Origin of the sequence: Corynebacterium pelargi, assembly GCF_014635485.1 — a bacterium.
GTDB lineage: Bacteria > Actinomycetota > Actinomycetes > Mycobacteriales > Mycobacteriaceae > Corynebacterium > Corynebacterium pelargi.
This window is the reverse complement of the sequence record NZ_BMCX01000001.1, coordinates 241,634-356,976: the sequence shown is the minus strand read 5'-3', so window position 1 is coordinate 356,976 and position 115,343 is coordinate 241,634. Positions and strand designations below refer to the sequence as shown.

At 57.3% G+C, this 115,343-nt stretch carries 107 protein-coding genes (1 of these 107 cut by a window edge); 64 read left to right on the top strand and 43 right to left on the bottom strand.

The features are described 5' to 3' along the window. Nucleotides 1–373, bottom strand: partial view of a protein adenylyltransferase SelO family protein gene (locus IEU99_RS01635; RefSeq protein WP_128889628.1) — the beginning only. 935 nt of this gene lie to the left of the window's left edge; the window shows 373 of its 1,308 coding nt (coding positions 1–373); its start codon is at nt 371–373; its stop codon lies beyond the left edge, outside the window. A gap of 38 nt (nt 374–411) precedes the next feature. Between IEU99_RS01635 and cobA the strand changes: the two genes are divergently transcribed. Further along, complete coding sequence (gene cobA / locus IEU99_RS01630) at nt 412–1,155, top strand: uroporphyrinogen-III C-methyltransferase (RefSeq protein WP_128889629.1); 744 nt, start codon at nt 412–414, stop codon at nt 1,153–1,155. A 349-nt stretch (nt 1,156–1,504) separates the two neighbouring features. On the opposite strand, the gene IEU99_RS01625 is transcribed toward cobA, so the two are convergent. After that, nucleotides 1,505–2,569, bottom strand: coding sequence for a hypothetical protein (locus IEU99_RS01625; protein WP_128889630.1), 1,065 nt, complete (start codon nt 2,567–2,569; stop codon nt 1,505–1,507). Nucleotides 2,570–2,571: 2 nt separating this feature from the next. Further along, nucleotides 2,572–3,315: a peroxide stress protein YaaA gene (gene yaaA / locus IEU99_RS01620; protein ID WP_128889631.1), complete on the bottom strand. Its 744-nt coding sequence runs from the start codon at nt 3,313–3,315 to the stop codon at nt 2,572–2,574. A 104-nt stretch (nt 3,316–3,419) separates the two neighbouring features. Between yaaA and IEU99_RS01615 the strand changes: the two genes are divergently transcribed. The 3 genes from IEU99_RS01615 (at nt 3,420) to ulaA (ending at nt 7,720) form a co-directional block, all read left to right on the top strand. Next, nucleotides 3,420–5,174 carry a proline--tRNA ligase gene (locus IEU99_RS01615; RefSeq protein ID WP_128889632.1) on the top strand — a complete coding sequence of 585 codons (1,755 nt, stop codon included), beginning with the start codon at nt 3,420–3,422 and terminating at the stop codon, nt 5,172–5,174. 117 nt (nt 5,175–5,291) lie between these two features. Continuing rightward, nucleotides 5,292–6,128 (top strand): PTS sugar transporter subunit IIA, encoded by an 837-nt coding sequence (locus IEU99_RS01610; protein ID WP_128889633.1) that lies wholly within the window; start codon nt 5,292–5,294, stop codon nt 6,126–6,128. 2 nt (nt 6,129–6,130) lie between these two features. Further along, nucleotides 6,131–7,720 (top strand): PTS ascorbate transporter subunit IIC, encoded by a 1,590-nt coding sequence (ulaA, locus tag IEU99_RS01605; RefSeq protein WP_128889634.1) that lies wholly within the window; start codon nt 6,131–6,133, stop codon nt 7,718–7,720. A 52-nt stretch (nt 7,721–7,772) separates the two neighbouring features. On the opposite strand, the gene IEU99_RS01600 is transcribed toward ulaA, so the two are convergent. Continuing rightward, nucleotides 7,773–8,375 (bottom strand): TetR/AcrR family transcriptional regulator, encoded by a 603-nt coding sequence (locus tag IEU99_RS01600; protein ID WP_128889635.1) that lies wholly within the window; start codon nt 8,373–8,375, stop codon nt 7,773–7,775. A gap of 61 nt (nt 8,376–8,436) precedes the next feature. Here IEU99_RS01600 and IEU99_RS01595 point away from each other — a divergent pair, with 61 nt between their 5' ends. From IEU99_RS01595 to IEU99_RS01585, 3 genes are all read left to right on the top strand, one after another. Then, a complete protein-coding gene (locus tag IEU99_RS01595) occupies nt 8,437–9,675 on the top strand; it encodes an NADH:flavin oxidoreductase/NADH oxidase family protein (RefSeq protein WP_128889636.1) in 1,239 nt (412 codons plus the stop codon). A 29-nt stretch (nt 9,676–9,704) separates the two neighbouring features. Next, nucleotides 9,705–10,418, top strand: coding sequence for a type 1 glutamine amidotransferase domain-containing protein (locus IEU99_RS01590; protein WP_128889637.1), 714 nt, complete (start codon nt 9,705–9,707; stop codon nt 10,416–10,418). Nucleotides 10,419–10,561: 143 nt separating this feature from the next. Beyond that, on the top strand, nt 10,562–11,284 hold the full coding sequence (locus tag IEU99_RS01585) for a GntR family transcriptional regulator (RefSeq protein WP_128889638.1): 723 nt from the start codon (nt 10,562–10,564) through the stop codon (nt 11,282–11,284). Here the strand turns inward: IEU99_RS01585 and IEU99_RS01580 are convergent. Beyond that, the gene (locus IEU99_RS01580) at nt 11,281–11,961 is read right to left on the bottom strand and encodes an HAD family hydrolase (protein WP_128889639.1); all 681 of its coding nucleotides are present in this window, start codon (nt 11,959–11,961) and stop codon (nt 11,281–11,283) included. The two genes, IEU99_RS01585 and IEU99_RS01580, sit on opposite strands and share 4 nt — an antisense overlap. Nucleotides 11,962–12,208: 247 nt before the next feature. Between IEU99_RS01580 and IEU99_RS01575 the strand changes: the two genes are divergently transcribed. The 5 genes from IEU99_RS01575 (at nt 12,209) to IEU99_RS01555 (ending at nt 17,110) form a co-directional block, all read left to right on the top strand. Further along, entirely contained in the window at nt 12,209–13,318 is a 1,110-nt protein-coding gene (locus IEU99_RS01575) for an ABC transporter substrate-binding protein (RefSeq protein WP_128889640.1), read from the top strand. Between the two features lie 68 nt (nt 13,319–13,386). Further along, nucleotides 13,387–14,247, top strand: coding sequence for an ABC transporter permease (locus IEU99_RS01570; protein WP_128889641.1), 861 nt, complete (start codon nt 13,387–13,389; stop codon nt 14,245–14,247). Further along, entirely contained in the window at nt 14,232–15,071 is an 840-nt protein-coding gene (locus tag IEU99_RS01565) for an ABC transporter permease (RefSeq protein WP_128889642.1), read from the top strand. The genes IEU99_RS01570 and IEU99_RS01565 overlap by 16 nt, the downstream gene beginning before the upstream one ends. A gap of 47 nt (nt 15,072–15,118) precedes the next feature. Then, nucleotides 15,119–16,249, top strand: coding sequence for an ABC transporter ATP-binding protein (locus tag IEU99_RS01560; protein WP_128889643.1), 1,131 nt, complete (start codon nt 15,119–15,121; stop codon nt 16,247–16,249). Further along, nucleotides 16,250–17,110, top strand: a complete 861-nt coding sequence (locus IEU99_RS01555) for an alkaline phosphatase family protein (RefSeq protein WP_128889644.1) — start codon at nt 16,250–16,252, stop codon at nt 17,108–17,110. A gap of 38 nt (nt 17,111–17,148) precedes the next feature. Here IEU99_RS01555 and IEU99_RS01550 read toward each other — a convergent pair whose 3' ends face one another. Next, a complete protein-coding gene (locus IEU99_RS01550) occupies nt 17,149–17,790 on the bottom strand; it encodes an SA1002 family membrane protein (protein WP_128889645.1) in 642 nt (213 codons plus the stop codon). A gap of 329 nt (nt 17,791–18,119) precedes the next feature. Here IEU99_RS01550 and IEU99_RS01545 point away from each other — a divergent pair, with 329 nt between their 5' ends. Then, complete coding sequence (locus tag IEU99_RS01545; RefSeq protein ID WP_128889646.1) at nt 18,120–19,007, top strand: 3-hydroxyacyl-CoA dehydrogenase; 888 nt, start codon at nt 18,120–18,122, stop codon at nt 19,005–19,007. Nucleotides 19,008–19,081: 74 nt separating this feature from the next. Here IEU99_RS01545 and IEU99_RS01540 read toward each other — a convergent pair whose 3' ends face one another. From IEU99_RS01540 to IEU99_RS01530, 3 genes are all read right to left on the bottom strand, one after another. Continuing rightward, a complete protein-coding gene (locus IEU99_RS01540) occupies nt 19,082–19,972 on the bottom strand; it encodes a CAP domain-containing protein (protein WP_128889647.1) in 891 nt (296 codons plus the stop codon). 234 nt (nt 19,973–20,206) lie between these two features. Continuing rightward, on the bottom strand, nt 20,207–20,917 hold the full coding sequence (locus IEU99_RS01535) for a DoxX family protein (protein ID WP_188358269.1): 711 nt from the start codon (nt 20,915–20,917) through the stop codon (nt 20,207–20,209). Nucleotides 20,918–21,201: 284 nt separating this feature from the next. Next, the gene (locus IEU99_RS01530) at nt 21,202–22,044 is read right to left on the bottom strand and encodes an SGNH/GDSL hydrolase family protein (RefSeq protein WP_128889648.1); all 843 of its coding nucleotides are present in this window, start codon (nt 22,042–22,044) and stop codon (nt 21,202–21,204) included. A 135-nt stretch (nt 22,045–22,179) separates the two neighbouring features. Here IEU99_RS01530 and IEU99_RS01525 point away from each other — a divergent pair, with 135 nt between their 5' ends. Beyond that, the gene (locus IEU99_RS01525; protein WP_128889649.1) at nt 22,180–22,536 is read left to right on the top strand and encodes a DoxX family protein; all 357 of its coding nucleotides are present in this window, start codon (nt 22,180–22,182) and stop codon (nt 22,534–22,536) included. A gap of 69 nt (nt 22,537–22,605) precedes the next feature. Here the strand turns inward: IEU99_RS01525 and IEU99_RS01520 are convergent, their stop codons facing one another. From IEU99_RS01520 to IEU99_RS01510, 3 genes are all read right to left on the bottom strand, one after another. Continuing rightward, nucleotides 22,606–23,175 carry an LPXTG cell wall anchor domain-containing protein gene (locus IEU99_RS01520; RefSeq protein WP_128889650.1) on the bottom strand — a complete coding sequence of 190 codons (570 nt, stop codon included), beginning with the start codon at nt 23,173–23,175 and terminating at the stop codon, nt 22,606–22,608. Nucleotides 23,176–23,389: 214 nt separating this feature from the next. Further along, nucleotides 23,390–24,010 (bottom strand): YdhK family protein, encoded by a 621-nt coding sequence (locus IEU99_RS01515; RefSeq protein WP_128889651.1) that lies wholly within the window; start codon nt 24,008–24,010, stop codon nt 23,390–23,392. Between the two features lie 176 nt (nt 24,011–24,186). After that, nucleotides 24,187–24,507 (bottom strand): hypothetical protein, encoded by a 321-nt coding sequence (locus IEU99_RS01510; protein ID WP_128889652.1) that lies wholly within the window; start codon nt 24,505–24,507, stop codon nt 24,187–24,189. A gap of 246 nt (nt 24,508–24,753) precedes the next feature. Between IEU99_RS01510 and IEU99_RS01505 the strand changes: the two genes are divergently transcribed. Continuing rightward, entirely contained in the window at nt 24,754–26,499 is a 1,746-nt protein-coding gene (locus tag IEU99_RS01505) for an alpha-amylase family glycosyl hydrolase (RefSeq protein ID WP_206731218.1), read from the top strand. A gap of 78 nt (nt 26,500–26,577) precedes the next feature. Here the strand turns inward: IEU99_RS01505 and IEU99_RS01500 are convergent, their stop codons facing one another. Together IEU99_RS01500 and IEU99_RS01495 are read right to left on the bottom strand one after the other, a co-directional pair. Next, the gene (locus tag IEU99_RS01500) at nt 26,578–28,575 is read right to left on the bottom strand and encodes an MMPL family transporter (RefSeq protein WP_128889653.1); all 1,998 of its coding nucleotides are present in this window, start codon (nt 28,573–28,575) and stop codon (nt 26,578–26,580) included. 95 nt (nt 28,576–28,670) lie between these two features. Continuing rightward, nucleotides 28,671–29,528, bottom strand: coding sequence for a DUF4439 domain-containing protein (locus tag IEU99_RS01495; protein WP_164931152.1), 858 nt, complete (start codon nt 29,526–29,528; stop codon nt 28,671–28,673). A gap of 43 nt (nt 29,529–29,571) precedes the next feature. Here IEU99_RS01495 and rimP point away from each other — a divergent pair, with 43 nt between their 5' ends. From rimP to IEU99_RS01450, 9 genes are all read left to right on the top strand, one after another. After that, nucleotides 29,572–30,126 carry a ribosome maturation factor RimP gene (rimP, locus tag IEU99_RS01490; RefSeq protein WP_128889655.1) on the top strand — a complete coding sequence of 185 codons (555 nt, stop codon included), beginning with the start codon at nt 29,572–29,574 and terminating at the stop codon, nt 30,124–30,126. After that, nucleotides 30,127–31,131 carry a transcription termination factor NusA gene (nusA, locus tag IEU99_RS01485; RefSeq protein ID WP_128889656.1) on the top strand — a complete coding sequence of 335 codons (1,005 nt, stop codon included), beginning with the start codon at nt 30,127–30,129 and terminating at the stop codon, nt 31,129–31,131. It begins immediately after the preceding gene. A 224-nt stretch (nt 31,132–31,355) separates the two neighbouring features. After that, a complete protein-coding gene (locus IEU99_RS01480; RefSeq protein WP_128889657.1) occupies nt 31,356–31,670 on the top strand; it encodes a YlxR family protein in 315 nt (104 codons plus the stop codon). A gap of 105 nt (nt 31,671–31,775) precedes the next feature. Beyond that, entirely contained in the window at nt 31,776–34,697 is a 2,922-nt protein-coding gene (infB, locus tag IEU99_RS01475) for a translation initiation factor IF-2 (protein ID WP_128889658.1), read from the top strand. A 195-nt stretch (nt 34,698–34,892) separates the two neighbouring features. Beyond that, a complete protein-coding gene (rbfA, locus tag IEU99_RS01470; protein WP_128889659.1) occupies nt 34,893–35,327 on the top strand; it encodes a 30S ribosome-binding factor RbfA in 435 nt (144 codons plus the stop codon). Further along, nucleotides 35,314–36,318: a DHH family phosphoesterase gene (locus IEU99_RS01465; RefSeq protein WP_128889660.1), complete on the top strand. Its 1,005-nt coding sequence runs from the start codon at nt 35,314–35,316 to the stop codon at nt 36,316–36,318. Before rbfA ends, IEU99_RS01465 begins: the two co-directional genes overlap by 14 nt. 76 nt (nt 36,319–36,394) lie before the next feature. Next, a complete protein-coding gene (locus IEU99_RS01460; protein ID WP_128889661.1) occupies nt 36,395–37,702 on the top strand; it encodes an MATE family efflux transporter in 1,308 nt (435 codons plus the stop codon). Between the two features lie 95 nt (nt 37,703–37,797). After that, nucleotides 37,798–38,622 (top strand): metallophosphoesterase family protein, encoded by an 825-nt coding sequence (locus tag IEU99_RS01455; protein ID WP_128889662.1) that lies wholly within the window; start codon nt 37,798–37,800, stop codon nt 38,620–38,622. Then, nucleotides 38,615–39,277: a 4'-phosphopantetheinyl transferase family protein gene (locus tag IEU99_RS01450; protein ID WP_128890807.1), complete on the top strand. Its 663-nt coding sequence runs from the start codon at nt 38,615–38,617 to the stop codon at nt 39,275–39,277. The genes IEU99_RS01455 and IEU99_RS01450 overlap by 8 nt, the downstream gene beginning before the upstream one ends. Here the strand turns inward: IEU99_RS01450 and truB are convergent, their stop codons facing one another. Continuing rightward, on the bottom strand, nt 39,278–40,180 hold the full coding sequence (truB, locus tag IEU99_RS01445; protein WP_128889663.1) for a tRNA pseudouridine(55) synthase TruB: 903 nt from the start codon (nt 40,178–40,180) through the stop codon (nt 39,278–39,280). A gap of 32 nt (nt 40,181–40,212) precedes the next feature. Here truB and IEU99_RS01440 point away from each other — a divergent pair, with 32 nt between their 5' ends. The 11 genes from IEU99_RS01440 (at nt 40,213) to IEU99_RS01390 (ending at nt 55,162) form a co-directional block, all read left to right on the top strand. Beyond that, nucleotides 40,213–41,232, top strand: a complete 1,020-nt coding sequence (locus tag IEU99_RS01440) for a bifunctional riboflavin kinase/FAD synthetase (protein WP_128889664.1) — start codon at nt 40,213–40,215, stop codon at nt 41,230–41,232. After that, nucleotides 41,232–42,197: a nucleoside hydrolase gene (locus IEU99_RS01435; RefSeq protein WP_128889665.1), complete on the top strand. Its 966-nt coding sequence runs from the start codon at nt 41,232–41,234 to the stop codon at nt 42,195–42,197. The genes IEU99_RS01440 and IEU99_RS01435 overlap by 1 nt, the downstream gene beginning before the upstream one ends. Nucleotides 42,198–42,341: 144 nt before the next feature. Beyond that, complete coding sequence (rpsO, locus tag IEU99_RS01430) at nt 42,342–42,611, top strand: 30S ribosomal protein S15 (RefSeq protein ID WP_128889666.1); 270 nt, start codon at nt 42,342–42,344, stop codon at nt 42,609–42,611. Nucleotides 42,612–42,943: 332 nt separating this feature from the next. Then, on the top strand, nt 42,944–45,196 hold the full coding sequence (locus tag IEU99_RS01425; protein WP_128889667.1) for a polyribonucleotide nucleotidyltransferase: 2,253 nt from the start codon (nt 42,944–42,946) through the stop codon (nt 45,194–45,196). A 137-nt stretch (nt 45,197–45,333) separates the two neighbouring features. Next, the gene (gene dapB, locus IEU99_RS01420; protein ID WP_128889668.1) at nt 45,334–46,077 is read left to right on the top strand and encodes a 4-hydroxy-tetrahydrodipicolinate reductase; all 744 of its coding nucleotides are present in this window, start codon (nt 45,334–45,336) and stop codon (nt 46,075–46,077) included. After that, nucleotides 46,077–46,832, top strand: a complete 756-nt coding sequence (gene thyX, locus IEU99_RS01415; protein WP_128889669.1) for an FAD-dependent thymidylate synthase — start codon at nt 46,077–46,079, stop codon at nt 46,830–46,832. The genes dapB and thyX overlap by 1 nt, the downstream gene beginning before the upstream one ends. A gap of 104 nt (nt 46,833–46,936) precedes the next feature. Continuing rightward, nucleotides 46,937–47,842, top strand: coding sequence for a 4-hydroxy-tetrahydrodipicolinate synthase (gene dapA, locus IEU99_RS01410; RefSeq protein ID WP_128889670.1), 906 nt, complete (start codon nt 46,937–46,939; stop codon nt 47,840–47,842). Nucleotides 47,843–47,844: 2 nt separating this feature from the next. Next, on the top strand, nt 47,845–49,935 hold the full coding sequence (locus IEU99_RS01405) for a ribonuclease J (RefSeq protein WP_128889671.1): 2,091 nt from the start codon (nt 47,845–47,847) through the stop codon (nt 49,933–49,935). 176 nt (nt 49,936–50,111) lie between these two features. Next, nucleotides 50,112–50,735, top strand: a complete 624-nt coding sequence (locus IEU99_RS01400; protein WP_128889672.1) for a TIGR03085 family metal-binding protein — start codon at nt 50,112–50,114, stop codon at nt 50,733–50,735. 75 nt (nt 50,736–50,810) lie between these two features. Continuing rightward, nucleotides 50,811–53,894, top strand: coding sequence for a DNA translocase FtsK (locus IEU99_RS01395; protein WP_128889673.1), 3,084 nt, complete (start codon nt 50,811–50,813; stop codon nt 53,892–53,894). Between the two features lie 254 nt (nt 53,895–54,148). After that, nucleotides 54,149–55,162, top strand: coding sequence for a TerC family protein (locus tag IEU99_RS01390; protein ID WP_128889674.1), 1,014 nt, complete (start codon nt 54,149–54,151; stop codon nt 55,160–55,162). Nucleotides 55,163–55,263: 101 nt separating this feature from the next. On the opposite strand, the gene IEU99_RS01385 is transcribed toward IEU99_RS01390, so the two are convergent. Beyond that, nucleotides 55,264–55,572: a YciI family protein gene (locus tag IEU99_RS01385; RefSeq protein WP_128889675.1), complete on the bottom strand. Its 309-nt coding sequence runs from the start codon at nt 55,570–55,572 to the stop codon at nt 55,264–55,266. 65 nt (nt 55,573–55,637) lie between these two features. On the opposite strand from IEU99_RS01385, the gene pgsA reads away from it, so the two are divergent. From pgsA to IEU99_RS01345, 8 genes are all read left to right on the top strand, one after another. After that, the gene (gene pgsA, locus IEU99_RS01380) at nt 55,638–56,222 is read left to right on the top strand and encodes a CDP-diacylglycerol--glycerol-3-phosphate 3-phosphatidyltransferase (protein ID WP_128889676.1); all 585 of its coding nucleotides are present in this window, start codon (nt 55,638–55,640) and stop codon (nt 56,220–56,222) included. Then, nucleotides 56,219–56,755 carry a CinA family protein gene (locus IEU99_RS01375; RefSeq protein WP_128889677.1) on the top strand — a complete coding sequence of 179 codons (537 nt, stop codon included), beginning with the start codon at nt 56,219–56,221 and terminating at the stop codon, nt 56,753–56,755. The genes pgsA and IEU99_RS01375 overlap by 4 nt, the downstream gene beginning before the upstream one ends. An 8-nt stretch (nt 56,756–56,763) precedes the next feature. After that, nucleotides 56,764–57,081 (top strand): helix-turn-helix domain-containing protein, encoded by a 318-nt coding sequence (locus IEU99_RS01370; RefSeq protein WP_128889678.1) that lies wholly within the window; start codon nt 56,764–56,766, stop codon nt 57,079–57,081. Nucleotides 57,082–57,206: 125 nt separating this feature from the next. After that, complete coding sequence (locus IEU99_RS01365) at nt 57,207–58,064, top strand: PspA/IM30 family protein (protein ID WP_128889679.1); 858 nt, start codon at nt 57,207–57,209, stop codon at nt 58,062–58,064. 405 nt (nt 58,065–58,469) lie between these two features. Beyond that, nucleotides 58,470–59,579, top strand: coding sequence for a recombinase RecA (gene recA, locus IEU99_RS01360; protein ID WP_128889680.1), 1,110 nt, complete (start codon nt 58,470–58,472; stop codon nt 59,577–59,579). A gap of 5 nt (nt 59,580–59,584) precedes the next feature. Continuing rightward, nucleotides 59,585–60,178, top strand: a complete 594-nt coding sequence (locus IEU99_RS01355) for a regulatory protein RecX (protein WP_128889681.1) — start codon at nt 59,585–59,587, stop codon at nt 60,176–60,178. 44 nt (nt 60,179–60,222) lie between these two features. Next, a complete protein-coding gene (miaB, locus tag IEU99_RS01350; protein ID WP_188358268.1) occupies nt 60,223–61,764 on the top strand; it encodes a tRNA (N6-isopentenyl adenosine(37)-C2)-methylthiotransferase MiaB in 1,542 nt (513 codons plus the stop codon). Nucleotides 61,765–61,829: 65 nt separating this feature from the next. Continuing rightward, the gene (locus IEU99_RS01345) at nt 61,830–62,465 is read left to right on the top strand and encodes an Rv2732c family membrane protein (protein WP_128889682.1); all 636 of its coding nucleotides are present in this window, start codon (nt 61,830–61,832) and stop codon (nt 62,463–62,465) included. Here the strand turns inward: IEU99_RS01345 and IEU99_RS01340 are convergent. Both IEU99_RS01340 and IEU99_RS01335 read right to left on the bottom strand, forming a co-directional pair. Beyond that, nucleotides 62,462–63,526, bottom strand: coding sequence for a GNAT family N-acetyltransferase (locus IEU99_RS01340; RefSeq protein WP_128889683.1), 1,065 nt, complete (start codon nt 63,524–63,526; stop codon nt 62,462–62,464). The two genes, IEU99_RS01345 and IEU99_RS01340, sit on opposite strands and share 4 nt — an antisense overlap. A 19-nt stretch (nt 63,527–63,545) precedes the next feature. After that, nucleotides 63,546–64,898 carry a DUF349 domain-containing protein gene (locus tag IEU99_RS01335; protein ID WP_128889684.1) on the bottom strand — a complete coding sequence of 451 codons (1,353 nt, stop codon included), beginning with the start codon at nt 64,896–64,898 and terminating at the stop codon, nt 63,546–63,548. A 170-nt stretch (nt 64,899–65,068) separates the two neighbouring features. Between IEU99_RS01335 and IEU99_RS01330 the strand changes: the two genes are divergently transcribed. The 3 genes from IEU99_RS01330 to dapF are packed head-to-tail and all read left to right on the top strand — an operon-like array spanning nt 65,069 to nt 67,592. Further along, complete coding sequence (locus IEU99_RS01330) at nt 65,069–65,761, top strand: hypothetical protein (RefSeq protein WP_128889685.1); 693 nt, start codon at nt 65,069–65,071, stop codon at nt 65,759–65,761. A gap of 5 nt (nt 65,762–65,766) precedes the next feature. Next, nucleotides 65,767–66,708, top strand: coding sequence for a tRNA (adenosine(37)-N6)-dimethylallyltransferase MiaA (gene miaA, locus IEU99_RS01325; protein ID WP_128889686.1), 942 nt, complete (start codon nt 65,767–65,769; stop codon nt 66,706–66,708). After that, nucleotides 66,705–67,592, top strand: a complete 888-nt coding sequence (dapF, locus tag IEU99_RS01320; protein WP_128889687.1) for a diaminopimelate epimerase — start codon at nt 66,705–66,707, stop codon at nt 67,590–67,592. The genes miaA and dapF overlap by 4 nt, the downstream gene beginning before the upstream one ends. A 15-nt stretch (nt 67,593–67,607) precedes the next feature. Here dapF and IEU99_RS01315 read toward each other — a convergent pair whose 3' ends face one another. After that, the gene (locus IEU99_RS01315; RefSeq protein WP_128889688.1) at nt 67,608–68,126 is read right to left on the bottom strand and encodes a hypothetical protein; all 519 of its coding nucleotides are present in this window, start codon (nt 68,124–68,126) and stop codon (nt 67,608–67,610) included. A gap of 153 nt (nt 68,127–68,279) precedes the next feature. Then, nucleotides 68,280–69,032, bottom strand: a complete 753-nt coding sequence (locus IEU99_RS01310) for a hypothetical protein (protein ID WP_128889689.1) — start codon at nt 69,030–69,032, stop codon at nt 68,280–68,282. 148 nt (nt 69,033–69,180) lie between these two features. On the opposite strand from IEU99_RS01310, the gene hflX reads away from it, so the two are divergent. Beyond that, the gene (gene hflX / locus IEU99_RS01305) at nt 69,181–70,701 is read left to right on the top strand and encodes a GTPase HflX (protein ID WP_128889690.1); all 1,521 of its coding nucleotides are present in this window, start codon (nt 69,181–69,183) and stop codon (nt 70,699–70,701) included. A gap of 14 nt (nt 70,702–70,715) precedes the next feature. Beyond that, nucleotides 70,716–72,002, top strand: coding sequence for a uracil-xanthine permease family protein (locus IEU99_RS01300; protein ID WP_128889691.1), 1,287 nt, complete (start codon nt 70,716–70,718; stop codon nt 72,000–72,002). 134 nt (nt 72,003–72,136) lie between these two features. On the opposite strand, the gene IEU99_RS01295 is transcribed toward IEU99_RS01300, so the two are convergent. The 4 genes from IEU99_RS01295 to IEU99_RS01280 form a co-directional block, all read right to left on the bottom strand. Further along, entirely contained in the window at nt 72,137–72,403 is a 267-nt protein-coding gene (locus IEU99_RS01295) for an HPr family phosphocarrier protein (protein ID WP_123934316.1), read from the bottom strand. Nucleotides 72,404–72,673: 270 nt separating this feature from the next. Then, nucleotides 72,674–74,716, bottom strand: a complete 2,043-nt coding sequence (locus IEU99_RS01290) for a PTS fructose transporter subunit IIABC (protein WP_128889692.1) — start codon at nt 74,714–74,716, stop codon at nt 72,674–72,676. A 2-nt stretch (nt 74,717–74,718) separates the two neighbouring features. Beyond that, nucleotides 74,719–75,714 carry a 1-phosphofructokinase gene (gene pfkB / locus IEU99_RS01285; protein ID WP_128889693.1) on the bottom strand — a complete coding sequence of 332 codons (996 nt, stop codon included), beginning with the start codon at nt 75,712–75,714 and terminating at the stop codon, nt 74,719–74,721. Continuing rightward, nucleotides 75,711–76,511 (bottom strand): DeoR/GlpR family DNA-binding transcription regulator, encoded by an 801-nt coding sequence (locus IEU99_RS01280; protein ID WP_128889694.1) that lies wholly within the window; start codon nt 76,509–76,511, stop codon nt 75,711–75,713. Before IEU99_RS01280 ends, pfkB begins: the two co-directional genes overlap by 4 nt. A 242-nt stretch (nt 76,512–76,753) precedes the next feature. Between IEU99_RS01280 and ptsP the strand changes: the two genes are divergently transcribed. Continuing rightward, entirely contained in the window at nt 76,754–78,451 is a 1,698-nt protein-coding gene (gene ptsP / locus IEU99_RS01275; RefSeq protein WP_128889695.1) for a phosphoenolpyruvate--protein phosphotransferase, read from the top strand. 71 nt (nt 78,452–78,522) lie between these two features. Here the strand turns inward: ptsP and sugR are convergent, their stop codons facing one another. Together sugR and lexA are read right to left on the bottom strand one after the other, a co-directional pair. Further along, on the bottom strand, nt 78,523–79,305 hold the full coding sequence (sugR, locus tag IEU99_RS01270; protein WP_128889696.1) for a transcriptional regulator SugR: 783 nt from the start codon (nt 79,303–79,305) through the stop codon (nt 78,523–78,525). 333 nt (nt 79,306–79,638) lie between these two features. After that, entirely contained in the window at nt 79,639–80,334 is a 696-nt protein-coding gene (gene lexA / locus IEU99_RS01265; protein ID WP_128889697.1) for a transcriptional repressor LexA, read from the bottom strand. A gap of 331 nt (nt 80,335–80,665) precedes the next feature. Between lexA and IEU99_RS01260 the strand changes: the two genes are divergently transcribed. Continuing rightward, the gene (locus IEU99_RS01260) at nt 80,666–81,082 is read left to right on the top strand and encodes a hypothetical protein (protein ID WP_128889698.1); all 417 of its coding nucleotides are present in this window, start codon (nt 80,666–80,668) and stop codon (nt 81,080–81,082) included. 106 nt (nt 81,083–81,188) lie between these two features. Continuing rightward, nucleotides 81,189–81,647 (top strand): transcriptional regulator NrdR, encoded by a 459-nt coding sequence (gene nrdR, locus IEU99_RS01255; RefSeq protein WP_123960075.1) that lies wholly within the window; start codon nt 81,189–81,191, stop codon nt 81,645–81,647. A gap of 37 nt (nt 81,648–81,684) precedes the next feature. On the opposite strand, the gene hrpA is transcribed toward nrdR, so the two are convergent. Continuing rightward, a complete protein-coding gene (gene hrpA / locus IEU99_RS01250; RefSeq protein WP_128889699.1) occupies nt 81,685–85,587 on the bottom strand; it encodes an ATP-dependent RNA helicase HrpA in 3,903 nt (1,300 codons plus the stop codon). A 210-nt stretch (nt 85,588–85,797) separates the two neighbouring features. Here hrpA and IEU99_RS01245 point away from each other — a divergent pair, with 210 nt between their 5' ends. Further along, a complete protein-coding gene (locus IEU99_RS01245; protein WP_128889700.1) occupies nt 85,798–86,880 on the top strand; it encodes a DUF7847 domain-containing protein in 1,083 nt (360 codons plus the stop codon). A gap of 207 nt (nt 86,881–87,087) precedes the next feature. Here the strand turns inward: IEU99_RS01245 and IEU99_RS01240 are convergent, their stop codons facing one another. Beyond that, complete coding sequence (locus IEU99_RS01240) at nt 87,088–88,035, bottom strand: LysR substrate-binding domain-containing protein (RefSeq protein WP_128889701.1); 948 nt, start codon at nt 88,033–88,035, stop codon at nt 87,088–87,090. A 184-nt stretch (nt 88,036–88,219) separates the two neighbouring features. Here IEU99_RS01240 and IEU99_RS01235 point away from each other — a divergent pair, with 184 nt between their 5' ends. Together IEU99_RS01235 and ahpD are read left to right on the top strand one after the other, a co-directional pair. Then, complete coding sequence (locus IEU99_RS01235; protein ID WP_128889702.1) at nt 88,220–88,816, top strand: peroxiredoxin; 597 nt, start codon at nt 88,220–88,222, stop codon at nt 88,814–88,816. After that, nucleotides 88,817–89,341: an alkylhydroperoxidase, AhpD family gene (gene ahpD / locus IEU99_RS01230; protein WP_128889703.1), complete on the top strand. Its 525-nt coding sequence runs from the start codon at nt 88,817–88,819 to the stop codon at nt 89,339–89,341. 45 nt (nt 89,342–89,386) lie between these two features. Here the strand turns inward: ahpD and IEU99_RS01225 are convergent, their stop codons facing one another. After that, entirely contained in the window at nt 89,387–91,927 is a 2,541-nt protein-coding gene (locus IEU99_RS01225; protein WP_128889704.1) for a DEAD/DEAH box helicase, read from the bottom strand. Between the two features lie 120 nt (nt 91,928–92,047). After that, entirely contained in the window at nt 92,048–93,019 is a 972-nt protein-coding gene (locus IEU99_RS01220; RefSeq protein WP_128889705.1) for a PAC2 family protein, read from the bottom strand. A gap of 386 nt (nt 93,020–93,405) precedes the next feature. Here IEU99_RS01220 and IEU99_RS01215 point away from each other — a divergent pair, with 386 nt between their 5' ends. Beyond that, nucleotides 93,406–94,446, top strand: a complete 1,041-nt coding sequence (locus IEU99_RS01215; RefSeq protein ID WP_164931153.1) for a DUF4192 domain-containing protein — start codon at nt 93,406–93,408, stop codon at nt 94,444–94,446. 28 nt (nt 94,447–94,474) lie between these two features. Here IEU99_RS01215 and galE read toward each other — a convergent pair whose 3' ends face one another. The 5 genes from galE to IEU99_RS01190 form a co-directional block, all read right to left on the bottom strand. Then, nucleotides 94,475–95,458, bottom strand: a complete 984-nt coding sequence (gene galE, locus IEU99_RS01210) for a UDP-glucose 4-epimerase GalE (protein WP_128889707.1) — start codon at nt 95,456–95,458, stop codon at nt 94,475–94,477. Nucleotides 95,459–95,514: 56 nt separating this feature from the next. Further along, nucleotides 95,515–96,198, bottom strand: a complete 684-nt coding sequence (locus IEU99_RS01205; RefSeq protein ID WP_128889708.1) for a metal-dependent transcriptional regulator — start codon at nt 96,196–96,198, stop codon at nt 95,515–95,517. 241 nt (nt 96,199–96,439) lie between these two features. Continuing rightward, a complete protein-coding gene (locus IEU99_RS01200; RefSeq protein WP_128889709.1) occupies nt 96,440–97,429 on the bottom strand; it encodes a sigma-70 family RNA polymerase sigma factor in 990 nt (329 codons plus the stop codon). A 167-nt stretch (nt 97,430–97,596) separates the two neighbouring features. Further along, nucleotides 97,597–98,031 carry a D-aminoacyl-tRNA deacylase gene (gene dtd / locus IEU99_RS01195; RefSeq protein WP_128889710.1) on the bottom strand — a complete coding sequence of 145 codons (435 nt, stop codon included), beginning with the start codon at nt 98,029–98,031 and terminating at the stop codon, nt 97,597–97,599. A gap of 14 nt (nt 98,032–98,045) precedes the next feature. Then, on the bottom strand, nt 98,046–98,615 hold the full coding sequence (locus IEU99_RS01190; protein WP_128889711.1) for a DUF3099 domain-containing protein: 570 nt from the start codon (nt 98,613–98,615) through the stop codon (nt 98,046–98,048). Between the two features lie 58 nt (nt 98,616–98,673). Between IEU99_RS01190 and IEU99_RS01185 the strand changes: the two genes are divergently transcribed. The 3 genes from IEU99_RS01185 to IEU99_RS01175 all read left to right on the top strand — a co-directional run bounded on the left by IEU99_RS01185 (nt 98,674) and on the right by IEU99_RS01175 (nt 101,108). After that, nucleotides 98,674–98,913 (top strand): DUF3039 domain-containing protein, encoded by a 240-nt coding sequence (locus IEU99_RS01185; protein WP_123960089.1) that lies wholly within the window; start codon nt 98,674–98,676, stop codon nt 98,911–98,913. Further along, the gene (locus tag IEU99_RS01180; protein WP_128889712.1) at nt 98,910–100,601 is read left to right on the top strand and encodes a DEAD/DEAH box helicase; all 1,692 of its coding nucleotides are present in this window, start codon (nt 98,910–98,912) and stop codon (nt 100,599–100,601) included. The genes IEU99_RS01185 and IEU99_RS01180 overlap by 4 nt, the downstream gene beginning before the upstream one ends. A 123-nt stretch (nt 100,602–100,724) precedes the next feature. Continuing rightward, on the top strand, nt 100,725–101,108 hold the full coding sequence (locus IEU99_RS01175) for a DUF4190 domain-containing protein (protein ID WP_128889713.1): 384 nt from the start codon (nt 100,725–100,727) through the stop codon (nt 101,106–101,108). A 77-nt stretch (nt 101,109–101,185) separates the two neighbouring features. Here the strand turns inward: IEU99_RS01175 and IEU99_RS01170 are convergent, their stop codons facing one another. Continuing rightward, nucleotides 101,186–102,901 carry an RNA polymerase sigma factor gene (locus IEU99_RS01170; protein WP_371869458.1) on the bottom strand — a complete coding sequence of 572 codons (1,716 nt, stop codon included), beginning with the start codon at nt 102,899–102,901 and terminating at the stop codon, nt 101,186–101,188. A gap of 312 nt (nt 102,902–103,213) precedes the next feature. Then, nucleotides 103,214–103,969 carry a polyphosphate--glucose phosphotransferase gene (gene ppgK, locus IEU99_RS01165; RefSeq protein ID WP_128889714.1) on the bottom strand — a complete coding sequence of 252 codons (756 nt, stop codon included), beginning with the start codon at nt 103,967–103,969 and terminating at the stop codon, nt 103,214–103,216. 371 nt (nt 103,970–104,340) lie between these two features. Between ppgK and IEU99_RS01160 the strand changes: the two genes are divergently transcribed. Further along, complete coding sequence (locus tag IEU99_RS01160) at nt 104,341–104,634, top strand: DUF4193 domain-containing protein (protein ID WP_128889715.1); 294 nt, start codon at nt 104,341–104,343, stop codon at nt 104,632–104,634. Nucleotides 104,635–104,703: 69 nt separating this feature from the next. Here the strand turns inward: IEU99_RS01160 and IEU99_RS01155 are convergent, their stop codons facing one another. After that, nucleotides 104,704–105,225 (bottom strand): DUF3093 domain-containing protein, encoded by a 522-nt coding sequence (locus IEU99_RS01155; RefSeq protein ID WP_128889716.1) that lies wholly within the window; start codon nt 105,223–105,225, stop codon nt 104,704–104,706. Nucleotides 105,226–105,281: 56 nt separating this feature from the next. Here IEU99_RS01155 and dut point away from each other — a divergent pair, with 56 nt between their 5' ends. The 4 genes from dut (at nt 105,282) to dxs (ending at nt 109,902) form a co-directional block, all read left to right on the top strand. Further along, nucleotides 105,282–105,728, top strand: a complete 447-nt coding sequence (dut, locus tag IEU99_RS01150; protein WP_128889717.1) for a dUTP diphosphatase — start codon at nt 105,282–105,284, stop codon at nt 105,726–105,728. A 97-nt stretch (nt 105,729–105,825) separates the two neighbouring features. Further along, nucleotides 105,826–106,602, top strand: coding sequence for a DUF3710 domain-containing protein (locus IEU99_RS01145; RefSeq protein WP_128889718.1), 777 nt, complete (start codon nt 105,826–105,828; stop codon nt 106,600–106,602). After that, nucleotides 106,602–107,876 carry a class I SAM-dependent RNA methyltransferase gene (locus IEU99_RS01140; protein WP_128889719.1) on the top strand — a complete coding sequence of 425 codons (1,275 nt, stop codon included), beginning with the start codon at nt 106,602–106,604 and terminating at the stop codon, nt 107,874–107,876. Before IEU99_RS01145 ends, IEU99_RS01140 begins: the two co-directional genes overlap by 1 nt. Nucleotides 107,877–108,003: 127 nt before the next feature. Next, the gene (gene dxs, locus IEU99_RS01135) at nt 108,004–109,902 is read left to right on the top strand and encodes a 1-deoxy-D-xylulose-5-phosphate synthase (protein ID WP_128889720.1); all 1,899 of its coding nucleotides are present in this window, start codon (nt 108,004–108,006) and stop codon (nt 109,900–109,902) included. Nucleotides 109,903–109,905: 3 nt separating this feature from the next. Here the strand turns inward: dxs and IEU99_RS01130 are convergent, their stop codons facing one another. Both IEU99_RS01130 and IEU99_RS01125 read right to left on the bottom strand, forming a co-directional pair. Further along, nucleotides 109,906–111,081: an HRDC domain-containing protein gene (locus IEU99_RS01130; RefSeq protein WP_128889721.1), complete on the bottom strand. Its 1,176-nt coding sequence runs from the start codon at nt 111,079–111,081 to the stop codon at nt 109,906–109,908. Between the two features lie 15 nt (nt 111,082–111,096). Continuing rightward, nucleotides 111,097–111,684, bottom strand: a complete 588-nt coding sequence (locus IEU99_RS01125; protein ID WP_128889722.1) for a DUF3000 domain-containing protein — start codon at nt 111,682–111,684, stop codon at nt 111,097–111,099. 245 nt (nt 111,685–111,929) lie between these two features. Here IEU99_RS01125 and hemQ point away from each other — a divergent pair, with 245 nt between their 5' ends. Next, nucleotides 111,930–112,634: a hydrogen peroxide-dependent heme synthase gene (gene hemQ / locus IEU99_RS01120; protein ID WP_128889723.1), complete on the top strand. Its 705-nt coding sequence runs from the start codon at nt 111,930–111,932 to the stop codon at nt 112,632–112,634. A 61-nt stretch (nt 112,635–112,695) separates the two neighbouring features. Here the strand turns inward: hemQ and msrB are convergent, their stop codons facing one another. The 3 genes from msrB to IEU99_RS01105 all read right to left on the bottom strand — a co-directional run bounded on the left by msrB (nt 112,696) and on the right by IEU99_RS01105 (nt 115,279). Then, nucleotides 112,696–113,106, bottom strand: a complete 411-nt coding sequence (gene msrB / locus IEU99_RS01115) for a peptide-methionine (R)-S-oxide reductase MsrB (protein WP_128889724.1) — start codon at nt 113,104–113,106, stop codon at nt 112,696–112,698. 79 nt (nt 113,107–113,185) lie between these two features. Further along, nucleotides 113,186–114,466, bottom strand: a complete 1,281-nt coding sequence (locus IEU99_RS01110) for a glycosyltransferase family 87 protein (RefSeq protein ID WP_128889725.1) — start codon at nt 114,464–114,466, stop codon at nt 113,186–113,188. A gap of 96 nt (nt 114,467–114,562) precedes the next feature. Further along, the gene (locus tag IEU99_RS01105) at nt 114,563–115,279 is read right to left on the bottom strand and encodes a dihydrofolate reductase family protein (RefSeq protein ID WP_128889726.1); all 717 of its coding nucleotides are present in this window, start codon (nt 115,277–115,279) and stop codon (nt 114,563–114,565) included. Nucleotides 115,280–115,343: the final 64 nt, after the last annotated feature.

Below are 115,343 nucleotides of genomic sequence, written 5' to 3'. Positions count from 1 at the left end.
GGATGCCCACTGCGTGCATGAATTCGCTCATGAGGTATTCGCGAAGCACAGGTCCAAGCTGTGCCTTGCCATCACCACGCCGTGAATAGGGGGTAGGCCCAGAACCTTTGACGTGCACCTCTTTGGTGCCGTCGGGCGTAGCGATATCGCCTAATAGCACCGCGCGGCCATCGCCGAGCATCGGAACAAATTGGCCGAACTGGTGGCCTGCATACGCCTGCGCGTGTCCTTCTTGTTTGAGGAGTTGCCACAGGGCGGCGTCGTCAAGCTGAAAATCCGGGTTGAGCAGCTTGATTTGGGCATCTGGCCATGCCTCAACGCGCCAGGGGCTAACAAAATTGGGCAGGGCTGTGGCGAAGGAATGCGAGAGCATGGATGCAAGCCTAAGCCAGCGCGTTAGAATTACAACCCATGAATGAACGTTTGCAGCCAATTCACCCTGTCACACTGATCGGTGGCGGCCCCGGCGCCTGGGACCTCATCACCGTGCGCGGCATGCATAGGCTGCAAGAAGCCGAGGTCATCCTCGCCGATCACCTAGGGCCTACCGCCGAACTTTCCAAGCTTGTCGACGTCTCCACGAAACACATCATCGACGTATCCAAGCTGCCCTACGGCAAGCAAGTAGCCCAGGAACGCATCAACGAAATGCTGATCGAGCACGCCCTGGCAGGCAAGAAAGTCGCCAGGCTCAAAGGTGGCGACCCGTATATTTTCGGCCGCGGCTTTGAGGAGCTACAAGCGTGCACCGAAGCCGGCGTGCCCTGCGAAGTAGTGCCAGGTGTGACCAGCGCAGTGTCGGTACCAGCGCTTGCCGGAGTGCCAGTGACGCAGCGAGGCGTGGTGCATAACTTCACCGTCATTTCCGGGCACCTGCCCCCAGGACACGAAAAGGGTCTTAATGATTGGGAGGCGCTGGCGCGCACCGGCGGCACCCTGAGTGTGATCATGGGCGTGAAAAATGCACCGAAGATCGCCGATGCCCTCATGCAAGCAGGACGCGATGCCGAGACACCGGCAGTGGTAATCCAAGAAGGCTCCACCGAAGCCGAGCGCGTGGTGCGCTGCACGCTGGGGACGCTGGGAGAGACGATGCGTGAGCATGAGATCAAGCCGCCAGCCGTGTATGTGATTGGAGAGGTTGCGGGGCTATAAGTAGGGCTTCGAATTGGGAAGCCTTGGGCGGAATCTGCCGACTCAAAATTCGATAGCCGTCAGCAACCAATAATTCCCCTCCCGACTTCTTTAATGCACACTTTCCTTGACTCTTCCGGGCTGAAAGTCACTTGCCCCACTGGCATTACAGCTTGTTACGGCAGCAGATTTCCTGGTCTGAATAAGTACGCCCCGCTGATACGCGTGCCGGCTTAGGGGACAGATGCATACCATTACGCTGACTAGATCACTGAGCTTCATTTCCGGCCTAAGTCATCAGCTCGGTGGGAGTATCAGCGCTTGCGGTATGGCTGCTATTCGGGCACACAGGTACCCGGAGAAAATCCCGTCAGTTGCGATTTGTTCGCTGATCATCCTTGGTATCGCGATAAATCCGCGAAGCGTAACCAGGGGAGACATTCACCAAAGTACCGATTTCCCTAAAGGACTTCCCGGAATCTCGAAGCTTTACAATTTTTCTAGCTCTAGCCTTACGTGCTCGAGCGAATGCGGCATTCCTTTTTAATCGTGCGTTATCCAAGAACAAGCTGAGCGAATGATCCCACAACTCTTCGGTCCGCTCCCAAAACGGAAAATCAGGTGCAAGTTCCGACCGCTGTAGAAATTCTTCTGCAACCTCGTCGGGCCATTCGTAGCACGATTGAAGCATCCAATCGCGTGTCTCAGGTTCAAGAGCAAGCCAGATTGGATAAAGCGTCGCGTTAACAACGGCGTTAGGAAAGAGTCTATCGAGACGGCTCAATGTAGGAAGGCAAATATGCCCATTAACAAAGTACTTGGTGGTCGGCATGTCGAAAAGGGGATCCCAACCGCCATCCCACTCGTTTAAACAGCAGTCCGGTTCGAGCTTGTCACGGTCTAGTTGATTTTTGGAAACGAGATTTCGCAGCCCTTCGAAGTTCTCGCCGCTATAAGCTCCACATGAGGAGTTTTCGCAAGAAACGTAACTCCGGTAGCGGCTGATTTCAGCCAGCGTTTCGACGTTGACCCCGAAATGATGTTGGATGAACTTTAATTTAGTGTGGTACAACCTGCTGATTCTCGAGTTAAGGAACCCAATTTTCGAATCACCAATATAAACTGCAACAGCACTGGGGTCATGTGGGTTGCCTGGTTCGGGAATGAGTGAAACCAGAATTCTGGTTTCTGTGCCATTCTTGGTGAAAGTTACCTGCTCGAAAACGACGTCCTGGAAGTACTGGATTCCCGCGATCCCGAACCACCAACATGGTGCTTTAGATATTGATTTAAATGAATCGTTCCCCTTGTTGAGATCCTCTGGGGCCGGCTTTAAAATTGACGGCGGAAAAGTTAATTTCCAATCTTCAAATTTCGTTGCTGCTTTTGCGTAGTCCTTTTCCCAAGCACGTTGTTCGATTTTCCGTTTATCCATCGCTAGCCTTCCACCACCATGGTGAGCTCCAGTGGTTTCTTTTCGTTTTCTTCGATCACAAAGCCGGCATCCCGCGCCGCGGCGGCGACCTCGGAAGCATTTTGAGGCTGCGCATCAGACAATGCCAGCTCCCTAGCTACAAGCCCTTTGTAGTGCTTATTAAAGTGGCTGACCACCTTGCGCGAGCCATCGGCTTGTACGGATTCCACACGCACGGTCACCGCGCCGGGCACGCGACCGAGCTGCTGGTAGATGCCTGAACGTAAATCCAAGATCAGCTCCTCAGATTCCTGCAGCGCCTCAGTGATTGCTTTGCCCCAGCGCTTTTTCATAGTGGGTAGCTCCCCATCTGAGGTAGGCAACTTCGTGCCCCCGGAGAGGCGGTACTTGGGGATCATGTCCTGAGCACCCACCACGCCGAAGAGCGCAGAACCAATGGCGAGGCGTTCCCACGATTTCGTGGGTAGGGAAGGAGCATCGAGGGCGTCGAAAAGCACCCCGGTGTAGCGCAGGATTGCGGGCATGGTTGGGGCAGTCATCAGTGCGCGATTGGCCTCAGCCTCGGGGCGAAGTTTTTCTGAAATGCCCAAGACTTCCAAGGCTTGATCAACGGGAAGTGCCACGAGGTCGCGTGCGATTGCGCGGCGGGTTTCATTCAGGCTTGGCAAGGAAAGCGACTCGAAATCCAAAGGTGCGCCTTCGCCACCGGAGGCCTTGGTTTCTGAGGGAGGAAGGACAATGAGCATGCCACCACAATAGTTGCCTGGTGCAGGGGTGCTGCGAGCGAGGCGCCTTCGAAGAGGTCGAGCCAAGCAGACCAGTACCTTGGCGTCGGGTAGAATCCCCAACCATGATTACACGCCTTTCCAACCTGTTTTTGCGCACGCTGCGCGAGGATCCCGCAGACGCTGAAGTTCTAAGCCACAAGCTGCTGGTTCGTGCCGGCTACATCCGCCGTGTGGCCCCGGGCGTGTACACCTTGCTGCCCCTTGGCCTGCGCACTGTGCGCAACATTGAACAAGTTGTGCGCGAGGAAATGGATCGCTTTGGCGCCCAGGAATTGCTCTTTCCTGCGCTGCTGCCAAAGGAGCCTTATGAGCAGACCAATCGTTGGACTGAATACGGCGATTCGCTGTTCCGCCTCAAAGACCGCAAGCAGGCTGATTATCTCCTAGGGCCTACCCACGAGGAGATGTTCACCACCGCGGTCAAAGACATGTACTCCTCGTACAAGGATTTCCCCGTCACCTTGTACCAGATTCAGACCAAGTACCGCGATGAGGAGCGCCCCCGCGCCGGCATTCTTCGCGGCCGCGAGTTCGTGATGAAGGATTCCTACTCCTTCGACATGAGCGACGAGGGCCTTGAGCAGTCGTACCAAAACCACCGGAAGGCCTATCAAGCAATTTTTGATCGCCTTGGTGTGGATTACGCCATTTGCTTTGCGACGTCCGGCGCCATGGGTGGTTCCGCCTCCGAGGAATTCTTGGCCATTTCGCCTGCAGGCGAAGACACCTTCGTGCGCGCCACCGAGGGTGATTACGCCGCAAATGTGGAAGCCGTGGTGACCCAGCCAGGTGTCGAACGTGATCCCGCCGAAGCCCCTGAGGCAGTAGAGCACGACACGCCGCAGTCTGAAACCATCGCTGCCTTGGTGCAGTGGGCCCACGATGCCGGGGTGCAGGTAGAAGGCCGCGCGGTCGAGGCATCTGACACGCTGAAGTGCATCGTGGTGAAGATCAAGCAGCCTGGTGCTAAGGAATGGGAGCTCGCTGGTGTGCTGCTGCCCGGTGATAGGGAAGTGGACATGAAGCGCCTGGAGGCATCGCTTGAACCCGCTGAGGTTGAGCTTGCCTCCGAGGAAGATTTTGCCAAGAACGACTTCCTGGTCAAGGGCTATGTTGGCCCGCGCGCGTTGATTGCCAATGACGTGAAGGTCTATGCAGATCCTCGCGTGGTGCGCGGTACCTCTTGGATTACTGGTGCCGATGCCCCGCAGCGTCACGTCGTTGGGCTGACCGTTGGCCGTGACTTCGACATCGACGAATACATCGAGGCAGCTGAAATTAAAGAGGGCGACCCGGCTCCAGAAGGCCAGGGCGTGCTTACCCTCGAACGCGGCATTGAGATCGGCCACATCTTCCAGCTCGGCCGCAAATACACCGAGGCCTTTGACGTGCAGATCTTGGATGAAAACGGCAAGCGTTCCATCCCCACCATGGGCTCCTACGGCATCGGTATTACCCGCCTGCTAGGTGTTCTTGCAGAGCAGCGTGCCGATGATAAGGGCTTGAACTGGCCTGTAGAAGTAGCGCCTTATAAGGTGCACGTGGTGGTTGCCAACAAAGACCAGGAGGCAGCCGAGGCCGCCGAGCAGCTCGTGGCTGATCTCGATGCAGCCGGCATCGATGTGCTTTTCGACGATCGCCCCAAGGTCAGCCCTGGTGTGAAATTCAAAGACGCCGAACTGCTTGGTATGCCCTACGTTGTGGTGCTTGGTCGCGCGTTCAAGGACGGCAAGGTTGAGTTGCGTCGCGCGGGCCAGGAGGCTGAGGAACTCGAGGCGGAAAGCCTGGCTGAATCAATCATCAAACTGGTGAAGTAAGCAAAAAGTGGCGCTGAGCGCCACTTTTTCTTTGTCTTAGGTTTGCTAAGCAAATCTCACAACGGCAAAAGACTTTTCCCCATTTACAGGTTGGCTCTTCAGCCTATTGTTGGGGATATGAGCAAGCTAATCGATCTCATCCCCCAAGGGGCGACGCTGGTTGGCGTGGAGCCAAAGGACTGGCCTGCAGCGATTAGGGCAGCAGCGCAACCTCTAATTCACAATGGCTGCATTGAGCCTGCCTACGTCGATGCCATGATCGGCGTCGTTGAAGAACATGGCCCCTATATCGTGATCGCCCCAGGGTTTGCCCTTGCGCACGCCCAAGCCTCAGAACATGTGCATGCAACGAGCTTGAGCTGGTGTAATTTAGCCACTCCAATAGAATTCGGGCACAAAAACGATCCGGTGGACGTGGTAGTTGTGTTGGCCGCGCAAGACACCGGTAGCCACCGAGCGGCGCTCAAGGCATTGGCCGCGCTGCTACAAGATGCTGGGGCGATGAAGCGCATCCGAACTGCCGAATCCGGCGAGGATTTGCGTGACCTTTTGCTCAAAGCATCGGATGAAGATGCACAGCGTCTAGAAGCACGCCAATCTTCAAGCGCCGATGGGCGAAGCGGCATAAGCATCGAAGCTCCATCGGATTTGCCGGCTTCAAAGGGCAAAATTCTCACCGTGTGCGGCAACGGGTTGGGTACTTCATTGTTCTTGAAAAATACGCTGGAACAGGTATTGGCAGCATGGGGTTGGGCGAGCTTGTTCACGGTCGAGGCCACAGACACGATTTCGGCGAAAGGCAAGGCCTCAGATGCGGATTGCATTCTCACGTCTGGTGAAATCGCCCGAACGCTCGGCGATTTAGGCGTGCCCATGTGCATCATTGAAAACTTCACCAGTGAGGCGGAGATCGATGCTGCGCTGCGTGAAATCTACTGGATTGGGGAAGAGTAGTTATGGACTTCGTCAGCGCGATTCCGAATTTCATTGTGAATGAAATTCTGGCAGTTCCCGCATTTCTCATCGGCATCATCACTGCCGTTGGATTGATTGCTCTTAGGAAATCAGCAGGACAAGTCCTTGGCGGAGCCATTAAGGCGACACTTGGCTTCCTGCTCCTCGGCGCCGGTGCCGGCATTGTGGTCTCGAGCCTGGAACCACTCGGATCCATGATCACCTTTGCCACCGGAACCAAGGGCGTTATCCCCACGAATGAGGCGATCGCCGCAATTGCTCAGGAATCATATGGCAGTCAGGTTGCTTGGCTGATGATTTTAGGCTTCGCGGTTTCACTCTTGCTTGCCCGGTTTACGCCACTTCGCTACGTATTCCTCACAGGGCACCATGTGCTCTTCATGGCCACGATGCTGACGATCATTTTGGCAGCTTCTGGCTTTAACTCTGTGGTCGTGGTGTTGTTAGGGGCCGTGCTTCTTGGCATCCTCATGGTGTCTTTGCCAGCGTTGGCACACCCATATACACGCAAAATCACCGGTGATGATTCCATTGCCATCGGGCACTTTGGTACAGCCGGCTACCTTGCCGCAGGTGCAGTTGGCCAGGCCGTCGGTGGTCGTGGCAAAAAGCAGTCCCCGTCCACCGAGAAGTCGAACTTGCCCCAAGGGCTCAGCTTTTTGCGAGATTCTATGGTGTCCACCGCTTTGTCCATGGCGATCATGTATGTAGCGATCGCAGTACTTGCGCTAATCCGCGTGGGCAGCGAAGAAGCCTTTGCCGTCTTTGAAACTGAACCGGCAAATACCGGCGCCTACATCATGGCGAGCGTGAATCAAGGCTTCCAGTTTGGCATCGGTGTCGCAGTCATTTTGTTCGGCGTGCGTACCATCCTTGGCGAACTCGTTCCAGCGTTCCAAGGGATTGCGGCGAGGGTTGTTCCGGGTGCAATCCCTGCGCTCGACTGCCCAATTGTGTTCCCGTATGCACAAAACGCCGTGATCATCGGCTTCATCTCCTCATTCGTGGGAGGACTCGTGGGCTTGGCTGTGTTGAGCGCTTGGCTCAACCCCGTATTCGGACTCGCTCTCATCCTTCCGGGATTGGTGCCGCACTTTTTCACCGGTGGTGCCGCGGGTGTTTATGGCAACGCCACCGGCGGTCGCAGGGGAGCGATATTTGGTGCGTTTACGAACGGCTTGATTATCACCTTTGGCCCCGCGCTGCTCATGGGCGTGCTGGGTGAATTCGCCGACGCGGACACCACCTTTGGTGATGCCGACTTTGGATGGTTTGGCATTCTGGTTGGCAAGACGGCAAACCTCGGCGGCCTGATTGCTCTCGTGTTGCTGATCCTGATTGGCGCCATACTCCTCGCAGGCGCCATCTTCGTGCAGAAACGATTCGTGGATAGGCCTTGCGATCCTGCGCCGTGGAGGGGCAGCTATCTCAGTGGAGGAGACGCTAAGCCGGAGCTTTCATCTTCCAACTCGGAAACCGTTGGCGTGATCAAGGGCTACTCAAAGATTGCCCCGCCTCCCGGAGCGCCCATGCCGCCTCAACCTGAGGTGCTGGGTTTTAGCAAACAATAACTTCCCTGCCATCAGGTGTGCTCGCCGCTGGCCTTCCACTGCGCCTTCGTAGTCACTGTGCTGGCGTCGCCATCAGTGCCTGCCAGCAAGTGCGCACATGTTCCTGGAGCTCGTGCTCACTGTGTTCAACGGGGAGGGCCGGCCTAGGGCTAAAGATTTTGCCTTGCATGGCCAACGTGGCCATGCCGTGAACCAGTGACCATATGGCGCTTAGCAACGCTTCGTCGCATCGCTCGGGGTACCAGTGGGTAATAAGGCCTGACAGGAAACTTGTGATGTCTTTTACTGCTTTTACTCGCTCTGGTGCTGTGGGGTCGCACTGGGTTGTGAACATGAGTGAAAACAGCGGCTGATTTTCTTGAGCCCATACAACGTAGGTATGGGCCATGCGCCAGAGATCTTCTGCCCGCTCAATCGTGGTGCTGGTGTGTTGCAGCTTGAGGTGAAGCTGGCTGTAGCCATGGGCTGCGAGCGCTGATTCGAGTGCTTGCTTATCCGAGAAGTGTCGGTAGACCGCTGTGGGGCTGACGCCTTCTTCCTTGGCTAAACCTCGCAAGGAAAGGTTGGGCGAGGTTTGCAGCATTGCTAAGGCGCGTTCTAATAGCGCTGTTCTTAAATCGCCGTGGTGGTAGTTTTCCCGATTCGATGTTGACACCGTTCACATCCTAGCCTATCTTCATGTTTACACCGTAAACATTACGCTCTAAGGAGAAACAATGTCGAAGCAACTGTCGAGCGAATTTACTTTCGATTCCGGGGCTATGCTGCCTAACCGCCTAGTAAAAGCGGCGATGGAAGAATCGCTGGGTACTGCCCAGCACGTACCAGGCGAGCGAATCTTCACCTTGTACGAACGCTGGGCCAAAGGTGGTGTTGGCACGCTCATTACCGGCAATGTGATGGTCCACGATGCAGCATTGACCGGGCCTCAAGCCATCGTGTTAGACAAGAACCAACCACTGGATCCCTTTGTGCAATGGGCGCAGCGAGTGCATCGCCACGGAGCAAAGATCATCATGCAGATCAACCATCCAGGCCGGCAGGTGCTTACCAATCAACCTGGGGTGGCCTGGGCGCCAAGTCCTATCAAAGTCGAGGTTGGAAGCAAGCGGGCACAATTTGCTGAACCAACCCAAATGAGCCACGAGCAGATCGAAGAAGTCATCGAGATGTTTCGAAGCACTGCCCTCCGCGCAGCAGAAGCCGGATTTGATGGGGTAGAGGTCCACGCAGCGCACGGCTACTTGCTTTCGCAATTCCTCTCGCCACTTGCGAATATTCGCAGTGATCAGTGGGGCGGAAGCCTAGAAAACCGCGCCCGCATCCTCATCGAGATTCTCAGAAGAATTCGCGCGGAAGTGCCGAAGGACTTCCTCCTGGCAGTAAAACTGAATTCTTCCGACTTCCAACGCGGCGGCTTTAGCCTAAAGGACGCCGCCAGGGTGATTGAGATGCTAAACCAGCACGGCGTGGATTTCGTCGAACTCTCCGGAGGCTCATACGAAAGCCCAGCTATGACGGGCAATGCCGCCGATGATCGAACACGAGCCAGGGAAGCATACTTCCTCTCCATGGCTGAACAACTGGTCGCTACCTCGCCCCTTCCGCTCATGGTCACCGGTGGCATCGTGCGTCCCAGCGTGGCACAGCAGGTATTGGATTCCGGTGTAGCCTTGGTCGGTATCGGCACCGCGTTGGCAGCCGACCCCAATCTGCCAAAGCAGTGGGAGCAAGGATATGAGGCAGCACCAGCAATCCCGCATACCAAAATCAGCAATAAGGCATTGGCTTCAGCGGCATCGATGGCGTGGTTCCGCTGGCAGATGGGCCGGCTATCAAAGAACAAAGATCCGCAACTGAAGCTCGATCCACGAATCCCGTTCCTGCTCAATGGCATCGCAACACCACGTCACAATCGCACCTATGCCAAGTGGCTTGAATCCCGCAACGCATAAAGCACTGGAAAACTGCTAAGGAGACCATCATGGCTACCCAACCCACACGACGCATTTTGCAGGTCGTCACCAATGTGCCGGCATATGAATCAGACCCAACTCACCCCACGGGCCTTTGGCTTTCAGAGCTCACGCACTCTTATGACGTATTCGAAGCTGCGGGTTACTCCCAAGATATTGTCAGCCCTCAAGGAGGCTTTTCGCCTCTTGAGCCACGCTCGCTGAAATTCCCAAACTACGACGCCTCCGCCAAGGCTTGGCACAACGATCCCGGTCGGATGGAACTGCTCAAGCACACCAAAGCGCCATGCGAGGTAGATGCCAAAGATTATGACGCCATCTTTTTCACCGGTGGCCATGCCGTGATGTACGACTTCCCGGGCAGCGAGGGGCTGCAGCAACTCACGCGAGCTATCTATGAACAAGGCGGCGTTGTCGCCGCGGTATGCCACGGCTACTGTGGCCTGCTCGAAGTAGAACTCAGCGACGGCCAGCCACTCGTCCAAGGCCGCAACATCACTGGTTTCTCCTGGCGTGAGGAAGTACTGGCCGGTGTGGCGAAACTGGTGCCCTATAACGTTGAACAGCGCATGAAAGATCTCGGTGCGCACTACTCCAAAGCACTCATTCCATTTACTTCCTATACGCAGGTAGATGGCCGATTGGTTACTGGCCAAAACCCAGGATCGGCCAAGGCCACGGCAGAAAAAACCCTTGAGGTGCTTGAACGCATCGCCTCCTAGTGCCGTAAAGCGCTCGTCTTTTCCGTAATAGCGGTGGCCAGGGCTGTTGAGACAAGAAATAATGTTGTACAACGCCCTGCCGAGGATAATTCCGGGGCGCCGTCTGGCACGTCAGTGCCAAGCAAACACCAAGGAGTGAGCAGTTGGCAAAGCGATATCTGGCAGTTGCAGAAGAGCTGCGCCACCGCATTGAGGCAGGCCGCTACCAACGTGGTGGCAAACTCGAATCTGAAAGAGTGCTGCTAGAACAATTTGAGGTGTCCCGTTCGACTATCCGCAAAGCCCTCGATTTGCTCGAATCAGACGGTCTGATCAGACGGCGGCAGGGAAGAGGTGGCGGAACCTTTGTGCAGACAAAGCCGCCCCAGGTAGACCTCAACGAGATCTCGGGTTTTATGCCTCAGTTGCGTGCCAGGGGGCTGAGTGTGGACTCTGAATTGCTCAGTGCTTCGCTTGATTACGCCACCGCAACGCATGCTGAGCATCTTCAGATTCCATTGCGCAGCCCAATGTTTCGAGTTGAACGCCTACGAAGGGTCGAGGGTGTGCCCTTGTTAATTGAAGATTCGGTTTTTCCAGCAACGGCGTTTCCGGAACTCCTTGAAGAAGACCTCACGCAATCGCTCTATGAGTTGCTGGATCGACGCTTTCATCGCGCACCACGGAGCAAGCAGGAAGTCATTGTGCCGGCTATGCCAAATGCGCGTCAGCGTGAACATCTGCAATTGCTCAAAAAAGAGCTCGTGCTGAAGATCATGCGCACCGCCTTTGATGGTGATGGTGTTCCCATTGAGTATTCGGTGGACGTGCTGCGTAGCGACGTCGCGCGCATAAGGGTGGCGACGAATCATCCACCAGAGCGTTAAGGCGTGCTGGTATTCGATTGAAATTGCAAGGCTGCCTGCGCAAAGGCATCAAAGCTAGGGGCATGCAGTGCAGTAGCAGTGCCACCAATATGCATGCATTGCATGCCCGCGGCGCTGGCTGCAGCCATGCCATCGGCTGAATCCTCAAAGGCTAAAAGGCGTTCTGGCTTGATACCTAAAATCTGCGCACCTCGAAGAAAACCCTCCGGGTTGGGTTTGCCGGCGCCTGTGTCCTCGGCTGTGGTGAGCGTTGGAATAAGTGCCTGTAAACCAACAGCTTCGAGCACCGGCAAGATCATTGGCCGGATCGTGCCGGTCACAATGGCGATGGGGAACCCCTGGTCCAGCAAGGCATGGATGAGCATCACGCTGGCTTGGGTCACAGGTGGGTGGGCCAAGGCAGCTTCGCGGTAGTAGCCGGCTACTTCCTGGATAAAGGCCTCCATGTGATCTTCACCCATGCCGCGGCGTTCTAAGACTGTGCGAGCGAGATCGTATTCGCTTAAGCCGCACACTTCCAAGTATTCGCCAGGGGCTAAAGGTTTGCCCAAGGCGCTTAAGGCTTTGTTATAGCATTCCTGCAGCATCGCCTCATCATCGCTGAGGGTGCCATTGAAATCGAGCAGCCAGCCTTCAAAGGAATATGCCTGCTCAACGAGGTTTTCAGTGGGGCTCATAGGGAATTTCACCTTCGAAAATATTAGGGGTTGCGGTGTTCGCTCACCTTAGCGCCTCACATTAAAGGCTCGGAAGAGATGCTTAAAGGTATGCAAAATCATTCTCGTGCTGTTCAACTTGCTGGAACCTTCGCGCCATATGCGCCTGATTGAATCCTCGATGTCAATTGAAATGCGCCCAACTCCTCCCCAATCTGCTTGTACTGGATGAGCAGAGGGCGTCGACAAGCTAGGAAGGACCCTTGCAATGAAGGTGAAGAAAATCGCGGCCCTAGGTGCCAGTTTGCTGCTCGCAGTGCCGATGGCGGCATGTGGATCTTCGGATGAGAGCAACAACGCCGAAATCGGTAAGAATATTGAGCAAATTGCCGAGCTGGCCAAGGAAGAAGGCGATGTCAACCTCATTGCGCTTCCAGAGACGTGGGCTAACTATGGCGGGCAATTAAAGAATTTCAAAGACACCTACGGGGTGAACTACACCGTCGATTCGCCCGACGCTTCCTCTGCCGAAGAATTACAGGCGGTGAAAAACCTCAAAGGCCAGCCCAAGCAGCCTGACTCCATCGATATCGGGTATTCCTTTACCAACGCGGCGAAGCAACAAGACCTGATCGACGAATACAAGCCTTCGCACTGGGACGATATCCCCGATAACCTCAAAGACCCGGACGGCAAGTGGGTGGGGTCCTACTACGGCGTGATCACCGTGGGTGTGAACAAAAAGAACGCCGATGTGCCAAATAGCTTCAAGGATCTGCTCGATCCAAAATACAAGGGCAAAATCGCACTGCCTGGCGATCCTCGTACCGGCGCATCGTCAATTGCCACGGTCTTTGCCGCATCCCTGGCAAATGGTGGATCCCTCGATGACATCGCACCGGGTATCGACTTCTTTGCCAAGCTGGCTGAAAGCGGCAACCTCGTTCCGACCTCCGATCCGGTCAACGCATTGACCACCGGTGAAGCCTCAGTGGTATTCGACTGGAACTACAACTGGAAGGGTGCAGAAGATAAGTTGCGCGCCGACGGCGTGGATTTTGAATCCAAGGTGCTAGAAGATGGCGTCTTCGGCACGTATTACGCACAATCCGTCACCACTGACGCACCACACCCCAATGCAGCCCGCCTATGGCTGGACTGGCTCACCTCCGATGAAGGCTCCGAACAATACGCCCTCGGCGGCGCAGTACCGGCGCGATTTAATCAGTTGGTAGAAGAAGGCAAGCTCTCTGAGCAAGCCCAAGCAGCACTGCCTGATGCAGAAACCCTCAAGAAGGTGCAGCTTCCTACCCCTGAACAAGGCGACGCAGCCAATAAAGTGATCGCCTCTGAGTGGACCAATAAGGTGAAGTACTAGTGAAAAGCGCAACCGCCGAAGGCGATGCGCAAACACAAAAAGCATCGCCTGGAAAACAACACAGAACAATGAAATGGCGTGCTCAGGGAATCAACGTGGCAGGGCTTCTGGCCGCATTGCCTTTCTTCCTCTTTGTTGCAGCATTTCTTGTTCTGCCCATCATTGCGAATATTAATCGCTCACTCCAAGATGCTTCGGGAAGCTACACCCTCGATACGCTCGGCCTAGCAATGAGCGCTGAGAACAAGAAAGCCTTCGTGCTCACTATCCAGCTCTCGGTGGTAACCGCCGTCATCGGTGGCCTGATCGGGCTGATCGTGGCGTGGGCGCTAAGCAGCGCTCAAGGGCCAAGGTGGCTGCATTCGATGGTGCGTAGCTTTTCGGCCCTGGCCTCCCAGGCCGGTGGTGTGCAATTGGCATATGCCTTCGTGGCTCTTGCCGGCACCCAAGGTTTGCTCACCACGGCGATTCGTAAGATCTCGCCCAATATTGCCGATGCCTACACACTGACCTCCTTCTGGGGCGTGGCGGTGGTGTACCTCTACTTCCAAATTCCACTCATGGTGGTACTCATCCTGCCGGCGATTGGGGGCATGAAAGCGGAGTGGCCCACCGCCGCTGCATCCTTGGGCGCAACCAAATGGCAATACCTTCGCGATATCGCGTTGCCCATCCTGTGGCCGCCGATCGCCGGTGCTTTGCTCTTATTGTTTGCTAACGCCTTTTCCGCCTACGCCACGGCTTATGCACTCGCCGGCGGCTCGCTCAACCTCGTGCCAATCCTCATTGGATTCATGATCAGCGGCAATGTGCTGCTCGACCCAGGCCTCGCCGCAGCACTGGTGACCTGGATGATGCTCATCATCGTGGTCGCCATGGGTCTGCGTCTGCTTCTTGTGAAACGGAGTTCTAAATGGCTCAGCAAATAGCCACCATTCCCGCAGCCCAAGGCCGGATGGGCGACATGCTTCGCACGGCTCGCACACCGCGCCGCGCCGGGCATGCTTGGGTGCAACCCGCGGTGCTTGTAGTCGCCCTGGTGTTCTTTCTCGCCCCGTGGATCGCAGCCGCAGTGTTCGGCTTTACCCGCCCAGGAGAAGGCCTCACCTTTACCCCAGCCAGTGAAGCGCTCACCAACCCCCGCGGGATCCAGGCGATTAAAGAAACACTGCTGATCACCGCCGCCACCACCGTCATGATGTTGGCACTTCTGGTTCCCACCGTGGTGTTTGTCAACCTCAAAGCGCCCAAGCTGGCCACCGTAGTTGAGATGGTCTCGGTGATGCCGCTCGTGGTGCCGGCAGTTGCACTGGTGTCAGGCGCCTCGGAATTCTACCGAATCATCACTCCCGGATTTATCAATTCACGCTGGTCCTTGGTGCCGTTGTACGTCATCTTGGTCATGCCATTGTGCTACCGCGCCATCGACGCCGGGGTGAAAACTCTGCACCTCGACACGCTCTTTGCAGCCGCCGCCTCCCTCGGCGATAAGCAATGGAGCACTCTTGTTCGCATCGTGCTGCCGAACCTCAGGGTTGCCATATTGTCTGCATCATTGCTCTGCATCGCGATGTGTTTATCAGAATTTGCCATGGCCTCGCTGCTGCTGCATTACACCTTCCCGGTGTACATGGTTGAGATTTCCTCCACGAACCCCCGCGGTATTGCAGCACTTTCATTCATCACCACCGTGATCACCTGGTTGCTGCTTGCCAGCATCTCCCGACTTTCTCGTAGCCAGAAACAGCAATAAATCGCACCGCCATCGCCTTGCAGGCGCATAACAAGAAAGCTCGCATTATGTCTGAACCAAATATCGCACTCAAGCAGATCAATAAGCGCTTTGGGGATCGCCAAGTGCTCAATAACCTCGACTTCACCATCGGGCATGCCGAATTGGTCGCCCTTTTAGGCCCGTCTGGTTGTGGCAAATCCACTACCTTGAAAATCCTTGCCGGCTTAGAAACCCCGGATGCAGGTCGGGTAGAAGTAGGCGGCAAAGACATCACCGACCTCGCCACGAGGAAACGCAATATGGGCATTGTGTTTCAGGCGTATTCACTCTTTCCGCATATGACGGCGCTCGACAACATCGCCTATGGGTTGAAAATCCGCAAAGTGCCCGTGGCCAAGCGCCGCAAACGTGCCGAGGAATTGCTTGAGCTCGTCGGATTGGGCAGCCACGGCAATAAGTTCCCCGCTCAACTTTCAGGCGGCCAACAACAGCGCGTGGCCCTGGCTCGAGCACTGTCCCTCGAACCAGAGGTACTGCTGCTCGACGAGCCACTATCAGCCCTTGATGCACAAGTTCGAGGACAGCTCCGCGATGAAATTCGCAGGTTGCAGCTTTCCCAAGGCATCTCCACCCTCCTAGTGACCCATGACCAGGAAGAAGCCCTAGTGATGGCCGATCGCGTTGGTGTGATGAATGAGGGAAGCATCGTGCAGATCTCCACGCCGGAGGAGCTGTATCAGCAACCCCAATCGGCCTTTGTGTCACAATTCGTTGGCGTTACCAACCGCATTCCCGGGCAGATGCGTCGCGGGGGCATCGACGTTCTTGGTCGCGTGTGCAGCGTGGTCAATAGCGAAGAAATTGATACCACCAGGGGAATGGGCATGGCCTTGGTTCGCCCGGAAGACCTAGACGTGCGAAGCTCTTCTCATAGCGACCTAAAAGTGATGGGCAAGCAGCTTCGTGGCACCTTTACTGCCCTGCACGTTGCCAGCACGCGCACACCTGGAACGATCCGCATTGATATGCCGACGCGCCGGGCACAAGAAATCGCCGTCGGGGAGTTCGTCGAGGTGCAGCTATCCCGCGAAGAAGTTGTGGTCGATGCAATCAGGCCCGAGGAACTTCAAGAACTCGACACCCTAACCAGCAGCAAGAACAGCGGGCTGAGCGGCTTGAACAAGGCGGGCGTGTAGATGCGGAACCCTCAAGCCTCCACCAAGAGTGAGCACACAAGCTCGCACAAACGCCGCGTATTGCTCTTTGGCATCGACGGTGTGCGTTGGGATATCGCCGGAGAAGCGGGCGTTGCACCCCATCTCCTGCGCACGGCCGAACAAGGCCAATGGCGCAGCATGGAGATGGAAGTACCAACGATTTCTGCCCCAGGATGGGCCAGTATCCTAACTGGCACCACCCACGCTGAGCACGGGTTTAGAGACAATTCCTGCGTGGGCGGCCGCAATTGGCAACACCCGGATCTGCTGGCCCAGGCGTTTTATCGGGATCAAAGCACCCGCACATTCGCCGCTGCCGGGTGGCCGGTGTTGGTGGATCCGGCAGGCCTAGGCCCTATCATTCACCCACGGCTCGAGCAGCAATACGCGGGTGTGCACAAGCTGGTGATCCGAAACGGCGAGACGTATGGCTATCAGCTTGTCGACGCCGAAGTGGTCGACTTCAGCCTCGCCGCCATCCGCGAAGGCGCCTTTGATCTGGGCTTTTGTTATTGCTGTGATGTTGATGATGCCGGGCACGTCTACGGGCTGAAAGGCGCAGAATATCGCGAGGCCTTGGGCAGAGTCGATGCGCACCTTGGACGAGTGATGGAGGCGATCAGCGATCGTCACGAGCATTATGGCGAGCAGTGGTTACTTGTGTGCGTGACCGATCATGGCCATCGAGACGAAGGCGGCCACGGAGGCGCTAGCGCACAAGAGCGTGCCTCATGGATCACGGCCTGGGCACCAGACGGTGTACTACCGGATTGGCCTGAAGCTATTGCTCCTCATGAGGTTGCCGCTTTGATCCTCGATGCGCATTTCGGTGCAGCGTAGGGGAGCAGGCCTATCGGAAGGAGCTGCGTGCCGGCGTTTTAACGCTCGTTGTGGGCGATGGTGACTTGATCCAGGTCGGCGTGCACACCGAGGCCTTTGCGGAAGCGCAGCCGTTCCATGACCAAGGTGATCCAGGAGCAAATAAGCAGAGGCTGCACCGCGAGGTTGATGTTTTCTGGTGAGAGCACGATGTTGTAGATCTGTTGGGTGCTATCGGAGGAAACGAGCTCTTTGGCTACGTCTTTTACCCCATCGAACATGAACTGGTACACGGCCAAGTAAATGGTTGACCATTGGATGAGGTACTCATTGATCACGTAGTCATCATCCCGGTAGCGAAACACCAGGCCGTGCTTGATTAAGAACTCACGGAACAAAAAGTGCAGGATTGCCGCGACGAAGATGATCACGAAGATGAAAAACAGCATTTCGGTGCCATTGATGTGATCAAGCATTTGCTCCTGGGAGAAATCCTCAAAGGTGGTATCGGCAACAGCGACGCTCGTCAGGATGACGAACATCACCAGCAGAAGGAACACTCCGCTGGTCACAGCCATGATGATGAAGTTCGCCAGGACCTTCAGAAACGTCGTGGGACTGAGATCCTTTTGGCCTCGATACACCAGGTGATCAATCAGATAGAAGATCAAGGCGATCGTGGCGATCGCGAATAACACCATCAATGCTCAGAAGCTCACTTTTCTCGTTCGGAATACTGCAACAGCCACAGGTTTCATACTCCCCGCGCTGCCTGGATTGATTCTAGTTTGTCGCTTAGAACGCGGCGGCGATGGCCATCACCTTGGGGTTTCGTGCGCGCTTGGGCATAGCGTTGCAGCGCAAGCGGTCTGAGCTTTTCGACGTTTCGCCTCGCACGCCTAGGCTTCGGCCCATGTGCAGCGCTGGTTTGTTCAATCGTGACAGATCATCGGATGGCTGGGTAGAACTACACTGGTGCGGTGGAAAACTGCAGTTCAGCTAGTTTTTTGGCCAAATTTTTAAGGAGGAAATGGTGAAGGATTCGCTTGATTCCGTGCTCATTGCTGGTGGCGGCACCCTCGGTGCGCAGTCCGCCTTGCAATTCGCGCTGCACGGCAAGCAGGTGGCGATTTATGGTCGCAGCGAGGAGTCTATTGCCCGAGCCGAACAGCGGGTGGAGCGCTTTCGCACGCCGTACATCAACGACACAGACTTCGATGAAGAAGCAGTGGCAACGGCCATTGACAGCATCGAGTACACCACGGAGATCAGCCGCGCTGGAGACGTCGATCTTGTTTTTGAGTGCGTAGCGGAAACGACTGAGGCGAAAACGGCTATCTACAAAGCACTGCGGCCGCATCTGCGCCCCGAAACCGTCGTGGCCACCAACTCTTCCACCGTGCTTCCCAGCCAACTAGCTCCTTTGCTCGCCTTCGAAGCCCAGTTTGTGGCTATCCACTTTGCTAATGAGATTTGGAAACGACCAGCGGCAGAGATCATGGGCCACCCAGGTACCGATGCATCTGTTTTTGATCAAGCTCAAGCATTTGCAGCCCAGGTGGGGATGGTGCCGTTGCCGATTTATAAGGAACGCTCCGGCTATATCCTGAACAGCCTGCTCATTCCTTTTGTGGAATCCGCACTTGAGTTGTGGGGAGCAGGCGTTTCAGATCCAAAGACGATTGATAAGACATGGGAAATCGTCATGGATTCGCTTGGGCCTTTTAAAGTTCTCGACGTCATCGGTATGCGCACGGTCTACGCCGTGCTGAAAAGCCGTGAAGCTAAGGGTGTTCCCGGCACAGGGGAACTTGCTCAGGTAGTGATGCGTGACTATATCGAGCAGGGGCGTCTGGGTGTTGAAGCAGGCGCTGGCTTTTATGACTACGACGATCAAGGCCAAGCGATCGTCGACTAGCTTTGGGTGAAAAAAATCCCCCGCTAGCTGGACCTTGATCTGTTCAGTCCGGCTAGTGGGGGCGTGGTTAGAGATTAGGTGCGTGGTTTGAAAATCTCATCGAGTTTTTTCACTTCCACGATGGGGCGACTCGTAGTGGTCTTCTCAGTGTCCTTGGTGTCGCCTTCGGAGGTATCCGACTCGCTGGCTTCTTTCTTCTTTTCTAAGCCCGTGGGAGTCTCGTCTGCCTTTGCAGCGCGGTACAGGGTCACCGTTTGCTCACCGGCTGGAGTGTGCGCTGCACTATCGGTGTCGCCAACTGGAATTTCGCTACTCACACCCACGTAATAGGTGCCGTACTGGCTACCTTCGACGCTAACGGCGCTGAATCCATAGTGGCGCTGCTTGGGGTGCAGCAAGTTGACCAGGTGGCCATTTTGTGCATTGCGCTTACCTTTTGCCTTCTGCAGAGCTTTAAGCTCGTTTTGGCCCCAGGAGCGCAAGATTGCGGTGTTCAGAGAATCCGCACCGGCGGCGAGGGATTCAGTTGATACTGCATGGCTTTCGATGGTGGCAGTTGCCATATCGCTACCGTCGGGACGCTTATGCGAAAACACCGCCGATGCTTCGTAGCCGCGTTGGATAGCGATCCATGCGAGCTCAGAATCCATGGTCACGTCCATGTACTCAGCCTTGGAATCAATGCCTTCGGCTTCGGCTGCATCGCGAAGCGTTCCGGAATAACCTTCATAGCCAAAACCCCGGAATTGTGGGTTGAGATCCCACATCTTTGCGCGCAGCTCGCGCAGCGCCTCAAGGCCTTCGGTGCGGCCGGTGGAGGGATCGAAGCTTACTTCCTGAGCCACGAACTGCTCGGGTTCTACGTTGAGTTCCACCTTGGTCGTTGGCTCTGGCGCCGCGTATGCAACTCCGGTCGGTACCAACATCGCTGCGGTGATAATGCCTACTAGCAGCTTTTTGTGCATGAACAAGCTCTCCAAAATGTCCGAGGGGCGACAATGTGTAACAATCCTAGCCTTAGCGACGATGCGTGGCGAGTTGAACACGCTAGGGTTACCTAATTCGCGTGGAAGAACTCGATGGGAGTCGTGTTCTGATGCGGCCTCTTCTACAGCAAAACCGCCTCATGATCAGCGAAGCTTCGATCATGAGGCGGTTTGAGTGCATCTACGGGGGTTGATCCCCTAGAGCCTGATAACTTAGCGCTGCTCAGGCTTAAAGGTATTGGTGGGTTCCTGATCTGCGATCACGGTGTGGCCTTCGTTGTTGGCAACATCGTTGCGGTTCAGGGGCTGAGCTGCAGGCTCGCTCTGAGCAGGTGCGGGCTGCTGCTGGGTAGCGGCAGCGGGAGCAGCGGCGGCAGGAGCAGCGGCAGCAGGAGCGGCAGCGTTTTGGGTGTTGTTGACCGGAGCTGCGTCGGCGGGGTAGGAGACGGTACCGTCGGCGTGCTGTACGGCAAGGCCCTTCTCGCGTGCTTCCTCAACCTTCTTCTGGCGACGACGTGCCTTGAAAGGTGCAACGAAGAGGTGGTCGATGCTGAAGCGACCAGCGCCAGCGCCGGCGATCAGGAGGCCGCCTGCGGCAATCAGTGCCACAACTTCCCAGCCACCATCGGAAGCGAAGATGCCGGCGTCGCGGTGTGCGTACCAATAAGCGCCAGCCATCTGGATGGCCAGGATGGGGCCAACGAAGCGCACCAGCAGGCCGAGGATGAGCAAGGCGCCAGCGATCATTTCGAAGTAGGTAGCAAAGGTAGCTGCGAGCTCAGGGGAGGGAACGCCCATGTCGCGGAAGGCATCGGTGGTGCCGGAGATGGTCCAGTCATTGAACTTTTGCCAACCGTGGGCGAAGAGAATGACGCCCAAAAGGACGCGGCCGATCAAGAGGGAGAGATCTTTCAAAGTTGTCATGCCAACAGAGATTATCGGTAGTTACGCTTAAATGCATACTTATATTTCAATTTGTGTTGAATTTGCTGTGTGTTCCCTGAAGTGACGTAGCACACTCAAGGCATGGCTCTGTGGCATTCTTGGTATTGCAGGCGGTCTCAGTTTTTAGTGTGCGCACCTCATCTGCCCGGTACTTGGCCATGGCGAGCAGGTACGCGGTGTGATGCGGGGGCGATTCTGGCAATGACAAAGCGGGCACCGAGGGGTGCCCGCTGTGCTTCGCGCCTCTAGTTGCGTCGAGGCGATTACATTGCGTCGATGATGGCGTCAGCCATGCGTGCCTGACCGACCGCGGTGGGGTGGAAGCCGACAGCATTGTCGGGCACTCCGAGCAGGGTGGTGGAGTCGGTGCACATCGTGCCATTTTCAGGCGCTGCAACGAAGGTGGCGCCGGTGGCATCGGCAGCTTGCTTGAGCTGAGTGTTCAGCGCTGCGATGAAGTCGGCGAGGAATTGGCGATCTTCTGCGCGCTTCGGAATATTCGGGAAGCACTCAGAATCGGCGTTGGTGAGCTCATAGTAGCCAGCAACCATGACTTTGGCGTGCGGTGCACGAGCTTGCACGTCTTCAATCACGGCCTGCACCTTTGCGCCAATGGGGGCAATGGCGATGGAGGTTGGCACCTCAATGAGCTGGCGACAGGTGGGGCCTACGCCGGTGAGGAAACCTGCAGCACAAGCACCGATGTACTTATCGGCGAAGTTGTCATTGCCGCCGAAGGTGAGGGTGACCAGGTCGGTATCGGCAGTCACGGCATTGCGCTGGGCGGAAAATGCGGTGCCGGGCAAGGGGTGGAGCTGAGGGATCCAATAATCTTCGGTGGTAGCCCAGCCACAGGTGACGTCGTCAAGCTGAAGGCCAAGCTTTTCAGCCACGACGTGGGCGTAGTTATCGCTTGCCTGACCGCAGAGCACGTTCGGGGGAACTTGAATGTTGGTCAAGCTGCCCACTGCGGCGAAGGAATCGCCGAGGGCGACGTACTTGGATCCTGCAGGGACGGGGGCTGCATTGGCCGGTGCTGCGAGGCCGGCGGCGCAAGCGGCTGCGCCAAGCACTGCAATGGCGCGGCGTGCGGTAGTAGAAAGCATCAGATGCGTCCTAAAGGGAATGAGGGGATACGGTTACGTAACGATCTTAAACCGCGAAGCGAGCAAAATAAAACTCATTATCTAAAACAAAACTACTGGTCACATGCAGTTTTTCGCACCTGTAAGATGGTCGATATGAAGATCAAATCTCACGCACTACAGTCCGGCGCATTCGCCTCCATGGGGATCCTGCACTTTGTTGCCCCCAAGCCTTTCGACGCCATCATCCCGCCGTATATGCCCGCAAAAGCCCGTACCTGGACCTACCTCAGCGGAGTGGCGGAACTGGCGGTGGCCGGGCTGATCGCTAACCCCGGCACTCGTCGCCTAGGTGGCAAGGCTGCAGTCGCTCTCTTGCTTGCGGTATGGCCTGCCAACTTTGAAATGGCCCGCCAGGCCTTGCGTGGTGAAGACACATCGCGCAAGGTGATCTCTTTGCTCAGGCTTCCGCTGCAGCTTCCGCTCATTCGCGCCGCAGCCAAGCTCGGCTAAGACGTGGCCCTAACACAACGGCTCCCGGAACGATCCGGGAGCCGTTGTTGTCGCTACGAGGTGATGCTATTAGCCGCGCTTGCGGTTGCGTGAAACAAGCGCCACACCCAGGCCAACAAGGGCAGCGCCAGCAAGAACAATGCCCAGCACCGATGCGCCGGTATTGGCTAGAGCACGCGAAGGAGTGGAGTGCTCATCTTGGGCGGGGGCGTGCGAAGACTCGGAGGTCGGTTGTGCCGATGAGCTTTCGCTCTCCTTGGCGCCAGCCTCGCCTTGCTCAGCTTCATCTGCCGAGTCCTTGTCGGTTTCAGACGCTTGATCATCGGCTGCGTCGGCTTCGTCGGTATCGGAATCCTCGGCGCCATCGACATCGGCGTCGTCCTTGCTTCCGTCATTCTCAGAATGCTCAGCATCTTCTGAAGGTGCCGGCTTTTCCTCAGGGGTGTCGGTATCAGGCGCATCGTTCTCAGGCGCCGTCTCCTTATCCTCAGATCCGGTGTTATTCGCGTCGGAGGAGGGGATAACTTCGCTGCTCACAACGGTGGCGGCGGTGTCATCTTCTTGCGCGGTGGCCACTCCGGTGAGGAATGCCAAGCCAAGGCCGGTGGCAACGGCGGCAGCGCTGAGTCGGTTGTTCATTGCACGTCCTTTTGGGGTTGATCCTTGAGGGGCTTGAGATATCGCGAAAGGATATGGCCTCAAGCATTAACGATGGAGGCGACTTGCGCCACAGGGAGGGGTTAGGCGGGGGTAAGGAAAGCGCCCGCAAAGCGAACAGCGCCACGCTAAGGCGAAAAGTGCCCTAGGTGGCGCTGTCATGTTCTGCTAGCCAATAAGGCTGCCGAAGGATTGTTTAGAGCTTCTCCAGCTCGTCCTCGGTGACCCACTTGTGGTTGGTGTACTTCTGGCCATTGGCCTCAAAATCAACCATGTACACGGTGGTCTGCTCGACATCTTCGATGGTGCCCTTGGCACCCTTCATGCCGTCGAGGTGGTCGGCGTCGATCACAATGGGATCGCCGTCGCGCAGCGGGGCGTTGCCGGGATCTTGGAGCTCTTCTTGCACAACCCACTTGTGGTCGTCTACGCGGGGAGATCCGTCGGTGGGAATGTAGTCCACCTCGTAGGCGGTGGTGGTGTAGGCGCCGGTGACGGTGCCGATGGCATCTTCCATGCCGGGCATGTGCTCGGCGTCGATGCGTACCTTCTCGCCAACCTTGAAGCGAGGGTTGGAAGCTTCGGTCATGCCGGCGGGAGCTTCACCACCGTCGGTCTTGTGTGCCCCGTGGGCGTGGTGATCATCGTGATCGTCGTGATCATCTTTGTCTACTTCCACGACGGTGGTCTCGGTGGCACCATTGTCGGCGGTGGTGGTGACGACAATCTCTTCTTCGTCTTTGTCATCGCCGCAGGCGGTCAGAGCCAGCGAAGCGGTGGCAGCCAATGCGATAGAGGCTTTGGTGAAACGGCGCATGTAAACGCGTCCTTTCCAGGTAAGGGTTTCTGATGTAGACGGACCTCTCAAAGTATATGGAAGCTTTGAGCGGGCGGCCAATACCTTATTTGGTATTGCGCTGGTGATGTTGCGGATGACAAAAGCGCCCCACCCTCAAGGAGTGTGGCGCTTCAACGACTGCCTTTATTGAAGGCTTAGTGGTCGTGGTCGTCGTGATCGTCGTGATCATCGTGGTCGTGATCGTCGTGATCATCGCCATCGTCCTGGGGATCCAGGCTCTCGAGGTGATCGTCGAGATCATCCTTGTCGTCGTGACGGTCATCGCGGTCGTCACGGTCGTCGCGATCGTTCTGATCGTCGCGATCGTCAGTCTCTACCACGGTGGTGTCGGTGGAGCCGTCTTGCTCGGTGGTGGTGACGACAACTTCGTCTTCATCCTTGTCGTCGCCGCAGGCGGAAAGTGCCAGGGATGCAGCGGCTGCAATAGCGATAGAGGCTTTGGTGAAACGGCGCATGAAGGTACGCGTCCTTTCTTAGTATCAATTATTGGTACAAGCATAAAGCATAAGTAATGCATTGTTGAATATCAAAATTGGTGCACAGTGAATGCTCAGCCGGCTACTATTCGAGCAGCATAACCGGCAAAAACGGGCAGTATCTATGGCATTCAAGCTAGGTGCCCCCGCTGCTTGGGGCTAGGATATGGGCAACGATTCGGCGAGAAACCGATGGACTCAAACACAAGAAAGAAGCAAGCAAGGATGAGCGTGCAACAATATGTGCCCGGTATGGGTGCGATTCCTCTCGAGCAGGGCTACGCCTTTCGCGTGTGGGCACCGAATGCTGACTCGGTCGCCGTGGTTGGTGATTTCAATGATTGGGACGAGCAGGCCAATGTGCTCGAACGTGAAGAATCGGGAAATTTCTTTGGGGTAGTGCCCGAGGCACGCACCGGCCAGGAATACCAATTTGCCATCCGCAATGGCGAAAACACCTACATGCGCATCGATCCCCGAGCCTTCAAGGTCACTAACTCCGTGGGCAACGGCGTCCTCTATAACCACGGTGATTTTGACTGGTCAGGCGATGAATTCGCTACGCCGAATCAGCATGAACTTGTGATTTATGAAACCCATATCGGCTCTTTTGTTGATAACGGCGATGAACATTCGCCTGCAAACCTCGAAGACCTCACCAAAAAACTCGACTACCTCGTGGGCCTCAACATCAACTGCGTTGAGCTGATGCCGCTCATGGAGTTCGCCGGCGACTACTCATGGGGCTATAACCCCGCCAATATCTTCGCCGTGGAATCCTCCTACGGTGGCCCCGATGCGCTCAAGCAGTTCATCAAAGAGGCACATGCCCGCGGCATCGCCGTGATTATCGACGTCGTGTACAACCACTTCGGGCCGTCTGATTTGTCTTTGTGGCAATTCGATGGCTGGCAGGAAAACGACAAAGGTGGCATCTACTTCTACCAGGACTGGCGCAGCTCCACTCCGTGGGGCGATACCCGCCCTGACTACGGGCGCCAGGAAGTGCGAGACTTCATCTCCGACAATGCCAGAATGTGGCTTCGCGATTACCACGCAGACGGCCTGCGCCTCGACATGACCCCGTATATGCGTTCCAAAGACGGCTTCTCTGATGACATCCCAGAAGGCTGGACCATGATGCACGAGATCGGTCGGGTAGTGCGCGAGGAATTCCCAGGCAGGATCGCCATCGCCGAGGATCTGCATAACCTCGCGGCCGTATCGTCCACCGAGCCCGATGGCGGCAATATGCATGCGCAGTGGGACTCGCAATTTGTTCACCCAATCCGCGAGGCCTTGATCACCAACGATGATGCCTCTCGCAATATCGACTCCGTGTCCGCTGCGGTCACCCACGAGTATCTGAATCCCTTTGATCGCGTGATCTACACCGAATCACACGATGAGGTAGCCAATGGTTCGGCGCGCGTGACCACCGAGGTAGCAGGCGATAACCCGGATGGCTGGGATGCACAGAAACGAGCGACCCTCGGCGCGTGTCTGGTACTCAGTGCTCCCGGTATGCCCATGCTCTTCCAGGGGCAGGAGTTCTTAGAGGATGAGTGGTTCCGTGACACCGTGCCACTGGATTGGGGCCAGGCATGGGCGTTTAGGGATATCGCGAGGATGTTCTCTGACCTTGTTGCTTTACGACGCAACCTCGACGGCACCACCGCAGGGCTCCAGGGGCCTGTGACCAAGGTGCATCACCAAGACAATGCATCGAAGCTGCTCGTCTTTAGCCGCGAAACCCTTGATGGGGACGCGGTGCTCGTGGCGGTGAACTTCTCGCGTACTGAATGCGCTGCCAATATCACCATCCCCGAAGGGCATTGGCGTGTTCGTTTCAACTCCGATGCGAACACCTACTCCACACTCTTCGGCAACCACGAGACCTCCGATATGGAAGGCTCGGATGCCTATCTTTCGCTCGGACCATTTTCTTGTGTGATGTTTACTCGCGTCTAGCTGCACACAGGAACAACGAAAGCCCCGAAACGTTTTCTCGAAGAACGTTTCGGGGCTGTTGTGCTTTCTGCTCAACCGCTAGTGCTTGGTGTTGCCACGCGCGGTTGGCTTAGATGGCCACCAGAACTTTTGGCCAAACACCATCATGACGGCGGGCAGCAAAATGGTGCGCACCACCAGCGTGTCCAGGAGCACGCCAAGGAAGATCACCACACCGATCTGTGCCAGAGCCACCAGCGGTAGCACGCCTAGGGCGGCGAATACGGCAGCAAGCAGGATGCCGGCGGAGGTAATCACGCCACCGGTGGTGGACAAAGCTTTGCGCACATGAGCACTCATATCGCCATCCGGATTCGCCGCTGCTTCTTCTTTGGCTCGGGTGACAAGGAAGATGTTGTAGTCCACGCCCAGGGCCACTAAGAATACGAAGGCGTAAAGCGGGGTGAGATCGGCAAGGGAGTTAAAGCCCAAGATGTGCTGGAAGGCCCACCAGCCAAGTCCCATAGCGGCAATATTGGTCAGCAGCACGGTTGCCACCATCACGAGCGGGGCCACCAGGCTGCGAAGCAAGACAATGAGCGCCAGCAACACCACGGCCAGCACCGCAGGGAAAATGACACGGCGATCGGATGCTGCGTATTGCGCTTGGTCATACAATTCGGCCTCGGATCCGCCGACCTTTGCGGCGTAGGGCTCGAGTGCATCGCGCAGTGCCGGGGTGTCTAAACCAGAAGCATTGAGCACCGTATCCGTGCCGATTTCTTGGCCGGGCTGCACGGAAGCGCCAGCGTCTTTGAGTGCCGTTTCCACCTGCTGGACCTGAGAGCGATCCTCAACGAGCACCGTTGCAGGCGTGGCTGCTTGATCGGGGAAGTGCGCCTCGAGGGTGTCGGTGGCGGCGATGGACTCTGGGGTGTCGATGAATTGGTCTGCTTGGGATAGACCAATTTTCATGTTCAGCGAACCTGCGCAGGCAATGGCCAGCAGCACCAGCGAGCCAATGATCACTGCGATCTTTCGGCCGGCAACAAAGTTGCCAATGCGATCCCAAATGCCGTGCTGCGCCTCAGTGCCCACCGTGGGGGCCTTAGGCCAGAACACCCAACGTCCGAACGTCACAAGAGCGCCCGGAAGCACGAAGAGTGCAAACGTCAAAGCAATGAGCACGCCGATGGTGGAGGCCACACCAAGCCCGCGAGTATTCGGTGCCGCAGAAAGTAAGAGACATAGCACGCCAAGCGCCACGGTTGAGGCGCTGGCGGCGCATGCTTTTGCAGTTGGCAACCAAGCCCGGGCCATCGCCTCATAGCGGCTGGAATATACGCGCAGTTCATCGCGGTAGCGAGAGATGAGCAGCAAGGCATAGTTCGTGCCTGCGCCGAAAACGAGCACGGACAAAATACCTGCGGTGGATTCATCCCAGCTCATGCCGAGCGCGCTGAGCACCCAGGTAAATACCGTTGCTGCCACGCGGTCGGCAACGCCGATCACTGCTAGAGGAATGAGCCACAAAATCGGGGAGCGGTAGGTGATGATCAACAGCAACGCCACGATGAGGGCGGTGACTCCAAGCAGCAGGAAATTCGCGCCGTCGAACACATTGGCAAGGTCGGCTTGAATCGCAGCGGGGCCGGTGACCTGAACCTGCATTCCTTCCGGTGCCTCGGCCTTGAGGTCTTCGCGCAAGCTATTGACCTGCTCGGCAACCTGGGCGCTGGTGCCACCTTCGATATTGCTAAAGATCAGCGCAGCTTCACCGTCTTTGCTTGGCACCGCCTTGGCACCAATAGAAGCGGCTAGCGATTGAGCCTCGGTGATATTGATGCCGCCGGGTTGCTCAAGGACCGCGATGGTTGCAGTGTCGCCGGCATCGTCTTCGAGCTGTTCTACGGTGCGTGCAACCGCGAGGGAATCCGATCCTTCGGGAAGGTTGCCGTTGGTGTTGCTGGGTACATCTTTGGCGCCTATGGCCATCAGTGCGATCCCGAGAAGCAAAAGCACTAAGGCCAGCCATCGGGAACGTTTGGTTCGAGCTGCAGCGTCGCCTGGCTGCTCAGCGGTGGACTTGGTTGACATGTTCACCATATTAGGCAAGGTGAAGCTTCAACCTTGCACAGGGCTTCCGGGGCACATACCGGAAGACGCCGTGGCGTCTCAGTTGATAAAAGGCGCTATTCCGCGGCTGTTTGTGCAGCTAGGGCGGTGCTGAGCTCGCGCCAGGACGCAGTGCGAGCAAGACTTGCAAGATGGCTATAGCGCTGCGTAAGTGTGTCTTGAATCATGTTTGCAGCTTCTAAGGCGGTGCTCGGATCGCTGGGGGTGGTGCCGGCAAAGCGATACGCCGGCTCGGCAACTGGCACCTCTCCGGTGGGCTCCAGGCTGGCTTCTAAAACATCAATGCGCTGCTGGTGACTTTCCAGAAGCGCACTAATGCGCTGCCTACCTGCTGCATCCGCATAGCCTAGGGCCACGCCCAGGCCATATCGAGCGCCGTATTCGGCAGCGAGTGCCTCACGAGCATCATCGGCATCTGCCTCGAGGTCACCTGTTTTCACACCCTGGGATTTGAGCTCTTTGGAAGGCTGCAATTGAGCCGCGCCCGCCACCGGTGCCGCAGCGCCGGCTTTAACTAAATCAATCACCTGCGGGACCAGCACCGCCATTGCATCCTGTGGCACCTGCGGGGTGGCATCGAGGGTGAGCTGCGCGGAGACGTCGAAAAGCTCTAAGCCTTGGCGTGGATCCGTTTCTGCTTCCCCAACGTCTTGCTCGATTGCCTCATAGGTACACGTCTCGGGCTGCTCGCCGGAATCGCGATGACCGCAGGCGCGCATGGCCTCGGCAATGAGTTCCTCAGCATCCTGGGCGCGCAATTCCTTGAGCGCCGGCGTTTGATAAATATCGGCCTCATGCCGCGCTTGAGCTGCGAGGTTGATCAGGGCAGCATTCGGCTCGGGTTGCTGAATAAGGCTGCAGGATCCAAGCGAAAGCGCAAGAGCAAGGGGGAGGGCTAGGGCAGAAACACGCATCGCCGAGCAAGTATAGTCACCCCAACCTACTAGCATGGCGAGCATGGCTTTTCCCACACCCGAAGAACTCAGCACCATGGTGCAACCCATTGCCGATCGTCTCCGCCTCGATGTTGAGGCCGTGAAAGTAAATAAGGCAGGCAAAAAATCCTCAGTCACCGTCATGCTCGACGGCGACACTTCCCCCGACCTGGACACCCTCGAGGTGGCGTCGCAAGAAATTTCGGAGCTTTTCGACGCCGCCGAAGCCGAGGGTTCCGCGAACTTCGGTGCAGGCTACACCTTGGAAGTCACCACCCCTGGGGTGGAACGCCCTTTGCGATTACCAAGGCATTGGCGCCGTAACCGCGGGCGTTTGGTGGCCATTCATGTGGATGGGAAGAAGGAAATCTGGCGAGTCGGCGCGCTCAACGAGGAAGAAAACCACGTTGTTGTGGTGCGGAAGGTGGGGAAAAATCTCGAAGTAGACACCCTCGCACTAGCCAAGCACCCCGAAGCGGTGGTAGAAATTGAATTTGCCCAAGCGCCGGAAGATCAGATGGCCTTGGTGCGCTACAGCTACGACGAAGCCATACAGTGGCGAGAGGACACTAAATAAGTGAATATTGACATCCAGGCGCTCCGTGCGATCGAGAAAGAACACGGCATCTCTGTTCAAGAGCTGCTCATCACGATCGCGGGAGCGCTTCGTCATGCCTACCTGGAATATAAGGAAGAAAGCGATACCAGCGGTCAGCGCGCACGAGTAGAGATTGACCAGGACACCGGTGAAGTCAGCGTGATCGTTGCCGAGCTCGATGAAGACGGCGTGGTCACCTCGGAATTCGACGACACCCCCTCGCACTTCGGCCGCATCGGTGCAAAAGCGGTGCGCGATACCATCTTGAGGAAATTGCGCGAAGCTACTACCTCCAAGGCATATGACGCCTATTCCGAGTACGAGGAAAAGGTCGTCTCCGGTGTGGTGCAAGCCGACGCCATTGCCAAGGAAAAGGGCATCGTGGTCGTTCACCTTGGCACCGAAATGGATGGCCAAGACGGCATCTTGATTCCTGCGGAGCAAATTCCAGGTGAAAAGCTCAAGCACGGCCAGCGCATTAAGGCATACGTCGTAGGCGTGAATCGCGCACCCACCAACCTTCAGATCAACCTCTCGCGCACGCACCCCGAGCTTGTGCGCCACCTGTTTGAACTCGAAGTACCAGAAGTTGCCGATGGCAGCGTGGAAATCATTTCGATCGCCCGCGAGGCAGGGCACCGCTCCAAGGTGGCTGTTCGTGGCCATGCCAAGGGGCTCAATGCGAAAGGCGCATGCATCGGCCCTCGTGGCCAGCGAGTAAACAACATCATGAAGGAGCTCGCCGGCGAAAAGATCGACATCATCGAATATTCCGATGATCCGGCGACCTATGTTGGCAATGCACTTGCCCCATCGAAGGTTGTCCACGTCGAGGTGCTGGACGCAGAAGCCCAAACGGCACGAGTGACGGTGCCGGACTATCAACTGTCCCTAGCAATTGGTAAAGAAGGCCAAAATGCTCGTCTGGCGGCACGTTTGACGGGCTGGAAAATCGATATCCGCTCCGATAAGGACGCCGAGTAAGCATCTGCCACCTTCCCCGCGCTGGCTTGACCTTGATAAAAGCCAGCACACTTTCGCCTGGATGAGGGGGCAGATTCGCCAAATGACAACTTTGGCGTACACTGACCGATGGCCCTTGATTACTTCTGGCATGCCGAAAACGGTTTCAGAAGGATCAACGTGCTTGCCTATGAAAGGCGACAGAAACTGTAGGGATTGTTGAAAGGTGGTTTGTGCGAAAGCAGATGCCAACACACGCACATGTGCCGCAGCGCACCTGCATCGCAACGAACACCACCACAGATTCACATTCGCTGCTTCGACTCGCCGCACGGCAACACGAAGGGGTATGTCACATCCTCGCCGATCCGGCTCATCGCCTCGGCGGCAGGGGAGCGTGGATTACCCCAACAATCGAGGCATTGGAACAAGCGACGCGCAGGCGAGCATTTGCCCGCGCGTTTCGGGTGTCTACGCCAGTAGACACAGGTCATCTGCGAGAGTATCTCGCTGCGCGCAATGCGCACGACCCTGACACTGTAAGGAAGACACAACACTGATGAGCACACGATGAAGCATCAGCGATGAACGTCAACGCACACAGGTAAAGGGATCGAATAGGCTTTCCGGCCTTCGATTCCTTGCCTTAAAACCCAAGGAGAGAAGTGCCCGGAAAGCTACGTGTACATGAGCTAGCAAAACAGCTTGGTGTGCCCAGCAAAGAACTGCTCGCCACGCTCAAAGAGCAAGGTGAGTTCGTCAAAACCGCATCTTCGACCATCGAACCACCGGTGGTAAAGAAGATGAAGGCCTACTACGAGTCCAAGACCGACGCAGGCGAGCAGGCAGAAAAGCCCGCTGCGAAACCGGCGAAGAAAGCCAGCGCATCTGCGGCGCAAAGCCCAGCGGACGCCGCCAAGGCTGCGAAGAAGCCTGCCGCGAAGCCCGGCCCTGCAGCTAAGGCTGCACCCAAGCCCGGTGCTGCAAGCCCTGCACAGGCCGCGAAGGCCGCCAAGCCTGCACAGCCGAAGCCGGCTGCGAAAAAGCCCGCTTCGCCTGCAGCGCAACCAGCAGCAGCCAAGCCAGGCGCCAAGGCTGCACCGAAGCCCGGTGCTGCCAGCCCTGCACAGGCAAAGCCCGCTGCTAAGACCTCCCAGCCCAAGCCTGGTGAGCAAGCAGCTAAGCCAGCAGCGCCTGCTACTACGCCTGCATCGATGCCACGCCCGCAAGCCAAGCCAGGTCCAAAGCCTGGTGCGCGTGCGCCTCGTGTAGCCAATAATCCTTTCTCCACCGGTGGTGGCGAGCGTCCGGCTCCTCGTCCCGGTGGTGGCCCACGCCCCGGCGGACAACCCCGACCCGGTGGTGGCCCACGCCCAGGCGGCCGTGGGGGACAACAAGATCGCACGCCTCGCCCCGGTGGCGGCCGCGGTGGCGCACAGCGCCAAGGTGGTCAGCGCAGCGGTGGCCAGGGCGGTCAGGAACGCCAAGGTGGCGGACGTCGTCCAACCCCGGCAATGATGCCAACCCACCCGAACCCCGCGCAGATGCCAACCCGTGCATCCGGTGGCGGCAATCGCGGTGGCCGTCCAGGCGGTGGCCCAGGCGGCCCCGGTGGTCCCGGTGGCTTCCGCGGTGGCGGAGGCGGTCGTGGCGGACGTCGCGGCGGCACCGCAGGTGCATTCGGCCGTCCAGGTGGTGCACCACGCAAGGGTCGTAAGTCGAAGCGTCAGAAGCGTAACGAGTACGAATCCATGCAGGCACCAAACGTCATCGGTGGCGTACGCCTGCCCGATGGCGGCGGCGCAACTGTGCGTTTGGCACGCGGTGCATCCCTGTCCGATTTCGCTGAGAAGATCAATGCCGATGCCGCAGCACTGGTGCAGGCACTGTTCAACCTCGGCGAGATGGTCACCGCTACCGCTTCGGTGAGCGAAGAAACCTTGCAGTTGCTGGGCGAAGAAATGAACTACAAGGTTCAGGTCGTATCCCCAGAAGACGAAGACCGCGAGCTGCTCGAGTCCTTCGACCTGCAATTTGGTGAGGACGAGGGCGATGAAGAAGACCTCGCCCAGCGCCCGCCAGTGGTTACCGTCATGGGCCACGTCGACCACGGTAAGACTCGTTTGCTCGACTCGATCCGTAAGGCCAACGTCCGTGAGGGCGAAGCCGGCGGCATCACCCAGGGCATTGGTGCATACCAGGTCAATGTGGAACTCAACGGCGAAGATCGTCGCGTTACCTTCCTGGATACCCCTGGCCACGAAGCCTTCACGGCAATGCGTGCCCGTGGTGCCAAGGCAACCGACATCGCAGTGCTCGTTGTGGCTGCTGACGACGGCGTGATGCCTCAGACCGTTGAGGCGATCAACCACGCCAAGGCCGCCGACGTGCCGGTTGTGGTGGCAGTGAACAAGATCGATAAGGAAGGCGCGAACCCGGATAAGATCCGCGGTCAGCTCACCGAATACGGTCTGGTGCCCGAAGAATATGGTGGCGACACCATGTTCGTGGACATCTCCGCAAAGCAAGGTCTCCACATCGATGAGCTGCTCGAAGCCGTGCTGCTGACCGCAGACGCCTCCCTGGATCTGCGCGCCAACCCGGACATGGACGCCCAAGGTGTGGCTATTGAAGCCCACCTCGACCGTGGCCGTGGCCCTGTTGCAACGGTGATCGTGCACCGCGGTACCTTGCGCGTTGGCGACTCGGTGGTGGCAGGCGATGCCTATGGTCGCGTGCGCCGCATGGTCGATGAGCACGGTAACGACGTCGACGAGGCTGGTCCTTCCCGCCCCGTCCAGATGCAGGGCCTCAACGGTGTGCCAGGCGCTGGCGATAACCTGCTCGTGGTCGAAGACGACCGCGTGGCGCGTCAGATCGCCAACCAGCGCAATGCGCGCAAGCGCAACGCACTGGCTGCGAAGTCCCGCAAGCGCGTGTCCCTGGAGGACCTGGATTCGGTACTCAAGGAAACCTCGACGCTCAACCTCATCCTCAAGGGCGACAACGCCGGTTCGGTGGAAGCCCTGGAAGAGGCGCTGCTCAAGATCGAGGTGGACGACGAGGTACAGCTCAACATCATCGACCGTGGTGTTGGTGCCGTTACCCAGACCAACGTCACCTTGGCTGCAGCTTCCGATGCCGTGATCGTCGCCTTCAACGTTCGCGCTGAAGGCAAGGCCACCGAGGAGGCAAATGCCGAGGGCGTCGATATCCGCTACTACACGGTGATCTACCGTGCGATCGAGGAAATTGAGCAGGCACTCAAGGGCATGCTCAAGCCCGTGTACGAGGAAAAGGAAATCGGCCGCGCCGAGATCCGCGCCATCTTCAAGGCTTCTGCCGTCGGCCTCATCGCAGGTTGTATGGTCGAATCCGGCAAGGTACGTCGCAATGCACAGGTTCGCCTGCTGCGCGATGGTGCTGTGGTGGCAGACAACGCCAAGATCGAATCCTTGCGCCGCGAAAAAGACGATGTCACCGAAGTGGCCGCAGGTTACGAATGCGGTATGGTGCTCTCGTACCCGGATATCCAGGTCGATGACATCATCGAGGTCTTCGAGATGGTTGAAGTTCCCCGCGACTAAGTAAAGCGCGAGGTTCCCACCTCATAGACTGGTGCGCCTTCGGGCTTGAGCGCTAAAACCAAGCCCACATCCCGCCCCCGTGGACGTCGAAAAGCGACGCTACGGGGGCGGGTTTTCACCCCAATCTCGTATTCGAGCAGACCGCGATAGATTGGGATTAAGCAAGAAGTAATCACTACACCCAAGGAGCACACCGTGGCAGACCACGCCCGCGCCGCCCGCATGGCCAAGCGCATCCAAACCATCGTGGCAACCGCCATCGAGCGCGAAATCAAAGACCGTCGCCTCGAATTGGTCACCATCACCGATGCCCGCGTCACCGGTGATCTTCACGATGCCACCGTGTTTTATACCGTGCGAGGCCGCACCATGGACGAAGCCCCCGATCATGAACAAGCCGCCGCAGCCTTGGAGAAGGTTCGCGGTACCTTGCGCCGGATCGTCGGCGAGCAACTGTCGGTGCGTTTCACCCCCACGCTGAGCTTTGAACTCGATACCGTGCCTGAAGCCTCAGCCCACATGGAGGCCATGTTGGCGCGCGCACGCAAACGCGACGAAGAGCTGCGCAAACTGCGCGAAAACGCCAAGCCTGCAGGTGAAGCGAATCCCTATAAGCATGCAGACGACTAGGCAGCCCTGGCGCGATCCTCAACCCAGCGGAGCCGACTACATTGCGGCCACGCGAAAATTGAAAAAGGCCAAAACCGTTTGCGTGGTAGGACATAAAAATCCCGACGCTGATGCAATCGGCAGCGTGTGCGCCATGCTGGGTGCGATCGAGCAGTTGGGCAATACCGGCATCGGTGTCATCGGCCAGCGCGAAGAGATCGACCCCGCTTTATTGCATATCCCCGGTGCACAACACATTCGTTGTGTTGATACCCTGCCCGAATGCGACCTGATCGTCGTGGTCGATTGCGGTGGGCTCGGGCGCACCGGGACCTTGCAGCCAGAGGTCATCGCCGATCCCTCACGAGTCATCCTGGTGGATCACCACGCTTCAAACCGTGGCTTTGCCGGGATCAATCTGCTCGATTACATGGCAGAATCCACCACCACGGTTCTCAGGGAGTGGTTTCGCTACCTCGGCGTCGACATCACCGACGACATGGCGCACGCGCTGTATGCAGGCCTAGCTACCGATACAGGTGGCTTTCGTTGGGGTCGGCCGCAGATGCACGAATTTGCCCAGGAACTCGTGGTGCACAACCTCGATATCCGAACGATTAGCAAGCAGCTTTTCGACGGAGGCTCCGTGGCCGATCTGCAAATGCTCGGCAAAGTACTCGCGGATCTCAGAATTGAGCAGGCCGGCCCGTGGACGGTGCTGGTAGCGCTGGCGAGTCATGATCGCATTGCAGGCCACTCCCTTGGTGCGGTGGATAAGATCGCCGACACCATCCGTGGCATGAGCGAAGCCCAGATCATTGTGGTGCCCAAAGAATTCCAACCCGGAGATTGGGCAGTATCGCTGCGAAGCGACGTGATCGATGTTTCCATGCTTGCCCGCACCCTCGGCGGTGGAGGACATGTGCGCGCCGCCGGTTTTTCCACCTTCGGTACCGCAGAGCACGTCCTTTCCGAGGTACTGAACGCCATCGCGCATTTCCCGCAGGCTTAAGGCCTCCGGCGCTGCGTCCTTATCTCCCACATCCGCCCCACACACTCACTTTTGGAAGGTTGATCGGTTCAGGCCTGTGAGCTCTCAAACCCATATCCCCGAAGTCAATGCCCGCACAATTTTCGGCCTTGCGCTCCCAGCACTGGGCGTGTTGGCGGCGACACCGCTGTATCTCTTGCTCGACACAGCGGTGGTGGGAAGGCTTGGCACAGTGGCATTGGCTGCCCTCGGTGCCGGCACCACCTTGTATTCGATGGTCACCACCCAACTGACCTTCCTTTCTTATGGCACCACGGCCCGAGCTTCACGCAAGTACGGCGCCGGAGACGAAGAAGGCGCAATCTCCGAGGGCGTGCAGGCCACCTGGCTTGCCATCATCGTCGGTGCCGTGCTGTGGGCCGTGATGTTCTTCGGCTCCCCATGGTTTAGCCTCTGGCTCGCCAACAACCCAGACGTCGCAGCCACCGCCACATCGTGGCTCAAAGTGACCTCCTTCGGCATCCCATTGATCTTGATGGTCATGGCAGGCAATGGCTGGCTACGCGGGATTCAAAACACCCGCTTGCCGCTGCTTTTCACCCTCGCCGGTGTCATTCCAGGCGCAATTCTCGTTCCTGTGCTCGTGCATCGCTATGGGGTGGTGGGTTCTGCATGGGCGAACTTAATTGGCACCATCATCACCACCACTTGCTTCCTTGCCTACCTCAAACACCGGCACCGCGGCAGCTACGCACCGCAACCAAAGGTGATGCTGCGCCAATTGGTTCTAGGCCGCGATCTGATTCTGCGCTCTCTCAGTTTCCAGGTGGCCTTCCTTTCTGCAGCCAGCGTGGCCGCGCGCTTTGGCGCCGATGCACTTGCTGCACACCAAGTGCTATTGCAACTGTGGAACTTCCTTTCCCTGGTGCTCGACTCCCTTGCCATTGCTGCCCAGGCGCTTACCGGCGCAGCCCTCGGTGCTGGCAGCGTGGCCCTCGCCCGTAGCGCCGGCACGCGGCTTTTGGCCTATTCCAGCGCATTCTCAGTTGTTCTCGCCGCCGTGTTCGCGATTGGGCACAGCAGCATTCCGCGCATTTTTACCCACTCGGAGCCCGTGCTTGAGAGCATGCAAGGCCCGTGGTGGCAGTTGGTCTTGCTCATTTTGCTCGGTGGCGTGGTCTTCGCCCTCGATGGTGTCTTGCTAGGCGCCTCCGATGCCGCCTTCTTAAGGACGGCATCAATCGCATCGGTGGTTGTCGGCTTCCTCCCAGCCGTGTGGCTCTCCTTGTGGCTTGATGGCGGCCTTGTCGGTGTGTGGTGGGGCATCGTGGCCTTTATTGCCATCCGCATGCTTGCCGGTTTGTGGCGTTTCCGATCCATGCGTTGGGCATCGGTGGGTGCTTAAACCACCGTGGCGAAAGCGCATACGCGTTGTTGCGTAGGGCAGCGTTAGCGGATGGTTCTTTTCCGCTAGCATGAAACCTCGAAGGGTCGTTGTGGATGCAGAAAGGTGCCGCCGTGGTGAAAACACTCTGGGCTGTATCTGATCTGCACACCTCGGTTGCTGCCAATGCCGACATGCTCGATACGCTCCAGCCACGTAACCCGGGGGACTGGTTGTTGGTTGCAGGGGATGTGGCTGAGAAAAATCAGACGGTGCTGCGCACCCTGGCTACCTTGCGCCAGCGTTTTCACACCGTGGTGTGGTCGCCTGGAAACCATGAGCTTTTTAGCCAAGGCAGTGGCGAGCCGCATGGAAGAGAAAAATACGAAGAACTCGTCCGTGGTTGCAGGGAGCTCGGTGTATTAACCCCCGAGGATCCCTTTGCGCGCTTTGGTGATGTCACAGTCGTGCCACTGTTTACCCTCTACGACTACTCCCTGCGCCCCAAAGGCACCACAGTAGAACAGGCCTTGCATGCTGCGAAGCGCAAGGAAGTGATGTTTTCTGATGAGCTTTTTATTGCGCCTTTTGTTGATATCCGCGGTTGGTGCTGGGAGCGGCTGTCTTACTCGGTCAATAGAGTCGGCCGTGTCGAAGGCCCCACGGTGCTGATGAACCACTGGCCTTTAGAGCCGCAACTCGCACAAGCCTTAGGCGTGCCGGAAATGGCCATGTGGTGCGGAACCAAACACACCAAGGGCTGGGCAGAGCGCTATAACGCCCGGGCAGTGGTGTACGGGCACCTCCACCTTCCCAGTCGCACCACCATCGCAGGTGTGCCACATATTGAGGCCTCCTTGGGATACCCCAAACAGTGGCGAGACAGCATCACAAAGCGGCAGTGGCCAGTGCCTGTGCTGGAGGTGCCAGATGGTGCTTGATGCGTCCCTTTTTCCAGCATCGGCGCGTTTCAGCTCCCTGGTAGTGCCAAAAAACGGACACAACCTCGAGCACTTCGAGCGCCTGCATCCGCTCGAAAGGATTTTGGTTGCGCACTCTGTGGATGCGCGCAAGGCAGAATTTGGCGATGCACGATGGTGTGCCCACGATGCACTTGCCCAGCTAGGTCGAGATAGCGACCAGCCCATCCTGCGTGGTGAACGCGGCATGCCCGTCTGGCCTGCGGCTGTGAGCGGATCTTTAACGCACACCGAAGGCTTCCGGGCCGCAGTGGTGGCCCCCAGACTCATTGTGCGTTCGATGGGCCTTGATGCTGAACCGGCAGAGCCCCTGCCCGAGGGGCTGATCGATTCGATTTCGCGGCCAGGGGAGCGCCGCCAATTAAGCAAGCTGGAGCAGTCCGGTATTTGCTGCGCCGATCGGCTGTTGTTTTGTGCAAAAGAGGCCACCTATAAAGCGTGGTTCCCGCTGACACATCGCTGGTTGGGTTTCGATCAAGCAGAAATTGATATCCGCCCCGATGGCACCTTTGTGTCCTATCTGCTGGTTCGCCCAACACCGGTGCCATTTATCGAGGGCAAGTGGGCGATCCGCGATCACTACGTGGTGGCAGCGACCGCGGTAAGTAGCGCCTAGCTAGAGCGTCGAGGGGCGTGCAACAAAGACAGTGGCGAGCCGCTTGCCCTTTTCTTTCACAAGCGCCACCGCGCGACCATCGGGAGCCACGGCGGCGTGCACCCCGCGAAGACCACGGGGAGCCAGCCATTTGCCCATCGCAAGATCGGCGGCCTCTTGTTGTGAGACTTCAAGCACCGGGTAGCAGCGGATCAGGGCCTGGTCTAAAGAAACGCTGAGTTCAGGATGCGCTTCGAGCTCTTCCAGGCTGCGGGCATCTTCAAGCCCGAAGGCGCCGACGGCCGTGCGCCGAAGGGCAGTCAGGTGGCCGCCAACCCCTAAAGCCTCGCCCAAGTCGCGAGCCAAAGAGCGAATATAGGTGCCCGAAGAACACTCCACCACCACATCAAGCGCAATATGATCGGGGTGTTTGCGCAGATCGACAACATCGAAGCGATCAATGGTCACCGGCCGTGGGGGAATCTCTACAGCTTCGCCTTCGCGCACTCGTTGATATGCGCGCTTCCCGTCGATTTTGATGGCGCTTACGGCAGCAGGACGCTGCATAATCGGGCCGCGGAGCCGGGCAATTTCCGCTTCGATCTCTGCTTCAGTGATGGCCTGGATCGCGGTGGCGTCGGCAAGTTCCCCACGCTCACCCTCAGCATCATCGGTTGATGTTGAAGCACCCAAAAACACGGTGGCCTCATAGGCCTTGGTATCTGCGACCATGTGGGCTAAGAACTTCGTGCCTCGTTCGATCCCTGCCACCAACACACCGGTAGCCATCGGATCCAGGGTGCCGGCGTGGCCGACTCGCCTGGTGCCAAAGATGCGACGAAGCCTAGCAACCACATCATGGGAGGACATACCTTGTGGCTTGTCTACAACCACAAGGCCTGAGTTAGCAAGGGGATCAGTCATGGATCCCAAGTGTATGTCGTAGGGTTGTGGGCGTGGATATTTGGCAGAGATTCGACGAGATCCCTCAGACCCTGCAGGCATCGGTCGTCACCATCGGCGTGTTTGATGGCATACACCGCGGCCACCGCACGCTGATTAGCGAGGCAACAGAACGCGCACAAGCATTGGGTATCCCCAGCATTCTGCTGACTTTTAACCCACACCCCATGGCTGTGCTGCGCCCAGACAAAATGCCCCCGATGCTCGGCTCGGTAGCAGCGAGAGCCGAACTCGCTGAAGACTTCGGCATCGACCACATGTTGGCCATGAGCTTTTCGGCCGATCTTGCACGTTTAGATCCCGAGGATTTTTTCCGCGACATCCTGGTAGACAGACTCCACGCCAAGGTGGTGGTGGTGGGGGAGAACTTCACCTTTGGCCACAAGGCTGCCGGCACCACCGAAACCCTCATTCACCTCGGCGAACGTTATGGGGTGGAGGTGATTGTGCGAGAACTGCTGGCCGAAGATGGCACCGTATTATCTTCCACAGTCATTCGTGAGGCCTTGCAATCCGGCGATGTGCAGCGCGCAAATTGGTGCCTTGGTCGCTGGTTTAGCGTCAGCGGCCAGGTGGTGCGCGGAGCAGGTCGAGGAGGCCGTGAGCTGGGGTATCCCACCGCGAATCTCTATTTTCCCGATAACGTGGCTTTGCCTGCCGACGGGGTATATGCAGGGCTGCTTACCGTCACATCCCAAGCGCCTATCGAAGGTGACATGGAATATGGCGTTGCCTATCCAGCGGCGATTTCGGTTGGCCATAACCCAACATTTGGCGATGAGCGCCGAAGCGTTGAGAGCTTTGTCATTGACCGCGAAGCAGACTTGTATGGGCACACCGTTGAGGTGGCCTTTGTGGGCCATATTCGTGGGATGGAAAAATTTGATGGCGTCGAGGAACTCCTCGAAGCCATGGGCCGTGATGTGGCACGAGCACGCGAGATCATCGCAGAAGCTACCGAAATGGGCAAAGAACACTGCCGCAACGTACTCAACGACAGGGAAGAACACTAATGCCAAAAAACATCATTCTTGACCTCGACACCGGCATCGACGATGCCCTCGCCCTTGCCTATGCCCTGGGAAGCGAGGAACTGAACCTCATTGGTGTCACCGCAACCTATGGCAACGTCCTCGTCGAGGATGGTGCCCGAAATGATCTGGCGTTGCTGGAATTATTCGGTCGCCCTGATGTGCCCGTCTATGTGGGCGAACCGCATGCTTTGGCCAAAGATGATTTCGAAGTACTCGAGATCTCTGCGTTTATTCACGGCAAGAATGGCATCGGTGAGGCAGAGGTAGCCGATGCGAAGGCCGGGGTGCAGGAACAATCCGCGGTGGATTTTTTGATCGAATCGGTGGAGCGCTATGGCGATGATTTGGTGATTGTGCCAACCGGAGCCATGACCAATATCGCTACCGCAATGCAGCGCAGCGAATCCTTTGCGCGCAATGCACACATCGTGTTTATGGGCGGTGCGCTGACGGTGCCCGGCAATGTATCGCCATGGGCCGAGGCCAATATCAACCAAGATCCCGAGGCCGCCGACTATATGGTGCGCCATGGCCGTGACATCACCATGATCGGATTGGATGTCACGTTGCAGACCTTGCTCACCTACGAAGAAACCAGCACCTGGCGCGAACTTGGTACGCCTGAAGCTCTTTTGCTTGCCGACGCCACCGACTACTACATCCGCGCCTACGACACCGTGGCGCCGCACCTGGGTGGCTGCGGGCTGCATGATCCGCTTGCGGTAGCAGTAGCAGTAGACCCCAGCTTGGTGCAGATGCTGCCTATCAACCTCAAGGTCGATACCGAAGGTGAGACTCGCGGCCGCACCATCGGCGATGAGACGCGCCTGAATGATCAAGAAAAAACAGCCCAGGTTGCCGTGGGTGTTGACGTGGAGCGCTTCTTAAAGGAATTCATGGCTCGGCTTACGCGCGTGGCTCGCGGTGAAGCGGTGGGCGCTTAAGCACGTGCGAAGGGCATAGCTAATTGGGCTGATCCTGCCATAAGTGCTATCCTTTGACAGGTTCAGCTCACTGCAGTCCACAGCAGTCCTGAACTGCCAAGTATTTGGCAACATTGATGTGGTACTGAAATAGGAGAAATACGCATGGCTTTGAGCACTGAGCAGAAGAAAGAGATCCTCAAGGAGTACGGTCTGCACGAGACTGACACCGGTTCCCCCGAGGCTCAGGTTGCACTGCTTTCTGCACGCATCAAGCAGCTCACCGAGCACCTGAAAGAGCACAAGCACGATCACCACTCCCGTCGTGGTTTGCTGCTGCTCGTTGGTCGTCGCAAGGGCTTGCTCAAGTACCTGGCTGCCAACAACGTTGATCGCTACCGTGATCTCATTGCTCGTCTGGGGCTGCGTCGCTAAGCTTCGCTTTCCATGCAAGGGTCTTACCTCTAGGAGGTAGGGCCCTTGTTTTTGTTGTATCCAGCGTGTGCGATCACCGGATGCGCGAGGAAACATCGGCGCTCGGTGGATATGGCTTTTGTGCAATAAGAATCACGTGGCGTCCCTGAGGCCTTCACCGTGCGCCATCAATAACGTGTGCGCTTGGTATGTGCAGACAATCACGACATTTTTCGAGCTAGACGTGCTAGGCTGTGACAATTGCGAGATGTGAAAGAAGCATTTGCAACAACGAGCACGACCAGCGGCACCGACGACCGCTGCGCACGATATTTTTTGAGGAGACGTGCATTTTGAGCAATCAGGCTGACCTGATCGAATATATTGAAGATCCCGATTTCGGAATCACTGAAGCAGCCGTCACCATTGATAATGGTGATTTTGGTACTCGTACCATCCGCTTCGAAACTGGCCAATTGGCCCGTCAAGCAGGTGGCTCCGTGACCACCTACCTCGACGATGACACGATGCTGCTGGCCACCACCACGGCATCGAACCAGCCTCGCGAAGGCTTTGACTTCTTCCCGCTTACGGTGGACGTGGAAGAGCGCATGTATGCCGGCGGCAAAATCCCCGGCTCCTTCTTCCGCCGTGAAGGTCGCCCTTCAACCGAGGCGATCTTGGCCTGCCGCCTGATCGACCGTCCGCTGCGCCCCACCTTTGTCAAGGGCCTGCGCAATGAGGTGCAGGTTGTAGTCACTGTCTTGTCCATGGATCCCAAGGACATGTACGACGTGGTTGCCATCAACGGCGCCTCGGCAGCAACGCAGCTTTCCGGTCTGCCGGTATCCGGCCCCGTCGGTGGTGTGCGTGTCGCCTTGATCGCTGATGAGCAGCACCCCAAGGGCCAATGGGTGGCATTCCCGGATCACGAGCAGCACGAAGATGCCATCTTCGAGCTGGTTGTTGCGGGGCGCTTGGTAGAAAAGAGCCGCGGCCGCGGCAAGCGCAGCGATGTAGCCATCATGATGGTGGAAGCCGGTGCCACCGAAGGCGTTGCCGAGAAGATTAAAGATGGCAAGCCTGCCCCAACCGAGAAGGTTGTTGCTGAGGGCATTGAGGCTGCCAAGCCCTTCATTGAGTTGCTGTGTAAGGCACAGGCCGGCTTGGCAAAGCGTGCTGCCAAGGAAACTCAGGAATTCCCGCTGTTCCCGGCATACTCCGATGAGGTCTTTGAAAAGGTTGAGAAGAAGGCATCCAAGCGTCTTCGCAAGCTTTTGACCATCGCATCCAAGCAGGAACGCGACGAGGCCACCAATGAGTACATGGAGCAGATCGAAGAGGATCTGCTCGATGGTGAAGAAGATGCAGCGCTGTCCAAGGAGATTCGCGCAGCCTTCAACGCCGTGATGAAAAAGATTGTGCGTCACATGATCTTGACGGATCATTACCGCATCGACGGCCGCAGCGTTACCGCGATCCGCGATCTTTCCGTGGAAGTTGAGCTGATTCCTCGCGCCCATGGCTCGGCCCTGTTCGAGCGTGGAGAAACCCAAATTCTTGGCGTGACCACCCTAGACATGCTCAAGATGGAACAGCACATCGACTCGCTGACCCCGGTAACCTCCAAGCGCTACATCCACCACTACAACTTCCCGCCGTATTCCACCGGCGAAACCGGACGCGTTGGTTCTCCGAAGCGTCGCGAGATCGGCCACGGCGCATTGGCGGAACGCGCGTTGCTGCCCGTGATTCCTTCCCGCGAGGATTTCCCGTACACCATCCGTCAGGTATCCGAGGCCCTTGGTTCCAACGGCTCCACCTCGATGGGTTCCGTTTGTGCCTCCACGCTCTCGCTGCTAAACGCTGGTGTTCCGCTGAAGGCACCGGTGGCCGGTATTGCCATGGGTCTGGTCTCTGATGAGGTCGACGGTAAGGATCGCTACGTCGCACTGACCGATATCCTCGGCGCCGAAGACGCCTTCGGCGATATGGACTTCAAGGTCGCAGGTACGGCCGAGTTCATCACCGCGCTGCAATTGGATACCAAGCTCGACGGCATCCCTTCGAAGGTGCTTGCCGACGCCCTCGAGCAAGCCCGCGAGGCACGCTTGACCATCCTGGACACCATGGCTGAGGTTATTGACTCCCCAGATGAGATGAGCGATTACGCACCGCGTATCACCTCCATCAAGGTGCCAGTATCCAAGATCGGCGAGGTGATTGGCCCTAAGGGTAAGAACATCAACCAGATCACCGAGGACACCGGTGCAGAAGTTTCCATCGAAGACGATGGCACCGTGTATGTTTCTGCCGCTTCGGGCGAGGCTGCTGATGCAGCAATTGAGAAGATCAACTCGATTGCCAACCCGCAGTTGCCAAAGGTGGGCGAGCGCTTCCTCGGCACCGTTGTCAAGACGACCGCCTTCGGCGCATTCGTCTCCCTGGTGCCTGGCCGTGACGGACTCGTGCACATCTCTAAGCTTGGTGGCTCTAAGCGCATTGAAAACGTCGAAGACGTAGTCAAGGTTGGCGACAAGCTCGAGGTTGAGATCCTCGACATCGACAACCGCGGCAAGATTTCTTTGGCACCCGTCAACGAATAAGCCGCAGCAAGCTCAAGGCGCCCCAAGTAACCTTGGGGCGCCTTTTGGCAATCTCTTAGCGCTTTGCTTCGTGCTGCTACGGTGGAAGCTTGCAAGGAAACTCACAAGCGAAAGCATCAAAACGAGGAGCAGAGTACATGGCAATCAAGGTTGGCGTCCTTGGCGCTCAAGGTCGCGTTGGTCAAGCGGTGGTGCAAGGTGTGGAAGCGGCCGAGGATCTTGAGCTTTCGGCAGCATTAGACCGCGAAGACGATCTCCAGGCGCTGGTAGATAGCGGCACCGAGGTGATTGTCGATTTCACCACGCCTAACTCCGTGATGGACAACCTTGAGTTCTGCATCCGCAACGGCATCCACTGCGTGGTCGGTACCACCGGCTTCGATAGCGAGAGGCTCGACCAGGTTCGCCAGTGGTGCCAAGACAGCGAGGCCAATGTTCTGATCGCGCCGAACTTTGCCATTTCTGCTGTGTTGACCATGAGTTTTGCCCGTCAAGCTGCTCGCTTCTTCGAGTCTGCAGAGGTGGTGGAGTATCACCACCCCAATAAGCTGGATGCGCCCTCTGGCACCGCCATCCACACCGCCGAAGGAATTGCGCAGGCTCGTCGAGAAGCTGGATTAGGCGCCCAACCCGACGCCACCGAGCAAAGCCTCGAAGGCGCTCGTGGTGCCAACGTTGATGGGGTAGCGGTGCACGCCGTTCGCATGACGGGCATGGTGGCACACGAAGAAGTAATCTTCGGCACCCAAGGCCAATCGCTGAGTATCCGCCAGGATTCTTATGACCGCACATCCTTCGTGCCGGGTGTGTTAATCGGCGTGCGCCAAGTCGCACAGCACGATGGTCTCACCGTTGGTCTGGATCACTACCTCGATATCTAATGGCAAAACAATCCGAATTATCGGTCGAGCTGATTGCTTGCTCAAGCTTTCATCCTCCGGCGGATATTGCATGGCAACAACCCGAGGAAGCCACCGACGCTGAAGCGCTGATCGAATTTGCCGGGCGGGCCTGCTACGAGACCTTCCACAAACCAAATCCTCGCACCTCGCAGAATGCAACCTATCTCAGGCACATTCTCGAGGTAGGGCATACGGCCTTGTTCGAGCACGCCACCGCCACCGTGTATATCCGTGGGCTTTCGCGTTCGGCCACCCATGAACTCATGCGGCACCGGCATTTCTCCTTTTCGCAGCTATCCCAGCGCTTTGTGCACACCGAGGAAGCAGAAGTTGTCGTGCCAGACCTGATTGCCAAGGATCCTGAGCTGCAGCGCATCTTCCTCAACGCCGTTGACGATGTGCGCTTCGTCTACGAGGACCTGCTCCAGGGCCTTGAAGAGCGCATGAGCGAGGAGCCCAACGCCTTATTGCGTAAAAAACAGGCGCGCCAGGCAGCGCGTGCCATTTTGCCTAACGCAACGGAGTCGCGAGTGGTGGTCACCGGCAATTTCCGCGCGTGGCGCCACTTCATTGGTATGCGGGCAAGCGAGCACGCGGATTTGGAGATTCGTCAATTGGCCCTGGAGTGCTTGACGCTGCTGAAGCGCCAGGCACCGGTGGTATTTGATGACTTTGAAGTTTCCGAGCTTGCCGACGGCACGTTGATGGCAACCAGCCCCTACGTCACCGACTAATGTGCGCATTTGCGCCAGGATGATGTGAAGGCGCTAGGATTCCTCGCACCTTATTGGGTAGGTCTTCGGCGATGGTGGGGAAGTACAGGGTACTCTGAATGGTCATGAGCAATGGATTGACGGCAAAGACCGGAAGCGAGCACTTTGGTACCGTTTCCGTAGCAATGGTCACCCCCTTTGATTCTGAAGGCGCACTTGACCTTGATGCTGGTCAGCGGCTTGCCTCCCACCTGGTAGAAGCCGGTGTGGATTCCTTGGTGCTGGCTGGCACCACAGGTGAGTCGCCCACGACCACCGTGGAGGAAAAGTTAGCCCTGCTCAAGGCTGTCCGTGAAGCGGTTGGCCCGGAGATCAAACTCATTGGCGGAGCTGGCACCAATAACACTGCCACCTCAGTCAAGCTTGCTCGAGAGTTTGAAGCAGCAGGTGCAGATTCCTTGCTTATCGTTACCCCCTACTACTCCAAGCCGAGTCAGGAGGGTGTGTATCAACACTTCAAAGCCGTGGCAGAGGCCACTGAGCTTCCCATTTGCTTATACGACATTCCCCCGCGTTCGGTCATTCCGATCAGTACCGAAACCTTGCTCCGACTCGCTGAACTTGAAAACGTCCGCGCAGTCAAGGATGCTAAAGGGGACATCGCAGCGGCTACCACGCTGATCGACCAAACCGGGCTTGCCTGGTATTCGGGTGACGATCCTTTGAACCTCCCATGGTTAAGCGTCGGTGCAACGGGCTTCATTTCCGTTGTGGGGCATCTTGCTCCCGCCGAGCTGCGAGCACTTCACACATCGTTTAGCGCAGGCGATTTGGTCCGCGCTCGTGAAATTAATGCCAAGTTGGCGCATCTTGTAGCAGCCCAGGGACGATTGGGTGGCGTAAGTCTGGCAAAGGCTGGACTGCGGCTACAGGGTATTGAGGTTGGAGATCCTCGTTTGCCTATCGTTGCCCCCAACGAAGAAGAACTTGAGGCTCTCCGCCGTGATATGGAACAAGCTGGAGTTTTATAAATATGACTGAACCCCGTAACCGCTCTCGTAGGGTTACCCGCAAGGCTGGATCGCCAGAGGCAGAGGTGCCTGTATTCAAGGCGCCGGCACAAGATTCGGCATCCGAGCCAAAAAACGACAACAACAAAGCCCAGAACGAGAAGAAGCAATCGGCCGAGAAGAAGAACAACGGCCGAGGCCGCGGGAACGGCAAGAACGCTAAAGGCCGTGGGCGAAACAATGGCGGCAATAATGGCTCCAATGGTGGCAACCGCAACAACCGCAACCAAAACAACAACGGTGGCGGCAACAACAACGGTTCCAATAACAACCGCGGTCGCCGCAATGTGGTGAAGTCCATGCAGGGCGCCGACCTTACCGAGCGCCTACCACAGCCGCCGAAGGCTCCAAAGAACGGTCTGCGTATCTACGCACTCGGCGGCATCTCGGAAATCGGCCGCAACATGACCGTATTCGAGTACAACAACCGCCTGCTCATCGTCGACTGCGGTGTGTTGTTCCCATCCTCGGGCGAGCCGGGCGTGGACTTGATCCTGCCCGACTTCGGTCCAATTGAAGAGCACCTCGATCGCGTTGAGGCTCTCGTGGTCACCCACGGACACGAAGACCACATCGGCGCTATCCCGTGGCTGCTCAAGCTGCGCCACGACATTCCGATCGTAGCTTCGAAATTCACCTTGGCCTTGATTGCTGCGAAGACTCGCGAGCACCGTCAGCGTCCAAAGCTGGTCGAGGTCAATGAGCAGTCCAATGTGAACTACGGCCCATTTAATATCCGTTTCTGGGCAGTCAATCACTCCATCCCGGATTGCTTGGGTGTTGCCATTAAGACCGGCGCTGGTCTCGTGGTGCACACCGGCGACATCAAGCTGGATCAAACGCCTACCGACGGTCGCCCCACCGACCTTCCCGCGCTGTCCCGCTTTGGTGATGAGGGCGTGGACTTGCTGCTTTGCGACTCGACGAATGCCACCACTCCTGGTGTGTCCGGCTCCGAGGCTGATATCGCACCGACCTTGAAGCGTCTGGTAGCTGAGGCCAAGCAGCGCGTGATTCTGGCGTCTTTCGCCTCGAATGTGTATCGCGTGCAGGCAGCCGTCGATGCTGCCGTGGCAGCAGGCCGCAAGGTCGCCTTCAATGGTCGTTCCATGATTCGCAACATGGAAATCGCAGAGAAGATGGGCTACCTCAAGGCACCCCGCGGCACCATCGTGACCATGGATGACGCCGCCAAGATGGCTCCGCATAAGGTTATGCTGATCACCACCGGTACGCAGGGCGAGCCGATGGCTGCCTTGTCGCGCATGGCTCGTCGCGAGCACCGCCAGATCACGGTGCGCGATGGTGACCTCATTATCTTGAGCTCCTCGCTGGTGCCCGGCAATGAAGAAGCCGTCTTTGGTGTGATCAACATGCTCGCCCAAATCGGCGCCACCGTGATTACTGGCAAGGACGCCAAGGTTCACACCTCTGGCCACGGTTACTCAGGTGAGTTGCTCTTCTTGTACAACGCAGCTCGTCCCACCAACGCCATGCCGGTTCACGGTGAGTGGCGCCACCTGCGCGCAAATAAAGAGCTGGCCATCTCCACCGGTGTTGAGCGCGATCGCGTCGTGCTGGCACAAAACGGTGTGGTGGTTGATCTGGTTGATGGCCGCGCCCGCGTGGTTGGCCAGATTCCGGTTGGTCACCTCTACGTCGATGGTGTCACCATGGGTGATATCGATGCCGAGGTTCTTGAAGAGCGTGCCTCTTTGGGTGAAGGTGGCCTGATCTCGATTACCGCTGTGATTGATAACCGCACCGGTCAGCTTCTTGAACAGCCCAGGGTAGAGGCCAAGGGCTTCTCCGAGGATGCTGTTGCGATGATGCCGGAGATTTCCGAGCTTGCCTACAACACCATGAATGATCTGGCAGCCGAGGGTGAAAATGATCCTTACCGTATGGTGGGTCAGCTCCGCCGTCGCGTATCGCGCTATGTGGAGCAAACGTGGCGGCGTAAGCCGATGATCATGCCTACGGTGATCCCCATGACGGCTACCGACGTGAAAGCTAATGATCAAGAGATCTACGCTTCCCGCGAAAGCCTCTAACAGGTTCCCGCGAGCCATATAGCTCAAATCCCACAACGCCCCCTAGCAACCTAGGGGGCGTTGCGCATATCAGCGATACAGCCTCAACCAAAGATTGGGCTTGGCAGCAGAGCTACGGTATCGGTGCCTCCTTGGATACATGGGCAATCACTTATATGGGAGTACACTGAGGCGCTATGAGTTTTGCTTCCCAAGAACGCCACGCCCTTGCCCAATCGCTTCGACGCTACGGCCCTGATGCGCCCACGCTCTGCGAGGGTTGGGATTGCCGAGATATGGCAGCCCACCTTTACCTCCGCGAGCACCAACCCCTTGCGGCCGCCGGCATGTTCTTTGAGCGTTTTGAAGACAAGCTCCAACAGGCCACCGAGGAGCAAAAGGCTCGCGACTATCAATCGCTTGTTGCTGACTGGGAACGCGGCCCTGGAAAGCTCAACCCAATCCGTTACGTGGATGCGGTGATGAATGCCGCGGAACACTTTATTCATCACGAGGACGTCCGTCGCGCCAATGGGGAGGGGCCACGAACCTTCGCGGGCGAGGATGCCGAGCAGCTTCACCGCGCCTTGAAGATGATGGCGCCGAGGTTTCTTAAAGGCTCAAGCGCGCCCGTAGTGCTGGAACCCGAGGGGATGCCGAGGATCGTGGCAAAGGATCAGCGCGGTGTCAGCGATCAAGGTGATCAGGTCGTGCATGTCCGAGGCGCGCTAGGTGAGCTGTTGTTGTGGGTGTTCGGGCGTGATATCGCAGAGGTGGAAATCCACGGTCCTGAACAGGCAATTCAGCGGTCAAGTATCTAGGCTTGTCAAAAAGTTATTGCTGCGTTCGGTGTTGCAAATGTGATTGTTGTGATTTGACCGTCTAGAGTGGAGGGCATGACTGTCAGGAGCTCCACGTCGCCATCGCCAGGATCGAGCCGCAAGAAACGTAGCGGCTCGTCTACGGCTGCCTCAAAAGGTCCAGGCAGGAAATCATCGAGCAGCCGCCAACGCGGCACTACGCCTACCACTTCCATGGTGGCCGCATCTCAGCGTGCCGCAGATTCTTCCGGCGAGCGCACAGGCTCAGCCTTCAAACCGGTAGGCCACGGCATCGCCTCTGTATTCGGTGCCACCGCCCGTGGCATGGGCAAGCTCACCAGGGGAGTGGCAAAACCCTTTGCTCGCAGCCGGGACGAAGAAGAGCCCATAGAGGACGACTTCTTCAACAACGAGCCACATCCGCGCGAAGCTGATCGCGCGGATGCTTCGCCGAATGAAGGCGAAGAGGCAGAAGCACAACCAATGGATCAACAGCGTGCAGATGCAATTGGCTTAGCACTGTTGGCCTTCGCCGTGGTTCTCGGAACTTCTGTGTGGCTGAACATCGCAGGCCCTATCGGCGAAGCAATCGCGCGCCTGGTACACCTCGGTATTGGTGCCGGCGCCCTGGTGCTGCCACTTGGCCTTCTGGCAATGGCCATCGCATTGATGCTGGGGCACCGCCCCGATGCCAAAGCTCGCACGCGCATCGCCATCGGCACCGCACTCATCGTGGTGTCCATGCTTGGCCTCGTCCACGTATTCGCAGGTAATCCTTCGCAGTGGACCCAACGTATGGAGGCCGGCGGCGCGCTTGGCGCTTTGATCGGCGGGCCATTAGCGGCAGGATTTAGCAGCGTCATCGCGGTGCCACTGCTGGTCATTATCCTGTTCTTCGGAGCCCTGAAGGCCTCGGATATCACCGTTCGAGAGCTTGTCGACGCAATCCGCGACTTCATTGCAGAGCGCAAAGAAGCCCGTGAAGCGCGCTTTGCCGAAGACGATGACTTCTTCGATGATGCCTACGAGACCGTTGATGAACTCGATGAGCTCGACGAGGATGCGGAGCTGCCCCTTCGCCCTTACCGCCGACAAGAACGCAGCTACCAACCGCGTAATGAGGTAGAGGCCACCGAGGTACTCGATCGTTCCAACCCAGGTCCTATCGGCGATAGGGGACAAACGCCTCGCGCTCAGCGGGCAGAGCAGCCGCCGCGCATGAGCCCGATGGAGGCATATCCGCTCGACGAGGAGCCGAAGCAGCAAACCCTCTTCGGTGGCACTCCTACAGGCAAGCGACCCCCGCGCGATGCCGATACCGAAACCATGCCCGCGGTGGAACCAACGCGAGTGACACCTCGCCCGCGTTCGGGCTCCTCGGCAGCACAAGCTGGTGCTGCCGCCATGGGAACTGCCGCCGCAGCAGGGGCCGCGGCAGCCGGTGCTGCAGCCCAATCTGCAGCGCGTACCAAAGTCGCAGCAGCAGAGGCAGCCCGCGATGTGGTGGCAGCAGGACGCAAACGAGTAGAAGACGCAGCGGCATCACGTAACACCACCGAGGCGCCCAAGCAGCGCGAGCAAGCAGCGCCTGCTGCCGACGATAAGCAGTATCAGCTACCAAGCACTGGGCTCTTAGTTCCCGGTGCTCAAGCAAAGACGCACTCTGCAGCCAATGATCGCATCATCGAGGCGATTAGTGCGGTCTTTGAAGAGTTCAAGGTAGATGCTCACGTCACCGGTTTCTCCCGCGGTCCGACAGTGACTCGCTACGAGATCGAGCTTGGCCCAGGCGTGAAGGTCTCGAAAATCACCAACCTGCAATCCAACCTTGCCTACGCTGTTGCCACCGACAATGTCCGCTTGCTTACTCCTATTCCAGGTAAGTCGGCAGTGGGTATCGAGGTGCCGAATGCGGATCGCGAGATCGTGCGCCTTGGTGATGTGCTCAACGCACCTGCAACCCTGAATGACCATGACCCCATGCTCATTGGCTTAGGTAAGGACATCGAAGGCTCTTTTGTTACCCACTCGATTCAGAAGATGCCGCACCTACTGGTGGCCGGCTCAACCGGATCCGGTAAATCGGCCTTTGTAAACTCCTTGCTGGTCTCGCTGCTGACCCGAGCCACACCTGAAGATGTGCGCCTGATCCTGGTGGATCCGAAAATGGTGGAACTTACGCCATACGAAGGCATTCCCCACCTGATTACTCCGATTATCACCCAGCCAAAGAAGGCCTCGGCTGCTTTGCAGTGGTTGGTAGAGGAGATGGAGCAGCGCTACATGGATATGAAGTCTGCTCGTGTACGCCACATCAAGGACTTCAATAAGAAGGTCAAGGCTGGCGAGATCCAAACACCGATGGGATCAGAACGCGAATATAAGCCGTATCCCTACATCGTGTGTGTGGTTGACGAGCTGGCAGACTTGATGATGACGGCGCCGAAGGAAATCGAAGATTCCATCGTGCGCATCACGCAAAAGGCTCGTGCCGCAGGTATTCACCTGGTGCTGGCAACGCAGCGTCCCTCTGTAGACGTGGTCACCGGTTTGATCAAGACGAACGTTCCTTCACGTTTGGCGTTCGCAACCTCCTCACTGACCGACTCGCGCGTGATCCTGGATCAGGCTGGAGCCGAAAAGCTCATCGGCATGGGCGATGGCCTCTTTATCCCGCAGGGTGGTCGACCCCAACGCCTCCAGGGCGCGTTTGTGAGCGATGAGGAAGTCTATGAGGTAGTCGCTGCCGCCAAGGAACAGGGCGAACCCGATTACACCGAGGGCGTGACCGAGGACAAAGCCGCAGAAGCGAAGAAAGACATTGACGCGGATATCGGCAATGATCTTGAAGATCTGCTCCAGGCCGTTGAGCTTGTGGTGACTTCTCAGCTCGGTTCTACCTCCATGCTGCAGCGCAAGCTTCGCATCGGCTTTGCTAAGGCTGGACGCCTGATGGACCTGATGGAAACCCGTGGCGTGGTCGGTCCCTCCGAGGGATCGAAGGCTCGCGAGGTGCTGGTCAAGCCCGAAGAGCTCGACACCATCATTTGGATGATCAAAGGCGCCGATCCAGCAGAGGCTCCCAAAGAAGCCGATGAATCAAATGGTGGGTCCACCACCGTGCAGGCCACGGTCAATCCCACCGGCAACGCCTTCTAAAGCCCTAAGAGCAGCGCGGGGCCTTATCCAGATGCCTGGAAAAGGCTCCGAATATGCAACATGGCGTGGGTTGGGATACACTTGCCCCTCGACAATTGGAGGGGAGTACCCCGCCCGCGGCATTGATCGTCAACACGGTTGCCAATACACCACCACGGTGTAGACGGCCCCGGTCGTGTCGGCTTCGCAAACGCTAGAAGCGAAGTGGGGGAGACCTCCGGTTTTTATTGCACAGTTATTAACCGGAGGATTTGATGGAAGTACATGCCATTACCTGGGTGATTACCGCAGTTGTGCTGCTTGGTTTTATCACCTTCGACTTTGTCTCGCACGTGCGCAAGCCGCACGAACCCACCATGAAAGAAGCCGGCGGATGGATGGCGTTTTATGTCATCCTCGCCTGCCTGTTCGGCGGCTTCCTGTGGTACTTCGGTGGAGGCAGCGCGGGTGATCACTCAAAGGGCGTGGAGTTCTTCGCCGGCTACATCACCGAACTTTCGCTCAGCGTAGACAACCTCTTCATCTTCGCGCTGATCATCTCCAGCTTTAAAATTCCTCGCGAATACCAACAAAAGGTGCTGCTCATCGGTATTGCCCTGGCGTTGATCTTCCGCGGTATTTTCATCGGCATTGGCGCGGCAGCGATTGCCGCGTGGTCTTGGGTGTTCTACCTCTTTGGTATTTTCCTGCTCTACACCGCAATCAAACTCATCGTCGATGAGGTGCGCGACAAAGAAGAGACCGAAGTCAATGACATGTTGATGGTGAAGCTCACCCGCAAGTTCATTCCTGTTTCCGAGGAATTCCACGGCGATAAGCTCTTTAGCAAGGAAAACGGCAAGCGCATGGTCACCCCATTGATGCTCGCGCTTGTCTCGGTGGGCTTCATTGACCTGATGTTCGCCTTCGACTCGATCCCCGCGATCTTCGGTCTGACCAAGGATCCCTACATCGTCTTCACCGCCAATGCCTTCGCATTGATGGGCTTGCGCCAGATGTACTTCCTGCTCGACGGCCTGCTTGATCGCCTGGTGTACCTCTCCTATGGCCTTGGTGTCATTCTTGCCTTCATCGGCGTCAAGCTGCTGCTGCACGCACTGCACGAGAACACCTTGCCGTTTGTCAATGGTGGCGAATCGGTCCACGTACCTGAGGTATCCACCGCTGCATCGCTGGTGGTGATCGTGGGAGTCCTCGTGATTACCGCCGTTGCCTCCATCATTAAATCCAAGCGCGATGAGAACATGGGTGGTGTGCGCCCCCACTAAGCGCTGCCACAGACACAAGACCCACCAACGCTTCGTCGAAAAGCGATGGTGGGCTTTGCTTTGTAATGAAGGCTTGGAACTGCGCGGGAGTAGAAGACGAGTTAGCGAGCGCTTTGCGGGTCTTTGAACACATTGAGCACCGGGTTCCATGTGTGGAACGTGCGAGCTTCAAGGGCGCCTTCTACATAGAAGGGATCCTGGTTCATCAACTCCTCGGCGTCGGTAAGCGAAGCAGGCTCGGGGAGGCGAATCAGGATCAATGCACCACCGTCGCCATCGGTATATGGGCCGGAGCCGATCAAGTTGCCGCTATCGAGCAATTCCCGCAAAAACTCGCGGTGACGCGGACGGATCTGCTGGATTGCTTCACTATCGGGGCGGTAGGTGTATTCAATGGCAAAGACGTTCATGGGTGCCATCGTAATGCGATCGCGAGCAATCCGGGTAGGGTACTTCTTAGGAAGAAAGGGGTCCGATGGCCGCGCAAAGCGTGAAGCAACAATCCAATTGGAATCTGCCGAACGTCCTCACCAGTGTGAGGATCATCGCCATTCCGTTGTTTGCCTGGCTGGTGCTAAAAGGCGATAACGTCCACCCAGGGTGGATGTGGTGGTCATTCATCGTGTTCGTGCTGCTGATGATCACTGACAAGCTCGACGGCGATATCGCCCGAGCCCGAGGTATCGTCACCGACTTTGGCAAGATCGCTGATCCCATCGCCGATAAAGCCCTCATGGCGGCGGCGCTGATCTGTCTGAACCTCACCGGCGCATTGCCGTGGTGGGTCACCATCGTGATCATGGTGCGAGAGCTCGGCATCACCGTCTGGAGGATGTTCCAACTTCGCGCCGGCCACGTCGTCCCGGCCTCCAAGGGCGGCAAAATCAAGACCACGTTGCAGGCACTTGCGGTTTCGCTCTACCTGATCCCGCTGCCAAGCTGGTTGGATATCCCGGTCTTTTTGGTCATGCTCGCTGCAGTAGCAGTCACGGTGTACACGGGCGTGCAGTACCTCGTCGATTCCCAGCAGGCTAAAAAACCAAAGCGCAACCTTCAATGAGCAACCCCATCGAAGCGATAGAAGGCAGCATCGAGCGCCAAGCAAAGGTGCTGGTTGATCTTGCTCGCGTTCGTGGCTGCACTATCGCCACCTGCGAATCCCTCAGTGCCGGTTTGCTGGCTGCAAGTCTGGCCCAGGTGCCTGGCGCAAGTGCGGTGCTACGCGGCGGGCTTATTACCTACGCCACTGACCTCAAGGTGTCTCTTGCCGGTGTGGATGCGGCGCTGATCAATGATCACACCGTGGTGTCCGGGCAAGTGGCAGAAGCGATGGCTCAGGGTGCGCGCAAGCGTTGCTCAGCCGACTACGCCATTGCATTAACTGGTGTGGCAGGCCCCGGTACCCAGGATGGGCACCCGGTCGGTACGGTGTGGTGCGGGATCGCAGGCCCGGAATCGAGTCGCTTTCAAAAGCTTGGGGGTGAATCCGGCTTGAAAGGAAGCCGGAATGAGATCCGGGCAAGCAGCGTAGATGCGGCGATTGATTGGGCAATTGATGTCATTGGGGAACAAATTCTGGAGCACCCGCGTTAAAGGAAGTGATGATGAAATACACCGCAGTACTTGATAAGCCGGTGGCAACTCCCGCGCGCAAGGCAGTGCCACAACCGCTGTTGCGTGAGGCTCTTGGGTCCGCACTGCGCTCTTTCCGTGCCGATAAGGGCATCACACTACGAGAGCTGGCAGAAGCCTCGAGGGTGTCTCCCGGATACCTCTCAGAGCTAGAACGCGGACGCAAGGAAGTCTCCAGCGAATTGTTGGCTTCAGTGTGTAGCGCTCTTGGCACCACCGTCCCGGATGTCTTGATCGAGGCCGCCGGCACGATGGCGTTGCGTGACGCGGATTTGGCTCACGTGTAACTAGAAGCACTCCAGCTACTGTGCGCTGCCGATGATGTCGCGCACAGTAGACTGATGCATAAGAAAACCCACGCACAACGATGGTCGCAGCATATTGCTCGACGTAGAAAGGCTTGATTAGCTCAATGGCGAACCCTTTTAGCAAAGGCTGGAAGTACTTGATGGCCTTGTTCGATAACAAGATCGAAGAAAACGCTGATCCCAAAGTACAGATACAGCAGGCTATTGAAGATGCTCAGCGCCAGCATCAGGAGCTTTCCCAGCAGGCGGCTGCTGTCATTGGTAATCAGCGCCAACTCGAAATGCAGCTCAACCGTCGCCTGGGCGAAATCGAAAAGCTCCAGGCTAATACTCGCCAGGCGCTGCAATTAGCAGATCAAGCTCGTGCGAAGGGCGATCAGCAAAAGGCTGTTGAGTACGAAAATGCCGCAGAGGCATTCGCAGCGCAGCTTGTGACCGCCGAGCAGTCGGTGGAAGATACCAAGCAACTGCATGATCAAGCGCTTCAGCAGGCAGAGTCGGCTAAGAAGGCAGTGGAGCGCAACTCCATGGTGCTCCAGCAGAAGATTGCCGAGCGTTCCAAGCTGCTGAGCCAGCTTGAGCAGGCCAAGATGCAAGAAAAGGTCGCCGAGTCGATGCAGTCGATGAACTCCATCGGCAACCGCGACACTCCGAACTTGGATCAGGTTCGTGAGAAGATCGAACGCCGCTATGCCAATGCCCTTGGTAGCGCAGAGCTCGCACAAAATTCCGTGCAGGGTCGCATGGCTGAAGTAGAGCAGGCCAGCGTCCAGATGGCCGGCCACTCCCGCCTCGAGCAGATTCGCGCAGAAATGGGCGGTTCACTCCAAAGCGCACCGAAGCAGGAAGCTATCGAGCACCAAGCGCAGTCGGCACAAGACAGCAACGCGCAGCAGCCCAATGTTCAGGCCGCTGACGATGCCGTGGCTCGCAAGATGCGCGAATTGCGTGGCGAGGCCTAGACGCCTGGTTATTTCGGCGCCCCGTTGAGGCTTGCAGAGGATCAGAATCAGGATTCTTATGCCAGCTCCGGGGCGCCTTTTCGGTGCTTTGCTGCTTGCTTTTCTAGCGCATTCGAACATTCGGGTGTGGGAGATTTCCAAACTTCGAACACAGTTGCTAAAGTAGCGGTTGGAAAAGCTGAGTGATCTGGGGTTGTTGGATACAGTCCTTCTCGACACCTTAAAAGGAGCGTGCAGTGGTATCCGCGGCACATTTTCCTTCTAAGAGGGAACGCCAAGCGCAGAAACTACGTCTAATGCTTGTAGAGGCACAACGTCTCTGCGTCTGAAGTCTCTGCGTCTTTGGATCCACAGCAACGGCACGAAAAAATTCACAAAGCAACAACAGCTTCAAGGAGCACAACAATGGCAGCGAAAAAGACCACCAAAGCAAAGTCGAACGACGCAAATAGCCGCCAAAAGGCACTCGATTCGGCACTCGCCATGATCGAGAAGGACTTTGGTAAAGGTGCTGTGATGCGCCTTGGCGACGATAACCGTCCTCCAATTAAGGCCATCTCTTCTGGCAATACCGCCATTGACGTAGCACTCGGCATCGGAGGATTCCCGCGCGGCAGGATTGTAGAGGTCTATGGTCCGGAATCTTCGGGTAAAACCACCGTCGCCTTGCACGCTATTGCCTCCGCCCAGCGCGATGGCGGTATCGCAGCCTTTATCGATGCTGAGCACGCACTCGATCCTGAGTACGCCAGGAAACTCGGCGTCGATACCGACGCCCTCTTGGTCTCGCAGCCAGACACTGGTGAACAAGCACTCGAAATCGCCGATATGTTGGTTCGTTCCGGCGCAATCGACATCATCGTGATCGACTCGGTGGCAGCGCTGACTCCGAAGGCTGAAATCGAAGGCGAAATGGGCGATAGCCACGTAGGCCTCCAGGCTCGTTTGATGAGCCAGGCGCTGCGCAAGATGACAGGCGCTCTCTACAACTCTGGCACCACCGCAATCTTTATTAACCAGTTGCGCGAAAAGATCGGCGTGATGTTCGGCTCTCCGGAAACCACCACCGGTGGTAAGGCGCTGAAGTTCTACGCATCTGTGCGCTGTGATGTGCGCCGTATCCAGACCTTGAAGGATGGTCAGGATGCCATTGGTAACCGCACGCGCTTGAAGGTGGTGAAGAATAAAGTCTCGCCGCCGTTTAAGATCGCCGAATTCGACATCATGTATGGCGAGGGTATTTCTCGCGAGTCCTCGATTATCGACATGGCCGTTGATAACGGCATCGTGAAGAAATCTGGCTCTTGGTTTACCTACGAGGGTGATCAGCTCGGTCAGGGCAAAGAAAAGGTACGCCTGAATCTGAAGGAAAATCAGGCCCTAGCCAATGAGATCGAGACGAAGATTCTGAAAAAGCTCGGCATCGGCGAATTTGCCAACCAAGAAGATGAGCTCAGTGATGAACCCATCGATATGGTTCCGAATGTCGACTTCGATGATGAGGACGAAGCCTAAGGTCAATGGCTACTTTCGAGGAGCGCATGGCCACCGTCCAGGCCGCATTCGAAGCCTATGAGCGCAATGGTAGCGACCTCTTCGACGTGCCCCGCGAAGAACACAAAGCGAAGGTGCGTCACCGCGCGCTGCTCTTGCTGGATCAGCGCGCACGCTCACGCCACGAACTGCGGGAACGGCTACTCGCACTGGACTTTGAGGCCGCGTTAGTCGATGAGGTGCTCGAAGATCTCGGCCAAAGCAACCTCCTCGACGATGCCGCCTTTGCCAAAGAATGGGTACGCCAGCGGCATGAACGCCGCGGAAAAACTCGACGGGTACTCAACCGAGAGCTGATTAGCAAAGGCGTGCCCGAGCATCTTCGCTATGAAGCACTCGAGCAAATCGATCAGGAAAGTGAAGAGGCGCTCGCGTGGCGCCTGGCGCAGAAGAAAGCACGCAGCATCAAGGCTGCCCCCACCTCCAGAGCGGAATACGACAAATACCTCCGCAGGATCCTTGGGGTGCTGGCGCGGCGAGGCTTTCAGGAATCCGCCGCCTTTGGCACGGCAAAACAGTGCCTTGAGCAAAGAATTGAGCAGCTACGCGAGCAGGGATAGTGTCGTTTAGGGCTTCTTTGACAAGCTGACTACAATGGCCACACGTGTCAGAGCCCAATAGCATTTCACTAGCCCAATCACCCGAGAACGAGCAGCCGCGCACCTACGAGGTGCGCACCTTCGGCTGCCAGATGAATGTTCACGATTCCGAACGTCTCTCCGGTCTATTAGAAGATGCGGGCTATGTGCAATCAGAAGGGGAGCAGGCCGCCGATTTGGTGGTGCTGAACACCTGCGCTGTTCGTGAGAACGCCGACATGCGCCTCTATGGCACGCTGGGGCATCTGCGAGCAGCAAAAGAAGAACACCCCGGAATGCAAATTGCGGTAGGTGGTTGCCTTGCCCAAAAGGACAAGAACACCGTTGTGGAAAAAGCCCCCTGGGTCGACGTCGTGTTCGGCACGCACAATATCGGCTCCCTGCCGGTGCTCCTAGAACGTGCGCGCCACAACCGCAAAGCACAGGTGGAAATTGTTGATGCACTTGAACAATTCCCATCGACTTTGCCCGCCAAGCGAGAATCTGCCTACGCCGGCTGGGTCTCGGTATCGGTGGGCTGCAATAACACCTGCACCTTCTGTATCGTGCCTTCGCTGCGCGGTAAAGAAGTAGATCGACGCCCCGGGGATATCCTTGCCGAGGTTCAAGCCTTGGTGGATCAAGGCGTATCCGAAGTCACGCTGCTGGGCCAAAACGTCAATGCCTATGGTGTGAACTTCGTTGACCCAGACATGGAGCGCGATCGCTCGGCATTTTCTAAACTCCTGCGCGCTTGCGGGCAAATCGAAGGCTTAGAACGGGTGCGGTTTACCAGCCCGCACCCCGCGGAATTTACCTCCGACGTCATCGACGCAATGGCAGAGACGCCTAATGTGTGCCCCAACTTGCACATGCCGCTGCAATCGGGATCCGACAAGGTACTCAAAGAGATGCGCCGGTCGTATCGCTCCAAGAAGTTCCTGGGCATCTTAGACGAGGTTCGCTCGAAACTACCGCACGCAGCGATCACCACCGATATCATCGTCGGCTTCCCAGGAGAAACTGAGGAAGATTTCCAAGCAACTCTCGATGTTGTGGAGCGGGCCCGTTTCAGCTCGGCATTTACCTTCCAGTACTCACCGCGTCCTGGAACTCCCGCTGCTGAGTATGAGCAGCAGATCCCCAAAGAAGTAGTCCAGGAACGCTATGAGCGCCTGCTTGCTTTGCAGGAACGTATCAGCCTGGAGGAAAACCAAAAGCTGCTTGGTAGCGAAGTCGAGTTGCTGGTTCAAGCTGATGGCGGAAGGAAGAACAACCGGACCCATCGCGTGAGCGGGCGTGCCCGCGACGGCCGCTTGGTGCACTTTAGCCCCAGTGGAGACACTGACGGTGAGATCCGCCCGGGTGACGTTGTGACCGTGGAAATCACCGATGCGAAACCCCACTTCCTCATCGCCGATGGGGGAGTGCTCAGCCACCGCCGCACCAAAGCCGGTGATATGAGCGCTGCCGGCAAGGTGCCCACTACGGCCCCGGTTGGCGTTGGGCTCGGTATGCCAAAAATCGGTGCGGGCAAAGCGCTAAAGTCTCAGGGGTGTGGCTGTTAGGTTTCAGCCCCTCGGATCACTTCCATCAATTCGCATTTGGGCACCAACTAAAAAGGTAGGAAAGCATGGATTACGCAGCAGCGGAAAAGCAAGCGGCAAAACGCATTGATTTGCGGCACTACCGCTGGTTCATGCTTGCAGCGCTCATCGCTTTTGCGCTTGGCCTCGTGCTGTCTCACTCGGGAGACGTTCGCGGCTTTGATGTGCTGTTGAACAATGACAAAGCCCAACAGGGCGAAGTCCGCATCGCCGAGACGATCTTCGTTATTTTCGGCACCCTAGCTGCGGTGGTGCTCAATGCAATAGTGCTGATTACCCGCAGGACTGCGGTGGCGAATATTCAGTACCTCATCGGTGGCATCGCCCTGCTGTTTTCGCTGTTCGCGCTTTGGATGCGTTTACAAAGCAAGGAAGTTGACGGCGCTAGCGGTATCGGTATTGGCCTGATGCTTGAGGTGGCGGCCATCATTGTGTTGATTTACGCCATGAGTTGCGTGATTTTCGCCCGTAGTGAGGAGCAGCGCAATGCCGCAGCCTTGAGAGCCGAGCACAATGAACTCGACTTCGTGGGCCTTGCGCAGCAAGAGTCCATGCGTTCTCGTGGCTTTGATTCAGCCCAGTCTAATCCTTTGCTTGTCGACGACCGCCGCAAGCGTGCAGCCGAGAAGCATCAACGAAGCGCCGAGGATCCGAACTCTTAAAGCACCTGCCCTTCAAGGGCGGTCCAGGTGGTGTGGGCACGAAAGCCCAAACGCTCATTGATGGCGAGCATGCGGGAATTATCAACAGCGATTTCGCTGCACACGCGTCGCACTTCCGGCATGTGTTGGCGAAGTGCCTCAAACAGCAGTTGCTTGATAGCCATACCAAGCCCCTGACCGCGGGCGTGCTCTTGCAGCACGGTGATGCCCTGCCATGCAATGCTGAGATCGCCGGTGCAGTAGCGAACAACCTCGCTATAGCCGATGACCTCATTACCTTGAAGTAACACCACCCCGAGGCTTTGATTGCCGCGATCGCGCAATTCCTGGCCAATGGTGGCGATGCGCGTGTCATCCCAAGGCCCTGGTTGGGTGCTTAAACCACCGTGGGGTACGTCCGTGTCGGCGATGCTGAGGATGCTGGCAACACCTGGGATTAAGTGCTCGGGGAATTGGAAATCTTGGATGAATTCGGCTCGAAGCCCCGAATCAAGCGGCAGAGGTTGTGGCACTGCCGAAACCTCGATCCAGCCGTGTGTTTCTTGCAGTTTTGCTTGGAAGCCTTTGGCATGCAGCGTGCGAGAAAGCCATGCCATGGTTTTGTGCTCATCTTCGCGGGCCAGCCAGGTGTGCAGCACGCTTCTTCCCGAACGTTTGGCGTGCGAGGCAGCGGCGTCGAAAAGCTCAAGCATGATCGACTGAACTTCTTCATCCGGTTCCTCATCGGGCAAGGGCTGCAATTCTGCATTCAGAATGATCTGGAAGTCCAGCGTGTCAGCATCGGCGCGCAGGGGCTCGGAGATCTGCACAAACCCCAAGGCAAAGCCTGGTGGGTCGAGCAAGTCCTGCGTTTGCGTCTCTGCCTCGCTGAGCAGATAGATGGTGGTAGCCGTTTCGCTTGAGCCTCGAAGTGTTTGGGCCACGGCCTCAGCGGTGGTGGAAAGCGCGGGATCACCGGTGAGGTCTTGGCTGAGCAGATTGGCGGCAAACACAAAAGACCGGAGCGCATCACCTACGTCGGTGTGCGGCTCCGGTGCAGTAAGGCGAAAGAGCGTGGGCATAGCTCTTCATGCTAGTGGATTAGCGGTCAGCTACTGCCTGCTCGGCTGCATCCGCCCATTCCTGCCACTGCTTTGCCTGTTCACGCAACTGCGTGGCCTTCTTCGCTTTGCCCTTGGCCTCTGCTTGTTGTGCCTGCTCTTCAAATTCTGCGACCTTGGCACGGAATTGTGCCGCACGCGCCTGAGCCTCGGGGTCTGTGCGACGCCACTGCTGGTCCTCAGCGCCGGCGACATCGCGTTCGATCTTAGCGATCTTGTCTTCGAATTCACGAATGCGAGCACGGGGGACAAAGCCGATGGATTCCCACTTTTCCTGCAGCTCGCGAAGCTTTTCTTTGGCGCCTTCAAGATCAAGCGCCGGATTGATCTGCGGGCCATAGATATCCAGCAGCTCGTCTTTGGCCTTGGCATTATCTTCAAACTCGCGGTCGCGTTCAGCCTGCACGGCGTTGCGGGCGCTAAAGAAGGTATCCTGCGCAGCCTTAAACGCTGCCCACAGCTTGTCATCGACCTCGCGGGGCGCACGACCGGCCTTGCGCCACTGATCCATCAGATCGCGGAACGCTCGGGCGGTTTCATTCCAATCGGTCGAATCCTTGATGGCCTCGGCCTGTTCAACTAAGGCCTCCTTGGTGCGCTTGGCGGCTGCGCGACCACGGTCCAATTCCGCAAAGTGCGTACCACGGCGACGGTTGAAGGCATCACGAGCACGCGAGTAGCGCTTCCACAACTGATCATCAGTTTTGCGGTCAATGCCGCGGATGCCCTTCCATTCCTCCAGAATCGCGCGGATGCGATCGCCGGCGGCCTTCCACTCGGTGGAATGTTCGGCAATCTCCTCGGCCTCTGCAGCGAGTGCTTCCTTCTTGGCAATCGCAGCTTCTCGACGCTTCGCCTTTTCCACCTTGGCCTGCTCGCCTGCATCATCGGCGTGATCAATGATGGACGCGAGTTGCGCATCCAGGGCATCAATATCACCGATCACGGCCGCGGAATCGAGGCCATCACGAAGCTCTTGGGCAAGCTGCTTGGTGTGTGCAGCATCGGAGGGATGGGTGTGCAGGCGCGTTTCCAGCAGCGCGATTTCGGTTGCCAGATCCTCATAGCGCTGCGCGTAGTGGCGCAGACCTTCTTCTGGGGTGCCTGCCTGCCAGGAGGCGATTTGCCGCTCCTGATCACCGCGGCGCAAGAACACATTTCCCTGATCATCCACGCGTCCAAAGCGAAGTGGATCATCTCCATGTTGTTGAGCAAAAACACCAGGTGTGGGCGTGTGATGGCTCTTAGCGTGCTGACCGGGCACAGGTCCTGGTTTCGGGCCTGGGTGCGCTCCCGGGCGCGGACCTGGTTTGGGTGTGTTGGACGTTGTCATGATCCTGCTTCCTGTTGCGTATGAACGTGCCACGCGGCGCGGCTGCCAACGGTGTAGAACCTGCACGCAGGTCCCACACCAGCGCTCCAGCATCACTAAGCCGTGCACTGGATCCCATACTCAATTTACCTGCTCGCGCACATTCATGTTCACTGCTTAGGATGGTTTGCGTGATCAATTCTGAAAGTGCTGCATCCGGTGGCGATCTCGTGGTGGTTTCGGGCAGCCCCGCCCAGATTCCGGCCCTGGCACCCAACCACGCGCCTTCTACTGCGCTTGCGCACCACGCGATCGAAGCACTTGCAGATGCCCTTCGGCGCCAGCCGCGAGGCATTGCCGTGGTTTCACAACGTTCACAGCGCTGGTACACCGCCCACAAGGGAAGTTTCCGCGCCTGGGGCGCACCCGACGTCGTGGTAGCCAAAGGCCATCACCTCGGCGATCTTGTTGCCATGTACCTGCTGGAGCAAGCTGTTCTTGCCGCCAAGATCCCGCCCGCAGCGGTGGATATAGAGAAGGTGGAATTCCTCGATCACATTCCCCAACCTTCGGGTGGGCTCACCGTGGTTGTTGCTGATGGCTCCGCAGGGCTTACACCCAAAGCTCCCTTATCGCTTTTACAGAGCGCAGCCCCTACTCAAGATTGGTGTGAAGCCCTGCTCGGGGCGCAAATGCCAGCGCCGATGACGCAGCAGGACCTGACTCAAGGAGGGGTGATCGAAGCAGATATGTGGTTAGAGCTGTATCGCTTTGGCACAAGTCCTGCTGGCGCTGGACTCAAGCGCAGCCTCATCCACCGTGACCATAGCCTCGGGGTAGGCCGCTGTGTAGCCTTGTGGAGTCAAGAAAGAAAGGCCTCCTAGCACCCGTGCAGCAACACCTTCACCACGAGCACCACCAACCTCAGGATCGCCCCACCCCAATCGCGGTGATAGGGCCGACCGCCTCTGGTAAATCTGCCCTTGGGATTGCGCTGGCAAAGCACCTCGACGGCGAAATCGTCAACGTCGATTCCATGCAGCTTTATCGAGGAATGGATATCGGCACCGCCAAACTCAGCCTGGAGGAACGTGAAGGCATAGCCCACCACCAGCTCGATGTGTGGAATATCGATCAGCAGGCATCAGTTGCGCGCTATCAGCAAGACGCGATTCAAGATGTAGAGGCAATCCAACAGCGCGGCAAGGTGCCCATCCTGGTCGGCGGTTCCATGCTGTATGTGCAATCGCTTATCGACGATTGGCGCTTCCCACCAACCGATCCCGCCGTTCGTGCCAAATACGAGGCTCGTTTGCAGCAAGTAGGCATCGCCCAACTGCACCGCGAACTAGCCGCACTTGACCCCCAAGCCGCCAGCATCATCGAGGATCAAGATCCCCGCCGCACAGTGCGAGCCCTGGAAGTAATCGAACTCACCGGCCAACCATTCCAAGCAAGCCAACCACCAAAAGACGCCCCCGCCCGATGGGGCACCACTCTCATTGGCCTGGCCACCACAGCAGCATGGCTGAATCCGCGCATTGAACAGCGAACGGCCATGATGTTTGAACGCGGTTTCGTCGAAGAAGTAGAAGAACTACTAGAACTGGGGCTCAGGGCCGATTCCACCGCAGGGCGAGCCATCGGCTATGCCCAAATCCTGGCTGCGAAATCAGGCGAGCTTGCCTGGTCGGAGGTGCAAAACCGCACCGTGACAGGCACAAGGAAATATGTGCGCCGCCAACGTTCATGGTTTAGAAAAGACCCGCGCGTGCAATGGATCGACGCCAGCGGCGATACCCTCGATCAGGCACTAGAATTACTCCAATGACGCATTCATCACTACCCGAAACATTGCCCTTCGCTAAAGGCCACGGCACGCAAAATGACTTCGTTATTCTCGATGATCCCGACGCGAGCCTGCCTTTAAGCGCAGCGAGCGTGGCCGCGCTTTGCGATCGCCGAGCAGGCATCGGAGGAGATGGCCTACTCCGCGTCGCCCGAGCCGGCGCTTTGCTTCGCGCAGGCGTGATCGATCACCTAGATGAAGGCATCGAAGAGTCCACCATGTTCATGGACTACTACAACGCCGATGGCTCTACCGCAGAGATGTGTGGCAATGGCACCCGAGTCTTCGCCCACTGGGTAGCACTCCAAGGCTATGAACAATCAAAAGAATTTAGCGTCGGCACCCGCGCCGGGGCCAAGCAGGTCGTGGTGCACGAATACAGCGAAACCAGCGCCGATGTCTCAGTCGAGATGGGTTTTGCTGAGGTCACAGGGCTTTCTACCTGCACCGTCGGTTCCCAGCACTTTGCCGGATTAGGCATCGACGTTGGCAATCCCCACCTAGCGTGCGTGATTCCCGGCCTCGATGCTCAGACCTTGGCCGATCTTGAGCTAAGCCAACCGACGATCGATCCCGAGTTCTTTCCGCATGGCGTGAACCTCGAAATTTTGACCCCACTCGATCAGGGCCGAACCCATATGCGCGTGTTTGAGCGCGGCGTTGGGGAAACGCGAAGCTGCGGCACGGGCACCGTTGCTGCCGCCCGAAGTGCGCTTGCCGACGCAGGCGCAGTCGATGGCGAAGTCACTGTCGTTGTCCCTGGGGGAGAGGTGCATGTGGTGCTAGAAGGTCAGCGCTCCGTTTTACGAGGCCCCTCAGCCTTGGTGGCCACCGGCACCATTCAAACGGCGAGCTTAGAAAGCTAGGAATGCAACCTCGCCTTAGGGCGAGAGCTTCCTTGCGGTATGCCGCGCCTGATTCCAGGAGTGTTGCAGCTCCGCAGCCCTGCGATCAGTGGCGACCAGCAGGCGTTCGAGATGCGCGACGGAAACATTGCCTTCGAGCCGCGCCTGCACGCGTGCACAGAAACGCTCGGCCGTCTTGCGTGTTTCATGGAAATGCTGGATCTCCGGCACGGTGCTTGATTCATCTGCCAAGGCAGGGCGGAGCAGCGTGCGATCGGCAACGGCCTCGGCGTCTTCGCTATTGCCGAAGCGCTCGTATTCAGAGATCACGCGTTGGATATCTTCAAGAGACAACGCCAGCGAGGCGCGCACCGACTGGATTTCTTGGGAATCGGGTCGGAATTTCAGCCCTGCAACGCTCACGCCAACCAAAATCGCCGCAAGCAGCAAGCCCTGGGTTTGCAGTACCAGCACCAGGCCCACGCAGATAGGCAGAAGTGCCCAGAGCAGCCATCGTTGCTGCTTGGGTTCTTCAGGAAGATACTGATCAGGCATAGTGTGCTGTGCGGTCGACGGTGTGTGGTTCTATATGGGCTTCAACGGCTCGTCAGCAAAGATTGTTCCTGCTGCATGCGCGTGTTTGCTCAGAGCATAAACATTATTCAGAAAGTGCCGCAGAATTGCTAATTATCTCAGCCTTTGATCTTTCTAGTGGCCGCCGCAGCCGCATCCGCCGGATCCGCAGCCACCGCCGCCGCAGCCTCCTGCTGCTGGGGCTGCCACAGCGCCAGTCATCACAGCGCGTCCGGCAATCACGCTGCCGCGTTCCGGTACGGGTTGATCGGCGGGCATGCACACATCGAAGGGGAATCCACCGTCGACGGTGACGTGGATGAATTCCTCGCCGCTGAGCTCATTGCGGCGCAGCCCAGCGCTGAGCACGCGGGCACTAAAGCGAGCAGCAGCATCGGGGGTGCGGGAGCCGTCGCCGGCCATGATCACTTCGGCGCCCTCGCTGCGGAACGTTCCAAGCATTTCGCCTTCGGCTGCTTCAAATGCCTCAGGCGAGCTAAAGGTCTGTACCTCGTGGGCCAGGGCGGTGACTCCGAGCTCTTGCCAACGCTGCTCCGGCTCGTCGATAAGCAAGGGGCCTTGAGCCAGGTTCAGGGTGAGCAGGGCGATTTCTTGGTCGTTGTAATCAACGATCTGGCACAGTGCGAGCACGTCGTCGATCATCGAGATATGGGCAAAGCACTTGGTAATTGATTCAAAGCCCGCGAAGGTGGCAAAAGGCTCCACGGCCAGGATATTGATCTGTGCCCCGGAAGGATCGGAGTATTGGATGAGCTGCCCACCTCGTACTTCGCCGGTGACGGTGAGGTTATCGGTGGCGATGGCGGCTTCCACCGCGTCTTGCCACTTGGCGTAGTTCATACCGATGCTTCGCAGGTCTGTGCTCATAGCCATCGAGTTTAGCCCCGAGTGTTGCCGTTAAAAAACTTGCCTGGTATGCCCAACGCGAGGCCTTTCCCGCTGCGTTCGTTAGCAGCGAACACCACCTGTCGTGCCTAGCCAAATAGCTAGGTGCATGCAACAATGAGCATTAATAATGACGAATCATACTTCTGAATCAGTCGAGCGCTTACTCGACCAAGCATTTGCCGATCACCGCCCAACCTCAAAGCCGGAAGATCCCGGCCGCGATGAATCCGGATTATTAACTAGCGAATCCCACACGCCTACGGTGGGTGAACTCGACCTTGAGGCGCGTTCGAGCCTTCGCCGCCTCAGTAGAGGATCCAGCATTCATGCCACCGATCAAGATGATGGCTATGACGTGGAGTACCGAAAGCTCCGCCTCGAACGCGTCATCTTGGTGGGTGTGTGGACCCATGGCACCACCGCCGAGATTGAAGCCACGATGGAAGAACTTGCGGCCTTGGCTGAAACCGCAGGCTCCGAGGTGGCTGAGATGCTTTACCAAAAGCGAGACAAACCCGATCCCGGTACGTATATCGGCTCAGGCAAGGTGGCCGAGTTGCGTGACATTGTTGCGGACACAGGCGTCGATACCGTGATCTGCGATGGTGAGCTCAGCCCGGGTCAGATGATCGCCTTGGAAAAGGCCTTAGACGTCAAGGTGATCGACCGCACCATGCTGATTTTGGATATCTTCGCCCAGCATGCGAAGTCCAAAGAAGGTAAGGCGCAAGTCGCGCTCGCCCAAATGGAGTACCTCATTACCCGAGTGCGTGGTTGGGGTGGTGCGCTATCGCGCCAGGCCGGTGGCCGTGCCGGATCCAATGGTGGCGTGGGTCTGCGTGGCCCAGGTGAAACCAAAATTGAGGCCGACCGCCGTCGCTTGCGTTCCGATATGGCGAAGCTGCGCAAAGAGATTCAGGGCATGAAAACCGCCCGCGAAATCAAGCGTTCCCAGCGCCGCGGCTCCACCATTCCCCAAATCGCCATCGCCGGCTACACCAACGCCGGAAAGTCGTCGCTGATCAACGCCATGACCGGTGCCGGCGTCCTAGTCGAGGACGCGCTGTTTGCCACCCTGGATCCAACCACGCGCAGGGCAAAGCTTGCCGACGGCCGCGCCGTCGTCTTTACCGACACCGTGGGCTTCGTCCGCCACCTACCGACCCAATTAGTGGAAGCATTCCGCTCCACCCTGGAAGAAGTAGTAGAAGCAGACCTTGTGCTGCATGTGGTTGATGGATCGGATCCATTCCCCTTGAAGCAGATCGAGGCCGTCAATGGGGTCGTGGCAGACATTATTCGCGAGCTCGACGTTCCGGCGCCGCCGGAAATCGTTGTGGTGAACAAGATCGATCAGGCAGATCCCTTGGTCTTGGCGGAGTTGCGCCATGTGCTAGACGATGTTGTATTCGTCTCTGCGAAAACGGGTGAAGGCATCGCAGAACTCGAAGCGCGGGTCGAGCTCTTCCTCAATAGTCTCGATGCGCACGTCGAGCTGTTAGTTCCCTTTACCAGAGGCGATGTGGTTTCCAGGGTGCACACCTACGGCACGGTGTTAAGCGAGGATTACTCCGAACACGGCACTGTGATCGATGTTCGTTTACCCCAGTCCCTTGCCGCAGAGTTGCAGGAATTCCACAACACCTAGAACAATATTGCCCCGTGAGTAGCTCTTCATGGGGTTGGACCCTGCACGGTGATGGAAAAACAATCGCTCTAGGCGCAGTTGTCGCGCCGGAAGAGCGATTGAGCTGGTCTCGAACGATCGGCATTGGTATGCAACACGTGATTGCAATGTTCGGTGCCACGTTGCTGGTGCCAACGCTGACCGGCTTCCCGGTCAATACCACGTTGTTGTTCTCCGGCATTAGCACCATGGTGTTTTTGCTCATCACCCGCAATAGGCTGCCATCCTATTTGGGTTCCTCCTTTGGCTTTATCGCTCCACTTATGGCCACCCAGGGTGAGGGCATCGCAGTGCAGCTCGGCGGCGTTGTCGCCGCTGGTCTGACGCTGATCGCCGTGGGTTTCTTGGTAAAAAAGGCCGGCAAACGGGTCTTGGATATGGTCATGCCGCCGGCGGTCACCGGCGCAATCGTGGCCCTTATCGGTTTGAATTTGGCTCCCTCAGCCGTGGGGAATTTCGAAGCCCAGCCCTTGGTCGCAGGTGTTACCATGATCGCCATTTTGGTGATCACGGTTGCTGCTCGCGGCATGTTGGCTCGCCTGGGCATCTTGGTCGGTGTGGTGATCGGCTGGGTATTCGCCGCAATCACCGGCAATCTCTCTGAGGGCGCAAGCGAGGCCATCGCCGCTGCTCCCTGGGTGGGTTTGCCGCAGTTCCACACCCCAGAATTCACCGCCCCGGCCATTTTGATCACCTTGCCTGTGGTGATTGTGCTCATCGCTGAGAATGTGGGCCACGTGAAAGCCGTGAGTGAGATGACCGGACGCGACCTTGATGATCTCGCCGGTGATGCACTCATCGCCGATGGTTTAGGCACCACCTTGGCAGGTAGTTTTGGTGGCTCCGGTACCACGACCTACGCCGAGAATATTGGCGTTATGGCTGCCACGAAGGTGTATTCCACCGCCGCTTATTGGGTGGCGGCAAGCACCGCGGTGATCTTGGCCTTCATTCCCAAGTTCGGCGCCTTGATCTTCACTATTCCTCAAGGTGTGCTCGGCGGTGCGGCGATGGTGCTCTATGGCCTGATCGGCATGCTGGGTATCCGCATTTGGCAGGACAATCGCGTGAACTTTAATAACCCGGTGAACCTCACCGCTGCTGCGGTGGCGCTCATTGCGGGCATTGGCAACCTCACCTTGCACATTGGCAGCATTGAGCTCGAAGGCATCGCCTGGGGCTCGGTCGGCATCATCGTGGGCTACCCCTTGCTCAAATGGCTCTACGTCACGCTAGGAGAAGGCAAAAACGCGCGCTGGTAGGTGCGCAAAAAAGAAAGCGCCCCCGCTTCGAACTAGCAAACCCAATTGTTGGGAGCTAGATCCAAAGCGGGGGCGTTGTTGGCTTTCAAGTGGCTACTGGCTAGGCAGCGGCCACGTGAGCGCCTGCGCCTGATCTATTCGGCGTCGAGGTCCTTTTCGATCAAGGCAGCAATCTTCTCAACTGCCTCGGCGTTATCGGAGGTCACGGTGACCTTATCGCCCTTTTCAGCGCCGAGCGCCATGATCATCAACGAGGAGGCAGCATCAGTTTCATCGTCGTCGCCTCCCTCGATGGACAGGAAAATCTCGTCATCATATTCGCCGGCAGCTTCAGCGATGATGGAAGCGGGACGAGCGTGCAGGCCGACAGCAGAGCCGACAACAACAGTCTTAGAGGCCATTGCGGTTTCCTTTCGTTGCGTGGTGTTGCGCTAAGGGGTTGTGAGCAAGTCACCACTACCGTTTGAGTTGAGAAATGCTTCCTGAACGTTCGGCTCGGGCGGGTATTCGGGCGAAACCTCACCCGTCCAAGCCTTCCGATCAAAAATCTATGTCCGATTCTAGGGTGTGATCCGAACTTTCGCCACGATTGGGACGCCGGATCAGTCACATTTTCGTATTGCTTGAGTCACGTTGAATGTTCCTGCTCTTTTGCAATACGAATCTTCGGCCTAGGCAGCCTGCGCGCGAGCAGAAGCCTCGAGGGCTTTATTCGGCCAGAACTGCTTTGCAGCCACCACCAGCACCGCCGATGTGATGGTGCCAGCCACGAGTGCCAGCAGGAATCCCCAGAGCGGGTGGATAGCAAAGAGCACGAAGATGCCACCGTGTGGTGCTCGGGAGGTGGTGCCGGTAGCCATAGAGATGGCGCCTGTGACAGCACCGCCGACCATCATCGAAGGGATCACGCGGAAGGGATCGGCTGCAGCGAAGGGGATGGCGCCTTCCGAGACGAAGGACAAACCAAGCAACCAGGCCGACTTGCCATTTTCTTGTTCCGCCGGGGTGAAAAGGTGCTTGCGCATCAGGGTGGCGAGCGACAAAGCGATTGGTGGCACCATGCCTGCGGCCATCACAGCGGCCATGATCTTCATGCTGGAATCATCACCGGTGGAAAGACCTGCGGTGGCAAAGAGGTAGGCCGCCTTATTCACCGGTCCGCCGAGGTCAAAGCACATCATCAACCCAAGGATGATGCCCAGCAACACAGCGGAGGAACCGGACATGGAACCCAACCAATCTTGCAGTCCGGTCATCACACCTGCCAAGGGGCGACCAAGCAGCAAGAACATAGCAAGACCCACGACGAGGGACGTCAGCAGCGGGATGATCACCACGGGCATCAGCGACGCCACCACTCGGGGCACTGCCCGTTGACCCAGCCACATGGCCACGACACCTGCCAGCAGGCCAGTGACCAAACCGCCGATGAATCCGGCACCGATCATCACAGAGACTGCGCCACCGACGAAACCGGGAGCAATACCTGGCCTACCGGCTAGCGCGTAGGCGATATAGCCAGATAGCGCCGCGACGATAAAGCCCATGGCCATCTGGCCGGTAGCAAAGAGCACGGCTCCCAAATACAGCGCGAGCCCGGCGCGATCGAAGCGCATGAGTTCGCCGTCAACCATGACCTCGTGGCCAGGGAGGTTGCCAAGGGAGTAGTCGGTTGCGAGCACCTTCCATCCGCCGGCCATGTCGTAGCCGCCGATGAGGAAGCCCAAGGCGAGCAAGAGGCCGCCGGCTGCGACGAAGGGCACCATGTAGGACACGCCGGTCATGACTGCCTGTTGCACTTTCTTTGCGGTGCTTAGGCCTTGTTCGGCACCTGCGTCAGAGCTGCTGGCTTTGGTGGATGCCTGTACTCGGCGAGCCTGTGGGTTCGAAGCGGCAGCGATGGCCTCTTCAATCATCTGCTTGGGTTCATTGATGGCCCGCTTCACGCCGGATTCAACAACCGGCAGGTTGGCAAAGCGCTCTCGATCTTTCACTCCCACGTCGGTGGCGAAGATGACGGCATCGGCTGCTTCGATCACCTCGGGGGCAAAGGGAGTTACAGAGGAAGATCCTTGGGTTTCTACGTGCAGCTCGACATTGTCCATGCCGTCTGCTGCTTGGCTCAGTGCGTCGGCTGCCATGTAGGTGTGTGCAATGCCGGTGGGGCATGCGGTGATTGCCAGGATCTTGGTGCGTGCAGTGCCGCTTTCAGCGTCGTTGCTCGGTGCAGCGGCTGCTGTGGCTTTGGGTTGGGCATTGCCATTGCCAAGCACTTCGTCGATGCGGCTGACAATCGCTGCTGGATCTTCGGCGTCTCGCAGCGCGGCGAGGAACTCTTTGCGCACCAAGGCCCGGGCGAGTTTGGATAAAAGCTTAAGGTGCTCTTTTCCTCCACCGGCCGGTGCTGCGATGAGGAAGACCAAGTCTGCGGCACCGTCTGGGCCGCCAAAGTCCACCGGTTGATCGAGGCGCGCGAAGCCGAGTGTTGGTGTGCTGACGGCTTCTGAGCGGCAGTGCGGAATTGCGACGCCGCCCGGCACGCCTGTGGGAGATTTGGCTTCTCGTGCTTTTGCATCTTCAGCCAGTGTGGAGGCACTGCTTGCGCGTCCGGCTTCGTGCAGGAGAAGGGCTAGGTGTTCGATGACCTCTTCGGGGGAGTTGCCCATGGGCTGGTCGAGGCGAACCAGTTCTGGGGTAATTACGTGCTGTTGCATGATCAGCTACGTCCTTCTTCGATGGGGGTGTCGCCCTGCAGCAGGCGGACACTGGTGTGTGCCACGTCGAGCTGTTCAGGCGTTGGGATGGAAGTTCCAGGTAGTGCCGTGGCCGCGGAACCATAGGCGACGGCGGTGCGCAGTGCTGTGGCGGTGTCTTCGCCCGCGTTGAGCGCTAGGAGATATCCGGCGAGGGTGCAATCGCCTGCACCGACGGTGGAAACGACGGTGACTGGGGGAGGCGTGGCTACCCAGGTCTGGTCTTTGCTCACGAGTACCGCGCCAGCCGCGCCGAGGGTGACAAGCACTTGTTCGAGCCCGCGTTGAATCAGTTGCTGGGCGGCTTCCACAACGCCGCTGACATCGCCGGCTTCGGCTGCGGCTTCTAGGGCTTCGCCATCACGTTGGGTGAGTTGCCCGAGCTCAAAGGCATTGGGTTTGAGCATGGTTGGCGCCGCCTTTTCCAGGTTTTTGCCAACATTTTGCAGGGGTGCATCCGAGGTATCGACGGCGATTTTGATTGCCGGGAATGCTGTTTTGAGCTTTTCGACGAGCACCGTGTACCAATCTTCGGGCGCTCCCGGTGGCAGAGAGCCTGCTAGTACTACCCAGTCGGCATCGCTTGCTGTCCGGAGTAAGGCTTGCTCGATTGCTTCTAAATCGGAAGCTTCAAGGCGCGGGCCTTTGCCATTGAGTTTGGTGGTGGTGCCATCTGGTTCTGTGACCGCGGTATTGACGCGGACAGCCCCATTGAGTGGCACGAAGGAAAAGGGAATGCCTGTTTCTTTGAGCAGATGCGTAAAAGGATCATCGGCTGCAGCAGGAAACAGCGCCAGCGTCGGGGCATCGGCGCGGTGCACTGCTAAGGCGACGTTAATGCCTTTTCCGCCCGCGGCATTGTGGGTGCCATCTACCCGGTGGACCACGCCGCGTCGAAAAGCTCCTCCAAGCGACAAAGTGGTATCGATGCTGGGGTTGGGGGTAAGCGTCAAAATCATGGAATCACAACCTGGGTATTGGCGTCGCGGAGGCAACGCAGTGGTGATGCTGGCAGGGGACGTTCTGTAATCACGGTGCCTACTTCTTCGAATGAGGCGAATGGGACTTCGCTGGTGCAGTGGGCTTTGAAGGACTCGCTTAAGATCACTGCGTGGCGAGCGCGCAACAACATCTCGCGCTTGACCTCGGCAATGGCCTCGGAACTTGTGGCGAACCCTCTATCGCTCTCAACCGCATTGGTGCCAAGAAACGCAACATCGGCGCGTAGACGCTGTAAGGCACGAATGGCGGTGTGACCAGTCAGTGCCTTTCCATGCCCACGAAGAGTGCCGCCGAGGACCGAAACATCTGGGATATTCGCGGCGCACATAATCTTGGCCACGGCAGGGGAGTTAGTCACCACGTGCCAACGCTGGCCTAAATAGTGGCGAGCGAGCACCGTGGCAAAGGCTTCGGTGGTAGCGCCTGCGTCGATAAAGATTTCCGCCTGAGGTTTTGGCACAAATTGCAGCGCCTGAAGCCCGATGGCTTGGCGATGCCGCATATGCGTGGCCTCAGTGTGCACGCCCGCGGGGTGTTGCTGGGATGGCGTAGTGATGTGCTGCTCCACGGCAACTGCACCCCCGTGCACCCTTCGAATGGCTCCTTGGTGCTCTAAGGCTTTTAAGTCGCGGCGGATTGTTTCAGTTGTCACTGCGAACTCTGTGGCGAGTTGAGCCACACTGGTGTGTCCTCGCTGCGCCGTCTGTTCAGCGATAGCCCGTTGCCTGCGGGCAACTTCTTCTACTGTGGCCATCTTCACCTCGCCTTGAAGCCTCGGTACTTTGCTCTTCCAAAACGCCCGATTATGAGGGGTTTTAGATTTGCTTTCTTGTGGCTTTCTCTCGCTTATCCCGGAAAATGTTGGTTTCTTCCCACATTGTATGCCCGTTTGTGTCCGAAAGGCAACATTTGCCTGTCTGATTAGTTGCGGGATTGTTGTTTTTGTGGTGATGTATATGCAAACACCCTACGTTTTGTGAGGATAGGTGACCCACATTGGAAAATGTGAGCAATGACACGGTAATCAAGGGTACGGCCGTCGTATCCGGCGTTCGTTACGCAAAAGCCGTATGGATTAGCCCCCGCCCGGAACTTCCCCAGGCCGGCGCGGTAATCGAAGAATCTCAACGCGAAGCAGAACTCGAGCGCTTCAACGAAGCTGCAGACGCAGTATCCGAGCGCCTGCGCGAGCGCTCCACCAAGGCAGAGGGCGCCGCATCCGAGGTGCTCAAAGCCACCGCAGGCATGGTCAACGACCGAGGCTGGCGCAAAGCTGTGCACAAAGGCATCAAGGGCGGACACCCTGCCGATTACGCCGTCGTGGCAGCAACCACCAAGTTTGTCACCATGTTCGAAGCCGCCGGTGGCGTGATGGCGGAACGCACCACAGACCTTCGTGATATCCGCGATCGCGTGATCGCAGAACTCCGCGGTGAGCAAGAACCCGGCCTGCCAGAAGTCGACGAACAGGTCGTGCTCTTTGCCGATGACCTCTCACCGGCAGATACCGCAGCACTGAATACCGACTACTTCGTTGGCCTGGTCACCGAGCTTGGCGGCCCTACCAGCCACACGGCCATCATCGCCCGCCAGCTCAACGTGCCCTGCATCGTGGCCGTGGGCGAAAAGGTGCACAAGATCGAGGCCGGAGAGCCGGTCATGGTCGATGGTGCGCTCGGTACCGTCACCCTTGGCGCTGATCCGGAAACCGCTCGCGCTGCCGAACAGGAATCCAAGATGCTTGCCGAGCGCATCGCACAGTGGCGCGGACCTGCACAAACCAAGGACGGCCACAAAGTGCAGTTGCTGGCCAACGTCCAAGACGGCAAAGCAGCTCGCATCGCCGCTACCCAAAGCCAAGCAGAAGGCATCGGCCTTTTCCGCACCGAGCTTTGCTTCCTCACCGCCACCGAAGAGCCCAGCGTTGCTGAGCAGGCTGAGGTGTATAAGAAGGTGCTAGAGCAATTCCCCGAATCCAAGGTCGTTGTTCGTTCCCTCGATGCTGGCTCCGATAAGCCGGTGCCCTTTGCTTCCATGGCAGACGAGATGAACCCGGCTCTTGGTGTTCGCGGTTTGCGCGTCGCCCGTGCCAATGAGGCACTGCTGACCCGCCAGCTTGACGCTGTGGCAAAGGCAGTAGAAGAGCTCGGTCGTGCCGACAACGCTCCGACTTGGGTTATGGCACCCATGGTGGCCACCGCCCGCGAAGCGAAGTGGTTTGCAGGTCTATGTGCTGAGCGTGGCCTGACCGCAGGCGCCATGATTGAGGTTCCCGCTGCATCGCTGATGGCCGATAAGCTCATGCCTCACCTGGACTTCGTGTCCATCGGCACCAATGACCTCACCCAGTACACCATGGCTGCCGATCGTATGTCGCCGCAGCTTGCGTACCTCACCGACCCATGGCAGCCAGCGGTGCTCCGCCTGATCGACCACACCTGCAAGGAAGGTCGCAAATACGACACGGCAGTGGGCGTATGTGGCGAAGCAGCAGCCGATCCGCTGCTCGCATGTGTGCTCACCGGCCTGGGCGTGAATTCGCTTTCCTGTGCTTCCACCGCGATTGCCGGCGTGGGTGCACAGCTTGCAGCAGTAGACCTTGAAACCTGCCAACGTGCCGCAGCAGCAGCACTGGATGCAGAAGGTGCAACGGAAGCTCGCGCAGCAGTGCGCGATGTGATTCAGCCTGCCTAAGCGCTACTGAGCCAGCAACAGCAACCGCCCGCCAGATCGAATCTGGCGGGCGGTTGTGTTTCGTTGCCTATTTAAGCGTTTGCGATGACGACTTCCACGTCGCGTTCACGCAGTGCCTTGATAAAGGATTCAGGAGCATTGGCATCGGTGATGATCACATCAATATCGTCAATGGAACCGAAGCTCACCAAGTAATCGGTGCCCATCTTGGTGGAGTCGCACAGGACTACAACCTTGTGGGCGTTGGTGATCATTGCCGACTTAATCGCGGCTTCCTGGGAATCCGCAGTAGAAAGACCATGATCCAAGGTCAAGGCGTTGGTGCCGATGAAGGCTACATCAGCGCGCATCAGTGCCAGGGCTCGGAGCGCGGTATCGCCCACAACTGCCTGCGTAATAGCGCGAACACTGCCGCCGAGTAACTGAATTTCATCCAAACCGGAGTTGGCCAAGGTCAGCGCGATGGACAAGCTATTGGTCACAATCGACCAGTGTTTTGCAGCAGGCTGCACGCAGATCAGCTCGGCAAGCGCAGCGGTAGTGGTGCCGGCGTCTAAGAACATGCCGCCCTGCATATCCGGCAGGTAGCGAAGTGCCGCATGGGCGATGCTGTTTTTGGCTCCAGAGGCAGAACGCGCACGCGTATCGAGGCTAAATTCCGTTGTTTGGAAAGTTTGGTTGGCTACCGCCCCTCCGTGCACGCGATGTACAACGCCTTCTCGGTCGAGTACCGCGAGATCGCGACGAATCGTTTCTGCGGTGACCTCAAAACGGGATGCCAATTCGGTGACGTTCACTCGCCCTTCGACCGCAGTCAAGGATGCGATTTGGCGGCGACGTTCCTCCGAGTACATTGTTGTCCTTTCAAGCAAAACCAAAAGCGTGCGCCGTGGGTTAGGCGTGCTTTCAGGGTTGTGTTGTGCACCTATTACTCACATTGTTTCATTAGAAACCCCAAAAAAGCACAGAGATCGGAAACGAAAACTTCAAGAACGGACATGAAAACGTGCAACGTGGGCAGGTAGTTTCAGCTCAGGGGTGGTTTCGTGTCTGATTGTGTGATTAAGCATGTGTGACGATAAGTACGCCAAACACCCCCGGTAGAGGGTGGGTAAAAGGTACGCATTCTAGCGCTTACCAGGATGTAACCGGGGGTGTTGTAGGACAACTTCAGGGCTGTTGCCCGCTTAAACGCGCCGCAAAACCGTTACTACTTTGCCCATCAGTTCCGCGTCATCGGCAGGGATCGGATCATAGTCTTCATTGCACGGCATCAGGGAATAGCTGCCACTTGCGTCCCGGTGCCACTCCTTCACGGTTGCCGAGCCATCAATCATTGCAGCCACATAGTCACCCAAATTGGCTTCCTTTTGGGAGCGAACAACCACCAGATCGCCGTGGAAAATACCGGCATCTTTCATTGAGTCACCATTGACGGTGAGCATGAATAACTCGCCCTGACCAACCAGCTCTTCGGGCAATGCGTAATAGCCCGCCAGGTTCTCCTCGGCGGTAATAGGGGAGCCGGCAGCGATCTGGCCCAACAGGGGAATCATTGCATTCGCGGATACGTCCACCGGGTGATCCGAAGACAGTTCCTGTTGTTGCTGCTGCATCATTGGGCTGGTGGTGCGCTTACCGCTGGTGGGATTTCGCACCTCAACCGCACGCGGCTTGTTGGCATCGCGCCTTAAAAAGCCCTTTTCCTCCAGGCAGCTTAATTGGTACGCCACCGAGGATGTGGACTTCAGGCCACAACGCTCGCCGATTTCGCGGATGGTGGGTGGAAAGCCGCGGTCGATAATCGCCGCTTCGATCACGTGAAGAATCTTTTGCTGGCGTTTGCTTAATTCTGCTTTGTTCTGCTTAGAGGTGGGGGTCATCCTGGCCTTCCTGGGGCGAGCGCTGCTGGGTTGTTCGAATGTTGTTGGAACTTTATCAAGCCTTGTGTTCTAACCCTAGCGTAGCCGCTGATATGTCGCTACACATGTTCGAACATTCACGTTTTTGAGTCTATTAACTGCGAACACTTGACTTCGAACATGTTCGAGTGCATACTTTCGAACAGATGATCTCTCGAACAGGTAGGCGAAAAGCTTGCGCCGGCGAGCGCTTCAATATCGGAGGTCGTTCGATAGACAAGTGTTCGAAGTGATGAGGGCGAAAAACCTTCAACGCCTCGACCGGATACAACCCAATAGAAGGAAAGTTCCAATGACTCTTACTGTTTCTCGCAACCACGGCAATCTTTCTGGCCACAACGATCACCTTGGATCCCGTGTGACCCAACCGGCCCAGGTGTGGGATATTCCTGCTGTTGATCCCAGGCGCGCCCGCAATAGCGCCGCGCACATCAGAACACTTACACCGGTGGCTCATGAGGGCGTGAGAGCGCAAATAGCAAGGACAGATAGTCTATACACAGCTTCTCCATCAATAGACGGTGGCAGCATCCAACGAGCTGGGCTGCAGCCATCGCGGGGTAAAGAAAGCGCCAAGAAATTCTTCATGGGCTCATTGCTCGGCGTGGTGATGGTGTTAAGTGTTCTAGGAGCAGCCCAAGGCGAAGAAGATACCGCACCAAAAGATGCCCAGCAGGTGGTTGCGTCCCTCAACGGAGATTCGCGCTAAATTAGGTACAGCAATCACGTGGCCTGAGAACAACACTGCCGGCAGCAAGAGCACCTGCCAAGCAAGAGCGTGAAGCCACAAGGCGAAAACAAGGAGATCCCGAGCATTGCACTGTCCTTTTTGTCGCAATCCCAATTCGCGCGTTGTCGATTCCCGCGTTGTAGATGCAGGATCAGCTATCCGACGCAGGCGGGAGTGCTCCGAATGCGCTGGGCGATTCACCACCGTTGAAAAAGCTCAATTACTTGTGGTGAAGCGTTCAGGGGTGACCGAACCATTCAGCCGCGAAAAGGTCGTCACAGGTGTGCGACGTGCCTGCCAAGGTCGAGACGTAAGCGACGATGACCTCAAAGAGCTCGCCATGGACGTCGAGGAAGCAGTGCGCAAGGTAGCCAGCTCCCAAATCGAAGCCCACAAAATTGGCGAGGCCATTCTTGAGCCCCTTCGCAAGCTCGACGAGGTTGCGTATTTACGCTTCGCCTCTGTGTATAAGTCCTTTAAAAACGCAGAGGACTTCGAAAGCGAAATTCGGGCCATGCGCAGGCAAGAGCGTCAAAGCTACTAAGCCTTCTGGGGCGCACGGCCGAACACCTCAACACCACCTAGAGCGCATCAATCGCCTTTTGGATTTTGCGTTCCGACACGGTCTGGGCCGTGCCGAGGCGTTGAGCAAATAGGCTCACCCTCAACTCTTGCAACTGCCACTGCAGGGAATACAAGGTCTGTGCGGGAATCTGCGGTTTCTTGCCCCGGTTTTGAATGGCGCGAGCCAGACGCACCTCTAAGCCATTGACCACCGCTTGGCGCTCGGCGTCTCTGGAGGGATGCAACTCCATATCCTCCAGGCGCAACGCAATAGCTTTGGCATAGCGAGGGATATGCTTCAGCCTTTGGGCACCAAGCTTGCTTACAGCATGTTCGGGAAGCATGAGCTGCAATTGTCGCTGCATATCCTCAATTGCCGGGCCTTCCCAACCTTCTAATTGCTGTTTCGCATCCAACCAAGCCGCAATGGCAGGAGCCAATGCGACGGTGTCTTGGCGCACCGCCGATGGAAGTTGCGGGCGAATCTGTTCGAGTAGACGCTGATAACCCTCCGGAGTTCGCTGAGGGCCGCCGGCTTCGAGCATCAAATCCCGAATAGCTGCAATGCGAATATCACGCAACAACCCCTCGGCGCCGCCATGGGGATATTTATCCACCGCAACACGCTGGCGCAATGGAAGCCCTTTAAGCATCTGTGCACCCTGTTGCGGTAAATCTTGAGACAACATCGTCAACGTTGTACTAAAAAGCTGCGCATCCGCCTGAGCCTTCGTTGGCATGACTTTGCGGGCGATGCCTTGCTCGGTTCGCACCAAGGTGGGATACGCGGTGACCGTCTGGCCTTCAACCGATGTATGCACCTCGGGCTCAAGCGCACCGATGGTGTCCTTCGTCCACTGCTTATAGGCCTTTGATTCGGATTGGCGGGCAGCCTTGGATACAGAAGAACGAATCTTTTGGCGCTGGCGTTCTTGCAACCGAGCTAAGTCTTTATCCCAGTCGATGATCTTCCCGCGCTTATCCACCGCAGCAAAGCTAAACCGGAGGTGAGCTGGCAGTTTTTCTACCTGAAAATCGCTCGCCTGGATCCCGCTGCCGCCCAAACGCTGCAGCGCTTGGGCGAGCTGTTCTGTCACCGTGCCTTGGTAGGCAGTGATGAGTTCGGCAGCTTTTTCCGCAAACGCTGGTGCTGGCACCACAGAGCGTCGAGAAGCTTTTGGCAAAGAGCGAATCAATTCGGTGAGCAGTTCCTCACGCAGGCCAGGAACTAACCAATCAAAGCCCTCGGGCGATAAACCACCAAGTAGGGGCACCGGAATTTCGATGGTCACACCGTCTCTTGGTGCGGTCGGGTCAAACTGATAGCTCAACTTATAGTCCAAAGAGCCCTGCCGCCAGATATCAGGGAAGGCCTCCTCGGTCACAGCCGCCGCATGCTCAGCCACCAGGGCTTCAGGGTCAAAATCGAGCAAATCCGGCTGCTGTTGCTTGGTCTTTTTCCACCAGTGATCAAAATGCCGGCCGGAGGTGATGCGAGCAGGCAGCCTTGCATCATAAAACTCATAGAGCGTCTCTTCATCAACCACGATGTCGCGACGACGAGCCTTTTCTTCTAAATCGCCTGCGGCCTCGAGCTTTTTCACGTTCTGGTGATAGAAGCTGTGGTGGGTTTGCCAATGCCCTGCAATAAGCGCCTCGCGGATAAACATGTCCCGGGCAGCCGCCTGATCCACGTTGGCGTAGCCGATAACTCGATCTTCTACTACCGGCACCCCGTACAAGGTGGAGCGCTGATGCACCATCGGCTGAGCACGTTTGCTCGACCAAAAGGGCTCAGAGTACTGATGCTTGAGCAAGTTAGCTCCGAGCTTTTCCACCCAAGCCGGATCGATTTGAGCGACGTCTCGTGCCCAAAGCCGGGAGGTTTCGACCATCTCGGCAGCCATCACCATGTCGGGCTTGGCCTTCGACACCGAAGATCCAGGGAAGATAGCAAAACGAGTATTCCGGCTGCCTCGATACTCTCTGCTTTCACCATCACGAACACCAATATGCGAAAGTAAGCCGGAAAGCACAGCCCTATGCAGGGCATCGGCATCAATATTGCCGGGCAATGCCTTCACATCCGTCCAACCCAACTGTTCGGCGATGCTTCGAAGCTGGCGCACCAGATCGAACCACTCCCGGATGCGCATGTAGTGCAAAAACTCCTGCTGCATGAGCTTACGAAAAGCGTTGCCGCTGAGCTCATCGCGCTGCGTGCGGATATAGCGCCACAAGTTGATATAGCTCAAGAAATCGGAGCGTTTGTTACTAAAGCGCGCATGTTTTTGGTCTGCCTGAGCCTGAAACTCCAAAGGGCGCTCGCGCACGTCTTGGATAGTCAAGGCTGCCACCACCACATAGGCCTCAAACAACACCCCGAGGCGTTGAGCCTCAATGAGCATGCGCGCCAAGCGCGGATCCAGTGGAATGCGAGCTAGCTGTTTGCCAGTCGCGGTCAGTACCGGATCAGCGGCATCGCGTTGTTCCAGGGCATCCAATTCGTGCAGCAGCAACAGACCATCGCGAATTGCCTTGGTGTCGGGAGCCTGAATAAAGGGGAATTCCTGGATATCGCCGAGTTTTAAGGAGGCCATTTGCAAGATGACCTGGGCAAGATTGGTCCTCAGAATTTCAGGATCGGTAAATTCTGGGCGCGACTGGAAGTCCTGCTCGGAATACAGGCGAATGGCAACGCCATCGGCCACGCGGCCACATCGACCGGAGCGCTGATTCGCGCTTGCTTGGGAAATCGGCTCGATTGGCAGGCGTTGTACCTTGGTCCTGGTGGAATAGCGCGAAATACGCGCAAAGCCGGTATCAACCACGTAGTGGATCCCAGGCACCGTGAGAGACGTTTCAGCGATATTGGTGGCTAATACAATGCGCCTGCCTGCATGGGGTCGGAACACCTTGTGCTGTTCCTGATTGGAAAGCCGGCCAAAGAGGGGAGTGACCTCCACGCCTTTCCAATGCTGCTTTTCAATCATCTCCATCGCATCGCGAATATCAGATTCGCCAGCAAAAAAGCACAAGATATCGCCTGGCCCATAGCTCATGAGCTCTTTGCACGCCTGGATAAGACCATCGAGCGGATCTACGTCAATGGTCTTTTCTCCCTTGGTTTGTTCCAAGGGACGATACAAAATCTCCACGGGGTAGGTGCGCCCGGAGACTTCCACAATCGGCGCCGGTGTACCTTCTGCATCGCAGAAATGCTCGGCGAATCGTTCGGGGTCAATCGTGGCGGAGGTGATGATCACCTTTAATTCGGGGCGCTTTGGAAGCAGTTGCTTGAGGTATCCAAGCAGGAAGTCAATATTGAGGCTGCGCTCATGGGCCTCGTCAATAATGATGGTGTCGTAGGCTCTGAGCAGCCGATCACGCTGCATCTCGGCGAGCAAGATACCGTCTGTCATGAGTTTGACCGAGGTGGACGCAGAGACCCGATCATCAAAGCGAATGGCATAGCCAACCGATTCGCCAATATCTTGGCCTAATTCTTCAGCAATGCGTTCTGCAACCGTGCGAGCCGCCAATCGACGAGGCTGCGTGTGGCCGATGAGTCCACGCCTTCCTCGGCCAAGTTCTAAACAAAGCTTCGGTATCTGCGTTGTCTTTCCTGAACCAGTTTCGCCCGCAATGATCACGACCTGGTTATTGACGATAACGTCCAGCAGTTCTTCCCGGTAGGCGCTCACCGGCAGTGCTTCGGGATACGTCATCGACGGAATAGCCGCTTGTCGTGCATCGACTACTGCCACAGACTCGCGGAGATCTTTGGTGATCGCTGCAAATGCTTTTTCGGAGCGTGCCTTTTTTAAGCGTGCCCGAAACCGTGGCACTGCGGAGTAGGGAGCCTGTGCTAAAAGCTCCTGGACGTCTTGGGGGATTGCGTGGCGATGGCGAGAACTCATGATTCTTAGAAATGTTACCGCTATGCGCGTTCATACCAACTTGCTAACGATTTTCGTTGAGCCATTTTCCACAAAGGTTTACCTTGCTACATTGTATTGGGCATTGAGTTTGTTCAGGGAAAAGATCTGTATGGCTGGGCCAACAGTGAGAAGAGAACAACTCCATACCAAAGGCGATATTGATCGCAGACGAACCCAAAAGGAAGTGACATGAGCGAACAAAACGATCGCGACAAGCGCGAAGGCGGTGAGCCTCAAGACGATGGCTTTCAGCCTTATCCTCCGGTAAACCACCCTGAAGATCAGCCACAGTACGGCCAGCAGCCGCCGCGTTACCCTCAGCCCGGCGCCCACGATGGCTCGAATGCATACGGTGCTGGAGATGCCGCCAACGCTGCAGGGCAACCTGGCTATGGTGCTCACTATGGCGGTGGCGCACATGGGGACGGGTCGAACCAATACGACGGCTACGGCAATGCCGGAATGAACTTCCAAGTGCACCCTGATCTGGAAACCACTATGGTGCAGCCGGTTCGTGATGTCTCGGTGTGGAACCCGATCAAGTACGGCTTCAAGATCGTGTTCAAGCGAGCCAATCCCTGGTTGATTTGGGGTGTTGCGCTGGCACTGCTCGGCTTCATTTTGCCCAGTGTGCTGTCCAGCTTCGCCACCGGTGGCGCCTGGGATGCAGCCTCGCTGCAGGCTTCTGCTCAGGAATCCTGGCAAAGCCAGTTGCTGAACCTGGTCTTCGGCATCGTTGTGTTGCTGCTGGGACCAATTCTTGTTGCCATGGCCGTGGCGCAAGTCGATGGTGGCCCCTTGGGTAAAGAACGTCGTGTGGCGCAAGGTAACTACGCGAAGACGTTGTTCACCAGCATTCTTGTGGGCATCATCGAAGTCGTTGCCATCTTCGTGCCGGTGGCCCTCTTGGTCTTCCTGGCATTTGTTAGTGGCGGAGAAGAGTTCGGTGTGCTTCAGGGCCTGCTGGTGCTCGCCGCGGTTGTGGTTGGCATTGTGATCGCGCTGCTGCTGGCGCCGATTTCCGTGCTGGCAACGTATTATGCCGCTGAACAAGGACTGGGCCCGGTCGCGGCTATCAAGGCTTCTTGGCAGCAAGGCCGCCCACACCTTTGGACGCTGGTTGGCTACTCCATCCTCAACGGCCTAATCACCGGTCTTCTCACGCTATTTACTTGCGGTTTGGGCAGCATCATCGCCATTCCGCAGGCGTACAACGCCGCTGCGTATATGTACCGCCAGGTAAGCGGTGGCGCTGTTCCGGATATGCGCTAATAGGCGTTGGAAAGGCCTGAAGCTTGAGGCACACGCGATGCGTGCTTGTCGTATTGGCCTGGATTGAATAAGGGGCCTGCACCTGATGATGGTGCAGGTCCCTTGTGTTGTGTTCGAGCGCTAATAAAACCTTGGAGTCTGGACACTTAGCGCCAGCGCGACGATTATCCGAAGCGCTTGAAGCCTTCAGGCGTCGAGGGCAAAGCCCTACGCTTGGGGTTTTTGAGCCACTTCGTGGAAGGCGCGGGTAATCAGTGCTCCTAATTGCCGGAACTCTTCTTCTCGGGAGCTTGAAGATGTGCGATACGCAATCGCTACTTCGCGCTCGGCGCTTACTGCTGGGTTAAACGTGGCGGTGGCAACGCCTGGGCGTTGGCCTTCGGCGCTAATGGCGCTTTCTGGCACCAGCGTTGCGCCATGGCCTGCGCTTACAAGCTGAATCACGGTGGTCAGGCTCGCGGCGCGCGTACTGGCGTTTTGGGATTGCTCTGGGTGCACGTCGGCTCTGCGGCATAGATCGACAATTTGATCCCTGAGGCAGTGGCCATCGTCGAGTAAGTAGAAGTTCAGATCGCGCAAATCTTCTAAGGTGAGGTCGCTGCGCCCGGCATAAGGATCATCCTCTGGAACCACGAGGTGGAAATTCTCGTGATACAGCGGGATGTGATTGATTTTTTTATCTTCAATAGGCAAAGCCAGCAAGGCGCATTCAATATGGCCGTCCCTGAGGAGCTCGCAAAGGTGCTGGGTTTGGTCCTCGATAATCCTAAGTTCCAGATCGGGGAAGGTCGTCTTCGCCAGCCTTAACAGGTTGGGAAGGATATAAGGCGCAATCGTAGGGATAATGCCGATGGTGAGTTGGCCAGTCAGCGTTCCTACGGCCCCGCGCGCGTGGGCGAGGAAAAGATCCACGGCGTCGAGCGTGGCTTTGGCGTAGGGGAGGAGCTCCTCGCCGGCGGGGGTAACAATGACTTTGCGTGTTGAACGCTCAATGAGCTGGACGCCTAAGCCGTGTTCGATCGCCGCAAGCGCCTGGGATAAGGACGGCTGCGAAATATCTAGACGTGATGCTGCTGCACCAAAGTGTTTCGTCTCAGCAACAGTTACATACGTCCTGAGCTGAGCTAGGGTCGGTCGATACTCTTTATAGTTCATGTTTATAGGTTATCAGCCTCTTTGAAAGGAAGTCATATTGACGCGGCGCTGATTGTGTTGCATAATCAGTTGCAGGTCATTAAAAGCCTCAAGCATTTAGCCGTGTTGAAGCACGGTTTCATGCAGGCTGGTGGCCACACGTACGAAGAACACTTTTCAAACTTCCATCTTTACGGAGGATCCCATGGCAATTTTGACCGTTGGCGACACATTCCCAGAATTCAACCTCACCGCACTCAAGGGCGGCGACCTTCACCAGGTCAACGCCTCCCAGCCCGAGGACTACTTCGAAGAAGTTTCCCTGGACAAGTACGAGGGTAAGTGGAAAGTAGTCTTCTTCTACCCCAAGGACTTCACCTTTGTTTGCCCCACCGAGATTGCCGCCTTTGGCAAGCTCGACGAGGAGTTCCAAGACCGCGACACCCAGATCCTCGGTGGCTCCATCGACAATGAGTTCGCACACTTCAACTGGCGTGCAACCCACCCAGAGCTCAAGGAAATTCCTTTCCCGCTCTTCTCTGACATCAAGCACGAGCTCATCCGCGCCCTGGGTGTAGAGAACGCTGACGGTGTTGCTGACCGCGCCACCTTCATCATCGACCCCGATGGCATTATCCAGTTCGTGTCCGTGACCCCCGACGCAGTTGGCCGCAACGTAGACGAAGTGCTGCGCGTGCTCGACGCTCTGCAGTCTGAAGAGGTCTGCGCCTGCAACTGGCAGAAGAACGATCCCACCAAGAACATTGATAAGTTCTCTGAGCTCCAGGAGGGTCTCAAGTAAATGTCGTTGGATAACCTCAAGTCCGGTCTGCCCGAGTTTGCAAAGGACCTCAAGCTCAACCTCGGTACCCTTTCTCGCTCTACCGAGCTTTCCGAGCAGCAGCTCTGGGGCACCTTCCTTGCCACCGCAGCAGCAACTCGCAACGAGGCTGTGTTCTCTGAGATCGCTGAGGAAGCCAAAGAGCACTTGAGCGAAGAGGCCGTCAACGCTGCGCTTGGTGCTGCATCGATCATGGCCATGAACAACGTTGCCTACCGCGCCAAGGGTTGGCTCGGCGATGACTACGCGCAGGTCAAGATGGGCCTTCGCATGAACATCATTGCTAAGCCCGGCGTGGAAAAGGTCGACTTCGAGCTGTGGTCCCTGGCCGTATCGAGCATCAACGGCTGCGAGCACTGCACCATCGCTCACGAGAAGACCGTTCGCAACGAGGGCCTGACCAAGGAGCAGATCTTCGAGGCAGTCAAGATCGCCGCTACCGTCCAGGGTGTTGCCCAGGCAGTAGAGATCGAAGCTGCTCGCTAAGAGCTTTTCGACGAACAATCGGCACCTGTAACAGGTGCCGATTTTTTATGCGCCCTCAATGGAAAGCTGTGATAGCCGAACTTCTCCGGCGGCATCGCTGGCATCGAGATCGACCACGGCGTTGAAGGCATAGCCACGATCATCTTCCGGATCCTTAATGATCTGCCGGACGTTCCAACGGCGAGGCTCAGTGCGATTGAGTTGGAAGTATTCCGGACCGCGGGCGTCTGCAGAAAGATCCACATCGGCGTATTCATCGAAGTAGGCGTCGAGAGTCGCACCCAAATCAACGGGCTGCTCTAAATAATCGAAGGTTTCTGCGAAGGCGTCTTCTTCTTCCAGCGCAAACATCCGCACCGCCTTGAACATGAGGTTTCGCACCATCACAGCCAAAGCCTTGGGGTTTGCCGATAGAGCATCAGGATCTTCCACGCCAAAGGCGAGTTCGCGATCCAATGTGGCCTGATCAATAGGAGCTTCAGGATCAGCCATTTGCGCCCATTCGTCGACAAGCGAAGAATCCACCTGGCGAATCAACTCGCCGAGCCATTCAACGATGTCTTCGAGCTGATCGGTCTTCGCATCCTCTGGCACCGAATGGCGCAAAGTCCGCCACGCATCGGTGAGGTAGCGCAGCACCACCCCTTCTGCACGGGCAAGCTGATAGGTGGCGATGAGATCGCTAAAGGTCATGCCCTTTTCCAGCATCTCTCGCACCACGGACTTCGGATGCAGCTCAAATTCCCGAGCCCAAGGGTGGCCTTTGCAGTAAATCCCGTAGGCCTGTTCCAAGGTCTCTTCTAAAGGCTTAGGCCACGTGATCTCTTCCACGATGCGCATGCGCTCGGTATAGTCCACCCCTTCTGCCTTCAAAGCCTCAATCTCTTTGGCACGCTCGGCTTTTTGTTGGGCAAAAAGCAAGGGGCGGGGGTCTTCTAAGATCGCCTCAAACACGCTGATGAGATCGTATTCATACTCCGCAGAATCCTTATCCAGCAGCTCCAATGCCGCCACCGCAAAAGGTGAAAGCGGCTGGTTTAAGGCGAAATCACGCTGCAGATCCTCAGTGAGATGATAGGTACGACCACTGGGGTCTGGGGTATCGAGGCGCTCCACAATGCCTGCCGCCACGAGACCACGAAGCAACTCAATGGCGCTGAGAATATCGGCGTTCTGCTTTTCTCTGGTGTCGTGATTACTACGAAGCAGTTTTTGCATGTGCTCAAAACCATCACCAGGGCGGGCGATAACGTTGAGCAGCACCGCGTTGCTCATCCGGAACTGACTACTTAAAGATTCAGGTTCGGCCTGCATCAAGCGCTCGAAGGTGCGCTCACCCCAGGTCACCTCACCATCACGAGCAGACTTCTTGCGAAGCTTCTTCAGCTTCTTCGGGTCACTACCGGCACGCTGCCTTAAACGCCAGTTTTCAATCTCATGCTCGGGGGCCTCGATCACGACATAACCGGTGGTGTCGTAGCCGGCGCGCCCAGCACGCCCGGCGATCTGGTGGAACTCCCTGGAAGCCAAAATCCGCTGCTTTTGGCCATCGAATTTGGCCAAGCCGGTAAACAACACCGTGCGAATGGGAACATTAATGCCCACGCCAAGGGTATCGGTGCCACAAATGACCTTTAATAACCCAGTCTGAGAAAGCTTTTCCACCAAGCGGCGATACTTGGGCAACATGCCGGCATGGTGCACGCCGATGCCTCTGCGCAGCAACTTCGACAGGGTTTTGCCGAAGGTGGTGCTAAAGCGGAAATCGCCGATTTCTTTGGCTAATAATTCTCGCTCCTCCTTCGTGGCAATCTGCATGCTCAACAGCGACTGAGCCCGTTCAATCGCTTCGCGTTGAGAAAAATGCACCACATACACCGGAGCCTTATCCACCTTGAGCAAGGCTTCGATCGTTTCGTGCACCGGGGTGTACACATACTCAAATTCCAGCGGTACTGGACGTTCGGTGCCACCAACGATGGTCACACCACGGTTGGTGCGAGCTTGGAGATCGTCTTCTAAAAAGCGCGTATCGCCAAGGGTTGCCGACATCAATACAAACTGAGCGCGTTCGAGCTCCAGCAAAGGCACCTGCCATGCCCAGCCGCGGTCAGGATCGGAGTAATAGTGGAACTCATCCATGACCACCTGATGGATATCTGCCCGGACCCCATCACGCAGGGCGATATTCGCCACGATTTCAGCAGTTGCACAGATGATCGGAGCAGAGCCATTGACGGTTGCATCGCCTGTCATCATCCCGACCTGCTCGGGTCCGAAGACCTCGCAAAGGGCGAAGAATTTCTCGCTGACCAGCGCCTTAATCGGGGCTGTATAAAAACTGCGCTTGCCGCGTGCCATGGCAAAAAAGTGAGCGGCGATCGCCACCATTGATTTGCCTGAACCCGTAGGGGTAGACAAGATCACATGGTCATTGGCCAACACCCCAAGCGCTGCTTCTTCCTGAGCTGGGTAAAGCGAGATACCGCGTTGGCGAGTCCAGGCCAAGAAGGCATCAAAAATAGACTCATCGAGTAGCGACTCGGGAACTTCTTCTAAATCGGGCAGCATATCGGTGAGGTTCACAAGCATCAAGCGTACCTGTGCAAGCACCACAACCCGGCGTTCGTCTACGCCCTAGCCGCCAAACCAAGCATGAGGTTGCTGCCCTGAGTGCTTTTACACAGCCTTTAGGGCAGCCGCAAGTTAGGCCTGATCCTCTGGATCTTCCTCGTTTTCGCCGCGACCTAAGGAACGATCGTCGAGGTGAGCTAAGAATTCCTCGAACTCAGCGCCGAGCTCTTCACCGCTTGGGACGTCCTGTTCACCCGGTAGCACTGCATGGGGGTGTTGCTCGCGGTAGCGCTGCAACTCCTCATCGTATTGCTGCTCAAGTTGTTGGACCACAGCTTCGATCTCTCGTGATCCGGCAACTTGTTCTTCTACCTGTTGAGCTACCTTGCGCGCGTCGTGTTCCAAGCTACCGAGCGGGAAATGCAATCCGGTGGTAGACGTGATTGTTTCTAATAGGCTCAAGGTCGCCTGCGGGTAGGGGGAAGCTGCCAAGTAGTGTGGCACGTGGGCTGTGTAGCCTGCCACCGAATGCCCCTTGGAATGGAGATGACGCTCCAGGTGCAAAGCTGCTGAGCCCGGCACAGTAATAGTGGAATCGAGCTTGAATTGCTTGCCAACCAATTGTTCGTCGTTGCCATGCGCAGATACCACCAGAGGACGGGTATGCGGAACCGTCATCGGTGCTGCATACAAGCAGATGGTGTGCTGCACACCAAAACGTTCCACCAATTCGCCCACGGCCTGGGTAAAGGCATTCCAGCGAAGATCTGGTTCTGGTCCAGAAAGCAGCAAAAAGTGCTTACCTTCAGAATCTTTGAGCACCTGAATGCCGAGATCAAGCGGCTGGGCTTGATCAACGGTGTCATTATCGATCACCACGGCAGGCCTGCGCGATCGGTAATCGATGAGCTCATCGCTATTAAACGAAGCCACCAGACGGTGATCCAGCGCGCTGAGCAGATGTTGGGCGCTTGCATCCACCGCGAGCCCAGCGTCGGCATATCCGTCCAATGCCACAATCAGCGTTGGGCCTTGTTGGGCAGTACCTTTGACCTCTGGCGCAGGAAACTCAAGTTCGTACATGCGATCTCCATGTTGTGGCATGTTCTGGGTTCCTCCTTAGACGATTCTGGCGGTCGTTGGTGTGTCGGCGGCGCAATAGCTCTGCCAAGTTCACTAGCGCTTCATGCTCACTAGCCTAATGGGCGTGGTGCAACTTCGGGGCAGCCCTTCAGCCTTGTGTCGGAAGTGGCCGCGGAGTAGCTTCGTGCCGTTATTGCACACAACGCCAAGCCTCCCTCTTTTGTTCCCCTCAACCTTGCAAGCCTGCATCAACTGCTCAACCAGCGCAACTACGAGGCGTGCTTGCAGCACTAAAATCACGCAGATTGCAAACACGAACAGCAAAGCTGCGAGACGCTGTGGATAAGCACATGCTTTGCATCAACACCATCCGGCGCGCAGCCTCAGATCCTGGCAGATTACCTGGCATGACAGAGAACAACACACCAGGAACATTGCTCGCTAATATCCCAGGAATTCTGGGCTACTACCCCCAAGAATCACTCGTCGTTGTCACCCTCGGACCACTTTCTGGTGGACGACGCCACGTAGGGCCAGTCCTTCGGCTTGATCTTTGCGATCTTCGCTACGCCTACGATCTTGGCGATGCGCTCACCAATGTCGATATCGACCTCGCCTTTGCATTCGTCGTCAGCGAAACATTCGACGCCGAACAGCTCAACGACCTTCAAAGCCTCTTACAGTCGCTCTCAGGGTGCGGCCTGCTGCCCATTCAGCACTGCTGGCACGTTGAAGAAATCACTGGTGGAGCCACCTACAAGCACCTGCCAATCGAAGCAGACACCACGGTGCCAAGCGGATGGCAGCGCGGCAGCATTCCCGATATCAGCGCCAGCACTTCGCTTCATGCCATGCTCACCCTCGGCGAGTTGCCAATGCTCAACCGCCAGGAAGCCAAAGACTACTTCTGTCAACGGCCGAAGTGGGCTCACCGGAGCTGGCGTGAAAAAGCCGCGCAGCAGGCGCTAGTGCACGGCGCACAGATGATACGCAGCTTCCTTGAGGGAGTGGCGTCTATCGATATCGCAATTGATCGGCTGTGCATCAATCTTGCCGCCGTGCCTGCGTCTTCACAGCTTCGAGCCAAGCACGTAAAGCCACTTGCTCAATGGATGAGTAGCGTTTCGCTTCGCGACGCCAGCGTTGAAGCTTTCATGCGCGATCGCGCGCTTGGGCGCAGAGCAGCACTCGCGGTGGCTTCTTGCTATGACGGTGAAATTCGGGCCAATGCCCTGTGCATGTATGCGGTGTGCGCTCTAGGCACTGCCGCGAGCTTTCGCGTGCCCTTTGCTTTGGAGTGCGCAGGAGACACCAGCCCTGGGCACCGGCTGACCCACTTGCTTCAACTTGGCTATCGGCGCGGCGATGGGGAAGTGGTGATTGGGGCAGTGGTACGCGGAAGCCACCGCACCCTCGCGACGATGCGCGGTGATGAGGTGGCTGCGTGAAAGGTGAAATCGAAAAGTGATCTTGCGCTTAACGATGAGCGCTGTGGGCGGCATCTCCTAATTGGGAAGTGAAATTCCAGGCGTCGCGGACGATAGTGCGCAGGTCGGTGTGCTTCGGATCCCAACCAAGCTCAGCCTTTGCCTTCTCAGAGGATGCGACCAATACAGCCGGGTCGCCGGCGCGGCGCGGGGCTACTTCTGCTGGAATGGGGTGCCCGGTGACCTCGCGGCACATCTCGATGACTTCCTTGACGGAATATCCTTCACCCGAACCTAAGTTAAAGATGCGGTGTTGTCCGGGGGTGTTGCTTTCCAGCGCGAGCATGTGCGCATAAGCCAAGTCGAGGATGTGGATGTAATCCCTGATGGGGGTGCCATCGGGCGTTGGCCAATCATCACCGAACATAAAGATCTTGTCGCGGTGGCCCAAGGCCACCTGTAGTACTAGGGGGATGAGGTGTGTTTCTACCTCACGGTTTTCTCCAACCAGGCCATAAGCGCCGGCCACATTGAAGTACCGCAGGCTGGTAGCGCCAAGGCCGTGGGCTTTGGCATAGGAAGTAATGGCGTAGTCGATGGCGAGTTTGGTGGCGCCATAGGGGTTGGTGGGTTGGGTCGGTGCCGATTCCTTGATCGGCACCTCCTCTGGCTCACCATAGGTTGCTGCCGTGGAGGAGAAGACGAGATTGTCTACGCCGTGTTCGCGCATTGCATCGAGCAGCGTCAAGGTGGTGACGAGGTTGTGCTGCCAGTATTCCTCGGGCACCTCGACCGATTCGCCCACCAAGGATCGAGCCGCAAAGTGCAACACTGCATCGAAGGATTCGGCGGCGAGGACTTCATCGGCTAGATCTCGAACATCGCCTTCGACGAAGGTCGCGTCTTTGGGCAGCGCCTCCCGGTTACCTGTACTGAGATTGTCGATGATCGTGACCTCGTGGCCGTGTTCGAGCAACACTGTTGCACACACGCTGCCAACATAGCCCGCGCCACCAGTAACCAGGAGTTTCATGGGAAAATCACACCGTCTTTTCTTCTTGAATACGCATTGAGGTAGCTAGGTGCAGCCTAAGCCTTGGGCTCCACGCGCACAGCGTGGGCGATATCGTCGAGAAGCTCTACTTCCTTATCGCCCTTGCGCAGAATCACGTGGCCTGCATCGAGCCAAAGATCCAACTCGTCGCCAATGGCAATGTCAGCGTCGATCAGTGCCTGCATGGCATCAGGGTCTACCTGCAAAATCTCGTTGATCTGCACCAAGTTGACGCGCTGGGGCTTTTCGGTGGCAATATCGACCACGCGCTGACCAGGAGTTGGCGCGTCGTGCTCTTTCACGCCGATTTCCTCTAAGGCTGGAATCGGGTTGCCAAAGGGGGAGCTATCAAAGTTTTCCAGCACACCAACAAGTCGACGCTCCACCTCTTCGCTCATCACGTGTTCCCAGCGACAGGCCTCATCATGGACTTTGTGGATGTCCATGCCGATGATGTCGGTGAGCAGGCGCTCCGCCAGGCGGTGCTTACGCATCACGGCGGTAGCTAATTTGCGGCCCTCGGGGGTCATGTGCAGGCTGCGGTCGGAGGAGACCTTCACCAATCCATCGCGCTCCATGCGGGCCACGGTTTGGCTCACCGTGGGGCCAGACTGTTCGAGGCGTTCAGCAATGCGGGCACGCAGGGGAGTGACCCCTTCTTCCTCCAGCTCATAGATGGTGCGGAGGTACATCTCAGTGGTATCGACAAGATCTCGCATAAAATTTCACCCTTCTTCCTGCATTAGCTTACTCAGCTAACACTTGGTGCGGTGCGTCAACATGCTGGCGAATACGCCTCGCCATGTAGTCCATCGTAGCGCGCGGCTTTACACCTGCGTACTCAGGCAACGCTTCTAAAAGTATATGTCAATCAATATCAGGAACTCAATAAGAAAGAGTGATATTCCTGGGTAAAAATATGGCGTGGCATCAAAGCCACGCCATAGGGAAGCCGTATCGCTAGAAGGCGTATGCGCGTAGCTTTTCCACGCGGTCGCCGTCGCGAAGCTTAGCCATGACCTCTCGCTCAATCTGGCGGACGCGCTCACGGGAAAGGCCAAACTGGCGGCCAATTTGATCCAGGGTGCGCGGCACTCCGTCGTCGAGGCCATAACGCATCCGAATCACGTCTTGTTCGCGCTGTTCAAGCGTGCCAAGCACCATCCGAATATCGGAGTGGCGCAGTGATGCAACCACCGCGGCTTCGGCATCCGTGGCCTCGGAATCCTCGATGAAGTCACCCAGGGGAGCCTCCTCATCGGCGCCAACTGGCATATCCAGGCTCACTGGATCGCGCGATTGACGAAGCAACATCTCTACCTTTGCCTCGTCAATGCCGGACTCTTCTGCCAGCTCCTCATTGGTGGCTTCGCGCCCAAGGTGCTGATACATCTCTCGCTTGATGCGAGAAAGCTTATTCACCTGCTCTACCAGGTGTACTGGGAGGCGGATCGTGCGCGATTGATCAGCCATACCGCGGGTAATGGCCTGGCGAATCCACCACGTGGCGTAGGTGGAGAACTTAAAGCCCTTGGTGTAGTCGAACTTCTCCATCGCGCGAATCAGCCCGAGATTGCCCTCCTGGATAAGGTCGAGCAATGGCATGCCACGGTTGGTGTAGCGCTTAGCCAAGGAAACGACAAGGCGCAGGTTAGCCTCCAGCAGATGCGAGCGTGCCTTGCGCCCTTCCTTTACCAAGTGCTTCAGGTCGCGCTTCATCGCGCGGGTGAGGTGTCGGTCGCTGTCATTGAGCAAATATTCTGCATACAAACCAACCTCAATGGTTTGAGCCAACTCGACTTCTTGCTCTGCATTCAGCAACGCCGTCTTGCCGATGCCATTGAGATACACCCTCACCAGGTCTGCAGAGGGATTGTCGTTGGTCTGCCCTCGACGACTCCCGCGGTCTACTTCCTCCGTGTCGAAATCCTTGAGGGAAGAGCTCGTCATAAAGACCTCCTAGCTATCGGCGCGTACGTTGGTGTAACGCGGGAGCTAAGAAAAAAGTTCCTGGCCTATTGTGGCCAAGAATAAAACGCGAATGACCTGGGTTTGCGTCAAACATAGCTTCGAAAACAAAGCTTGTACGCCGCGAGCGTTTTTGAAAGCAGCCGGCTTTAGGTTTCCACCAGCACGGTAAAGGGGCCTTGATTCACCGAGGCCACCTCCATCATCGCGCCGAATTGGCCCTGTTCAACCCGGATGCCTCGATCACTCAAAAGTTGAGCGATCTGATCAATCATGGGGGCTGCCACATCACCCGGGGCCGCATCCGACCACGAAGGTCGCCTGCCTTTGGCGGTACGCCCCATAAGCGTGAACTGGCTTACCAGCAGCACTGAGCCGCCCACCTCTTCCACGCTGCGCTCACCTTCAAGGATGCGTAGCTCTGCAATCTTGCGAGCCATCGTGGCAACGGCTTGCTCATCGTCTTCGCGCCCAACGCCAACCAGCGCCAAAATGCCACCGGTGTCCGGACAAGAAATCGCGCCAACGACCTCACCATCAACGCGCACAGATGCCTCGCTAACGCGGGTGAGCACTGCTTTCATAAGCTACATTTCTCCTATCGATCGGGGGAATCGCCGTGTCGTTCTGAAGCGCTAGGCCCGGGTGCTTCGGGTGCTTCGGGTGCTTCTTGGTGGTCGACCACCTGAGCATTCGGTGGCTCATTGGAGCTACTGCCAGCAGTGTTGCCTTGGCCTAAGGCGCGTTCTTGGCGGTGCTGTTCTAGTACAAATGCTTGGTATTCACGCGCGACCGCCGGCTTGTACACCGCCGGTGTACGAGAATCCCTGCGTTCGCCCACACCATTGGCAATCACCACAGCAATCCACGGCAGGGGGATGGAGATGGCAAAGAGTACGGCGGATAACGCGATGGAATGCCACCACACATAGGTCACGCCCGAGGCGAGCAGGAAAGGAATACGTAGACCCTGGAGCCACGCGTAGACCTTTTCTCTATGCAGGCGGTTTTCTTCTGGGCTCTGGTGGGCGTCGGTAACAAGCTCGGCTCTGTGCCCTTTAAGCCGGAGCACCGCACGCCTTGCGTGTGACACACGAATTTCGGCGGCCTGTGTTTCATGCACACTGCCGTCGCAAGCATCGTGTTCCTGCTGGCTTCTGCCGTCCATGGTGTCTAATGCTAGTCCGCGTAGCCAAAGGGGGGTCGATTGGTGCAAGATAGATCGAGTGAGTACGAGCACCCAAACCATCGAACGGCCAGAAATTCGGGAAGATCTGGGCAACGATCAAGACGTGCCCAAGTTCTTCCACTACGTGAAAAAAGACCAGATCGTAGATTCGGCGGTCTCAGGAAAAATGGTGGTAGCACTGTGCGGAGAGACGTTCCCGGTAACAAAACAAGCCAAACCGGGCTCGCCTGTGTGCCCTGATTGCGAGCGGGTGTACCGAGGCTTGCGAAAGAAATGAGTTCTGATCTCCGCTTATGGCAGCAGCAGGCGCTGCGAAAATATCTGGAACGTTCACCTCAAGACTTTCTCGCTGTCGCTACCCCCGGTGCCGGTAAAACGACCTTTGCACTTCGGGTAGCCACGGAGCTGAAAACCAAGCGCATTGTCGATCGCGTCATTGTGGTTGTGCCTACCGAGCACCTCAAGGTGCAGTGGTCTGCCGCAGCCGCCCGCGTGGGTCTTTCGCTGGACCCGAAATTCAAAAACACCGACGCACTCAATCCGCAGTACGACGGTGCGGTGGTTACCTATGCCCAAGTGGCGATGCACCCCTTTAAGCATCATGCATTGGCGACAGCCAAACGCACCTTGGTCATCATGGACGAGATCCACCACGGTGGCGATGCGAAGAGTTGGGGCGATGGTATCCGCGAGGCGTATTCCGACGCGGAGCGTCGACTAGCGCTTACCGGTACGCCCTTCCGCTCCGATGATTCGGCAATTCCTTTCGTGCGCTACGAGGAAACAGCCGAGGGTTACCTGGTATCTCAGGCGGATCACACCTATGGCTATTCCAATGCGCTTGCCGACGGCGTGGTGCGGCCTGTGGTCTTTCTTGCTTACTCCGGCGAGGCCCGCTGGCGCACCAGCGCCGGGGAGGAGTACGCCGCAAGGCTGGGCGAAATCATGAGCCCGGAGCAAACCGCACGTGCTTGGAAGACCGCGCTGGATCCTAAAGGCGAGTGGATTCCGGCTGTACTTCAGGCCGCGCATACGCGACTGATGCAGCTTCGAGCCACCATTCCCGACGCCGGGGGACTGGTGATCGCCACCGACACCACCACCGCGCGTGCATATGCGAAGATTTTAGAAAAACTTTCTTCTACGCCGGTGGCCGTCATCCTTTCCGACGAAGCGGGATCTTCAGAGCGAATCAAGCAATTCGACGCTTCCACCGACGAGTGGATGGTTGCTGTTCGCATGGTGTCTGAAGGCGTGGACGTGCCAAGACTTGCCGTTGGCGTGTATGCCACGAGTGCCTCAACTCCGTTGTTTTTTGCCCAAGCCATCGGACGTTTCGTGCGTTCTCGTGCGAAGGGCGAAACTGCGTCAGTGTTCCTGCCTTCCGTGCCGGTGCTCCTCGAATTGGCCTCGAAGCTGGAAACCTCACGCGATCACGTGCTGGGTAAACCAGATCGCCCGAAAGAGGGCTGGGATGATGACCTGCTCGCCGCAGCAAACAAGAAGGAAAGCGAAAAGGATCTTCAAGAGCGCAGCTATGAGTCCATCGGCGCTGAAGCGGAGCTGGATTCTTTAATTTACGACGGTTCCTCCTACGGCACCGGCACCTTGGCTGGTAGCGATGAAGAAGCCGACTACCTTGGTTTGCCGGGACTCTTAGATGCAGAGCAAATGCGCGCATTGCTAAGGAAGCGTCAGGCCGAGCAACTTGATCGCCGAGACGCTCAGGCGCAGGCGGCCACACCTGTTCGAGAGCAAAAAGAGGAAGCCGCCTCGGTCGCAAGCCAGGAGATTCCCAAGCTGCGGAAGGAACTCAATACCTTGGTCGCGCTTGCGGCTTCGAGAACTGGAAGGCCCCACGGCGCAATCCACACCGAGGTTCGCGCGCAGTGTGGAGGCCCCCCCACGGCTCTTTGTTCCGCAGAACAACTGCAAAAGCGCATCGATTACCTACGCCGGTGGTAGCCGCCATCCTTCTTCAGATGTGATTCATAACGATTGGGGGATGGCCAAGCTTGGCTGGGGCGCTTAAGCTAGATTGGTACTCGTCCCTCAATCCTTCATGAATCTTCATCAAGAAAGGCCCATATGACTCAGCCTGGTTACCCTGCTCAGTACCCGGACAACAACGAACCCCTGCAACAGAATCAAGGCAGCAACACCATTGCCGCTTGGGCACTCGGCGTTGCCGTTGTTTCTTTGATCTCGATTCTGCTCATCGGTTCCTTTGCCCTGATCCCCGGGTTGATTGCCGTGGTGCTTGGCATCGTGGCGCTGGTGAAGGCGAAGAAGTATGCAGAGCCGAAAGCCAAGCGTAAAGGATTCGCTATTGGCGCCATCGTCATCGGCACCCTCGTGAGCATCTTCGGTGTCATCACCTTGGTGTTCCTGGCAAATATTTTCGGTGAGTGCGCAGGCTACGACACTCCAGAAGAAGTCCAGCGCTGTATCGAGGAGAAGGCAGGGGTATAACTCCTTCTTAAGTTCCGCAACACAAAGCGCCGGTTTCCACAGAAAGGAAACCGGCGCTTTGTCATGCAGCAAGCGAATTAGTCGAGGTAATCGCGAAGCACCTGCGAACGCGAGGGGTGGCGCAGCTTCGACATCGTCTTGGATTCGATTTGGCGGATGCGCTCCCTAGTCACGCCATAGACCTGGCCGATTTCGTCCAAGGTGCGCGGCATGCCGTCGGTAAGCCCAAAGCGAAGCTTCACTACTCCAGCTTCACGCTCGGTGAGGGTGTGCAGCACATCTTGGAGTTGGTCTTGCAGCAACGTAAAGGAAACGGCATCGACCGCGATAACAGCCTCGGAATCCTCAATGAAATCGCCAAGCTGGCTATCGCCCTCATCGCCGATGGTCTGATCCAAAGAAATCGGCTCGCGAGCATACTGCTGGATCTCGAGCACCTTCTCCTCGGAAATATCCATCTCCTTGGCGAGCTCCTGCGGGGTAGGTTCGCGACCCAGATCCTGCAGCAGTTCACGCTGGATACGGCCAAGCTTGTTGATGACCTCCACCATGTGCACCGGAATGCGGATGGTACGAGCCTGGTCAGCCATGGCGCGGGTAATGGCCTGGCGGATCCACCAGGTGGCATAGGTAGAGAACTTATAGCCCTTGGTGTAATCGAACTTTTCAACAGCGCGAATCAGACCCAGGTTGCCTTCCTGAATCAAATCAAGAAACGCCATGCCACGGCCGGTGTAGCGCTTTGCCAAGGACACCACGAGGCGCAGGTTGGCCTCAAGCAGGTGATTTTTCGCCTTGCGGCCATCGCGAGCAATAGCGCGTAGATCACGCTTTACGGCAGGCGTGAGTTTTGCGTTCTTGTCGCCATTATTAAACGCCTCTTCCATCTGCTCCATGCGGTAGGTGGCGTAGAGGCCGGCCTCGATGCGCTTTGCCAAAGACACCTCTTGTTCGGCGTTGAGCAGCGCAACTTTGCCGATCTGCTTGAGGTAGGCGCGAACCGAGTCGGCAGATGCCGAAAGCTCCGCGTCCTTACGGGCCTGGCGCAAAGCAGCAGACTCGTCTTCATCCCACACCGAGGAACCATCGTCTTCTTCTTCCTCGGAAGAGTCCTCGTCATCGTCGTCTTCGAGGTCATCTTCATTGATGTCCTCATCGAGGTCGTCATCGGCGCCCGGCAGGTCGTCCTCGTCGATAGCCTCGGAGTCGAGCACGTCTTCATCGTCTTGAAGTTCGAGATCCTCTTCAGGCTTTGAGGCCTTGGCGCTGGCTTTCTTTGCCGTCTTCTTCGTGGTCTTCTTGGCTGTTTTCTTCGCGGTCTTTTTCGCAGCCTTCTTCGTGGTCTTCTTGGTGCTCTTCTTCGTAGCCTTCTTTGGAGCTGCCTTCTCGGCTACGTCCTCATCATCGGCCTGAGCCGCGGCGGAATCAGTTTGGGCAGCGGTGATCTCATCAGCCTTCTTTACCACCTTGCGGGTGGTCTTCGCGGCCTTCTTGCTTACCTTCTTTGCGGTCTTTTTAGCCGTCTTTTTCGCAGGCTTGGCTGTAGCTTTGGCCTCGCTCACCTCGGCGCTAGCCGATTGCTCTGCCTGATCGCCAGACTTCGTGGACTCCGCATCCTTCGCCACAGCAGAGGTGGCGCTGGGGCTTACTTTGCGCGCTACTTTGCGTGCGCTTTTCTTGGCCACAGTCTTTTTCACGGTCTTTTTCGGAGCCTCATTACCAGTCTCGGCAACGGAGGCCTCGCTTTGAGTGCGTGCCGTTGCGGAAGAATCTGAATGCTCAGTGGCTGCCACGTACGCCCTTTCGGTTGCTGTTCTCACTCATGTACGCCCGGCTAGCCTCATTGGAAGACATTGGCTCGTGCTGCTGACTTCCGCTAAAACTTGCAACGCGCGCGAAAAGCGCGCGAGAAGCTGCCGTGCGATGGACAAAGCGCCATTATAAAGCAAAACGCCCACGCGTGTTGCGATGGGCGCTGCAATCAAGTATCAGATCCGCCGAGATTTCGTTTTCATTGTTGTCGCTATCGCTATGCAAATGCAAGAGCCGGGCGAGAAAAATTCTGAGCAACAATCAAAAAGAGCACGCGGCCAAGATCATGAGGCTTAGGGGCGAAGTTGCTGCTGGGCAGCCATTGCGGCACCGACGATGCCTGCGCGGTTGCGCAGTTCAGCAGGTACCACAGGGGTTTCGATGTTCAATTTCGGAACCCACTTATCAGCCTTCCTGGAAATGCCGCCGCCGACGATAAACAGCGAAGGCCAGAAAAGACGCTCATACTCTCGCAACACCTTGGTCACGCGCTTGGCCCACTTGCCGTAGGAAAGCTCTTCGCGGTCTTTGGCTGCCGAGGAGGCGATATGCTCTGCCTCTTGGCCATCGACGATGAGGTGACCCAACTCGGTGTTGGGGCACAGGGTGCCGTCGATAAGGTAGGCGGATCCAATGCCGGTGCCTAGGGTGAGCAGAATCACCGCACCTTCCCGGGCCTTGGGGTTGCCGTATTGAGCCTCGGCAAGGCCTGCAGCGTCGGCATCGTTGAGCACCGAAACCTCGCGATCCGAGCCCAAGTGTTGCGCAAATAGCGCTTGGAGATCAGTGCCGATCCAAGCGTCGTCGATATTGGCGGCACTGAGGGCGCGCTGATCGCGAACCACACTCGGCAGCGTGATTCCCACGGGGCCATCCCACTCAGCGGTGTGAAGAATCTCTTTGATCGTCTCAGCTACTGCGTCCGGGGTTGCAGGCTGGGGAGTCAGAATCTTGATGCGTTCGCCGATGAACTCCCCGCTGTCAAGGTCTACCCGGGCACCTTTGATGCCGGAGCCGCCAACGTCGATACCAAAGCCAATGTTCGTCATGGTTTTGCAGTCTACAAAGCATCGCGCGTGGCTCGCAGCTCATGTGGTGGATCTGGCGAAAACCATTGGTGAAGCAATCGCAGCAACAGAAGTCTCACGTGACCGGAAAACAAAGTGTAAAGCGACATGGTGGGGGTGTCATTGCGCCCCCAAGGGGCGAGCGAAGCCGAGAATCTAGAAGATCTCAATTGACCTCGTGTACTGCAGAAATGGCCAGTGGTGGGGGAGGGGCAAATCACCCCCGTTGGCGACACGCCCGAAGGGGAAGTGACAACAGTGCAGTGATGGCTTAATATGCGCCACGTTAAGCGAAAGCACGTGGTGGCATTCTTTGGAAGATTGCGCATCACCACTTGGAGAAAGCGAGCTGCATGGCTAAGGACTACGACGCCCCCCGCGCGGGCGTGGAAGATGAGCTGGAGACCGACTCCCTCGAGGGCCTGAAAAATGCCGAGGCCTCCCTCGATGACATGGACGATGATGGTGAAATCGTCGAGTCTTTTGATCTGCCTACCTTAGATCTCAGCGGCGAAGAACTTTCCGGTCCTGTGGTGCCACGACGTCAAGACGAGTTCACCTGCTCGAGCTGCTTTATCGTGCAGCGCAAAAACCGCATCGATCACGTCGAAGATGACGGTTCTGTAATCTGCCAAGACTGCGCCTAAGCGCCCTCGATACCAACGCAAAGGCGGCTTCCCTTAATCAACAGTGGGAAGCCGCCTTTGTTCGTATTGCTATTGCGATCGTTGAGAAGCGCGAAGCGCTGCTTCTGCTTGATCAGGTACGAATGCTTGCACCAATCGAGCCGGATCCTTAGAAGAGACCAGCCAATAGGGAGTTGGATCATCGGGATCGTCGAGCACGAACATGGCCATTTCCTTGATCCAATCATGCGAGATCATAAAGGCTGCAGGATCAAGCTGGCGCCCCATCGCGTTGCGCTTAGCACTTTCGGGAACCACCAGTGATTTCGACACCACCGTATGGGGCAAATTGACCTCGCCAGAACTCAGCCACCGCGTGCCGTCGGGGTCTTGTTCAATACGAATGCGCGTGGAAGAAAGGCTGAGGAGAATCCAAAGCGCCAGCGCGCTGAGCACTACAGCGGGGGCGTAGAGCCAGATCGCAGAGCGGTTCATGGCAAACATCCTGGTTATGAGCGCCACCACGCCGGCTGCCACGATCCACCAGTACCAAGGCACCCAATGGCGCTCTTCATATAACACCGATGCAGAACTATTTTGCTTCGAACTCACAGGCTCATACCTTACCTTCTACGAACATCGGCGGGCAGCTCCGCTAGGGTAGCGGTATGCATGACACCGAATTCACTATCCCGCTCAAGCGCCTGGATCCTGAGCTGCCCATGCCAAAACGTGCCCACCGTGGCGATGCTGGGGTAGATCTCTACGCGTCCGAGGATTGCACCCTCGAACCCGGCCAGCGTGAACTGGTAGGCACCGGGATTGCCATTGCATTGCCGCTGGGTACGGTGGGGCTTATTCACCCGCGTTCGGGTTTGGCCTTGCGCCACGGGCTGAGCATCGTGAATACCCCTGGCACCGTTGATGCCGATTATCGTGGCGAAATTAAAGTGTGTCTGATTAACCTCGACCAGCAAACCCCCATTGAAATCAAACGCGGTGATCGCATCGCGCAATTGGTGGTGCAACAGGTCGCTCTTCCCGACTTCGAAGAGGTAGAAGATCTCGACCGCACCACCAGAGGTGAAGGCGGATATGGCTCGACAGGCGTCTAGGCCGTATCAACCAGCAATCTCACTATCAGCGGTGGAGCGAACACGCATCAACGCAACATTGCACCAACATCTCCAAGCATCGGAAAGGTAGACCATCATGGCACTGTGGCCATTTGGCAAGAAAGACGATAAAGACAACAACGAAGAGGTTGTCGAGACTGGCTACGAATTCAACGAGGCAGAACAAGAAGCCCCGGAAGAAGAACGTAGTAGTGCAGTAGATATTGAAAGCGTTGAGGGCGTCGATGTAAACGACGAACCCTATCAGGGCACCCTGGGTGCTGAGGGGCCATATGACGCCCAGGAGCACGATTATCAGACCTTCGATTTCAGCGACTTTTCTCACGCAGCCCTGAACCTGGGCTCAATGATTATTACCCTGCCTCACGATTCCCAGGTGCAGGTAGAAATGGGCGAACGCGGCCCGAAGATGCTGCATATTCTTACCGAGCACGGTCGCTTTACCCCCGTCGCTTTTGCGGCTCCGGTATCCGGAGGCCAATGGCGCAAGCTGGCCAAAGACACCGCTGAAAGCATGCGTTCCGACGGCCTTCGCGTTGTCACCGAATACGGTCCCTTTGGCCGTGAAGTGGTGGGGCGCCTCGATGCTGAACAATCAAATATCGTTCGAGTCATTGGCGTAGACGGGCCACGATGGATGCTGCGTTTTACCATCGCATCCCCTGAAGCATCGGCTGATCAAGCCGCTGAGCTCGCACGCGAAGTTATTGCCCGTAGCTTTGTCAATCGTGGCGATACCCCAATTTTGGCGGGCGAATCGCTGCCCGTAGCGCTGCCGGCACCGCTTGCAGAACAAGTTCAGCAGGAGATGCAGCGTCGCCAACAGCAGCAGCAGCAGGAGCAACAGCAGTAGTGACTCATAGCCTGGCCAAGGGCCAATCCTTAGAGCTCGAAATCACCGATATGGCCTACGGCGGGGAGGGCATCGCCCACCTCGATGGCCGCGTGGTGTTTGTTCGTGGTGCTTTACCCGGAGATCATGTGCGCGCAGAATGCACGCAGGTGAAAAAGCGTTTTGCCAAAGCCAGCGTGGTAGAGGTGATCCAGCCTTCCCCGATGCGCACCGCACCGCGATGCGACGCAGCGGCTGCCGGTGCTGGATGCTGTGATTTTGCCGCTGTGGATCCAGCCAAAGAAGCAGAGCTCAAACGCGACGTGGTGCTCAACCAACTATCCGCCTTGGCCGGAATAAGGCTCGCGCCCGAACACGTGTCAGTGGTGGACTTCGAGCAACCCACCGGTTGGCGCACCCGCATGCGCCTTGGCAGCGATGCAGAAGGCAAGATCGGTATGCGCCGAGCGCGTTCGAGTGAGATCGTGCCAGATCAGCTTTGTGCACAAGCCGTGCCGGAGCTGCAAGAAGCACTTGCCGCCATCGGCACCGTCACCCCTGGTGCTGAAGTTGTTGCTGCGCGCGATGGCGACGGCGCCATCAGCGTGGTTGAAATCCGAAAAGCTGCTCGCGGACGCCGGCGCGAAACCATTGAGCGAACCATCCAGGGTTCGCACCTGGTGCGTGAACACATCGGCGATGCCACCTTCACCGTGCCTAGCACGGCGTTTTGGCAGGCGCATGAACAAGCAGTGCCCTGCTATAGCGAGATCATCACCACCATGTTGCAAGAAGGCCAACAAGCGCAGGAAGCAGAAAAGCAACCGGCGTGCGCCTGGGATTTATATGGTGGCGTCGGGGCCTTTGCTCCTGCGATTGCTCAGGCATTACCCGAGGCAAGGATTCATAGCGTGGAAGCATCTCGCGCGGCGGCTGCAGCGGGTAAAAAGGCTTTTGGCAAGAGCAGCCTTGCCGGAAAGGTGGAGTTTCACACCGGCGATGTGGCCAAGCTGTTGACGCAGTTACCGAGGCCAGCAGCAGTAGTACTCGATCCTCCCCGCACAGGAGCAGGCCAGAGCGTGATTGCAGATATTGCCAACGCGCAACCATCCACGGTGGTGCATATCGGCTGCGATGCAGCGACCTTTGCTCGCGATCTGGGCTATTGGCAATCCCAGGGATATGGCTTGGACAGGCTTGTTGTGGTTGATGCCTTCCCGGGCACCCACCACTGCGAGTGCGTTGCCTTGATCACTCCGACTGAATCTGCTGCCAGCGAGCAGGGAGATTCTTAGCCAGGTGTGCAAGCCTAGTAAGATGAAACAAAGTCTTCGCGTCCAAGGCGACCAGCCGCGGAGTTCGACCATGTGAAGGCGATAACCTCGCCGACGACGCCACGTAGAAAGGGTGCCTTTTTCGCCCATGAGTGTTCTTGAACGCATCTCCACCCCCGACGACGTGCGCGGCCTGAGCCAGGATGATCTGCTCACACTCGCGCAGGAAATCCGGGATTTTCTGGTGGAAAAGGTATCAGCCACCGGCGGACACCTGGGGCCGAATCTGGGCGTTGTCGAACTGACACTTGGGCTGCACCGAGTCTTTGACTCACCACGCGACCCCATCATCTTTGATACTTCCCACCAGTCCTACGTGCACAAAATCCTCACCGGGCGCCGGGAGGGCTTTGATCAACTGCGTCAAAAAGATGGTTTATCCGGCTACACCAGCAGGGATGAGTCGGAGCACGACTGGACCGAATCCTCCCACGCTTCGGCGGCACTGTCCTATGCGGACGGCCTGGCCAAGGCTTTCGAGCTTCGGGGCCAAGCAGACCGCAAGGTGGTCGCCGTGGTGGGCGATGGTGCCCTCACCGGCGGCATGTGCTGGGAGGCACTGAACAACATCGCCGGTGGTAACACCCGCAATGTGGTGGTGGTCGTCAACGACAATGGGCGAAGCTATTCACCGACGATCGGCGGTCTAGCAGCCAACCTGGCCGAGCTTCGCACCATGCCGTTTTATGACAAGGTCATGGAACAAGGCAAGTCCACCCTTAAGTCCATGGGCTGGTTTGGCGAGCGCACCTTCGAGGCTTTGCATGCCTTTAAAGAGGGCCTGAAATCCACCGTCTTGCCCACGCAGATGTTCCCGGAGCTGGGCATCAAATACATCGGCCCGGTCAATGGCCACAGCTTGGAAGAAGTGGAAAATGCGCTGAGCTACGCCCGTGAGTACCAAGGGCCGATCATCGTGCACATGGTCACCGAAAAAGGACGCGGTTATGCCCCGGCCGAAAACGATGTGGCCGAGTTGATGCACTCCACCGGGGTGATTAACCCGAAAACTGGTGAGCCGGTGGGCACCAAGAGCCCTGGTTGGACCTCAGTGTTTAGCAAGGCGCTTGTGGCTGCTGGGCAACGTCGTGAAGACATCGTTGCCATTACCGCAGCTATGGCAGGGCCTACCGGACTTTCCGCCTTTGGGGAGCGTTTCCCGCAACGCTTCTTCGATGTCGGTATCGCCGAACAACACGCTTTAACTTCTGCTGCTGGTTTGGCACTCGGCGGAATGCACCCGGTTGTGGCTATCTACTCCACCTTCCTAAACCGCGCGTTTGACCAGCTCCTGATGGATGTGGGGCTTCTGCACCAGCCGGTTACTATCGTGCTCGACCGTGCTGGCGCGACTGGTTCCGATGGCGCAAGCCATAACGGTGTTTGGGACTTTTCGGTTACCAGCGTGGTTCCTGGTATCCACGTTGCAGCTCCGCGTGATGGCGAGGAGCTCAAGGAGCTTTTCGACGCCTCACTCGATATCGAAGGTCCAAGCGTCGTTCGCTTTCCCAAGGGCAACCTCCCTGAACCAATTCCTGCGGTGCAGCGCCTCGAAGACGGTGTGGACGTGCTGAGCTACCTCGATGCGAACGAGGATGACGACACGCCAAGCCTGCTCATGGTTGCCGTCGGTGCGATGGCCACACCAACGCTTCAGGCAGCAGACAGGCTGAAAGAAGCCGGATTAAATGTCACCGTGGTAGACCCCCGCTGGGTGGTTCCGGTGGCACCGAGCCTCATTGCTTTAGCCGACGATCATGACCTCGTGGTCACCGTGGAAGATGGTGTGATCAACGGCGGCATTGGATCCTTAATTGGCGCTGCCTTGCACGCCGCGGAAGTTGATACGCCGATCCGCAATATTGCGTTTCCTGAGATCTTCCCGCTGCATCAAAGCCGTGACGAGCTGCTCAAGGAAGTGGGCTTAGATGCAGACGGCATCTTTGAACAGTCTTGGCAGTGGGCCGAGCACCTTTTTGAGCAATAACTCTTAGCTCAGACCGGCGGCACGGAACACCGGCTGAGCCTGCTCAATCTGCCAAGGGCGTAACAGCGTTTGTTCAATGGCCTGATCAAGGCTGAGCCCCTCATGCAAACACGACCAGCACACTCCACGAAGCGTTCGACGAGACATGAGGGCGTCGCTTTCGACGTTGATCTCAGCTTGTACTTCTTCGAGGGCTTCTTCGGCAGCAAGCAACTGCTCGAAGCTTTCGGGGTGGCGCTTTTTCCAAGCACTGGTGCTTATAGTGCCACGGCGTTTGGGTCGTTTTGGCCACGGTGTGGCCGCGATGCCTGCATTGGCCACGTTGAGCCACTCACCTGCATGGTTGCGAAGATCCCTTGGGAAGGCATCCAGGCGCATCAGTTGGGATACTGAACGAGGCTTGTGCTTGGCGATTGCCACCATGGCCTTATCGGGAAGCAGCCGGTGTGGGGCTACGTCCATGGCCATGGCTAAGGCATCGCGATGCAACCAGAGCGCTCGCACCACCGCGAGTTCCTGCGGCTTAGTAACACTATTGGCGGCCTTTGAATCCTCCCAGCGGGCAGGGGAGAGCGGGTGTGCCTTGTGCTGGATAAACTCAAATTCCTCTCGCGCCCATTCGCTTTTCCCGGCGGCATCGAGGCGCTGCTGGCAGGCTTGTGCCAGCTCAAGGAGTACCTCGACATCCAATGCGGCGTAGTTACGCCACGCCTTGGGTAAGGGACGACGAGACCAGTCTTCGCCTCCATGCGTTTTGTGCATGGTGTAGCCAATGAGCGTGGCGCTTAACTCTGGCAGACGATACGGGGTGATATTGAGCAGTTTCGCGGCAATGGCGGTGTCAAATAAGCCGGCAGGGTACAGCCCTAAGGCATAGAGGCTAGGGAGGTCAGTGGCTGCGTCGTGAAGCACCCACGTTGCCTGCGATAGCACTGCTTCAAGCGCTGGGCCGACGACCTCTCGGTGGGGTTCGGGGTCGATGAGCATCGTGCCGGAGCCTGCGCGGCGAAGTTGGAGTAAGAAGGCTCGGTCGTTATAGCGGATACCACCGGCGCGTTCGGTATCTACCGCGATGGCACCGCTTCCTTTGGCGAGTCTGCGTTCTGCTTGGCGCAGTTGGCTGGGGGTAGCCAGGAGCGCTGGTATCCCTTCGCGTGGTGTGGTCAGCGTCGTGACCATGACGCCACCCGCTTTCTACGACTGCTTCGGTAACGCAGCAACACCCTCGGGTGGCATACCGGCAAAGAGCGCGAGCACACGAGAAAACGCAACGACATGGGGGCTTAAGTCTTCAGAGGTTGCCGTCCAAGAGGCACGCATTTCTAGCTGGAACGCACGGCTTGGGCCACCGATATCACCGAAGCGTTCCGAGGCAGTAGAGGTAACGGTGCCGCCGAGGTTGCGGAACTCCGCATTGCCTTCTTCAAGGCCTTCATTGAGCCATTGCCACGCCACATTGGGCAGAAGGGGATCGCCGGCGAGCGTGTCGTCCATATCGGCCTGGATATACGCCACCATCCGCATATCGCCTGCCCAGGCGTCATCGGACTTCGGATCGTGCAGCACAATGAGGCGACCGAAGGCGTCACCTGATTGCGTGTCGTTTTCGTCTCGTATGACTTCAAGGCCAATGGCATGGCTAAAAGGCGCCAGGCGTTGAGGCGGGCGCACGGTGCTCAGCGTAATTTCAGGCCGAAGCTTCGCCATGTGCATAGATTCCACTGCGCGGGCGAATGCCTCCGGCTGGGCATCGTTGCTCGTCGTCGCTTGAGAGTCATTCACAGGGACAAAGGTAGGCGTTTACTCAGCACATTCCGGGGAGGCGCGCCGAAGCAACACCAAGCAGGTTGAGTGCCAAGACGAACGCGAGAGATGACTCGGCAAGCCTATTGGCAATGCCGAAACATCATCCTTATGATTGATGGCAGTGCCAACCGAAGGCCAGCGCATCGTGCTTGAAGGCCACTCGGGACACTGCCGACTTCTATGCGTCCACCCCGCAGGTGGCACACACGAAAGGATTACCAGTGGCAGAAAAACTGGATTTTGACAAGCTCAACGCTATTCAGGCCTACTCGCAGGTGGTGAGCTTCCGCGTCATTCCCGGAGCCCTTGGCAGCGAGCGCGAACAGATCATTGAGCAGGCTCGAGACTTCTTCCAGTCGCTAGCTGAGCAAGGCAAAGTCACCATCCGCGGTGTGTACGACATCACCGGTTGCCGTGCCGAGGCTGATTTCATGATCTGGTGGATCGCTGAAGAGTTCACCGACTTGCAGTACGCCTACAACACCTTCCGTCGCGACACGGTCCTTGGCCAGTGCAGTGAAGTCTTTTGGATCGGCAACTCCTTGCACCGTCCTTCGGAATTTAACAAGTCCCACCTGCCCAGCTTCATCATGGGCGAAGAGCCGGGCCGTTGGTGCGCGGTGTACCCCTTCGTTCGTTCCTACGACTGGTACGTCATGGACCCCAAGGAGCGTCGCCGCATCCTTGCAGAACACGGCATGGCAGCACGCGACTTCGCCGATGTGCGCGCCAATACGCTGCCGGCATTTGCCATGGGTGACTACGAGTGGATCCTGGCCTTTGAGGCGCCGGAGCTGCACCGCATTGTCGACCTGATGCACAAGATGCGCTACACCGATGCACGTCTGCACGTGCGCGAGGAGATTCCCTTCCTTACCGGCCGTCGCGTTGATGATGTAGCAGAACTCATTGAGGTTCTGCCCTAATACGCTCAAGAGAAAACGCCCTGCAAAAGCAACATGAAGTTGCTGGCAGGGCGTTTTTTTCTTAGCTTTCTTCGGTGGGGCTTAGGTCTAAGCAAATGGAGTTAATGCAATAGCGCAGGTCGGTGGGGGTGTCGTACCCCTCGCCTTCAAAAACGTGCCCAAGGTGCGAATGGCAATTGGCGCATAACACCTCAACCCTTCGCATGCCCAGCGAGAGATCTTCACGCTCAATCACGCGGTCTTCGGCTAGAGGGGAAAAGAATGCCGGCCAACCGCAATGGGCCTGGAACTTTTCCTGAGAGCGAAACAGCTCCGCTCCGCATGCTCGGCAGGAATAGATGCCCTCGGTGGTGGTATCGGTGTATTCGCCTCGAAACGGGGCCTCGGTGCCCGCTTGGCGGAGCACGCGATATTCTTCCGGGCTCAACTTCTCGCGCCACTGCTGCTCTGTGATACCGGTGGCATCAATCATCTTTGGCTCCTTTGCACGCGTGTGTGTCTCGGCAACACCCCAGTGGGGTGCCTGCCGGCGATGCTAGCAGTTTGGCCTTCTACGCTTCAGTGGCTTTGGGGTGCGCTGGGGCGTCGACAAGCGAAGGTTGTGCCTTAGAAGTGTGGTACGCCCAGGTCATGGCCGTTACTGAGATCACGATGATCAGCGTGCCCCAACCGTAGGTGCCGCGGAAAAGCTCGAAGAAGCGGCTCGGGTTTAACCAGTCCCAATAGCGCGAGTACCACTCGGGTGCCGATAAGCAGAGGAAGGCTCCGATCCAGGCCACAGGATTATGCATGGGACTGCGCGGCAGCAGCACCGTAAACAGCAGCGGGAACAGCATCATGGAGTAGTACATCTGCCCTAAAGAAGAAAGGAAGAATGCCGAGACGAGCAGCAGGGAACTGGTGCAGGCGATCCACAATAATGGTTCTGAGTTGCGAAGTTTGAGCAGCGCTACAAGCCCGGCGAGTGCCAACACAGCAAAGGCGAGCCACAGTGGGTAAATGATCCATGCAGGGGTATCGAAATACACACCCATGCCGCGAAGGGAAGTATTGGCATAATCGCGGACGATGCGAAGGTAGGGGATCGTGCGGGTGATGTACTCATCGGTGCCGGGCAGGAGAAGGAAGCCGGGGATATTCAAGCCGATGATCACGGCCGCCAGAGCGACGAAGGGTTGCCACCACATCAGCACCAGGGGAATGAATAGCAGGGGAGCGAACACCGGCTTGATCAGCACCATGAAGCCGAGAATGAATCCGGCTGCGATTTTGCGGTTGCCAAGCACCGCCCACAAAAAGGCGATTAGGCCAAGGAAGAGCACCCCGTTGATATTGGAGAACATCAGGGTGTTTTGTACCGATTCGGTATTAAAAGCGATCAGGATGCTAACCGGGAGCACAAAGCTTTGGCTCCTAAACCCGAAGAGCTTCACCAGCAACCACAGCCCGAGCAGGATGCAGACTGCGTTGAGCACGATGAAAAGCAGCCGCGCAGTCTCGATGTTCTCAGTCCAAGCCAGGGGCATCAGCAGCAGCGTGGCCCCAGGGTTGTAGAGATAGTGCGGAACTACAGAGGAGTAGTCTTCTGCGTAGATCGGAACCCCGTCGATGGCGCGGCGTAAGGCCTGGTAGACGGTGGAGTAATCGTCTGTGACGCCGCCATTTGCGCCCATAACGAAGACGCGATGAAGCACCACCAATACCGCAATTGGCCATAGGGCCATATTTGCTTTTGCATTATGGCGCCAAGAGGCCCGCTCTGGGCGGACAGTGCCAAAGCGATAAGGACGAAGCAGCGAGGTCTTGTGTGCCGGATCTACGCTCGTATTCACGCAGTCCAGCCTAAAGCACGAGGCTTTGGCTGCCTGGCTCACCCGCCGGGGATCGCCGACTTCTTTATTCCAGCTACGAACACATTCCCCAAAGGCCTAAGTGGCGCTATAGCGAAGAAAGAGCAATCCATCCTCAGTGCTCTGGCCGGCTTCGAGGCGCAACCTGTGATCCTTGGTGGGGCCGTTGCCGCCTAGGAAGAGCGGGTGTTGAACGGGAGTGGAAACCACGGGGGCGAGCGAGAAATAGAACTTATCAATGCAGTCTGCTTGGCTTAATTGCGTATAAAGCCAAGGGCCGCCCTCGCAACAGATTCTTTTGATCCCACAGTGGTGGAGCGTGCGAATGGCATTGGCGATCCCGCCTTGATAGCTCAGCACCTCGTGGCCTTCGGCAATAAGTCGCTCGCGTTGCTGATGCCATTGCGCGGATGCTTGCCAGGGGGATAATGCGGTGAGGGTGCCGGCCTGGGGCAGATCGAAGGTGAGGGACTGACTGAGCACTACGAGCCTTGGGTGAGGGCTTTGGCCGCGATCGCGCCTGCGTTGCTGATCTCCTGCCAAGGCTTGTGGTGCACCATAGGATTCTTTGGCCGCGGTGGAGGCTGTGACGAGCACAGCATCAGACCAACTGCGAAGTGCTGCCAGCAGAGCTGCATCGTGAGCATTGCCCAGTGCACCGGAGGTGCCGTCGATGGTGGCCGCGCCGCTGAGGCTACCGATGGCAACCATGCGCAATTCCTTGGCGCTATCTGGCCCAAGATGAGACTGCGCGAAGACTTCGGGGTTTGGATCTGCTGCCTGCAGGCTTGGCATGGGTGCACCTTTCTGGAAAATGCAAAAAGAACGCGGCGAGGGAGTATATCCTTCGCCGCGTATT

Bases quoted from the DNA above. Each gene is read 5' to 3' on its own strand.
- cobA (WP_128889629.1), top strand. From the start codon at position 412: ATGAATGAACGTTTGCAGCCAATTCACCCTGTCACACTGATCGGTGGC.
- IEU99_RS01625 (WP_128889630.1), bottom strand. From the start codon at position 2,569: ATGGATAAACGGAAAATCGAACAACGTGCTTGGGAAAAGGACTACGCA.
- yaaA (WP_128889631.1), bottom strand. From the start codon at position 3,315: ATGCTCATTGTCCTTCCTCCCTCAGAAACCAAGGCCTCCGGTGGCGAA.
- IEU99_RS01615 (WP_128889632.1), top strand. From the start codon at position 3,420: ATGATTACACGCCTTTCCAACCTGTTTTTGCGCACGCTGCGCGAGGAT.
- IEU99_RS01610 (WP_128889633.1), top strand. From the start codon at position 5,292: ATGAGCAAGCTAATCGATCTCATCCCCCAAGGGGCGACGCTGGTTGGC.
- ulaA (WP_128889634.1), top strand. From the start codon at position 6,131: ATGGACTTCGTCAGCGCGATTCCGAATTTCATTGTGAATGAAATTCTG.
- IEU99_RS01595 (WP_128889636.1), top strand. From the start codon at position 8,437: ATGTCGAAGCAACTGTCGAGCGAATTTACTTTCGATTCCGGGGCTATG.
- IEU99_RS01590 (WP_128889637.1), top strand. From the start codon at position 9,705: ATGGCTACCCAACCCACACGACGCATTTTGCAGGTCGTCACCAATGTG.
- IEU99_RS01580 (WP_128889639.1), bottom strand. From the start codon at position 11,961: ATGAGCCCCACTGAAAACCTCGTTGAGCAGGCATATTCCTTTGAAGGC.
- IEU99_RS01575 (WP_128889640.1), top strand. From the start codon at position 12,209: ATGAAGGTGAAGAAAATCGCGGCCCTAGGTGCCAGTTTGCTGCTCGCA.
- IEU99_RS01570 (WP_128889641.1), top strand. From the start codon at position 13,387: ATGAAATGGCGTGCTCAGGGAATCAACGTGGCAGGGCTTCTGGCCGCA.
- IEU99_RS01565 (WP_128889642.1), top strand. From the start codon at position 14,232: ATGGCTCAGCAAATAGCCACCATTCCCGCAGCCCAAGGCCGGATGGGC.
- IEU99_RS01560 (WP_128889643.1), top strand. From the start codon at position 15,119: ATGTCTGAACCAAATATCGCACTCAAGCAGATCAATAAGCGCTTTGGG.
- IEU99_RS01555 (WP_128889644.1), top strand. From the start codon at position 16,250: ATGCGGAACCCTCAAGCCTCCACCAAGAGTGAGCACACAAGCTCGCAC.
- IEU99_RS01550 (WP_128889645.1), bottom strand. From the start codon at position 17,790: ATGGTGTTATTCGCGATCGCCACGATCGCCTTGATCTTCTATCTGATT.
- IEU99_RS01545 (WP_128889646.1), top strand. From the start codon at position 18,120: ATGGTGAAGGATTCGCTTGATTCCGTGCTCATTGCTGGTGGCGGCACC.
- IEU99_RS01540 (WP_128889647.1), bottom strand. From the start codon at position 19,972: ATGCACAAAAAGCTGCTAGTAGGCATTATCACCGCAGCGATGTTGGTA.
- IEU99_RS01535 (WP_188358269.1), bottom strand. From the start codon at position 20,917: ATGACAACTTTGAAAGATCTCTCCCTCTTGATCGGCCGCGTCCTTTTG.
- IEU99_RS01530 (WP_128889648.1), bottom strand. From the start codon at position 22,044: ATGCTTTCTACTACCGCACGCCGCGCCATTGCAGTGCTTGGCGCAGCC.
- IEU99_RS01525 (WP_128889649.1), top strand. From the start codon at position 22,180: ATGAAGATCAAATCTCACGCACTACAGTCCGGCGCATTCGCCTCCATG.
- IEU99_RS01520 (WP_128889650.1), bottom strand. From the start codon at position 23,175: ATGAACAACCGACTCAGCGCTGCCGCCGTTGCCACCGGCCTTGGCTTG.
- IEU99_RS01515 (WP_128889651.1), bottom strand. From the start codon at position 24,010: ATGCGCCGTTTCACCAAAGCCTCTATCGCATTGGCTGCCACCGCTTCG.
- IEU99_RS01510 (WP_128889652.1), bottom strand. From the start codon at position 24,507: ATGCGCCGTTTCACCAAAGCCTCTATCGCTATTGCAGCCGCTGCATCC.
- IEU99_RS01505 (WP_206731218.1), top strand. From the start codon at position 24,754: ATGAGCGTGCAACAATATGTGCCCGGTATGGGTGCGATTCCTCTCGAG.
- IEU99_RS01500 (WP_128889653.1), bottom strand. From the start codon at position 28,575: ATGTCAACCAAGTCCACCGCTGAGCAGCCAGGCGACGCTGCAGCTCGA.
- IEU99_RS01495 (WP_164931152.1), bottom strand. From the start codon at position 29,528: ATGCGTGTTTCTGCCCTAGCCCTCCCCCTTGCTCTTGCGCTTTCGCTT.
- rimP (WP_128889655.1), top strand. From the start codon at position 29,572: ATGGCTTTTCCCACACCCGAAGAACTCAGCACCATGGTGCAACCCATT.
- IEU99_RS01480 (WP_128889657.1), top strand. From the start codon at position 31,356: ATGCCAACACACGCACATGTGCCGCAGCGCACCTGCATCGCAACGAAC.
- IEU99_RS01465 (WP_128889660.1), top strand. From the start codon at position 35,314: ATGCAGACGACTAGGCAGCCCTGGCGCGATCCTCAACCCAGCGGAGCC.
- IEU99_RS01455 (WP_128889662.1), top strand. From the start codon at position 37,798: ATGCAGAAAGGTGCCGCCGTGGTGAAAACACTCTGGGCTGTATCTGAT.
- truB (WP_128889663.1), bottom strand. From the start codon at position 40,180: ATGACTGATCCCCTTGCTAACTCAGGCCTTGTGGTTGTAGACAAGCCA.
- IEU99_RS01435 (WP_128889665.1), top strand. From the start codon at position 41,232: ATGCCAAAAAACATCATTCTTGACCTCGACACCGGCATCGACGATGCC.
- rpsO (WP_128889666.1), top strand. From the start codon at position 42,342: ATGGCTTTGAGCACTGAGCAGAAGAAAGAGATCCTCAAGGAGTACGGT.
- dapB (WP_128889668.1), top strand. From the start codon at position 45,334: ATGGCAATCAAGGTTGGCGTCCTTGGCGCTCAAGGTCGCGTTGGTCAA.
- thyX (WP_128889669.1), top strand. From the start codon at position 46,077: ATGGCAAAACAATCCGAATTATCGGTCGAGCTGATTGCTTGCTCAAGC.
- dapA (WP_128889670.1), top strand. From the start codon at position 46,937: ATGAGCAATGGATTGACGGCAAAGACCGGAAGCGAGCACTTTGGTACC.
- IEU99_RS01405 (WP_128889671.1), top strand. From the start codon at position 47,845: ATGACTGAACCCCGTAACCGCTCTCGTAGGGTTACCCGCAAGGCTGGA.
- IEU99_RS01400 (WP_128889672.1), top strand. From the start codon at position 50,112: ATGAGTTTTGCTTCCCAAGAACGCCACGCCCTTGCCCAATCGCTTCGA.
- IEU99_RS01395 (WP_128889673.1), top strand. From the start codon at position 50,811: ATGACTGTCAGGAGCTCCACGTCGCCATCGCCAGGATCGAGCCGCAAG.
- IEU99_RS01390 (WP_128889674.1), top strand. From the start codon at position 54,149: ATGGAAGTACATGCCATTACCTGGGTGATTACCGCAGTTGTGCTGCTT.
- IEU99_RS01385 (WP_128889675.1), bottom strand. From the start codon at position 55,572: ATGAACGTCTTTGCCATTGAATACACCTACCGCCCCGATAGTGAAGCA.
- pgsA (WP_128889676.1), top strand. From the start codon at position 55,638: ATGGCCGCGCAAAGCGTGAAGCAACAATCCAATTGGAATCTGCCGAAC.
- IEU99_RS01375 (WP_128889677.1), top strand. From the start codon at position 56,219: ATGAGCAACCCCATCGAAGCGATAGAAGGCAGCATCGAGCGCCAAGCA.
- IEU99_RS01370 (WP_128889678.1), top strand. From the start codon at position 56,764: ATGATGAAATACACCGCAGTACTTGATAAGCCGGTGGCAACTCCCGCG.
- IEU99_RS01365 (WP_128889679.1), top strand. From the start codon at position 57,207: ATGGCGAACCCTTTTAGCAAAGGCTGGAAGTACTTGATGGCCTTGTTC.
- recA (WP_128889680.1), top strand. From the start codon at position 58,470: ATGGCAGCGAAAAAGACCACCAAAGCAAAGTCGAACGACGCAAATAGC.
- IEU99_RS01355 (WP_128889681.1), top strand. From the start codon at position 59,585: ATGGCTACTTTCGAGGAGCGCATGGCCACCGTCCAGGCCGCATTCGAA.
- IEU99_RS01345 (WP_128889682.1), top strand. From the start codon at position 61,830: ATGGATTACGCAGCAGCGGAAAAGCAAGCGGCAAAACGCATTGATTTG.
- IEU99_RS01340 (WP_128889683.1), bottom strand. From the start codon at position 63,526: ATGCCCACGCTCTTTCGCCTTACTGCACCGGAGCCGCACACCGACGTA.
- IEU99_RS01335 (WP_128889684.1), bottom strand. From the start codon at position 64,898: ATGACAACGTCCAACACACCCAAACCAGGTCCGCGCCCGGGAGCGCAC.
- dapF (WP_128889687.1), top strand. From the start codon at position 66,705: ATGACGCATTCATCACTACCCGAAACATTGCCCTTCGCTAAAGGCCAC.
- IEU99_RS01315 (WP_128889688.1), bottom strand. From the start codon at position 68,126: ATGCCTGATCAGTATCTTCCTGAAGAACCCAAGCAGCAACGATGGCTG.
- IEU99_RS01310 (WP_128889689.1), bottom strand. From the start codon at position 69,032: ATGAGCACAGACCTGCGAAGCATCGGTATGAACTACGCCAAGTGGCAA.
- hflX (WP_128889690.1), top strand. From the start codon at position 69,181: ATGACGAATCATACTTCTGAATCAGTCGAGCGCTTACTCGACCAAGCA.
- IEU99_RS01295 (WP_123934316.1), bottom strand. From the start codon at position 72,403: ATGGCCTCTAAGACTGTTGTTGTCGGCTCTGCTGTCGGCCTGCACGCT.
- IEU99_RS01290 (WP_128889692.1), bottom strand. From the start codon at position 74,716: ATGCAACAGCACGTAATTACCCCAGAACTGGTTCGCCTCGACCAGCCC.
- pfkB (WP_128889693.1), bottom strand. From the start codon at position 75,714: ATGATTTTGACGCTTACCCCCAACCCCAGCATCGATACCACTTTGTCG.
- IEU99_RS01280 (WP_128889694.1), bottom strand. From the start codon at position 76,511: ATGGCCACAGTAGAAGAAGTTGCCCGCAGGCAACGGGCTATCGCTGAA.
- sugR (WP_128889696.1), bottom strand. From the start codon at position 79,305: ATGTACTCGGAGGAACGTCGCCGCCAAATCGCATCCTTGACTGCGGTC.
- lexA (WP_128889697.1), bottom strand. From the start codon at position 80,334: ATGACCCCCACCTCTAAGCAGAACAAAGCAGAATTAAGCAAACGCCAG.
- IEU99_RS01260 (WP_128889698.1), top strand. From the start codon at position 80,666: ATGACTCTTACTGTTTCTCGCAACCACGGCAATCTTTCTGGCCACAAC.
- hrpA (WP_128889699.1), bottom strand. From the start codon at position 85,587: ATGAGTTCTCGCCATCGCCACGCAATCCCCCAAGACGTCCAGGAGCTT.
- IEU99_RS01245 (WP_128889700.1), top strand. From the start codon at position 85,798: ATGAGCGAACAAAACGATCGCGACAAGCGCGAAGGCGGTGAGCCTCAA.
- IEU99_RS01240 (WP_128889701.1), bottom strand. From the start codon at position 88,035: ATGAACTATAAAGAGTATCGACCGACCCTAGCTCAGCTCAGGACGTAT.
- IEU99_RS01235 (WP_128889702.1), top strand. From the start codon at position 88,220: ATGGCAATTTTGACCGTTGGCGACACATTCCCAGAATTCAACCTCACC.
- ahpD (WP_128889703.1), top strand. From the start codon at position 88,817: ATGTCGTTGGATAACCTCAAGTCCGGTCTGCCCGAGTTTGCAAAGGAC.
- IEU99_RS01220 (WP_128889705.1), bottom strand. From the start codon at position 93,019: ATGCCACAACATGGAGATCGCATGTACGAACTTGAGTTTCCTGCGCCA.
- IEU99_RS01215 (WP_164931153.1), top strand. From the start codon at position 93,406: ATGACAGAGAACAACACACCAGGAACATTGCTCGCTAATATCCCAGGA.
- galE (WP_128889707.1), bottom strand. From the start codon at position 95,458: ATGAAACTCCTGGTTACTGGTGGCGCGGGCTATGTTGGCAGCGTGTGT.
- IEU99_RS01205 (WP_128889708.1), bottom strand. From the start codon at position 96,198: ATGCGAGATCTTGTCGATACCACTGAGATGTACCTCCGCACCATCTAT.
- IEU99_RS01200 (WP_128889709.1), bottom strand. From the start codon at position 97,429: ATGACGAGCTCTTCCCTCAAGGATTTCGACACGGAGGAAGTAGACCGC.
- dtd (WP_128889710.1), bottom strand. From the start codon at position 98,031: ATGAAAGCAGTGCTCACCCGCGTTAGCGAGGCATCTGTGCGCGTTGAT.
- IEU99_RS01190 (WP_128889711.1), bottom strand. From the start codon at position 98,615: ATGGACGGCAGAAGCCAGCAGGAACACGATGCTTGCGACGGCAGTGTG.
- IEU99_RS01180 (WP_128889712.1), top strand. From the start codon at position 98,910: ATGAGTTCTGATCTCCGCTTATGGCAGCAGCAGGCGCTGCGAAAATAT.
- IEU99_RS01175 (WP_128889713.1), top strand. From the start codon at position 100,725: ATGACTCAGCCTGGTTACCCTGCTCAGTACCCGGACAACAACGAACCC.
- ppgK (WP_128889714.1), bottom strand. From the start codon at position 103,969: ATGACGAACATTGGCTTTGGTATCGACGTTGGCGGCTCCGGCATCAAA.
- IEU99_RS01160 (WP_128889715.1), top strand. From the start codon at position 104,341: ATGGCTAAGGACTACGACGCCCCCCGCGCGGGCGTGGAAGATGAGCTG.
- dut (WP_128889717.1), top strand. From the start codon at position 105,282: ATGCATGACACCGAATTCACTATCCCGCTCAAGCGCCTGGATCCTGAG.
- IEU99_RS01145 (WP_128889718.1), top strand. From the start codon at position 105,826: ATGGCACTGTGGCCATTTGGCAAGAAAGACGATAAAGACAACAACGAA.
- dxs (WP_128889720.1), top strand. From the start codon at position 108,004: ATGAGTGTTCTTGAACGCATCTCCACCCCCGACGACGTGCGCGGCCTG.
- IEU99_RS01130 (WP_128889721.1), bottom strand. From the start codon at position 111,081: ATGGTCACGACGCTGACCACACCACGCGAAGGGATACCAGCGCTCCTG.
- msrB (WP_128889724.1), bottom strand. From the start codon at position 113,106: ATGATTGATGCCACCGGTATCACAGAGCAGCAGTGGCGCGAGAAGTTG.
- IEU99_RS01105 (WP_128889726.1), bottom strand. From the start codon at position 115,279: ATGCCAAGCCTGCAGGCAGCAGATCCAAACCCCGAAGTCTTCGCGCAG.